Below are 115343 nucleotides of genomic sequence, written 5' to 3'. Positions count from 1 at the left end.
GAATCCTGGACGGGCGCCGGGCCACCACGCACTGGCAGTGGGCCGGCCTCTTCCGCGAGCTGCACCCGAAGGTTCTCCTGGAGCCGGACGTCCTGTTCGTGGACGAGGGGGACGTACTGACCGCGGCGGGCAGCGCCGCGGCCCTCGACCTCGGGCTGTACATCGTCCGGCGCGACCACGGCGCCGAGATCGCGAACGCCGTGTCCCGGCGGCTCCTCTTCGCCGCCCACCGCGACGGCGGGCAGCGGCAGTTCGTCGAACGCCCGGTGCCCGACGTCCCGGACGAGTCACTGGCGCCGCTGCTCGACTGGGCCGGGGAACGGATCGGCGAACCCCTGACGGTCACGGACCTCGCGACGCACGCGGCGGTCAGCCCGGCCACGCTGCACCGTCGTTTCCGCGCCCAGCTCGGTACGACCCCGCTGGCGTGGCTGACCGGCGAGCGGGTGGCGCTGGCCTGCCGGCTCATCGAACGCGGCGAGGAACGGCTCGACATCGTGGCGCGGCGCAGCGGCCTGGGCACCGCCGCCAACCTGCGGGCCCGGCTGCGCCGCGAGACGGGACTCAGCCCGACGGCCTATCGGCGGCGTTTCGGAGCCTCGGCCGGGGAAGCACCAGGAACATGAGATTCCTCGTACGCGACCGGCTCCTGGGCTTCGGTGACGACTACTGGATCGAGGACGAGCAGGGCCGCAAGGCCTTCCTCGTCGACGGCAAGGCGATGCGGCTGCGGGACACCTTCGAGCTGAAGGACCGGCAGGGGCGCGTGTTGATCGACATCCACAAGAAGATGCTCGCGCTGCGGGACACGATGGTCGTCGAGCGGGACGGCGAGCCGCTGGCGACCATCCGGCGCAAACGGCTGTCGCTGCTGCGCAACCACTATCGCGTCACGCTCGCGGACGGCACCGAGCTCGACGTCAGCGGCAAGATCCTGGACCGGGAGTTCGTCGTCGAGTACGACGGCGAACTGCTCGCCCTCATCTCGCGCCGCTGGCTGCGGGTGCGGGAGACGTACGGCGTCGAGGTCGTACGCGACGACGCGGATCCGGCGCTGCTGATCGCGGTGGCGGTGTGCGTGATCCACTTGGCGGAACGAGAATCCGACTCGGACTGACAGAGCGTTTTCCTCGCCCCCGCCGCCCCTACCCGTCCCGTCACTGTGTCCTCAAACGCCGGACGGGCTAAAAGATATCCGCCGGTCCGGCGACACCTCAGCCCGTCCGGCGTTTGAGGACAAAGGGGGCTAAGGGGCGCAGCCCCCATACGTGGACGGGAACGGGTAGGGGCGGCGGGGGCGAGAAAACCACGCCCACCTCACCGCCGCGGCGTCGCAACCCCCAGCAACCGATCCTTCAGCGCAGGGAACTGCTCCCGCGTCACACCCACCCGCGCGGGATCGAAGTCCACCACAAGAACCTCCTCCCCGGCCCCCGCCTCAGCGAGAACCTCCCCCCAGGGATCGACCACGATCGAGTGACCGGCTTGCGGAACCCCCGCATGCGCCCCGGCCGTTCCACAGGCAAGCACGTACGACTGGTCCTCGACAGCCCGCGCCTGCGCGAGCAGCGTCCAGTGCGAGCGCCGCCGCTCGGGCCACCCCGCGGAGACGACGAGCGTCTCGGCCCCGGCATCGACGAGCCCCCGGAAGAGCTCGGGGAAGCGGAGGTCGTAACAGGTGGCCAGCCCGACCGTGGTCTCGGGCAGCCGCACGGTGACCAGCTCGGAGCCGGCGCCCATCAGCACGGCCTCGCCCTTGTCGAAGCCGAAGCGGTGGATCTTGCGATAGGTGGCGACGAGGTCACCGGAGGGCGAGAAGACGAGCGAGGTGTTGTACAGACCCCCGCCTGCCTCTGCGCCGGCCCCTCCCTCACCCGCCACCCGTTCGGGAATCGACCCCGCGTGCAGCCACACGCCCGCGTCGCTCGCCGCCTTGGCCATCACTTCGTAAGTGGGCCCTTCGAGCGGCTCGGCCTCGGCGTCGAACGACTCGTAGGCGAAGGCTCCGGTCGTCCACAGTTCGGGCAGGATCACCAGGTCGGACCCGGTCTGTTGCCGTACGAGCGAGGCGACGCGCTGCCTGCGGGCGTCGACCGATTCGCCGTCGTCCACGGCGATCTGGAGGAGAGAGGCGCGCACACTACCACCGTCCTGGCATTCGAGCCTTTGATACAGGCCTACGATCGTCACACGAAAGCACTGCCGGGGTGCCTCACAGCAGCGTAACTTAGCGTCCCAAGACACCCGCTGCCTGTGCACTGCCCGCGCCCAACCGCCCGAGGGGTCCCGTTCCGTGAGTCTGCATCCCAGCCTTCAGTCCTACGCCGACGCCTGGACGCACTCCATCGACGCGATATCCGATCTGGTGTCGCCGCTGGTGGAGGGTGAATGGAATCGGCGGACTCCATGCCCGGGCTGGTCGGTGCGCGACATCGTCTCCCATGTGATCGGCCTCGACTGCGAGGCGCTGGGCGATCCCCGGCCGATCCACACGCTCCCCCGCGACCTGTACCACGTGACGAACGAGCACCAGCGGTACATGGAGATGCAGGTCGACGTCCGCCGTCACCACACCGCTCCGGAGATGACCTCCGAGCTGGAGTACACGATCATCCGCCGCAACCGTCAGCTGCGTAACGAGTCGCGCCGGCCCGACACGCTGGTGCGTGGCCCGCTCGGCACCGAGGTCACCCTCGAAGAGTCCATGCGCAACCGGGCGTTCGACCTCTGGGTGCACGAACAGGACCTGCGCACCACCCTCGGCCGGCCGGGCAACCTCGACTCCCCGGGCGCGTACATCGCCCGCGACGTACTGCTCAGCAGGCTCCCCAAGGTGGTCGCCAAGGACGCGGGCGCACCGGCGAACTCGGCGGTCGTCTTCGACGTCCACGGGCCCGTCGAGTTCCTGCGCACGGTCCGCGTCGACGCCGATGGCGTCGGTTCGATAGACGGCGCCCCCTCCCTCGGCCCGGCCGCCACCCTCGCCCTCGACTGGGAGACCTACTTCCGCCTGGCCTGCGGCCGGGTGACCCCGGAAGCGGTAGCGGACCGCCTGAAGACAGAGGGCGACCCGGACCTGACGGCAGCGATCCTCCACCACTTCACGGTCACGCCGTAGGTTCTGTTCTCCGGCCGCCTCAGCCCGCCCGCTGTCTTTCAGCCCGTCCGGCGTTTGAGGACACAGTGACGGGACGGGTAGGGGCGGCGGGGGCGAAAACCCCTGGCCCCCACCCCCACCCGGCTACGCCGGCACGTGCACCGTCTCCACCCGGCTCGCAACCAACCGCTCCCGCTCCCGCCGAACCGCAAGCCTCCGCAACCGCAGAATCTGACTCAGCCCGAGCGCCTGCAGCACGAACACCGCCGAGAAGGCAACGGTGTAACTCCCCCCGGTGGCATCCAGCAGCACCCCCACCGCGAACAACGTCGTCATGGACGCGACGAACCCACCCATGTTGGTGATGCCGGAGGCGGTCCCCTGCCGCTCGGGCGGATTCGCGGGCCGCGCGAAGTCGAACCCGATCATCGAAGCGGGCCCGCACGCACCGAGCACCACGCACAGCACGACCAGCAGCCACATCGGCGCGTGCTCGGCGGGATACGCGAGCGTGGCGGCCCACACGACCGCCGTCGACAGGACCGTGCCGAGCGCCAACGGCAGCCGCGCCCCATGGTGCCGGGCGACGATCTGCCCGTACACCAGGCCTATGAGCATGTTGGAGAGCACGACCAGGGTGAGGAGTTCGCCGGCTGTCGCCCGGGACAGGCCCTGGGCCTCGACGAGGAACGGCAGCCCCCACAGCAGCAGGAACACCATCGCCGGGAACTGGGTCGTGAAGTGCACCCACAGCCCGAGCCTGGTGCCGGGCTCCCGCCAGGACGCCGCGATCTGGCGGCGTACATAGGCGGCTCCCCGGTGCGGGAACGGCTCCGGTTCGTGCCCCTCGGGGTGGTCCTTCAGGAACGCCAGCATCAGGACGAGTACGACGACACCGGCGACCGAACTGCCCGCGAACGCGGCCGTCCAGCCGACCCCGTGCAGCAGCCGGGCCAGTACGAGCGTCGAGACGAGGTTGCCCGCCATGCCCACCAGGCCCGCGAGCTGCGCGACCATCGGCCCGCGCCGGGCCGGGAACCAGCGCGAGCCGAGCCGCAGCACGCTGATGAAGGTCATCGCGTCACCGCACCCGAGCAGCGCGCGCGAGGCCAGCGCCGTTCCGTACGTCGGCGAGAACGCGAAGCCCAGCTGTCCGATCGTGAACAGCACGACGCCGAAGGTCAGCACCTTCTTCGTGCCAAGCCGGTCGACCATCAGGCCGACGGGTATCTGCATGCCCGCGTAGACGAGGAGCTGCAGGATCGAGAAGGTCGAGAGCGCGGAGGCGTTGACGTGGAAGCGGTCGGCGGCGTCGAGGCCCGCCACCCCCAGCGACGTACGGAAGATGACCGCGACGAAGTAGACGGAGACGCCGACGGACCAGACCATGACGGCCCGGCGGCCCCCCGGCGGATCGCCGGGAAGCGTCAGCGAGGACGAGGAGGAGGACGCGGACGAGGAGGACGAGCTGCTCATCGGACGTCTCCCCGGGCGAGGTTGGAGAACCAGCTGACGTGGCGGTGGACCAGGTCGACCGCCGCCTCGGCGTCGCCGGAGCGCAGCGCGTCGAGGATCTCCTGGTGCTCGGTGAGCGTCTTGGTGATCCGGTCCGGGTGGGCGTGCATGACGGCGACGCCCATCCTCAGCTGCCGGTCGCGCAGTTGGTCGTAGAGGCGGGAGAGGATCTCGTTGCCCCCGCTGCGGACGATCTCGGCGTGGAAACAGCGGTCGGTGACGGCGGCTCCGGCCAGATCACCGGCGGCGGCCTGTTCCTGCTGCTCGGCGAGGAGTTCGGTGAGGCGCGCGATCAGCGCGGGCGAGGCCGGCACCGCCTTGCGGATCGCGTGCTCCTCGACGAGCTGCCGGGTCTCCACCACGTCCGCGATCTCCTGCGCGGAGACGGGCAGGACGAGGGCTCCCTTTTTCGGGTAGAGCCGGATCAGGCCCTCGACCTCCAGTTTGAGCAGCGCCTCGCGCACCGGTGTCCGCGAGACACCCACGGCGTCGGCCAGCTCGCCCTCGGTGAGCAGGGTCCCGCCCTCGTACCGGCGCTCCAGCACGGCCCGTTTGACGTGCGCGTATACGCGTTCGGCGGCGGGCGGCGGCTTGACGACGGGGGACGGGGCGGAAGGCATGCGCACAGCATAGATACAACACGTACGCATCGTCTCGGGTGGTCCAGGATATGGACGAGGTAAAAAAGGGGCACCCCGGTCCAGGAACTGCACATCCTTTTGTGCTACTCGTGTGTCTGAAGAGAAGGCGCCACTGCAAGTGGGCGCTCTCTTGGGGCATTTGACACCAGTTCGGTGTTTCCAACGTAATCGGGGTAATCGACTTGATAACTGCCATTAAGGGTATGCGCGTCCGCAGAGCCGCCGCGGTGGTCGTCACCACCGGAGCCGTGCTCGCGACCGGCGCCCTCGGCACGGCGCCCGCACAGGCCCTCACGAAGCCCACGATCGCCGCCAAGGGCGGCTTCGTGATGAACAACGGCACAGGTAAGTCGCTCTACACCAAGGCGGCGGACACCCGTCGCTCGACCGGGTCCACGACGAAGATCATGACCGCGAAGGTCGTGCTGTCCCAGTCGAACCTGAACCTGGACGCCAAGGTCACCATCCAGAAGGCGTACAGCGACTACATCGTCGCCAACACAGCCTCCTCGGCCCGCCTGATCGTCGGCGACAAGGTCACCGTCCGGCAGCTGCTGTACGGCCTGATGCTGCCGTCCGGTTGCGACGCCGCGTACGCCCTCGCCGACAAGTTCGGTTCGGGCTCGACGCGTGCCGCCCGAGTGAAGTCGTTCATCGGCAAGATGAACAAGCAGGCAAAGGATCTCGGCCTGACCAACACGAAGTTCGACTCGTTCGACGGCATCGGCAACGGCTCGAACTACTCGACGCCGCGTGACCTCACGAAAATCACCAGCAGCGCGCTGAAGAGTGCCAACTTCCGCGCGATCGTCAAGACGAAGAAGTACACGGCCAAGACCGTGACGAAGACCGGCAGCACCCGGACAATGGCTCCGTGGACCAACACCAACGGTCTGCTCAGCAGTTACTCCGGTTCGATCGGTGTGAAGACCGGTTCCGGCCCGGAGGCCAAGTACTGCCTGGTCTTCGCCGCGACCCGCAACGGCAAGACCGTCGTCGGTACGGTGCTGGCCTCGACGTCCATCACGGCCCGTGAGTCGGACGCGAAGAAGCTCATGAACTACGGCTTCGCCAGCTGAACAGCTAAAAAGATTGCGCCGTTCCCCGCGCCCCTTTCCAGGGGCGCGGGGAACGGCGCAGTCTTTTGCCTTCAGAGGCACGGTGAGCTGCGCGGCCTTTCGCTTTCAGGGGCGCGGGGAACTGCGCAGTCTTTTAGGGGCGCGGGGAACTGCGCGGCCGGCCCCCACCGGCCCGCACCCGACCCCCCAAGCCCGACCCCACCTACCCCCAAGTAATCAACCGCTTCGGCTGTTCAAGAACCGCAGCCACATCCGCAAGCACCTTGGAGCCCAGCTCCCCATCGACCAGCCGATGGTCGAAGGACAGCGCAAGGGTCGTGACCTGCCGAGCCTTGACCTTCCCCTTGTGCACCCACGGCTGCGGCTTGATGGAGCCCACGGCGAGAATCGCGGACTCACCCGGGTTCAGAATCGGCGTGCCCGTGTCGACCCCGAACACCCCGACGTTGGTGATCGTCACCGTCCCGCCCTGCATGGCCGCCGGCGAGGTACGCCCCTCACGAGCCGTCCCCACCAGCTCACCCAGCGCCTCGGCGAGCTGCGGCAGCGTCTTGGCGTGGGCGTCCTTGATGTTCGGGACGATCAGGCCACGAGGCGTGGCCGCCGCGATGCCCAAATTCACATAGTGCTTCCGCACGATCTCCTGGTTGGCCTCGTCCCATGACGCGTTGACGTCCGGATGGCGCTTGATGGCGACCAGCAGGGCCTTGGAGATCAGCAGCAGCGGGTTCACCCGCAGCCCCTGCATGTCCTTGTCCTGCTTGAGCTCCTCGATCAGCTTCATCGTGCGCGTCACATCGACCGTGACGAACTCGGTGACATGCGGCGCGGTGAACGCCGAGCCGACCATCGCCGCCGCGATCGCCTTGCGGACACCCTTGACCGGGACACGCGTCTCCCGCACACCGTCGTACGAGGCGGCCGGGGCCGCGATCGAAGCCGTGGCCGCGGCCTGGGCACTGACGGCAGCCGACGTCTCCGGGATCGCCGCGGTGACCGCGGGCTCCTCCTGGACGGGGGCCGGGGCCACCGCCGCGTGCACGTCCTCGCGGGTGATGATCCCGTCAGGACCGGAGGGCGTGACCGCCGCCAGATCGACGCCGAGATCCTTGGCCAGCTTGCGCACCGGAGGCTTGGCGAGCGGACGGGCCGCGGGGGCCGCGTGTCCGTTCAGCTCCTTCTGGACCGCCTCGGCCGCGGCGGTCGCTTCCGGCTGCTGGGCCGGCACACCTCTGCGGGGACGGCGCTTGGTGGAGGCCACCGAGACCCCGTACCCGACGAGAACCGGCTTGCGGCCTTCCGGCGCGGGCTCGGCCTCCGCGGAAGCCGCGGAAGCCGCGGAGGCGGCAGCACCCGTCGCAGCCGGAACCGTCTCCACCGAGGCCGTCTCCACCGAGGCAGCCGCGGCCGGAGCCGTCACAGCCGGGGCCGGAGCCTCGGCCGGGGCGGTCGGAACAGCCGAAGCCGCCGAAGCGGCCGAAGAGGTCGACGCGGTCCCGCCGGCCGAAGCCGCTCCGCCGCCCACCTCCACCGCGATGATCACCTGGCCGACGTCCACCGTCGTCCCCTCGGGGAAGCGCAGCTCGTGCACCACCCCGTCGTACGGGATCGGCAGCTCGACGGCGGCCTTGGCGGTCTCGACCTCGCAGACCACCTGCCCGTCGGTGACCGTGTCACCGGGCTGGACGTACCACTTGAGGATCTCCGCCTCGGTCAGGCCCTCGCCCACATCGGGCATCTTGAACTCGCGCAGCCCCGAGGCCGTTTCAGTCATCGTCGTCACGACCTTCTCCTCAGTACGCCAGCGAGCGGTCGACGGCGTCGAGCACCCGGTCCAGGCCCGGCAGATACTCGTCCTCCAGGCGGGCCGGCGGATACGGGGCGTGATAGCCGCCGACCCGCAGCACCGGTGCCTCCAGGTGGTAGAAGCTCCGCTCGGTGATCCGGGCCGCGATCTCCGCGCCCGTCCCGAGAAACACCGGCGCCTCGTGCACCACGACCAGGTGTCGGGTCTTCTCGACCGAGGCCTGGATCGCGTCGAAGTCGATCGGGGACATCGACCGCAGGTCCAGCACTTCGAGGGACTTGCCCTCCTCCTCGGCCGCCGCCGCGGCCTCCTGGCACACCTTCACCATCGGCCCGTACGCGGCCAGCGTCAGATCGGTGCCCTCGCGGACCACTCGCGCCTTGTGCAGCGGCCCGGGGATCGCCTCGCGGTTCACCTCGGACTTGTCCCAGTAGCGCCGCTTCGGCTCGAAGAAGATCACCGGGTCGTCGCTGTGGATGGCCTGCTGCATCATCCAGTAGGCGTCGCCCGCGTTCGAAGGGGAGACCACCTTCAGGCCCGCCACGTGCGCGAAGAGCGCCTCGGGGGACTCGGAGTGGTGCTCGACCGCGCCGATGCCGCCGCCGTAGGGAATGCGGATGACGACGGGGAGCTTGATCTTGCCGAGCGCCCGCGCGTGCATCTTCGCGAGCTGCGTGACGATCTGGTCGTACGCCGGGAAGACGAATCCGTCGAACTGGATCTCCACGACCGGGCGGTAGCCGCGCAGCGCGAGGCCGATCGCGGTGCCCACGATGCCCGACTCGGCGAGCGGGGTGTCGATGACCCGCTCCTCGCCGAAGTCCTTCTGCAGGCCGTCCGTCACCCGGAACACGCCGCCGAGCTTGCCGACGTCCTCGCCCATGATCAGGACCTTGGGGTCCGAGTCGAGGGCCGTGCGCAGCGATTCGTTGATCGCCTTGGCCAGCGCCATCTTTTCCGCTGTCATCGCTGACTTCCCTCCCCTTCATCGGCGAACGACGCCTGGTAGGCGGCGAACTGGGCCCGCTCCTCGTCGACGAGCGCGTGCCCGTCCGCGTACGCGTTCTCGAAGATGGCGAAGCGGTCCGGGTCCGGCATGGCGCGGACGACTTCGCGTACTCGTCTTCCCAACGCCTCGCTCTCGGCTTCGAGTTCCGCGAAGAATCCCTCGTCCGCGTGGTTTGAGGCCTCCAGGTACGCGCGCAGGCGCAGGATCGGGTCCTTCGCCTCCCAGGCCTCGCGCTCCTCGTCGGCCCGGTACTTGGTCGGGTCGTCGGAGGTGGTGTGGGCGCCCATGCGGTAGGTGTACGCCTCGACGAGGGTCGGCCCCTCGCCCTGGCGGGCCCGCTCAAGCGCCCACTTCGTGACGGCGAGGCAGGCGAGGACGTCGTTGCCGTCGACGCGGACGCCCGGGAAGCCGTACCCCTGCGCGCGCTGGTAGAGCGGGACGCGGGTCTGGCGCTCGGTGGGCTCGGAGATGGCCCACTGGTTGTTCTGGCAGAAGAACACGACGGGCGCGTTGTAGACCGCGGAGAAGGTGAACGATTCAGCGACGTCGCCCTGGCTGGAGGCGCCGTCTCCGAAGTACGCGATCACGGCCGAGTCGGCGCCGTCCTTGGCGATGCCCATGGCGTAGCCGGTGGCGTGCAGCGTCTGTGAGCCGATGACGATCGTGTACAGGTGGAAGTTGTTGCTGTTCGGGTCCCAGCCTCCGTTGTTCACGCCGCGGAACATGCCGAGCAGGTTGGCCGGGTCGACACCGCGGCACCAGGCGACGCCGTGCTCGCGGTAGGTCGGGAAGACGTAGTCGTCCTCGCGGGTGGCCCGCCCGGAGCCGATCTGGGCGGCCTCCTGGCCGAGCAGCGAGGCCCACAGGCCCAGCTCGCCCTGGCGCTGCAAAGAAGTGGCCTCGGCGTCAAACCGCCGGGTGAGCACCATGTCGCGGTACAGCCCGCGCAGCTCTTCGGGGGTGATGTCGGCTACGTACGCGTCATATTCGCCATTCTTGACGCGCTTCCCCTCGGGGGTCAGCAGCTGTACGAGGTCCGGCTGGGCGCCCGGCGGCTTCTTCGCAGCGGTGCGCTTGGTACCGGCGCTGCGTCGCGGCTTGCGCGCGGCAGTGCTCTCCACGGTCACGTGTGCTCCTCCGTCGGTCCGGCCCCCGGGGTTGCCGGGAACTGGGGTTCCCCCGGCTCGTCGAGAGCCGGGGGAGCGGCTCGCCTGGTCCTCGTACCCGTGCACGGGGTGGGTGCCCTCGGCCGGGAACAGGCGTGACAGGTGCCCCGGCGAGCGCCCTGCAACAAGCACGTTACCCAGTGCTTCACATTTCTGTGAAACCCCTCCTGACCTGCGTTTTTGCTTGGAGTTCCAAGTACTTTTCACTCGGACTTCCCACTACTTCGCACGGGTCGGGAACAGTCGCTGGTCACAGCACTGGTAACAGCCTGGCAGGGGGCCGGAACACCGGCACGTTATCCCGGTCACCCCGGGGACGGGAAGGGCTCGACTGGCGCAAGCGGAAAGATCGTGTGTGAGACTGACTCCGTGCGCGAAGAGGGAAAAATCACCGTTTTTCTTCTCGACGACCATGAAGTGGTCCGCCGGGGAGTTCATGAGCTGCTCTCGATGGAGGACGACATCGAGGTGGTCGGCGAGGCCGGTACGGCCGCCGACGCACTGGCGCGAATTCCGGCCACGCGCCCCGACGTCGCCGTCCTGGACGTGCGGCTGCCGGACGGCAGCGGAGTGGAGGTCTGCCGCGAGATCCGCTCCGAGGACGAGTCGATCAAGTGCCTGATGCTGACCTCGTACGCCGACGACGAGGCCCTCTTCGACGCGATCATGGCGGGCGCCTCGGGCTACGCGCTCAAGGCGATCCGCGGCGACGAACTGCTCTCGGCGATCCGTGACGTCGCGGCGGGCAAGTCGCTGCTCGACCCGGAGGCTACCGCCCGCGTCCTGGAGCGGCTGCGCGACGGAGGCAGCCCCAAGGGTGACGCCAGGCTCGCCAAACTCACCGACCAGGAGCGCAGGATCCTCGACCTGATCGGTGAGGGGCTCACCAACCGCGTGATCGGCGAGCGGCTGCATCTCGCCGAGAAGACCATCAAGAACTACGTCTCCAGCCTGCTGGCCAAACTCGGCATGGAGCGGCGCGCGCAGGCGGCCGCCTATGTGGCCCGGATGCAGGCGGGCCGGCAGCGGTGAACCGAGGCCCCGCACGGCGGAACGGGACCTACGGCCCGCGTGCGGGGGCCCGGCGCCCCTTCTCCCGGCGCTGTCGGATGCCGCAGATTGGGGGCATGCCGACCGACCAGCACATCGCCGCCGGCCTGCTCGGCCGCGTCGAGTACGGCCGGGTGGCGGCCAGCGTGCGCGCACTGCCCTTCCTGGCACCGGCCCGCCATGTCGTGGTGGGCGACCGCGTCCTGCTGAGGATGCACAGGGGCCACGGACACCACCGGGTGTGCGCGGGCAGTGTCGTCGCGTACGGCGCGGACAACCTGGGTTCCGCCCCCGCGGGCACGGAGCGGTGGTCCGTCCAGGTCGTCGGGTGGTGCGAGAGCACCGAGCCGACCGACGCCCAGCTCGAACGCTTCGGCCCCGGCCCGCTGCGCGTGGACGGCAGCCCTTTCGAGGCCGTCTACCTGGAGATCGCGCCCAGCATGGCCACCGTGCACTCCCTGGGCATCGCCATGGAGCACCCGAACGAGCACAATAAGTAATGAGCACGATACGGAGGGTCCCTCCGGTGCCCTAACATCTGGCGCGTGCCGCGCTCATCTGTTTTACCCGTTCCCTCCCCCGCACCCCCGCTGGGCGCCCTGCTGCGCCGGTACGCCGCCGGGGCACCGCTGACCTGCGAACCCGTCGCCCAGGGGCTGCTCAACCGCGGCTACCGGCTCGCCACCACCCGGGGCCGGTACTTCCTCAAGCACCACTTCGACCCCGAGACGGCCGACCCCGCGGCGATCGCCCGCCAGCACCGCGCGACCCGGCGGCTCGCCGACCTTGGCGTCCCGGTGGCCCCGCCGCTGACCGGGAAGGACGGCCGTACGGTCGCCGTGATCGGCGGCCACGCGTACGCGCTGCACCCCTGGATCGACGGAGGACACCGCGGCGGCGCCCAGCTCACTCCCGAGCAGTGCCGCCGCCTGGGCGCCCTCCTGGGGGTCGTCCACGCGTCCCTGGAGCAGGTGATGCCGCCGCGGGAGTCCGGGGAGCGGACCGAGAGCGCCGACCCCGTGGCCACCTTCGCGCTCATCGACGACCTGCTCGCCCGGGTACGCCGCCACCGCCCGGCCGACACCTTCGACGAACTGGCCCGACACCGTCTCCTGGAGCGGCGCACCCTCCTGGAACGGCACGCGGACCGGCTGCCCCCGAGGGGCGGCTCGGTGGGCTGGGTGCACGGGGACTTCCACCCCTTCAACGTGCTCTACAAAGGAAGTGCCCCCGCCGCGATCGTCGACTGGGACCGGCTCGGCGTCCAGCCGCGGGCCGAGGAGGCGGTGCGCGCCGCCGTGATCTTCTTCGTACGCCCCGCCGGCACGCTCGACCTGCCGAAGGTACGGGCCTACGCGCGCGCGTACCGCCGCTCCGCGCGGGCCACCCCGTCCGAACTCTCGGCCGCCGTGCACCGGGTGTGGTGGGAGCGCCTCAACGACTTCTGGATACTGCGCTGGCACTACGAACGCGGGGACACCCGGGCCGACCCGCAGTTCCCCGCGGCCTCCGCGCTGGCGGTGTGGTGGACCCGGGAGTACGACGCGGTGTGCGAGGCGTTCGTGGGGTGAGGCTCCGCAGGGCCTCGGACGAACGGCACGCGCGCGTGGAGCCCGTTCAACGGGCTCCACGCGCGCGTGGGCGATCGTGCAGGGGCGGCCGACGGATCAGTCCTCGGCGCCGGGCTCCCCGTTCGCGTTGCCACCGTCGGCCGCGGGTTCCGACGCGGTCGGCTCCTCCTCCGAAGGCGTCGGCTCCTCCTCCGTCTCCGTCGGAGTGGGCTCCTTGGTCGTGGGGTCGGCCGAGGGCTCGGACTCCGTGGGCGAGGGGGAGTAGGACGGCGACGGCTCGTACGACGGCGTGTAGTCCGAGTTGCCGCCCGTGCTCGTGTCCTCGTCCGTCTCCTCGTCCGTCGGCTCGTCCGACGTGTCCTCGCTCGGAGTGGTGTCCTTCTCGGTCTCCGAGGCGGTCGGCGTCGTCTTCGTGTCGCCCCCGCCACCACCGCCGCCACCGCCGTTGAGCGCCAGCGCCACTCCCGCCGCGATCGCTATCACCGCGAAGACGGCGAGGATCCACATCCTGCCGCGGCCACTGCCGTGGTTGCCGTGGCCCTCGAACCCGCCGTCGTCGCCGCCCCGGCCCGGAGGCAGGAGCGGTGACGGGATCTGGGCGGTGCCCGAGTCACCGGGGTGCGGCAGCCCGGCCGCGCCCGCGAGACCCAGCGCCGGCGTGCTCACGCCGTCGTGCGCGGTCACCGGGCCGGTGTTCCAGGTGCCGGTGTGGCCGCCCTGGTCGTACAGCATCTGCAGCCCGTACTGGACGAGGCCGCGCATCTCCTCGGCGGTCTGGAACCGGTCGTCCGGCTCCTTCGCGAGGGAACGCATGACCAGGCCGTCGAGCTCCGGCGGCGTCGCGTCCGAGACCTCGGACGGGGGCACCGGAATGTCCTGGACGTGCTGGTAGACCACCGACAGCGGGGTCTCACCGGTGAACGGGGGGCGCAGCGCGAGGAGTTCGTAGAGCAGACAGCCCGTCGCGTACAGGTCGCTGCGGTGGTCGACGGCCTTGCCGAGCGCCTGCTCCGGAGAGAGGTACTGGGGCGTACCCATGACCATGCCGGTCTGGGTCATCGTCGACTGGGCGCCGTGGAGGGCGCGCGCGATGCCGAAGTCCATCACCTTCACCGCACCGGTGTCGGTGATGATCACGTTCGCGGGCTTGATGTCCCGGTGGACGATGCCGTGCTGGTGCGAGTAGGCGAGCGCTTCGAGCACGCCGGAGACGATGATCAGCGCCTGCTCGGGCCCCGGGGCCTCGGCGTTGATCAGGAGGTCGCGGATCGTACGGCCCTCGACGAGCTCCATCACGATGTACGGGACGACCTGGTGGGGGAGGACGTCCTCGCCCGAGTCGTAAACCGCCACCACCGCATGGTGGTTGAGGCCGGCGACCGACTGGGCCTCGCGTGTGAAGCGGGCCTTCGAGGTCGGGTCCTCGGCCAGGTCGGAACGGAGCAGCTTGACCGCCACGGTCCGCCCCAGCCTGACGTCCTCGGCCGCGAACACCTCGGCCATACCACCCCGGCCGAGTCTGTGGGTCAGCCGATACCGGCCGTCCCCGACCAGTCCGCCGTTACCCCACAACTCCGGCGCATCTGACATACCGCCGCCAGTCGCCTCGGGGTCGGACGGGCCCTGAGCGCGCTGCTGCTGTGCCATCAGTCCTCGCCGTCGTTTCTGTCCGCACCGGTCGACGTAGTACGCGCGGTGGTTGTTACGGTCTCCGTCGGGCCACGCTACAGCCTCCACGCGAACCGCCGGTCCGTGATGGACCCGCTCGCGGAACCCGCGGCCGGTCCACGGGTGCACATTCTGTGCACCGGTCGTACAGCACCTGTAACGCTTCCGCGACGCTTCCTTCGCGTACGGTCACGGAACGGGCACTGAGCTTGACGTGTCAGTGCCCTCCGGCAGACTTGGCCGGAATAACACCAGAGATCACCGGCCGCGGGAGCCACATCAGTCAACTTTCGCCCGCGTGACGGCGCACTGCCGATGGGGGACGCAGAAAGATGAGCCAGGACGGGGCACACGGCCGGTACGTGGGGCGATCGGTCGCCGGCGGGCGCTACCAGCTGCGCGACCTGCTCGGCGAGGGCGGCATGGCGTCGGTGCATCTCGCCTACGACTCGGTGCTCGACCGGCAGGTCGCGATCAAGACGCTGCACACCGACCTCGGCCGTGAGCAGGCCTTCCGCGAGCGTTTCCGCCGCGAGGCCCAGTCGGTGGCCAAGCTCACGCACACGAACATCGTCTCGGTCTTCGACACCGGCGAGGACACACAGCTCGACGGCGACTCCGGTGCGCCGACCCCGTACATCGTCATGGAGTACGTGGAGGGCCGTCCGCTCGGCTCGGTTCTCGACCAGGACGTCGCCCAGTACGGCGCCATGCCCGTCGACAAGGCCCTGAAGATCACCGCGGACGTACTGGCCGCTCTGGAGATCAGCCACGAGATGGGGCTGGTCCACCGCGACATCAAGCCGGGCAACGTCATGATGACGAAGCGAGGCGTGGTCAAGGTCATGGACTTCGGCATCGCCCGCGCGATGCAGTCCGGTGTGACCTCGATGACCCAGACCGGCATGGTCGTCGGCACCCCGCAGTACCTCTCCCCCGAGCAGGCCCTCGGCCGCGGTGTCGACGCCCGCTCCGACCTGTACTCGGTCGGCATCATGCTCTTCCAACTGGTCACCGGGCGGCTGCCGTTCGAGGCGGACTCACCGCTGGCCATCGCGTACGCGCACGTCCAGGAGACGCCCGTCGCGGCCTCCTCGGTCAACCGCTCGCTGCCCCCGGCCGTGGACGCGCTGATCGCCCGCGCGCTGAAGAAGAACCCGAACGAGCGTTTCGTCAACGCGGAGTCGATGCGTGACGAGTGCCTGCGTGTGGCCCAGTCCGTCCAGGCCGTGCCCCCTAGCATCGTGCCGGGCGCGCAGACGTCCAGCGGAGCCGGTGTGAGCTCCGCGGTGTTCCCGCCGGTCGATCATGCGGCCCAGGCACCACAGGGCAACGTACAGACGCCGTACCAGCCCGGTCCCTACGGCCCGTCGACGCCCGTGCCGACCCCGGCGCCCAACCCCGCGCACGCCCCCGCTCCGTCGTACGGCTATCCGCAGCAGGGCGGCTACCCGACCCCGCACCACACCGCCGCGTACGCCCCGCAGCAGGGTCTGACGACCCCGCCGCCGTACACGATGTCCCCCCAGTCCGCGGGCGCCAACGGTGGTGGCCGCAAGAGCAACATGCCGGTGATCGTGGGCTCGATCGTCGTCGCGCTGCTCGCCGTCGGCGGGCTGATCGCCGCTCTGACGCTGGGTGGTGGCGACGACGACAAGAACAAGGCGGACGCCTCCGCCAGCGCCCGCGCCTCGGCTTCCGAGGAGGTGTCCGGACACAAGGGACCGGACACCACGAAGAAGATCGACACGACCGAGTGCACCGAGCCCGACGAGTCGTACAACGACGAGGACAAGATCAAGGTCCCGAACTTCAAGTTCAAGAACATCGAGTCCGTGAAGGCGTGCTTCCAAGCGGCGGGCTGGCAGTACGAGACCAAGCCGGTGGACGAGAACGCCTACGGCGAGGGCACGGTCATGACCCAGATCCCCGAGGCGGAGTCGGACGTCGACCCCGAGAGCATGCCCAAGATCCAGCTCTATGTGTCGACGGGCGACCCCGCCTGACCCACCGAGAAACACCCCGGGACGTCACGGGTCGTCATGGGACAGCATGAGACGTCATGACAGGGGCCCGGCATTTCTGCCGGGCCCTTTCTTCGGTTTCGCGGATACGGGTCTACAGGTACGGGCCTACAGGTACGGGCCGCCCGAACGGCCGCCCGCCCTCGGGTCCATCACCTCGTCCTCGCCGCCCGCGCCCGGCGGCAACGCCCGGCGCATCTGCTCCAACTGGGCCCTGGCCGCCATCTGCTGGGCGAACAGGGTGGTCTGGATCCCGTGGAAGAGACCCTCCAGCCAGCCGACCAACTGAGCCTGCGCGATCCGCAGTTCGGCGTCGGAAGGGATACCGTCGTCCGTGAACGGCAGGGAGAGCCGCTCCAACTCCTCGACGAGGTTGGGGGCGAGTCCGTCCTCCAGTTCCTTCACCGAGCTGGCGTGGATCTCCTTGAGCCGTACCCGGCTCGCCTCGTCCAAGGGTGCCGCACGCACCTCCTCCAGCAGCTGCTTGATCATGCTCCCGATGCGCATGACCTTGGCCGGCTGTTCCACCATCTCCGTCACCGGGATCTCTCGGGAGTCCTCGTCTCCACCGCCACCGAGAGCCATCCCGTCCTGTCCTACGACCAGGATCTGGGGGTTCTCCGGCGACCTCTCGTTCCTCGGCATCTCCATGCCGCCATTCTCTCGCACTCACACACGTCACCAGCGTGGTGCCCCCTCCAGAGCGTGATCCACCCTGTACGAACGGGCGCCCCGCGTCAGGCGGACGGTGCCGACGGGGGCGGCGGCTCCGTGGCAGCCGCCTCCGCGAGCCGCAGCAGCCGGGCCTCGCAGTGGTCCAGCCAGCGGATCTCGGCCTCCGCGCGGAAGATCAGATGCTCCAGGACGAAGAGCCGGGCCACCTCGTCGCGGTGGGCGGGCGCCTCCGCGAGCGCCCGGGCCCTGAGCCGCGTGTACGTGTGCATGGTCTCCGAGAGATACCGCCGCTGCGCCTCGACGATCGCCCGGACGTCGGCCCCCGGCGCCCCGACCGCCATGGCCAGCTTGATCGCCAGTTCGTCGCGCGGCAGGTTCGAACGCTCCACGGGCCGGATGAACCAGGACCGCAGCTCGGCCCGCCCGGTGTCCGTCAGCGCGTACAGCACGTGTCCCGCCTCGTCCGCGCCCTGCTGTACGACCAGGCCGTCCCGTTCCAGCCGGGCGAGGGTCGTGTAGACCTGGCCGATGTTCAGCGGCCAGGTCGAGCCGGTGCGCGCCTCGAACTCGGTGCGCAGCCGCGATCCGTACCGGGGACCGCGCTCCAGAAGCGCCAGCAGGCCATGACGTATCGACATACCCGACTTGTACCCCGTCCACCTGTGCACGCCACGGCTGTCACTGAACGTGACAGGGCGCGGAGGGATCAGGCACGGAGTGACAAGACGGGAGTGATACGGCACGGAGTGACAAGGCGGCCGGGCTTCCGGATGCCGGTACGGACCCGCCGTGTGAGGCTGAAGCCGCTGATCTTGGATCCTCCGTATCGGGAGGGGGTCACCGACGTGACTCCATGGCTTCGCACCCTTCGCGTGACCGGCCTGCTGCTGCCTCTGCTGGCGGGCCCCGCGTTCACGCCGTACGCCGCCGCGTACGAGCCGGTCCCCGCCGAGTCACGGGCCGGCAGCCGCGCGGGAGAGGGCCGCGAGCGCCCGGGCCGGGAGACGCCCCCGACGGACGAGGCCGACCCGTCGGCTCACCCGGACGGCGCAGAGAGCCCGGAGGGCAACGAGAACCAGGCCCGGGAGGCCTCCTCCGCGCCCCCGGAACCGCCGGCCCGCCCCGTCGACGCGCAGGAGGCGGCCGACCGCCCGGTGCGCGCCTCGGAACCCGTCCTCCAGGTACTCCCCCTGGGCACCGGCCTGGTCCTGATCGGCCTGGGCCTGGGCCTGGCGTTCCTGGCCCTACGAGCCCGCCGGGGCCAAGGCTTCTAGAGCCTGTCTGGCAACTGCGCGACCAGCCCCCGCCGGGCCGCGCCCGCCATCCGATTCCGGCCAGCCCTACTCCAGCGTGAGCAGCACCTTCCCGATGTGGCTGCTCTCCTCCAGCACCCGATGCGCCGCCGCGGCCTCACGCATGGGCAGCTCCCGGTCGACGATCGGCCGCACATGCCCGCCCGCGATCAACGGCCACACATGCTCCCGCACGGCCGCCACGATCGCCGCCTTCTCCCCGGCCGGCCGAGCCCGCAACGACGTCGCGGTGACAGCGCCGCGCTTGCCCAGCAGCGCCCCGATGTTCAGCTCCCCCTTCGCCCCGCCCTGCATCCCGATGATCGCGAGACGCCCGTTGGCGGCGAGAGCGGTGACATTGCGGTCGAGATACTTCGCCCCCATGTTGTCGAGAACGACGTCGGCGCCCGCCCCGTCCGTGGCCGCCTTGATCTCCTCGACGAAGTCCTGCTCGCGGTAGTTGACGAGCACGTCCGCGCCCAGCTCGGCGCAGAAGTCCAGCTTCGCCTTGCTGCCGGCGGTGACGGCGACCTTCGCGCCGACGGCCTTGGCCAGCTGGATCGCCATCGTGCCGATACCGCTCGATCCGCCGTGCACCAGCAGCGTCTCGCCCGGGCGCAGGTGGGAGATCATGAAGACGTTGGACCAGACCGTGCAGGACACCTCGGGCAGCGCGGCCGCCTTGTCGAGGTCGACGCCCTCGGGCACGGGCAGCAGCTGACCGGCCGGGACGACCACCTTCTCGGCGTACCCGCCGCCCGAGAGCAGCGCGCACACCTCGTCTCCGACGTTCCACCCCGAGGTACCGGGTCCGAGCGCGGCCACCCGTCCGGAACATTCGAGCCCCGGGTACGGGGACGCGCCGGGCGGCGGGTCGTAGAAGCCCTGCCGCTGCAGCAGATCGGCGCGGTTCACCGCGCTCGCCACCACCTCGACCAGCACTTCGCCCTCGCCGGGCACCGGGTCCGGGACCTCGTCCCACACCAGCGCCTCGGGCCCACCAGGTTCAGGAATCGTGATCGCTCGCATGCGGCCGAGGCTACTCCCGACAGCCCGTCACGTGGGGATTCCGCCCGCCACGTGGGGTTCAGTCCTGCCGCAGCGGGTTCATGTCCGGTGCGATCTGACTGTGCCGGCTGACCCGCACGATGGTGATCAGACGGTCCGTCAACTGCAGCTTCCCGATGGCCGGGTCGTCGTAGCCGAGCACCCGATGGCCTCGTACGACGCTCACCACCAGGTCCTCGATCTCGCGGACCCCCTTGCCGACCTCGGCCTTTATGACGGGGCGCTCGGTCATATCGAGTCCGCTGCCCTGCTGGATGAGGTCCTCCATGACCATGCCCGCGCTGGGGCTGAGCACGGAGAGCCCGAGAAGGCGGCCGGCGGCGCTCGCACTGGTGATGACGGCGTCGGCGCCGGACTGCTTCAGCAGGGGCGCGTTCTCCTCCTCACGTACGGCGGCCACAATCTTCGCCTTGCGGTTGAGCTGCCGGGCCGTCAGCGTGACGAGCACGGCGGTGTCGTCGCGCTGCGTCGCGATGATGATCTGCCGGGCCCGCTGCACCTCGGCACGGAGCAGTACGTCACTGCGCGTGGCGTCGCCGACCACCCCCGCGTATCCGTCCGCCGTCGCCGCCTCGATCACCTTGGAGCTGGGGTCGACGACCACGACCTGCTCCTTCTTCAGCCCCGTCGCGCACACGGTCTGGATCGCCGAGCGGCCCTTCGTGCCGAACCCGATGACAACGGTGTGCTCCCTCAAAGTGGTCCTCCAGCGGTTCAGTCGCCACTCCTCCCGAGTCCGTTCGGTGAGAACTTCGAGAGTGGTGCCGACCAGGATGATCAGAAAGAGCACGCGCAGCGGCGTGATCAGGAAGATGTTGGTGAGGCGGGCGCCGTCGCTGACCGGGGTGATGTCGCCGTACCCGGTGGTGGAGAGCGTGACGGTCGCGTAGTAGAAGGCATCGAGCAGGTCGACCGACTTATCGGAGTTGTCGGTGTAGCCGTCCCGGTCGAAGTAGACGATGAAAGCCGTGCCGACCAGCACCAGCAGCGCCATGAGGACGCGTCTGGTGACCTGGAACAGGGGGCGTTCCACCCGTTGGCGGGGCAGCTCCACCCGATGGGTGACCAGGCGTTCGCCCGCCTGGCGCGCGATCGCGTCGTGGCCCGGAAGTTTCACGTGAAACACACCTCGATCCCAGCCATGGCCCAGGGCAGGTCGAGGATCTCAAGTTCCTGACCCGGCCGTGCGCCGCCCGGCGGCACGACCGCGAGCGCGTCGGCCACGGCGATACCCCGCAGCATGGCCGGCCCGTTGTAGTGCAGCGGCACGGCCCGGTCCCCGCGCAGAACGACAGGAATCAACCGGGTGTCGTACGGGTGACCGTGCACGCCGTCCTGAAGGGGCAGCGTGTACGACTCCGGGGCCGCGCGTCCCGCGAGGGTGCGCAGCAATGGCTCGGCGAGCGTGAGGAGACCGGAGACAGCGGCGAGCGGATTGCCCGGCAACCCGACGAGGTGCTGGTTCTCCTTGAGGCGCGCCAGCAGCATCGGGTGGCCGGGGCGCACCTCGACGCCGTCCACCAGGAGTTCGGCGCCGAGGCGGCGCAGGATCGGGTGGACGTGGTCCACGGGGCCGGCGGCGGTGCCCCCGGTCGTGACGATCAGGTCGGCGTCGGAGCTCTTGAGGGCCTTGCGCAGGGCTTCGGCGTCGTCGCCGAGCCTGCGCACCGCGACGACCTCCGCGCCGAGCGCGCGCAGCCAGGGCGGCAGCATCGGACCGAGCGCGTCCCGGATCAGCCCGTCGTGGGGCAGGCCCTCGGTGAGCAACTCGTCGCCGAGGACCAGGACTTCCGCACGGGGGCGGGGGAGGGCGACGACGGTGTCGTACCCGGCTGCGGCGGCGAGTCCGAGAACCGCCGGGGTGACCAGCGTGCCGGGCGGCAGCAGGGGGTCGCCGGAGCGGCACTCCTGGCCGCGAGGCCGGATGTCCTGCCCGTGCAGGACATCCCGTGTCGCGTACAGCCGCTCCTTCTCGTCGGTGCGGCCGTGCTCACTGCGGATCACGGCGGAGGCGTCCTGCGGGATCCGTGCGCCGGTGGCGATCCGGACCGCCTCGCCGTCGGTGAGCCGCTGCGGCTCGTTCCGACCCGCGAGCACTCCCTCGGCCCGCACGTCCCACGGGCCGGGACCGGCGACCGCCCAGCCGTCCATCGCGGACGTGTCGAAGGACGGGAGGTCCGAGAGCGCGGCGAGCGGGGCGGCGAGGACGAGGCCCAGCGCGGCGTCCAGCGTGACGGAGACGGAGGTGTCGGGGCGGCGGGGGGCCCGCCCGGCGATGGCGCGGGCCCGCTGCCAGGGCGTGGCGGTGTGGTGCTCGGTGTGGTGCTCGGCGGTGTCCTTCCGGCTCCCGGCTCCCGGGGCCGGGGAGGGCACCGGGCGGGAGGCTCCGGTGGACCCGGAGTCGTCGTGCACCGGGGCACCGCCTTCCTTGACACTGCCTTCCTTGACCAGGGCCAGGGCCTCCTCGACGCCGAAGTCGACCTCCTCGTACTGCCCGGAGGCGGTCATCCGGCGTCCGGAGCGGCGGACCCGGCCTCCGCCGCCCAGCGCAGCGCCAGGGCCGCGGCCTTGCGGGCGGCCTCCGCGACCGCTTCGGGGCCTCCCTCGGCCCGGCCCGCCGCGTACCCGACGAGGAACGTCGTCAGCGGCGCCGCCGGACGGGCCACACCGTGGGCGGCGTCGCGGGCGAGATCGAGCAGGACGTCGGTGTCGACGTCCAGGTCGATGCCCAGTTCGTCCTTGACTGCGGTGATCCATTCATCCAACACGTGCCCATGCTCCCTGATACGTGCCCGGGCGGCGGCGATGTCGTCCCAGGTGTCGCAGTCGAAGGACGCGACGGGGTCGGTGATACGGGTCAGTTCGAGCGCGCCGGTGAGCCGCCGCAGCGGCAGACCGGCCAGTTCGCCGTGCTCGGCGCACAGAGCCGCCAGCTCGCGTCGCAGCGCCGAGCGGCGGTACGCGGCCACGAGAGGCTGGTCGCGGCCGCCGGGGTCGGTGAGCAACACGCCCTCGGCGCCGCTCTCGTGAAGGGCGGTCAGCAGCCTTCGTACCGTCTCCCGGTCCAGGAACGGCAGATCGGCGGAGAGCACGACGACGTACTCGGCGGTGGTGTGCCGCAGGCCGGCGTCCAGCGCGGCGAGCGGGCCCCCGCCGGGAGGGTCCTCTCGCGCCCACTCCACGGGGCGCGCGGTGGGCCGGGGCTCCGCGACGACCACGGTGACGGCCGCGCCGGAGCAGGCGGCGAGGACCCGGTCGAGCAGGGCGCGACCGCCCACGCGAACGCCCGGTTTGTCCGCGCCGCCGAGACGGCGGGCGGCGCCCCCGGCGAGTACGACGGCGTCATGGCCGTCCGTACCGGGTGCTCCGGAGGAACCGAACGCGTCGGAGGAACCGGGTGCGCTGGGTGGCTCGAACGCGGTCACCCCACGAGTATGGGCGCCCGATGGATCATTTCCACCCCCGCGCACAGCATGTGGACGGGGGTGGCGACGGACGGCCACGGGCTCTACGGGGCCGAGGGGGTCACAAGGTCCGCAGCAGCACCGCCGGTTCTTCCACGCAGTCCGCCACATACCGCAGGAAACCGCCCGCCGTTCCGCCGTCGCACACCCGGTGGTCGAAGGTGAGCGAGAGCTGTACGACCTGCCGCACCGCCAGTTCGCCCTCGTGCACCCAGGGCTTGGGGACGATCCGGCCGACGCCAAGCATGGCCGCCTCGGGGTGGTTGATGATCGGGGTCGAGCCGTCCACGCCGAACACCCCGTAGTTGTTCAGCGTGAAGGTCCCGCCGGTGAGGTCCGCCGGGGTGAGCGTCCCGGTCCTGGCCGCCTCGGTGAGCCGGGCGAACTCCGTGCTCAGCGACTCCGCGTCCCTGGTGTGCGCCCCCTTCACCACCGGCACGACGAGTCCGCGCTCGGTCTGTGCGGCGAATCCGAGGTGCACCTCGTCGAGCCGTACGACCTCGCGGGCCTCCATGTCGACCGTCGAGTTGAGCTCGGGGAACCGGGCCAGCGCGGCGGTGCAGATACGGGCGAGGAGCGCGAGGAGGGAGACCTTCGGGCCTCCGGCCCCGTTCATCGCCGCGCGCGCGTGCATCAGTTCCGTCGCGTCGGCGTCCACCCAGCAGGTCGCGTCGGGGATCTCGCGCCGGCTCCGCGAGAGCTTGTCGGCGACGGCACCGCGGATGCCCTTGAGGGGGACGCGGGTGCCCGGGCGGGGACCGGCGGTACCGGACGCGCGCGCGGTGGCCGGCACGGGTGCCGCCGCCGGGCTCTGCTCCGGCCGCGCGACGGCCGGGGCGGACGCACCGGTCCGCACGGCGTGCTCCACGTCCGCACGCGTGATCAGGCCGTCGGGTCCCGAACCGGCCAGCGCCCGCAGATCGAGCCCGTTCTCCCGAGCCAGCCGCCGCACGAGCGGGGAGATGACCGGCACGGGGCCGTCGGCCCGGCGCCCGGCATCGACACTCCCGCCCGCCGTCGCGGGCGCAGGCGCGACGGCGCGGGCCGCGCCGGAGGACGGGCCCGGCGCCCGGTGGCCCGGCCTCCCACCGGGCGCGGCCGGCCGTACCCTGCGGCGCCGCGCCGGAGGCGCCTGCGTGCCGTAGCCCACGAGCACGTTCCCGGAGCCCTCGTCCTCGCCTCCGGCCGCCCGTGCGCCGGCGGCCGGGGCGTCGAGGGCGGACGGCCCGAGGCCCGCCGCGTCGAAGTCCGGTGTGCCAGGAGCCGGCGCTCCCACCGCGACCGTCAGCAGCGGGGAGCCCACGGGCAGTTCGGTGCCCTCCTCGCCGTAGCGGGCCGTGACCACGCCGCCGTACGGGCAGGGGACCTCGACCATCGCCTTGGCCGTCTCGACCTCCACGACGGGCTGGTCGACGGCGACGACATCGCCGACCTGGACGAGCCAGCGGACGATCTCGGCCTCGGTGAGCCCCTCACCGAGGTCGGGCAGCTTGAACTCCAAGACCTGGGCCATCAGCTCTGTGCCTCCCACTGCAGCCGGGCCACCGCGTCCAGGATCCGGTCGACGCCGGGCAGATGGTGCCGCTCCAGCATCGGCGGCGGATACGGGATGTCGAACCCGGCCACGCGCAGCACCGGCGCCTCCAGGTGGTGGAAGCACCGCTCGGTGACCCGCGCGGCGATCTCCCCGCCGGGCCCGCCGTAGCCGCCCGACTCGTGCACCACGACGGCCCGGCCGGTGCGGCGCACGGACGCGGCGACCGTCTCGTCGTCGAAGGGCACCAGGGAGCGGAGGTCGACGACCTCCAGGTCCCAGCCCTCGGCCCGCGCCGCGTCCGCGGCCTCCAGGCAGACGGGCACCGACGGCCCGTACGTGATGAGCGTGGCGCTGCGGCCCGGCCGGCGGACCACCGCGCGGCCGATCGGTTCCACCGACTGCGGCTCGTCGGGGTTCCAGGAGTCCTTCGACCAGTACAGCCGCTTGGGCTCCAGGAAGACGACCGGGTCGTCGGAGGCGATTGCCTCACGCAGCAGCCCGTACGCGTCGGCGACCGTCGCGGGTGTCACCACATGCAGCCCCGGAGTGGCCATGTAGTACGCCTCGGAGGAGTCGCTGTGGTGCTCCACCCCGCCGATGCCGCCGCCGTAGGGCACGCGCACGGTCAGGGGCAGCGGCATCGCCCCGCGCGTGCGGTTGCGCATCTTCGCCACGTGCGAGATCAACTGCTCGAAGGCCGGGTACGCGAAGGCGTCGAACTGCATCTCCACGACCGGCCTGAGCCCGTACATGGCCATGCCGACCGCCGTGCCGAGGATGCCCGCCTCGGCCAGCGGTGTGTCCGTGACCCGGTCCTCGCCGAACTCCTTCGCGAGGCCGTCGGTGACACGGAAGACACCGCCGAGGGTGCCGACGTCCTCACCCATCACATGGACGGTGGGGTCGTCGGTCATGGCGTCGCGCAGGGCCCGTCCGAGGGCCTGCGCCATGGTGGCCGGCTTCACCGCGACGGTGGTCATCGCGTGTTTCCTTCCGGCCCGTGCGAGTGCGCGTCCGCGTCCTCGTCCTCGTGGTGGCGCGCCTCGGCGTCCAGCTCGGCGCGCAGCTGCGCCTCCTGCTCCAGGAGATGCGTGGTGGGCCGGGCGTAGACGTGCGCGAACAGGTCCATGGGGTCCAGGACCGGGTCCTGGTTCATGCGCTCGCGCAGGTCCGCGGCCATCGTCTCGGCGTCCTCGCGCACGGCGCGCACACCGTCCTCGTCGAGCAGTCCGCGCTCGGTGAGCTCGTGCTCCATGAGGGCGATCGGGTCATGGGCCCGCCAGGCCTCGACCTCCGTGTCCTCGCGGTAGCGCTTGTCGTCGTCCGCGTTGGTGTGCGCCTCCATGCGGTATGTCACCGCCTCCACGAGCGTCGGGCCGAGACCCGCGCGCGCGTGGGCGATCGCCTCGCCGAGGACCTCGTGCACGGCGGCGGCGTCGTTCCCGTCGACCAGCCGGCCCGGCATTCCGTACCCGACGGCCTTGTGGGCCAGTGAGGGGGCGGCGGTCTGCTTGGCAAGCGGGACGGAGATGGCGAAGCCGTTGTTCTGGACCAGGAAGACCACCGGGGCCTGCCAGACGGCCGCGAAGTTCAGCGCCTCGTGGAAGTCGCCCTCGCTGGTGCCGCCGTCGCCGACCAGCGCGAGCGCGACCACGTCGTCACCCTTGAGGCGGGCTGCGTGCGCGAGGCCCACCGCGTGCGGGAGCTGGGTCGCCAGGGGCGTGCACAGCGGGGCGATGCGGTGCTCGTGCGGGTCGTAGCCGGTGTGCCGGTCGCCGCGCAGGAGCGTCAGCGCCTGGACGGGGTCGAGGCCCCTGGCGACCGCCGCGAGGGTGTCCCGGTAGCTCGGGAAGAGCCAGTCGCGCTCTTCGAGGACGAGAGCGGCGGCGACCTCGCAGGCCTCCTGGCCGGTGGAGGAGGGGTAGACCGCGAGACGGCCCTGCTTGGTGAGGGCGGTGGCCTGCGCGTTGTACCGACGGCCCCGTACCAGCTCCGCGTACAGCCGGCGCAGCAGATCCGGGTCGACCCGATCGGCCGCCCGGGTGCCGAGGACGCGATGGGGCAGCGCGTCGGGCAGCAGCGGCGCGGGGTCGGTTCGTGGCTGCCAGGCGGGCGGGGGCGTCGGCCGGTACGCGCCTCGCTGCTCCATGACCGTCATGTCGGCACCTCCTCGTGGGAGTCGCTTCGAGAGGCCCGCCGAGAGTGACGCGCCTCACCTACCGATTGTTCGGTCGTCGGCACATTTTGGCTACAGGCACCGTCAGGCTGTGGACAAACGGTTCTGCACAGCCTGAGATGGACGCAGTACGTCCATGGTAGGGAGGCGGGGGGACATGGCACCTGAACAAATGGCCGAGGGTCCGGACCCCGGGTCGACCCTGCCGCCGCCGCGTCCGCTCGACTCCATCGACCAGGACATTCTCCAGATGCTCCAGGCGGACGGCCGCGCCTCGATACGGTCGGTCGCCGAGCGGGTCCATGTGTCGCGCGCCAACGCCTACGCACGGATCAACCGCCTCGTCGAGGACGGCGTGATCCGCGGCTTCGGTGCCCGTGTCGATCACGAGCGCGCGGGCCACGGCACCTCGGCCTACATCACGCTGAAGATCGTGCAGAACACCTGGCGCACGGTGCGTGAGCAGCTCAGGAGGCTTCCCGGGGCGTCCCACATCGCGCTGGTGGGCGGCGACTTCGACGTCCTGCTGCTGGTGCACACGCCGGACAACAGGGCCCTGCGCGAACTGGTCCTCACCCGGCTCCAGGCCATCCCCGAGGTGCTCAGCACCCGGACACTGCTGGTGTTCGAGGAGGAGGACCTGGAACCGCAGGGGTGAGCGGGGAATCCGGGGGGGGGCGAGTGCGGGTGAGCAGAGGGCGCGCCGTTCGGTCGGCGCGCCCCGTGCGGCCCGGCTCAGCCTGCTCGTCCGGGACCTCAGCCCGGCTGTCCGGGCCCTCAGCCCGCTCGTCCGGGGCCTCGGTCCGCTTGTCTGAGTCCCCCGAACACCATCATCACCACCGCGTCGGCGACCTCGCGCTCGCCCATGCCCCGCCCGTCCGGGCGGTACCACTCGACTATCGAGTTGATCATCCCGAAGACCAGCCGGGTCGCGAGCCGGACCTCCAGGTCGGCGCGTACGTCCCCGTCGGCCGCCGCCGCCTTCAGGAGCGCGGCCACCTCGTGGTCGAAGTCCCGGCGCCGTTCCAGGGCCCACCGCTCGGTGTCGGTGTTGCCGCGCACGCGCAGCAGCAGCGTCACGTACGGCAGTTCGGCGGTGAGGACCTCGACCATGCGCCGGACGACGTACTTCAGGCGCTCCAAGGCGCGCCCCTCGCGCGCGTGCTCCTCGTCGAGGATCCCGAAGAGGCCGTCGAGCGCGCGGCTGACGGCCCGGCGCAGCAGCTCCTCCTTGCCCGTGACGTGGTGGTAGATCGACGACTTGGAGATGCCGGCCGCCTTGGAGAGGTGCTCCATGGAGGTGCCGTCGTAGCCGCGCTCGTTGAAGACCCGCACGGCCACGGAGAGCAGCGTCTCCGGCGTGTACGTGTCGCGCTTGGCGGTGGTCATGGGGTGCCCTCCCGCTTTTCCGAGGCGTACGCGTGGCGGTAGAGCGCGAGGGACGGCGCGTAACGTCCCGACGGATCGCGCATGTGCAGGTCGTCCAGGACGTCGTAGGCCCAGCTCCGGCCGAGCCTGCGGCTCCACTCGAAGGGACCGAGCGGGTAGCTGACGCCCTGGCGCATCGCCGTGTCGATGTCCTCCTCGGTGGCGACTCCCTTGGCAACGGCGTCGTGCGCGAGGTCGACGATGCGGGCCACCGTACGGGCGACGATCAGGCCGGGCACGTCCCCGATGACGCTGACGTCCTTGCCCAGCGCCTGGAAGAGCCCGGTGGCCTCGGCGAGGGTCTGCGTCTGGGTGTCCTGCGAGTGGGAGACGGCGATCCGGGTCGCCCTGCGGTAGTCCAGCGCCAGGTCGAAGTAGACGACGTCACGGAACTCGACGGCGGTCTGGCCGTCCGCGAGGGCCAGCTGGCCGCCGCTCGGCAGGACCAGGCGCGTGCCGTGGTCCTCCTCGTCCTCGCGGACCTGGATGCCCGCCTCGCGGATCAGCGCGAGCAGTTCGGAGGCGGGGCCCAGGTCGCCCTCGGCGACGACGTAGGCGGGCGGCTGGACCTTCTCCGCGGTGTGCGGCTCGGGCCGCTCGCCCTCGTCCCCGTAGTCGTACCAGCCGTGCCCCGTCTTGCGGCCGTGGCGGCCCGACTCGACGAGCCGCCGCTGGGCCAGCGAGGGGGTGAAGCGCACGTCCTGGAAGAAGGCCTCCCACACGGAGCGCGTGACGGACTCGTTGACGTCCTGGCCGATGAGGTCGGTCAGTTCGAAGGCTCCCATTCGGAAGCCGCCCGACTCGCGCAGGACCGCGTCGATCGTCGCGGGGTCGGCGGCCTGGGCCTCGTAGACCGCGAAGGCCTCGGCGTAAAAGGGCCGCGCGATGCGGTTGACGATGAAACCAGGGGTGTCGGCGCAGGCGACCGGGGTCTTCCCCCAGGCGCGGGCCAGCTCGTACGCGCGCGTGGCCGACGTGACGTCGGTCGCGAACCCGGAGACGACCTCCACCAGGGGCAGCAGCGGCGCGGGGTTGAAGAAGTGCAGCCCGACGAATCGGCCGGGGTTGCGCAGGGCGCCGCCGATCGCGGTCACCGACAGGGAGGAGGTGTTGGTGGCGAGCAGGCAGTCGTCCGGGACGATCTCCTCCAGCTCGCGCAACAGCTGCTGTTTGACGTCCAGTCGCTCCAGGACGGCTTCGAGGACGAGGCCCGAGTCGGCGAGTTCGGCGAGGCTCTCGGCAGGGCGCAGCCGGGCACGTGCGGCGTCACGCTCGGCGCCGGTCAGCCGGTCCTTCTCGACGAGCCGGTCGAGCCGGGCGCCGATCTCTTCGGCCGCCGCCCGGGCACGGCCGGGCGCGGTGTCGTACAGCCGCACGGGGTGGCCCGCGACGAGTGCGACCTGGGCGATGCCCTGGCCCATGGTGCCGGTGCCGACGACGGCCACGGGGCCGGCGAGGTCGAGTGCTGTCATGCTCGCGATCCTCCCGCACGGGGTTTTCCACAGGTTCAGCGGACCCCCTTGTCCCGACCGATCGTTCGGTTACTCTAGCTCTGTCCGGCTGTTTCTGCCCAGGTCATGAGCTGGACTGCCAGGTCCTGAGCTCGACGAAGAGTTCACGAAACGAGGAGATGGTTCCGCATGGCCGCCGCACTGACCGCGCACGAGCTCATCGCCAAGCACCGGCCGACCCTCGACCAGGCGCTGGAAGCGATGCGCACGCGCGCGTACTGGTCGCCGCACCCCGAACACCCCAAGGCGTACGGGGAGAACGGCAGCCTGGGGATGGCCGAGGGCAAGGCCGCCTTCGACGCCCTGCTGGGCGGCCGGCTCGACCTGGACCAGCCCGGCACCGACGACTGGGTGGGCGGCGAGGTCTCGCCGTACGGCATCGAACTGGGCGTCACGTATCCGCACGCGGACGTCGACACGCTGCTGCCCGCCATGCGGGTCGGACAGCGCGCGTGGCGCGACGCGGGCGCGGAGACACGCGCGGTGGTGTGTCTGGAGATCCTCAAGCGGATCAGCGACCGCACGCACGAGTTCGCGCTCGCGGTCATGCACACCAGCGGCCAGGCCTTCATGATGGCGTTCCAGGCCGGCGGCCCGCACGCCCAGGACCGCGGCATGGAGGCGGTGGCGTACGCGTACGTGGAGCAGGTCCGCACCCCCGAGACGGCACAGTGGACGAAGCCCCAGGGCAAGCGCGACCCGCTCGCACTGACCAAGCAGTTCACGCCGGTGCCGCGCGGGGTCGCGCTGCTGATCGGCTGCAACACCTTCCCCACGTGGAACGGCTATCCGGGCCTGTTCGCCTCCCTGGCCACGGGCAACGCGGTGCTGGTGAAGCCCCACCCGCGCGCGGTGCTGCCGTTGGCGCTCACCGTCCAGGTGGCCCGCGAGGTGCTCGCCGAGGCGGGCTTCGATCCGAACCTGGTGGCGCTGGCCGCCGAGCGGCCCGGCGAGGGCATCGCCAAGACCCTGGCCACCCGCCCCGAGATCCGGATCATCGACTACACCGGCTCGACGGCGTTCGGCGACTGGCTGGAGACCAACGCCCGCCAGGCGCAGGTCTACACGGAGAAGGCCGGCGTCAACACGGTGATCGTGGAGTCGACCGACGACTACAAGGGAATGCTGTCGAACCTCGCCTTCTCCCTGTCCCTCTACAGCGGCCAGATGTGCACGACCCCGCAGAACTTCCTCGTCTCCCGCGCCGGCATCCGTACGGAGGAGGGCCCCAAGTCGTACGACGAGGTGGTCGCCGACCTCGCGAGGGCCGTCGACGGGCTCCTCGGGGACGACACCCGGGCGAACGCGCTGCTGGGCGCGATCGTGAACCCCGACGTGAAGGCCCGCGTCGAGGCCTCGGCCGGACTCGGCGAAGTCGCCCTCGCCTCACGGGAGATCGCGCACCCGGAGTTCCCCGACGCGGTGGTCCGCACGCCGGTGATCGTGAAGCTCGACGGCGGCAAGCCGGACGACCAGGCCGCCTACATGAGCGAGTGCTTCGGCCCGGTCTCGTTCGCCGTCGCGGTCGACTCGGCGGCCGAGGCGGTGGAACTGCTGCGCCGCACCGTCCGTGAGAAGGGCGCGATGACCGTCGGCGCGTACACGACCTCGGAGGAGGTCGAGGAGGCCGTCCGGGAGGCGTGCCTGGACGAGGCGGCCCAACTCTCCCTGAACCTCACCGGCGGGGTGTACGTCAACCAGACGGCCGCCTTCTCCGACTTCCACGGCTCGGGCGGCAACCCGGCGGCCAACTCCGCCCTGTGCGACGGAGCGTTCGTGGCCAACCGCTTCCGAGTGGTGGAAATCCGCAGCGACACCCACACCAAGGCGTAGCCCCCGCGGGGGGCGGCCCTTCAAGGGGCGCGAGGAACTGCGCGACCAGCCACGACGGACCCGCAGTCGGCCACGTGCCTACGACGCACTCCAGTGGAACAACGCCATGGCCACACTGGTGGCGAGGTTGTAACTGGACACCTGCGCCCGCATCGGCAGGGACACCAACTGATCCGTGCGGGCCCGCAGATCCCTGGACAACCCACTCCGCTCGGAACCGAAAGCGAGAACCGCGTCGTCGGGAAGCTTCAGCGCCCGAATATCCGCACCCTCCGGATCAAGGGCGAACACCGGCCCGAAGGGCAACTCGTCCACGGCCAGCCGCTCGACGGCCGTGGCGAAGTGCAGCCCCGCCCCGCCCCGCACAACCGTGGGATGCCACGGATCGAGCGTGCCGGTGGTGACGACCCCGGTCGCGCCGAATCCGGCCGCGAGCCGGATCACCGCCCCGGCGTTCCCGAGATTGCGCGGCTGGTCGAGAACGACCACGGGCGCGGTACGGGGCGTGCGGGCCAGCGCCCGCAGGTTGGCTTCACGTGAGGGCCGTACCGCCAGGGCGGCCACCCCGGTGGGATGCGCACGCGGGACGAGCGTCCGGTACGCGGCCTCCGGGACCTCCACCAGGAGGACGTCCAGCGTCTCCCGTACGTCCGGGGCCAGCTCGTCCGCGAGGGCGAGCGCGGCCGTCCGGTCGGTGGTGACGGCCGCCGGGACCTCCGCGCCGAAGCGCAGCGCGTGCTTGAGGGCGTGGAAGCCGTCGAGCAGCACGGCGGTGTCGGCGAGCCGGTGCCAGACGCTCAGAGGCTCGCGGTCGCGGGTGTCCGTCATGCCGTGAAGCCTACGTGCGGGTGATCGGCCGCTTCCGGGGGACGCGGGGCCCCCTCACCCGGCTCGTCGCCCGACTGCGCACCGGAGTCCTTGCGCGGCCCCGGGAGCGCCCGCCCGAGGCGCCCGAACCGGGAGAGCCCGGAGAGCCCGGAGAGCAGCCACTCACGCGCGCGGGTGGCCCGGCCGCCGAGGCGGCGCAGGAAGGACGTCGGCAGGAAGACCGCGTCAGCGGCGATCATCGCGAGGGAGAAGAACGGCAGACCCAGCGCCACGGCGATCACGGCGTGCTCGGTCATCATGGCCGCCAGCAGGACGTTCTTGACCCGCCGGTTGAACAACGTGAAGGGGAAGGCCACCTGCGCGACCACCGTCCCGTACGTCACCAGCATCACCATGGTGCCGCTCGCGGACAGGAGGTCGGACAGGGCGGGCCAGGGGGAGAAGTAGTCCAGGTGCAGCGGGTAGTACACGGCCGTGCCGTCCTGCCAGCGCGAGCCCTGGATCTTGTACCAGCCGGCGGTCGCGTAGATCAGACACGCCTCGGCCATGATCACGAAGAGGGCCGCGTTGTGGACGAGGTTGGCGACGACGTCGAGGAAGACCCGCGGCTGGTCGCTCCGCGCGGCGTACCGGCCGGCCAGCCACCACAGGGCCTGGAGCGCCCACAGCCCCCAATAGATCGTCCGCCAGCCGCCCAGCACTCCGCCGTCGATCTTCCCCGCGAGCGTGACGGCCGCCAGAGCGAGGCCGAGCACGGCCCACAGGGCGATACCGACCCGGTCCGGCCACCCGCCACTCCGGTCCGGCTGCGGCTGCGGCTGCGGCTGCGGCTGCGGCTTCCCTTCACGCCTTTCCTGCTCTACCTGCTCTGCACGCCCTGCATGCTCTTCACGCGCGCGTGCCGCCGCTCGGCGCTCGCGCCGCGCGTCCAGCGACCACACCTGGCCGCAGCGGGTGAACACCAGATAGATCGCCATCAGGTGGATGACGTTGTCGCCGCCGTCCCCCATGAAGATGCTGCGGTTCTGGAGGGAGAGCACCCCGAACAGGAAGAGCACGGACATCGTGCGAGTGCGCCAGCCGAGCACGAACAGGGCCGCGGAGAGTACGGCAAACCCGAAGACGATCTCGAACCAGACCTGGCTGTCGGCCCACATCAGGGCGGTGAAGGCGTGGTTGCTCGCGATGAGCTGCTGGGCCAGGTCCCAGCTCCAGGGCCCGTCGGGCCCGTACATCTCCTGGCGGTGCGGGAACTCCCGCACCAGGAAGAGCAGCCAGGTCCCGGCGAAACCTATGCGGATCACCGCGGTCTGGTACGGCCCCAGAGCCTGCCCGGTGAGGCGCGAGATGACGTACCCCAGCCTCCGGTCGAGCCGGTGCCCACGGTCGAAACGGCTGATCCGCCCGGCCAGCCGCTCACGACCGGCACTGCGCGCCGGCTGAGGCTCCGGGGCACTCACCGGGGTGCCGGCCCGATCGCTCACGGGGGTGTCGCCGTCGTCGCTCGGCGGGGTGTTTTCCTGGTCGCTCACCGGGGTGCTCTCGTGGTTGCTCATCGGGCGCTCGCCGCCGTTTCCGCGGAGTCCGCGGACTCCGCGGAAACGGCGGGCCGGGTCCCGGCCGCCCGGTCGGTGTCCGACACCGGCCACCAGGGCAGCTGACGCAGGACGGGCTTGTCGGACACCTGCTCCTGGCTCCACTCCGGCGGCGGCACATTGGTCGTACGGGAACGAACCTGGACCTGCCGGACGACGGCGCCCCGGCCGCCCGCCCCCTCGCGGTCGAGGCGCAGAACCGCGATGCGGCGCAGATAGCGTTCAGAGAGGTCACCGCGCAGACCGTTCGGGCGGTTCGAGTTGTCGTGCGTGGCCGCGAAGAAGTCCCAGGCCCGGCGCAGTTCGTTCTGCTGGGTGTGGCTGGGCAGCAGATTGCCGTCGATGACCCGGCCGTCCAGCGCGGAGAGGTCGTACCAGCGGGTCGTCCTGATGGCGCCGTCCACGTCCTTCACCTCGGCCCGGACCTGGACCGCGATGTTCTGCTGCAGCGGGTTGGGCGCGAAGAGCTTCCAGTTCTGTTCGAACTCCGGGTAGATCCACTCGTCGATCGCCTGCCCGTGCTGCTTGGTGACCGTGTTCGACGGCGCGACATGCAGGAAGACCATGCCGAGGTGCACACAGGCGACCACCGCGACGAGCGCGAACGCGAGGGCCGCGGAGATCTGGAAGGGGAGGGAGAGCGCGGCGATGCCCTCAGGAGGAGGACCGGCGGGAGGAGGACCGGCGGGCAGACCGGCAGGAGGACCGGCGGAGGGCGGTGCGACGGGGGGAGGCGAGCTGGCGGGGAGCGGGCCTGTGGCGGGAACGGGGGCGGCCGGGGAAGCCTCCGAGGGCTCGCCCGCGACGGGACGGGCGTTCATGCCCTCGTCGTACGCATCCATTGCGCCCCGTTTCCCCATGTCTGCCCGATTGTCGCCGCCCGTCCCGCGACGGCGACGGCCGCACCGGAACGGTACTCAGCCCCACCCGCCCGGCACAGCCCAGGGGGCACAGCGGAGCGGTGGACACCTTACGGCCCGCCCTTCCCCCGAAGGGACGACACCGAACGATCGGTCGGCCGGTCGGCCAGTCAGTCGGGTGGGAGGGCGGTCAGCCGGGCGGGGCGGCAATTCCGTACGCCCCCTTCGTACGCGAGCGACGACGGCCGGCCCGCCCGCCCGCCCGCCCGAGAACGTCCAGGCCCGTCCGGGCCTATCCGAACCTGTCCGGACCGCCCCCGTTCCCTTCTTGTAGAACCTGTTCTATCTTGACGCTCCGCCAAACCGACCGGGAGGACGGGACCGTGGACTTCACCTTCACCGAGGAACAGCAGGCGGCCGTGGAGGCGGCGAAGGCGGTCTTCGCGGGGGTGGCGCCGGACGGCGTACCGAGTCCCGCGCTCACCGCGGGCGCCGTCGCGGACGACTTCGACCGTGCGCTGTGGGCCCGGCTCGCCGACGCGGACCTGCTGAGCCTGCTGCTCGACGCGCGCCACGGCGGCGCCGGTCTGGACGCCGTCGCCCTGTGCCTGGTGCTGCGGGAGTCGGCGAAGGTACTCGCCAGGGTTCCGCTGCTGGAGAGCACGGCTGCCGCCGTGGCCGTACAGACCTACGGCGGCGAGGAGTTGAAGGCCGACCTGCTCGTACGGGCCGGCCGGGGCGAGCTGGTGCTGACGGTCGCCGCGAACGGACGTACCGGACACGACGGCGCCGAACTCGCCGTGACCGCACGGCAGGAGGACGACACGTGGGTGCTGGACGGGCTGCAGACGGCCGTGCCCTGGGCACAGAACGCCGACTTCGTCCTCGTACCCGCGCTGAGCACCGGCACGGGCCGGTCCGTGCTCGCTCTCGTGCCCCGCAGCCACCAGGGCACGACGCTCGCCGAGCAGATCTCGACGACGGGCGAGCTGCTCGGCGAACTCCGCCTGGATTCCGTACGGATCCCCGCCCGTGACGTCATCGACGCCGACGGTGCGTGGGAGGGGCTGCGGAACCTGCTCGCCACCGGAACGTGCGCGCTGGCCCTCGGGCTGGGCGAGCGGGTCCTCGGTATGACGAGCGAATACACCGGCAAGCGGGAGCAGTTCGGTTTCCCGGTCGCCACGTTCCAGGCCGTGGCCGTGCAGGCCGCCGACCGCTACATCGATCTGCGCGCGATGGAGGCGACCCTCTGGCAGGCCGCGTGGCGGATCAGCACGGGAGCGGGCGGGGCGCTGCCCGCGTCCGGTGACGTGGCCGTCGCCAAGGTCTGGGCCTCCGAGGGCGTACGCCGGGTCGTGCAGACCGCGCAGCATCTGCACGGGGGCTTCGGCGCGGACACCGACTACTCGCTGCACCGGTACCACGCCTGGGCCAAGCACCTGGAGCTGTCCCTCGGCCCGGCGGCGGCACACGAGGAGGCGCTGGGCGACCTGCTGGCGACCCACCCCCTGGGCTGAGCGGCGGCCGAGCGGCGGCTGAGCGGCTGAGCCCTGGCCCAAGGTCCGAAGCCGGAGGCCCGAGACTGCCGAGGCCCCGGGACTGCCGAGGTCCCGGGACTACCGGGGGCCTGGGACTACCGGGGGCCCGCTACAGCACGAACCCCGGCTGCCCCTCCGTGTTCACCACGGGGCGGCCCTTGGCCGCCCAGACCTGCATGCCGCCGGCGACGTTCACCGCGTCGACGCCCTGCTGGTTCAGATACATGGCGACCTGCGCCGACCGGCCGCCGGAGCGGCAGATCACGTTGACCCTGCCGTCCTGCGGGGCCGCCTCGGTCAACTCGCCGTAGCGGGCCACGAATTCACTGATGGGGATGTGCAGGGCCCCTTCGGCGTGACCCGCCTGCCACTCGTCGTCCTCCCGGACGTCCAGCAGGAAGTCTTTGTCCGCGAGATCTCCGACCTCGACCGTGGGCACACCAGCTCCGAAACTCATGGCCCCGACGCTACCCGAACGCCACCAGGCGATCAGCAACAGCAAGCAGCAAGCAGCAATCAGGGAAGGGGCGCGGCCCCTTCCTTCAGGGGCGCGGGGAACTGCGCGATCAGGCACCGCTGCCGAGCAGACCCGCCAGCTCCGCTTCCCGCTCGCTCACCTGCGTGAGCAACTGCTCGGCGATCTCCTCCAGCAGCCGGTCGGGGTCGTCCGGTGCGATCTTGAGCATGCCGCCGATCGCGCTCTCCTCCAGGTCGCGGGCCACGAGCGCGAGCAGCTCCTTGCGCTGGGCGAGCCATTCGAGACGGGCGTACAGCTCCTCGCTACGGCTCGGCCGCCACTCCTCCGAAACCGGTCCCGCGGCCCACTCCTCGGACAGCTCCCGGAGCAGGACCTCGTCCCCACGGCCGTAGGCGGCGTTGACACGGGAGATGAACTCGTCGCGCCGCGCGCGCTCCGTGTCGTCCTGCGCCAGGTCGGGGTGTGCCTTGCGGACGAGTTCCCGGTAGAGCTTGCGGGCCTCGTCGCTCGGCCGCACCCGCTGCGGCGGACGCACCGGCTGCTCGGTCAGCATGGCCGAGGCCTCCGGGGACAGTCCGTCCGAATCGAGCCAGTCGTGGAACAGCTCCTCTATGCCCGGCATCGGCATGACCCTGGCCCGGGCCTCCTTCGCCTTGCGCACATCCTCCGGGTCACCGGTGCTCGCCGCCCGCGCCTCGGCGATCTGCGCCTCCAGCTCGTCGAGCCGCGAGTACATCGGGCCGAGCCGCTGGTGGTGCAGCCGGGAGAAGTTCTCCACCTCGACCCGGAACGTCTCCACCGCGATCTCGAACTCGATCAACGCCTGCTCGGCCGCGCGCACGGCCCGCTCAAGCCGCTCCTCGGGCCGCTCGCCCCCGTCACTCACGGCCCCATCCACGCGCTCATCCACGGGCTCGTCGCCCCCGACGGCACCCGCCGACGCACCGGCACCCGAGTCCGCGCCCGAGGCGGCACCGGCCTCATCAACCGACTCGGCACGGACCTCATCGACCGACTCTGCACGGACCTCGGCGTCTGCCTCGGTACCGGCATCCGCAGATGACTCGCCGACCGCCGCGACAGACGGCTCGGCGCCCGCATCGGCGCCTGCATCGGCGCCCCCGACGGCGGGCGACTCGGCACCTGTTCCGGCGTGGGCCTCCTCGGCACCGGCCTCATCGGCACGCGATGCACCGGCACGCGCTTCACCGGCGACCGGCTCCGCGGAGGGCTCGGACGGCGGCTCGGACGGGGACTGCTCAGCTTCCGGGGTCGTCACCCGCCCAGCCTAGGCCACAGCTCCACCGGCCACCCTGGCCCCGCCCCGGGCGGGGCCAGGACAACCCGCGACCCTCGTCTACCCAGGGTCGCTGCCCGGCCAAGGACGGCCCGCCACCCGCGCGTGCCCGGGGCCGCCTGTCCGGGTCGCCTGTCCGGGTCGCCCGCCCGCGCAAGAGCGGCTGGCGGCCCCTCGGACCCCACGCCCCCACACCCGCACGCCCGCACGCCCGCACGCTCTCAGGCGGCCCTCAGACCCCCAACTCCCCCGCGATCCGCCCCGAGCGCACGGCCTTCACCAGCTCCGCGTGGTCGGCCTCGGTCCGGTCCGCGTACGCCACCGAGAAGGCGGCCACCGCCTCGTCCAGCTCCTCGTTCTTGCCGCAGTAGCCCGAGACCAGTCGCGGATCGGCGCTGTGCGCGTGGGCCCGCGCCAGCAGCGCCCCCGTCATCCGGGCGTAGTCGTCTATCTGGTCCGCGGCCAGCGCCGCGGGGTCCACGCTGCCCTTGCGGTTGCGGAACTGCCGTACCTGGAAGGGGCGTCCGTCGACCGTGGTCCAGCCAAGGAGGTTGTCGCTGACGACCTGCATGCGCTTCTGGCCGAGGACGACCCTGCGGCCCTCGTGCTCGGCCTCCGGCAGCGGAAGGCCCGCGGTCTTCAGATGCGGTACCAGAACGGACGCGCGGGCCTCCTTCACCTGAAGGACGAGCGGCTCGTCACGGTGGTCCAGCAGAAGCACCACGTACGAACGGGTGCCCACGCTGCCGGTGCCGACCACACGGAAGGCGACATCGTGCACCGCGTACTGGGCGAGGAGCGGGAGCCGGTCGGGGGAGAGCGTGCCCAGGTACTCCTCCAGCGCCAGCGCCACCGCGGTGGCCTCGCCGTCCGGGACGCGGCGCAGCACCGGCGGGGAGTCGACGAAGTGGCGCCCTCCGCCCTCGACGGCCTCCGTCGACTTCGCCGCGAACCGTCCGCTGGTGTTGGACCGCGCCTTCTCCGAGACCCGCTCCAGGGTGCCGAGCAGGTCGTGCGCGTCGGCGTGGGAGACCAGCTCCTCGTCCGCAATGGCGTTCCACGCGTCCAGGGCCGGGAGCTTGGCGAGCAGCCGCATCGTGCGCCGGTAGGAACCGGCCGTGAAGTGCGCGGCCTTGCGGCAGGTGTCCTCGTCCGCCCCGGCCTCACGGGCGGCGAGCACCAGCGAGGTCGCCAGTCGCTTGAGGTCCCACTCCCACGGTCCCCGCACCGTTTCGTCGAAGTCGTTCAGGTCGATGACGAGGCCGCCGCGCGCGTCCCCGTACAGGCCGAAGTTGCCCGCGTGCGCGTCGCCGCAGATCTGGGCGCCGATGCCCGTCACGGGCGTACGCGCCAGGTCGTACGCCATGAGGCCGGCCGAACCGCGGAGGAAGGCGAACGGCGTGGCCGCCATCCTGCCCACCCGTATCGGTGTGAGTTCGGGTATCCGGCCCCGGCCGGACTCCTCGACGGCCGTCACCGCGTCCGGGCGGTCGCCGTTCGTGTCGAGCGACGCGTGCGCGCCGCGCGGGACGCGTGCCCTGAGGGCCTTGCCCTCCTTCTTGGCCGAGTCCTCCGCCGGCCACGGCGCGAACCCGCGCACCGCCGGAATCCTGGCGGTCCCGCCCACTCCGGCCGCTCCGCCCACTCCGCCCGTGCCGGCCGTGCCGGCCGTGCCGGTCACCGTTCCACCGGTCTCACTCACTCGAACCGCCTCCCCCGCGCACGAACATCAACTCGTGACGACCGTACCGCCGGGCGCCGATTCGCGTGAGCCCCTGTGGACAACTCCGCGGCTGTGGAAAACACCCCAGCTCAGCGGGGAGGACGAGACCCGGACCGGTCCGCTACTTGCGGAACTGCTCCGCGCATCGGCCGTCCTCCAGCAGGTACTTCTCCGCCCACATGCCCAGTTCCCTGAGCGCGGGCTCCAGCGCGGAGCCGGCCTCCGTCAGCCGGTAGGAGACGCGCAGCGGCGGCCCCTCGTCGACCTCGCGCACCACGACTCCGACACCCGCCAGTTCGGTGAGCCGGTCGGAGAGCATCCGCTCGCTGATGCCGGGGATGGCCCGGCGCAGGTCCGCGAAGTGCACGGGGGCAGGCATGAGGACGGCCACGATCGGGCCCGTCCAGCGCTTTCCGATCACCTGGAAGACACGGGTGATGCCGTCGTCGACCCGCCTGCACGACGCAGCGTCGTGGTTTTCCTGGACCGCCATGACTTCAGGGTACTTGCCGTCCCGTACGGGGATGAAAAAAAGTAAGCTCCTGTGTTATTCATAGTTACGAACAAAAAAGCAAGACCGTGAGCGGGCGCTGTTCCGGCCCACCCGCGACCCGACCCTTCGAACACCGCAAATGGAGAACCCATGGCCACCCTGCTGCACGTGGACTCGTCCGTCCTTCCCGGTTCCGCCTCGGCGTCCCGCTCCGTCACGGACGCCTTCCGCAAGGCCTGGGAGGAGCAGCACCCGGAGGGCACCGTGATCTACCGCGACCTCTCCGCGCACCCGGTCCCGCACATCACCGCCGACGCCCACAGCGCCGTATTCGCCGACCCGTCGGAACACACCCCGGAGCAGGCCGCGGCCTTCGCCGCGCGCCTGGAGTTCATCGAGGAACTGGAGCAGGCGGACGCCGTCCTGATCGGCGCGCCCATGTACAACTTCTCGATCCCGTCGACCCTGAAGGCGTGGGTGGACAACGTGGTCGTCGTCGGCCGCACCGCGGGCGACACCCAGTCCGCCAAGGGCACCCCGGTCACCGTCGTGGCCAGCCGCGGCGGCGCCTACGGGCCGGGCACGCCCCGCGAGGGCTACGAGTACGTACAGAACTACCTGGGGGCCGTCCTCAAGGACATGCTCGGCCTGGACGTCGAATTCATCGTCCCGGAGCTCACGATGGCCCCGCACATGCCGGCGCTGGCCGACCTGGTCCCGCTCTTCGAGGCGTCCCGCGACAAGGCCCTTGAGGACGCGGCCGCCAAGGGACGGACCCTCGCCGAGCAACTCGCCCCGAAGGCCGCCTGACGCCCCGGCCTCCACGCCCCACCGCACAGCGCCGCACGGACACGCGCCTCGCCTCGCCCCGCCGCCGCGGGCGGGGCGCGCGTCACGCGCCCGCGAGCCTGTTGATCTCCTCGGTCTCCAGCACCCGGACCCCGGACTCGCCGCGAGCCACGGCGACCATCGCCAGACCGACCTGCTCCGTAGTGGTGATCCAGCGGGGCGCCAGCTTCCGCAGGAGGGGCAGCAGACGCCCGGTCGCCGCGTAGACCACCCGGTAGACCCGCGTCTTGGACGTGATCCCGTGCAGCGGCTGGATGAGCCCGGGCCGGAACATGTACGCGTCCACACCGTCCAGCGCGAGCAACGCGTTCTCCGTCTCCCCCTTGACCCGCGCCCACATGACCCGCCCGCGCGCGGAACTGTCGGTCCCCTGCCCCGACACGTAACAGAAGGCCAGCCCCGGACTCGACGCGGCCACCGCGCGCGCCACGGAGAGCGTGAGGTCGTACGTGACCTTGCGGTACGCGGCCTCCTTCATGCCCGCCGACGAGACGCCGAGGCAGAAGAAGCAGGCGTCGTACCCGGAGAGTTCGCCCTGCGGCCCGTCGAGGTCGGCGAGGTCGGTGAGATCGGCCCGGACGACCTCGCGCAGCTTCGGATGCGTGACCCCCACCGCCGTACGGCCGATCACGAGCACGCTCTCGACCGCCGCGTCCCGTAGGCACTCCCGCAGAACCCCGCGCCCGACCATCCCGGTCGCCCCGAAGAGGATCACCTTCACAGAGCCCCACTCCCACCACGTAGTCCGGACAGGCACCCTAGGCCCTCCGGACCGTGAGATACGTCACCGTCGAACCTCCGCACACGGACCGCTCATTGGCCGGGGCACCCGCCGCCTGTACGACGACTGCGAGTCCGCTGTAGCCGATCGCGCCGCCCGCCCGCTCCCCGCGCCCCCAAGGACGCGGAGACCCACCACGCAACGGAAACTCCCGGAACTCAAGTGTCCCCTCGACGCCCCCTACCGCCCCTTCCCATCCAGCCCCGACAGACCCACCGGGCGAGCGCTCCCACAAGGACTGAGACGAAGATCGCTCCCCAGTCGATGACATGCGGAAGCCCGGGAAAGAAAGCGAAGAACGCGAACGCCACCGCAAAGCCCGCCACGAACGCGACGACCCCGGCCGAGCGCCGTCGCGACTTCTCCTGCTGCTCCCGCTCTTGCTGCTGACCGATCATGAACAGCTCACTTCGTAATGTGATGGCACTGACTCACTCGCCGCACCCCTGTCACGTAGAGGTGCGCACACGCCTTTCCATAACGAGGCAGCGTGCGAGGAGAGTTGTTCCGCATCGGATCGATCTTGCACTCGGGGTGCGTCCGCCCGCGGGACGTCCGGTAGGTCTTGTTGCTGGTGTTGCCATACGTGAAGTCGATCCGCCAGTTGCAGAAACCGCTGCCGAGCGCGGCGACGAAAGCACAGTCCACACCGGCGTTCTGGTAGGTGATCCTCTTCCCGCCACCACGGATGATGTGTGTGAACAAGCAGCCGGTCGGGACCTTCATGGTCATGCCACCGACGCTGTACTCGAAGGTTCGGACCGGGGTCGACCCGACGGCGCCGGCCTGCGCCACCGAGGGACTCGTCAGCACGAGAGCGCAGGCGGCAGTGGCGGCAATGACGAGCCTGGATCGAAAAAGCGCGGCCATGAACAATTCCTTCCGGCGGAGAATCTCTTCCGACCGGAATGAACTCCGTCACGTCGATCATGTTCCTGGATGATGGGATGGTTCACCGACTTGAGTGATCACGTGGTATCCCGCTGACAAGCTGAGTCGTTTCTCCGACCACCAGCCCATCGAACTGCCCTCCGGCCACCCCTGACGGACCTCCGACCGTCGTCCAACGCGCCCGCATCGACCGCCCCACAAACACACGACGGCCCCAGCCGTGAGATACCTCACCGCCAGGGCCGTGCCGCGTCGTCGGTCGGTCGGAGGGTGGCGCCGATGATGTGGCGGGGGAACGAGAAACGGGCCCCCGTCAGAACTTTCGTTCTGACGGAGACCCGTCTCCACTGGTGCGCGAGGGGGGAGTTGAACCCCCACGCCCTTTCGGGCACTGGAACCTGAATCCAGCGCGTCTGCCTATTCCGCCACCCGCGCATTGGGTGTGTCATCCGTCTCTCACCAGGTGGGTGAGCGCCTTCCGACATCGAGAAGATTAGCACGCTGGAGGGGGTGGATTCACATCCGTTTCCAGGGGCGGCAAGGGGCCGGCGGGAGGTCCGCGACGCGGTGACCGGCCTCCGCGTCATCCCGTCGTCACCAGCACGACACCAGCACGGCCGACTCCCGTGGCGCCCCGGATCCCACCGGCCCCGGCTGCCACGTACCAAGCGGAACCGGTTCACGTATCAACCTCGTACCGGTCCCGGCCATCTCCCCGTCAGGGGGCCGGGGTCCGCTGCCGCGTGCGGGACACTGTGGTGGGGCCGCCTCTACGATCCTTCCCATACGGAGTGCCTCGGGGGAGTTCGAAGAGGGACTTCGGCGGGAACAGCGGGAGGGGACTTCAGTGGGCGTCGACATCTGTCGACCGGGCCGACAGGGGGAACCAGCCGATTTCCCGGCGCGTGGATACGATCAGTAAGCAGTACCAGGGCGACGACACAGGAGGAGGTGCCCCATGGGAGTCCTGAAGAAGTTCGAGCAACGCCTCGAAGGTCTGGTCAACGGCACCTTCGCCAAGGTGTTCAAGTCCGAGGTCCAGCCGGTGGAGATCGCGGGAGCGCTCCAGCGCGAGTGCGACAACAACGCCACCATCTGGAACCGGGACCGCACCGTGGTCCCCAACGACTTCATCGTGGAGCTGAGCACGCCCGACTTCGAGCGTCTCAGCCCCTACTCGGGCCAGCTCGGCGACGAGCTGGCCGGCATGGTGCGCGACTACGCCAAGCAGCAGCGTTACACGTTCATGGGCACCATCAAGGTCCACCTGGAGAAGGCGGACGACCTCGACACGGGCCTGTACCGGGTCCGCAGTCGTACGCTCGCCTCCTCCGCCAACCAGCAGGGCGCTCCCGAGCGCGCCCCCGCGGGCCCGCCCCCGGCGGCCGCCCGCGGCCAGGCAGGCGGTCAGCCGGGTGGTCAGGGCGGTGGCTACGGCTATCCGCCCGCGGCCGCTCCGCCCATGCCCGCCGCACCGCCGCCCGGACGTCCGGGCGGCTCCCCCGCGGGCCAGCGGCCCGCCGCGGCCCCGCAGCCTGGTGGACGTACGCGGCACTGGATCGAGGTCAACGGCACCCGCCATCAGATCTCGCGCCCGACGCTCGTGCTGGGCCGCAGCACCGAAGCCGACGTGCGGATCGACGACCCCGGCGTCTCGCGCCGGCACTGTGAGATCCGGACCGGAACGCCCTCGACCGTCCAGGATCTTGGGTCCACCAACGGCATCGTGGTGGACGGGCAGCACACCACCCGCGCTACGCTCCGCGACGGCTCGCGGATCGTCGTGGGCAGCACCACCATCATTTACCGGCAAGCCGAAGGGTGAAGCGGGGGCAATGTCAGAGCTGACCCTCACGGTCATGCGGCTGGGTTTCCTGGCCGTACTGTGGCTGTTCGTGATCGTGGCCGTGCAGGTCATCCGCAGCGACCTGTTCGGAACGCGTGTCACACAGCGCGGGTCGCGACGGGAAGCCCAGAGGCCGCAACAGGCCGCTGCGCGCCAGAGCGCACCGCCACCGCAGCGACAGCAGGCGGCGCCCAGCGCCGGCGGCCGTCAGCGCCGCGGCGCTCCCACCAAACTCGTCGTCTCGGAGGGCATCCTCACGGGCACGACCGTTGCCCTTCAGGGACAGACCATCACGCTGGGCCGCGCACACGACAGCACCATCGTGCTGGACGACGACTACGCATCCAGCAGGCATGCCAGGATCTACCCGGACCGTGACGGCCAGTGGATCGTCGAGGATCTCGGGTCCACCAACGGCACGTATCTCGACCGGACCCGATTGACGACCCCCACGCCGGTTCCGCTGGGCGCGCCGATCCGCATCGGCAAGACCGTCATCGAGCTGCGGAAGTAGTACGACAATGAGCGAGCGGAGCGAGCGAGCAGCGGCGGTCCCCACGACGGACCCCGGCGCGCTCCCGACCGGAGGGTGGGCACCGTGCGGATGTACCCGGAGCCGACGGGCGAGGTGCGCATGAGTCTGTCACTGCGCTTCGCCGCCGGATCGCACAAAGGCATGATCCGAGAGGGCAACGAGGACTCCGGTTACGCCGGCCCGCGGCTGCTCGCGATCGCGGACGGGATGGGCGGCCAGGCCGCCGGGGAGGTCGCCTCGTCCGAGGTGATCTCCACGATCGTCGCGCTCGACGACGACGTGCCCGGCTCCGACATCCTCACCTCGCTCGGCACGGCCGTGCAGCGCGCCAACGACCAGCTCAGGATGATGGTCGAGGAGGACCCCCAGCTCGAAGGCATGGGGACGACCCTCACCGCCCTCCTGTGGACCGGTCAGCGGCTCGGCCTCGTGCACGTCGGCGACTCGCGCGCCTATCTGCTGCGGGACGGCGTGCTGACGCAGATCACGCAGGACCACACGTGGGTGCAGCGCCTCGTCGACGAGGGACGGATCACGGAGGAAGAGGCGACCACCCACCCGCAGAGGTCCCTCCTCATGCGCGCGCTGGGCAGCGGCGACCACGTCGAGCCCGATCTCTCCATCCGTGAGGTCCGCGCCGGCGACCGGTACCTGATCTGCTCCGACGGGCTCTCGGGCGTCGTCTCCCGTCAGACGATGGAGGACACCCTCGCCAGCTACCAGGGCCCCCAGGAGACCGTTCAGCAGCTGATCGAGCTCGCGCTGCGCGGCGGCGGCCCCGACAACATCACCGTCATCGTGGCCGACGTCCTCGACATCGACGGCGGGGACACCCTCGCCGGGCAGCTCTCCGACACCCCGGTCGTCGTGGGCGCGGTCGCCGAGAACCAGAACCAGCTGCACGACAACGGCGCCATGCAGACGCCCGCCGGCCGCGCCTCCGGCCTCGGCCGTCAGGTGCCCGGACAGGGCGGCGGCGAGTTCGGCCCGCCCGGCAGCGGCGACGCCACCGGTTACGTACCCACCGGAGGGTTCGGCGACTACTCCGACGAGGACTTCGTCAAGCCGCGCTCCGGCCGGAAGTGGCTGAAGAGATCCTTCTACATCGTGCTCGCGCTCGGCGTCATCGGCGGCGGACTGTACGGCGGCTACCGCTGGACACAGACGCAGTACTACGTGGGCGCCAACGACGAGCACGTCGCGCTGTACCGCGGCATCAGCCAGGACCTCGCCTGGGTCTCGCTCTCGAAGGTGGAGAAGGACCACCCGGAGATCGAACTCAAGTACCTGCCGCCGTACCAGCAGAAGCAGGTCAAGGCGACGATCACCGAGGGCGGTCTGAACGACGCCCGGTCGAAGATCGACGAGCTGCAGACGCAGGCGTCCGCGTGCAAGAAGGACGCCGACCGCCGCAAGGCCGATAGCGAGCAGAACGCGAAGACCGGTGAGGGCGAGGCCGGCGGGGTCACGGGAACCACTCGGACCTCCGCCGCGTCCAAGGCCACACCGACGCCGACGGCGACCCAGTCGGGTCCGTCGTCCGACCCGTCCAAGTCCACGACCGCACCCACTCCGACACCCGGCCCCAGCCTCTCCGACGAAGAGCAGAAGCTGGTCTCGCTGTGCGGTAAGCAGTAAGCAGCCGTGAGGGGCCCTGTCACACGATGAGCAGTACTTCCAACACGTCGACGCACCACACGTCCACGATCGGCTCGATCGGCACACCGAGCCGGCGCAACACCGAGCTCGCGCTACTGGTGTTCGCCGTGCTCATCTCGGTGTTCGCCTACGCCAACGTCGGTCTGGCCATGAACGGTTCGGTGCCGCCCGGCCTGCTGAGCTACGGCCTCGGTCTCGGCCTGCTCGCGGGCGTCGGCCACCTCGTCGTACGGAAATTCGCACCGTACGCCGACCCGCTGATGCTGCCGCTGGCCACGCTGCTCAACGGCATCGGCCTGGCGGTCGTGTGGCGCCTGGACCAGTCACAACGACTGCAGGCCAAGGACACCTTCTTCGAGGCCGCTCCCCGCCAGCTGCTGAACTCCGCGCTGGGTGTCGCCCTGTTCGTGGTCGTACTGGTCTTCCTCAAGGATCACCGCGTCCTGCAGCGCTACACCTACATCTCCATGGTCGCCGCGGTGATCCTGCTGCTCCTCCCGCTGGTCCCGGGCCTCGGCGTGAACGTCTTCGGCGCACGGATCTGGATCAAGATCCCCGGCCTCGGCACCATCCAGCCCGGTGAGTTCGCGAAAATCGCCCTGGCGGTGTTCTTCGCGGGCTATCTCATGGTGAAACGCGACGCCCTGGCCCTGGCCAGCCGCCGCTTCATGGGGCTCTACCTGCCGCGCGGACGTGACCTCGGCCCGATCGTCGTCATCTGGGCCCTCTCCATCCTGATCCTGGTCTTCGAGACCGACCTCGGCACCTCGCTGCTCTTCTTCGGCATGTTCGTGATCATGCTGTACGTCGCCACCGAGCGGACCAGCTGGATCGTGTTCGGCATGCTGATGTCCGCGGCCGGCGCCGTCGGCGTGGCCTCCTTCGAGTCGCACGTCCAGCAGCGCGTCCAGGCCTGGCTCGACCCGATGCGCGAGTACGAGCTCAGCCAGCAGGGCGTCATCGGCCACACCGAGCAGTCCATGCAGGCCCTGTGGGCCTTCGGGTCCGGCGGCACCCTCGGCACCGGTCTCGGCCAGGGCAACTCCGACCTCATCGGCTTCGCCGCCAACTCCGACTTCATCCTCGCCACCTTCGGCGAGGAGCTGGGCCTGGCCGGCGTGATGGCGATCCTGCTGATGTACGGCCTGATCGTGGAACGCGGCGTACGCACCGCCCTCGCCGCCCGCGACCCCTTCGGCAAGCTGCTCGCCATCGGGCTGTCGGGCGCCTTCGCCCTCCAGGTCTTCGTGGTCGCCGGCGGCGTCATGGGCCTGATCCCGCTGACCGGTATGACGATGCCGTTCCTGGCGTACGGAGGTTCGTCCGTCATCGCCAACTGGGCACTCATCGGCATCCTGATCCGCATCAGCGACACCGCCCGCCGGCCCGCGCCGGCCCCCGCACCCAACCCCGACGCCGAGATGACCCAGGTGGTCCGACCGTGAACAAGCCCCTGCGCCGGATCGCGATCTTCTGCGGGCTCCTCGTCCTCGCCCTGCTCATCCGCGACAACTGGATCCAGTACGTCCAGGCGGACTCGCTGAAGGACGACACGAAGAACCGCCGCGTCGCCATCGCGCGCTACGCCACACCGCGCGGCGACATCATCGTCGACGGCAACCCGATCACCGGGTCCACCAAGACGAACGGCGACGATTTCAACGACTTCGAGTACAAGCGCACCTACAAGGACGGCGCGATGTGGGCCCCCGTCACGGGCTACGCCTCGCAGGCCTTCGGTGCCACGCAGCTGGAGAGCATCGAGGACGGCATCCTCACCGGCAACGACGACCGGCTCTTCTTCCGCCGCACGCTCGACATGATCACCGGCGAGAAGCAGGAGGGCGGCAATGTCGTCACCACGCTCAACGCCGCCGCGCAGAAGGCCGCGTACAAGGGGCTGCTGAAGCAGGGCAAGGGCGCCGTCGCCGCGATCGACCCGGAGACCGGCGCGATCCTGGCGCTGGCCTCCACTCCCTCGTACGACCCCTCGACCTTCGCCGGGAACTCCACCAAGGTCGACGGCAGCGCCTGGACCAAGCTGCAGAAGAAGAACAACAAGGACGACCCGATGCAGAACCGGGCGCTGCGCGAGATCTACCCGCCCGGATCTACCTTCAAGGTGGTCACGGCCGCGGCGGCGCTGGAGCACGGCATCGTCGACAGCGCCGATGAGAAGACGGACTCGCCGCTGCCGTACACCCTGCCGGACACCACCACCGAGCTGAAGAACGAGGGGAACATCCCCTGCAAGAACGCGACGCTGCGCGAGGCGCTGCGCGTGTCCTGCAACACCGTCTTCGGCAAGCTGGGCGTCGACGTCGGCAAGGAGGACATGCTGGAGACGGCGAAGAAGTTCGGCTTCAACGAGGAGCAGTTCGTGCCGATCCGCTCCAGCGCCTCCAACTTCCCCGAGAAGATGGACAAGCCGCAGACCGCGCTCAGCTCGATCGGTCAGTTCGAGACCGCCACGACTCCGCTGCAGATGGCGATGGTCGCCTCGGCCGTCGCCAACGACGGCACGCTCATGAAGCCCTACATGGTCGACAAGCTCCAGGCGCCGAGCCTCGACGTCATCGAGCAGACCGACCCCGAGAAGATGAGCGAGCCGCTGTCCGAGAAGAACGCCCAGATCCTTCAGTCGATGATGGAGACGGTCGTCAAGGAGGGCACCGGCACCAAGGGCCAGATCAACGAGAGCGGCGTCACCGTCGGCGGCAAGACCGGTACCGCCCAGCGCGGTGTCGACAACAGCGAGAACCCGTACGCCTGGTTCATCTCGTACGCGAAGCTCGACGACGGCAGCTCCCCGGTCGCCGTCGCCGTGGTGGTCGAGGACGAGAGTGCCAACCGTGACGACATCTCCGGCGGTGGTCTCGCCGCTCCGATCGCGAGGGACGTGATGAAGGCAGTCATCGACAGCAAGAAGTGACCCCGCTCACGTCCCCATCACATCGGTGCACGGTGCGATACCGGTCCTGTATCGGGTGACGGTTGTGGCCAGGTCAGTCAAGGCGGTCCGGGTACGGTATGCCCGGACAGCACACCGCCGGACCACACGTGGTGTGGTCGGGACCGTCGGAAAAGGCTGGTAGGTAGCTATGGAAGAGCCGCGTCGCCTCGGCGGCCGGTACGAGCTGGGCCACGTGCTCGGCCGTGGTGGCATGGCGGAGGTACACCTCGCCCATGACACCCGGCTCGGCCGCACGGTAGCGGTGAAGACGCTGCGAGCGGACCTCGCGCGCGACCCGTCGTTCCAGGCCCGCTTCCGCCGGGAGGCCCAGTCGGCCGCCTCGCTCAACCATCCCGCGATCGTCGCCGTGTACGACACGGGTGAGGACTACATCGAGGGCATCTCCATCCCGTACATCGTGATGGAGTACGTCGACGGGTCCACGCTGCGCGAGCTGCTGCACTCCGGGCGCAAGCTGCTGCCCGAGCGCACCCTGGAGATGACCATCGGCATCCTCCAGGCCCTTGAGTACTCGCACCGCGCCGGCATCGTCCACCGCGACATCAAGCCCGCGAACGTCATGCTGACGCGCAACGGCCAGGTCAAGGTCATGGACTTCGGCATCGCCCGTGCGATGGGCGACTCCGGTATGACGATGACGCAGACCTCGGCCGTCATAGGGACGGCGCAGTACCTCTCGCCGGAGCAGGCCAAGGGCGAGCCGGTCGACGCCCGCTCCGACCTGTACTCGGCGGGCTGTCTGCTGTACGAGCTCCTGACGGTGCGCCCGCCGTTCATCGGGGACTCCCCGGTGGCGGTCGCCTACCAGCACGTGCGCGAGGAGCCGCAGCCGCCGAGCGTCTTCGACCCCGAGATCACGCCCGAGATGGACGCCATCGTCCTGAAGGCGCTGACCAAGGACCCGGACTACCGCTACCAGTCCGCCGACGAGATGCGCATCGACATCGAGGCCTGCCTCGACGGCCAGCCGGTCGCGGCCACCGCGGCCATGGGCTCGGTCGGCTACGGCGGCTACCCGGACGACCAGCCGACCACCGCCCTGCGCTCCTCCGACGGCCAGCACACCACGATGCTGCCTCCGCAGAACCCGGACGACGGCGCCTTCGGCTACGACGACCGGGCCGGCCGGCGCCGCCAGCAGAAGAAGAACAACACCTCGACGATCCTGCTGGTCGTCGCCGGTGTGCTCGTGCTGATCGGCGCGATCCTCATCGGCAAGTGGGCGTTCAGCGGCGACGGGGGCGGCGGGGACAACACGTTCGACGCGCCCAACTTCGTGAACCGGACCCTGACCGACGCCAAACAGATGGCGTCCAACCGCGAGCTCGAACTCACGATCAACAAGAAGCCGTGCGAGAACACGCCCAAGGACAGCGTCTGCGACCAGACCCCGGCCGCGAAGACAGAGGTCAAGAAGGGCGACACGATCACGCTGACCGTGTCGACGGGGGCGCCGAAGGTGGCGGTTCCCAACGTCATCGACGACCCGGTGGACACGGCGACCAAGAAGCTTGAGGGCGAGAAGTACGAGTTCGAGGTCAAGACGGAGAGCAAGGAGTCCAGCGAGGACCCGGGCACCGTCCTCGACCAGGACCCGTCCTCGGGCGAAGAGGTGGAGAAGGGCTCCACGATCACTCTCACCGTCGCCAAGAAGAAGGAACAGTCCACCGTTCCCGACGTCGGCGGTCAGAGCTGTGACCAGGCCAAGGCCCAGATGGATCAGAACGATCTGACGGGTACCTGCACCGAGGTGGAGACCGACGACGACAACCTGGTCGGCAAGGTCGTCTCGACCTCGCCGCAGGCGGGCTCGCCGGCCGACCCGGGGTCCACGGTCACCATCCAGATCGGCAAGGCGAAGCCGGAGGAAGAAGAGCCGCAGAAGTTCGCCATGCCGAAGGTGACCCAGATGACCCTCGCGCAGGCCAAGCAGGTCCTCTCGCAGAGCCAGCTCCAGGTCGGCAACATCCAGGGCTCGCAGGACGACAACGCCATCGTCCTCGCCAGCGACCCGGGGCAGGGCAACGAGGTGAAGGCCGGCGACAAGGTCAACCTCGTCACGGTCGACGCCGGCGGGAACAACGGCGGCAACGGCGGCGGCTTCCTCGGAGGCGGCTCGGGCTGACGCCCCCTCCGTCCCACCGGATGACGACGAGGCCCCGGCCCCCATCTCAGGGGGCCGGGGCCTCGTCGTCGTACGGGGTGGGCGCGGGACCCGTCAGCGCAGCTCCGCCGGGGGCGTCCGTTTGTCGTCCACCTTCTCCACGCGGTCCAGCTCGCCCCAGACCACGTACCGGTAGCGGGACGTGTAGACCGGCGTGCAGGTCGTCAGCGTGATGTACCGGCCCGCCTTCGCCCTGCCCGACTCCTTGGGAACGGGCCCCAGGACGTTGACGTTGTACTTCGACGTCTCCGGGAGCGTCGCGTAGACCTTGTAGACGTACCAGTCGTCCTTGGTCTCGAAGACGATCGCGTCGCCCTTCTTGAGCTTGTCGATGTTGTGGAACTTCGCGCCGTGGCCGTCGCGGTGGGCGGCCAGCGAGAAGTTGCCCTTCTTGTCCTGCGGGAGCGCGGACTTGACGGGGTTCGTGTAGTAGCCGGCGATGCCGTTGTTGAGCAGTTTCGTGGAGGTGCCCTTCTTGACCAGCACCTCGCCGTTCTTCATCGCCGGGACGTGCAGGAAGCCGATGCCGTCCTTGGTGTCCAGGCCGACCGGGCCGCGGTCCTGGGCCCAGTGGTCGCGCACCTTGTCGCCCTGCTTGTCGGCCTCGCGGTCCGCGATCACGTTCGTCCACCACAGCGAGTAGGCGACGAACAGGCCGAGGACCAGGCCTGCCGTGATCAGGAGTTCGCCCAGGACGCTGACGGCCGTCGCGATCGGGCCGCCGCCACGCCGCCGCGGCGCGGGCGGGGACGCCGGCGCGTCCGTGTGCTCTTCGTGGTCGGTCGTCGCTGCCACTGCGTTTTCCCCGTCTGGTGTCTCAGAAAGCTGTTCAGAAAGGCGTTCAGGAGGTGCTCAGGAAGGTGTTCAGGAACGTGTTCAGGAAGCTGTGCGAAAAGTGTTCAGGAAGCTGTGCGGGGTCCTGCCCGCGCGGTCAGCCGACGAGTTCGTCCGGTTTGCCCTTGTCGCGCGAGCGTTCCTCGACCATCGTGCCCCAGACGATCATCCGGTACTTACTGGTGAATTCCGGCGTGCAGGTGGTGAGAGTGATGTAGCGGCCCGCCGACTTGAAGGTCGACCCCTTGGGAACCGCGTCCAGGACGGACGTGTTGCTCGGCGACGTCGCCGGCAGGATCGAGGCCATCTTGTAGACGAAGTACTTGTCCTGCGTCTCGACGACGATCGGGTCACCCGGCTTGAGACGGTTGATGTAGCGGAACGGTTCGCCGTGGGTGTTCCGGTGACCCGCGAGGCCGAAGTTGCCCTTCTTGGCGTCCGGCATCGCGGTCTTCAGGCCTTCCTCGGCGTAGTGGCCCACCATGCCCCGGTCCAGGACCCGCTTCTTGTCGATGCCCTCGGCGATCGGTACGACGACGTCGAGCTTCGGGATGTGCAGAAGAGCGAAGCCCTGCCCCGGCTCGAACGTGCCCGGAGCGCCCTTGCCGCTCGCCCAGTCGTCCTGGAGGCTGCTCGCCTCACTGTCGGCCTGCGCGTGGGCCCGTATGTTCGTCCAGTACAGCTGGTAGGTCACGAACAGCAGCATCAGTACACCGGTGGTGATGAACACCTCGCCGATCGCGCGGCTCGCCATCACGGCCGCCCCGGGCTTGCGCGCCTTCGCCGCTCGCCTGGCCGCCGCGCGCGAGACGGGCGCGTCGGTCCCGTCGGTCCCCGACTGCTCCTCGTGCACCCCGCCGGTGTCGGTACCGCCGTGCCGTCCATGGCGTCTGGAGGCCTTGCGCCGGGCCGCACGGCCTCCCGGGGCACCCGAGGGCCCGGGAGCCGTCACGGGGCCCGCAGAGGGCGTTGCGGACGTCTGACGCCCCGCTGCGGACTCGATGTCGGCGACACGCAACGCGACCGTCTCGTCGGCGGCCGGAGAAGCCTCGTACGACGGTGCGTACGCCTCGCTGTACGGCGGACGCACCTCTTGATACCCGGGGTACGCCGTCTGCGCCTGCCCGTACGACTGCGGGGGCCCGGTGTACGCCGACTGCGGGCCCGCCTGGACGGGCCCCGCCTGGGCGTAGGGCTGCTGGGGTTGCTGGGGTTGCTGGGACTGCGGACGCTGCGAATGCTGGGGTTGCGGCTGCGGTTGCGCGTATGGCTGCTGCGTATGGGCCTGGGGTGCGGCGTACGGCTGTTGCGACGCTGCCGGTGCGGTCGGTGCCGAGTAGCCGTGCGCGGGCTCCGCCTGCCCACGGCCCGCCGCCTCCGCGTACGCCGAGGCGTTCTGGTTGTTCTGGACGTTGCTCTGGGCGTTCTGCCCGACGCTCCAGTCAGGTGCGTACGTCTGCGGGTCGTACCACCCCTGCTCCGACGCCGCCGGCTGCCGTCGGCCCGGCAGGGGATCACTGAGCGGGTCCGCCAGCCCGTCCACGGCGGCCCGCATCGCGCCGCCTGCGCCCGGCGCCTCGAACGCCGCAGCGCCCCCGTACCCGGCGTCCTCGCCGTACGGGGCTGCACTGTCGCGCTCGGGGCGCAGCGCGGTCACGCCGAGACCCTGCCCACCACCGGGGCGAGCCCCACCGACCTGGCCACGGCTCCCTGGTCGCCGCACTCGGCCAGCCAGTTGGCCAGCATGCGGTGACCGTGTTCGGTCAGCACGGACTCGGGGTGGAACTGCACTCCCTCGACCGGGAGTTCGCGATGTCTGAGACCCATGATGATCCCGTCGTGGGTACGGGCCGTGACCTCAAGGTCGGCCGGCACGGTCCCGGGCTCGGCGGCCAGCGAGTGGTAGCGCGTGGCGGTGAAGGGCGACGGCAGTCCGGCGAACACACCCCGGCCCGCGTGCTCCACGAGCGAGGTCTTGCCGTGCAGCAGCTCGGGCGCGCGGTCCACCACCCCGCCGTACGCCACCTGCATCGACTGCATCCCGAGGCAGACCCCGAAGACGGGGACCCCGGTCGCGGCGCAGTGCCGCACCATGTCGACGCAGACCCCCGCCTCCTCGGGTGTGCCCGGTCCGGGCGACAGCAGCACGCCGTCGAACCCGTCCTGCGCGTGTGCCATCGCCACCTCGTCGTTGCGCAGCACCTCGCACTCGGCGCCGAGCTGGTAGAGGTACTGGACCAGGTTGTAGACGAAGCTGTCGTAGTTGTCGACGACGAGGATCCGCGCGGTCACTGGTTGTCCACCGTCACATCGTTGAAGGGGAGCAGCGGTTCGGCCCACGGGAAGACGTACTGGAAGAGCACGTAGACCACCGCGAGGGCCAGCACGATCGAGAGCAGTGCCTTGATCCACGTGTTCCCCGGCAGAAGCCGCCAGATAAAGCCGTACATGCCGTCCCTTCCGTCGCACCACGGCACCAGACTCACGCCGTACCCACCCAGACTAACGGCGTAGAGCCTCCGGTTTCCCAGCCTCCACGGGCTGGGTTTCGTCAAGGTGTGCCCAGACGATCAACCGGTGACTGTGGCCCCATTCGGGGTCGCACGTGGTCAGCGTCAGATAACGGCCCTCTCGCGTGTACCCGGACTTCTTCGGGACGGGGTCGATGACTGCTGTGTCACTCGGCAGCGTCCGGTAGGGCTTGGTGTCGACGCGGTACGTGAACCAGGACGTGCCGTCGGTCAGCACCACCGGGTCCCCCGGGCGCAGCCGGGGGAAGTCCTTGAACGGGTCCCCGTACGTCCGGCGATGGCCGGCGACGGCGAAGTTGCCCCGCTGACCGAGCTGCGCGGTGCTCGCGTAGTGGCCCAGACCCTTCTTGAGGGTCTTCGTCCTCGTGCCTTCGAGCACGGGCTTGTTCCACGTGAAACCAAGCCTCGGGATGTACATGACGGCGAAGGGCCTGCCGTCCTTGTACGCGGCGGGCTTCGCCGGAGCCGTACCCGGGCTCTCCGTGGTGGACGCTTTTCCGGGCTCGGCCGTCGCGGAGTTCCTGGCCCACTGTTCCTGCAGCTGCTCGATCTGGTCGTCCATCGCGGTGTCGGCCTTCACGCCCGTCCAGAACAACACGTAGACCACGAAGAGCACGATCACGGTGCCGACCGTGATGCACAGCTCGCTGAACGTCCTGACGACCGCTCGCACCGACACAAGGTCCCCCAGTGGCAGCTGTTCCCGTACTCCACAGCCTTCTACCCCGACGGCCCTCGCCGCACAGGCTCTTGGGAACTCTTGGGAATCGGGTCCGCCGCCCCGGCGCCCCGCTGCCCCGCTACTCCACCGGCTTCGCGTAGTGGAGATCCACCGTGCCCGAGTAGCCGGGCATGGTGCGCGTCCCGTCCTCCTCGACCTTCCAGCCGAGCCCGTAGACGTTGACGTACACCATGTAGTTCTGGATCGCCGGGGACGCCGAGAGGGCTTCCTGGAGCTTCTCCGGGTCTCCGACCGCCTGGATCTTGTACGGGGGCGAGTAGACGCGGCCCTGGAGGATCAGGGTGTTGCCGACGCAGCGGACGGCGCTGGTGGAGATCAGACGCTGGTCCATGACCTTGATGCCCTCGGCTCCGCCCTGCCACAGCGCGTTGACCACGGCCTGCAGGTCCTGCTGGTGGATGACCAGGTAGTCGGGCTGCGGCTCGGGGTAGCCGGGGAGTTTGGCCGTCGCGTTCGGGGGCGCGTCGTTGAGAGTGACGGTGAGGGCCTTGCCCTTGAGTTTCTGGGTGCCCGCGTGCTTCTCCAGGGCGGCGAGCTTGGCCGCCTCCGCCGCGGTACTGCCGTTGTCCCGCTCGGCGAGGGTCTCGACGTCGTCGCGCAGCGAACCGTTGCTCTCGTCGAGCTGCCCGTTCTTGTGGCTGCGCTCCTGGATGAGATCGGAGAGCTTCAGCAGCGAGGCGTCCGTACGGATGTTGGTGCCGTTGGCCGTGTCGAAGCTGGTGAAGAAGATCAGCCCGGCCAGCGCGAAGACGGCCATGGTCAGCAACCGAACCGGCCGAAATCGCCGGATACGGCCAGGGCTGGAACCCGACTGGGGAGAGTCGGCGGAATTGCTCAACGTACCCTTATCTCCTTCGGCGCCGCGGAAGCACTACGCTAACGGACGCCCGGGGGAGCACTAAGAGTCCCCTTGTACGCTGCCCCGGCAGCCCACGTTCCCTGCGCGGTCACGCAGCGCATCGACAGGAGAGACCCTCGTGCCGAAGTCACGTATCCGCAAGAAGGCCGACTACACGCCGCCCCCGGCGAAGCAGACGACCAACATCAAGCTGAACAGCCGTGCCTGGGTCGCCCCGGTCATGCTGGCCATGTTCCTCATCGGACTGGCCTGGATCGTCGTGTTCTACGTGACGGACGGCTCGCTGCCGATCGACTCCCTGGGCAACTGGAACATCGTGGTCGGCTTCGGCTTCATCGCGGCGGGATTCGGCGTCTCCACGCAGTGGAAGTAGCTCCCGCCCGGCGTGCCGAGGGCTTGTACGGATTCCGTACGAGCCCCCGTCCGCAAGCCCTGGCCCAAGGTGTCCGCTGAGTTATCCACAGCGATTTCCACAGTGGGGAAAAGGTCAGAAGATCTGTGGATAACCCGCTCGGGACTGCCGTCATGTTGACGCCGGTGTGACTGACCTACTGGGATCCGGAAGCATGTTCGCCCCCTGTCCTGCCTGGGGAAACCCAGGTCAGCGACAGGGGGCACACTTGTTCCCCAACAGCATGCACAAGATCCGCCACGGTCTGTGGACAACGTGGACGCTCAGGTGAGCTGACCGGTCCTGATGAGTGTCATGACCACAACCGCGAGCAGCACCAGCGCGCACGCGCCGTACTGGATCAGCGCACGTCGCTCCCGGGGCGCGTGCACCATCGCGTAGCCGATGAGGACACCGCCGACGAGGCCGCCGATGTGGGCTTCCCAGGCGATGTTGCTCCACCCGAAGGTGAAGATCAGGTTGATCACCAGCAGGGCGATGACCGGGCGCATGTCGTAGTTGAGCCGGCGCATCAGGATGGCGGTCGCACCGAAGAGACCGAAGATCGCTCCGGAGGCACCGAGCGAGGGCTGATTCGGCTCGGCGATCAGATACGTGAGCGCGCTGCCCGCGAGGCCGGACACCCCGTACAGGGCGAGATAGCGGACGCGGCCGAGTGCCGCCTCCAGGGGGCCGCCGATCCACCACAGGCTGAGCATGTTGAAGGCGATGTGGATATAGCTCCCGTGCAGGAACATCGCCGTGACCATCCGGTACCACTGGCCCTCGGCGACACCCTCGACATCTCCGAGGACCGGCACGAACGCCCGGCCGATCAGGTCGAAGCTGTCGGTGAAGCGGTCGCCCACGGAGAGCTGGACCAGGTAGACGGCGAGATTGAGCCCGACGAGGATCTTGGTGACGAGCCGGGGGTCCGAGGCGACCGTGCCGCCCGCGAGGGTGCGCGGCTGGGAAGCACTGGCCGGGTGCCCGGTGCCGGAACCCTCCCGTACGCACTCGGGGCACTGGAAGCCGACCGAAGCGCTGATCATGCACTCGGGACAGATCGGGCGCTCGCACCGGGTGCAGCGGATGCCGGTCTCCCGGTCCGGATGCCGGTAGCAGGTAGGCAGACTCGGGGCTCCTTGCGGTCCCTGCGGGCTGCCTGGCGCCTGATCCATCGGGTTCCCCTCATCCTTCTGTACGCGCTGGGTACGCAACGCACCGCCCCGCTCATCCTTACGGACGAGCGGGGCGTTTGGTTCCCTGCGGAAGCCCCTCCGGCACCGGGCCGGAGGGGGCTCACCGGCAGGGGAGTCCGCGGTGTCGGGTCAGCGGGTCTCGACGACGACCGACTCGATGACGACGTCCTTGACCGGGCGGTCGGTGCGCGGGTTGGTCGGCAGCGAGACGATGGCGTCCACGATCTTCTGGCTGGCTCCCTCGGTGACCTCACCGAAGATGGTGTGCTTGCGGGTCAGCCACGCCGTCGGGGAGACGGTGATGAAGAACTGCGAGCCGTTGGTGCCCGGGCCGGCGTTCGCCATGGCCAGCAGGTACGGCTTGTCGAAGGCGAGGTCCGGGTGGAACTCGTCCTCGAACTCGTAGCCGGGGCCGCCGGTGCCGTTGCCCAGCGGGTCGCCGCCCTGGATCATGAAGCCGCTGATCACGCGGTGGAAGACCGTGCCGTCGTAGAGCTTGTCCGTCGTCTTCGCACCCGTGGCCGGGTTGGTCCACTCACGCTCGCCCTTGGCGAGCTCCACGAAGTTCCGGACCGTCTTGGGCGCGTGGTTCGGCAGGAGCCGCACTTCGATGTCGCCGTGATTGGTCTTCAGGGTGGCGTAAAGCTGCTCGGCCACGATCTGCCTTCCGTTGTCCTTTGTGACTCTCCGATCCTCGCACGGACCGCGCCGCCAGTCCTCCGTCACCGCCGTACACACCGGTTCAGCCGCTTCGCACCAAACAGGCGCGCGGACCGGGGATCCATGGCATTGTCGTCGCAGACTCCTGTTGCACCGTATTGATCGGTTATTGCACCAAGTACACCCGGAGTCACCATTCATGACCCGGATGCCTGTCCTCACATGCCCCGAAGCGCTCCGGCAGGCATGATCCGGATAAGGGTGGAAAGGCGAACTGTGACTTTCCGGGGGACGGCCCCCGAGCCCCCATGTACGCCACCGAGGAGGAGGATCCCGTGACCCGCAAGGACAGCGTGCGCGCGGCAGCCGAGTCGGCGAAGGACAGCGTGCGGCACGCCGCGGAAGTGGTGGCGCCCTACGCCGACACGACAAAGGACCGAGCCACCCACTACGCGCATGAAGCCCGTGTGAAGCTCGCACCCAAGGTGTCGTCCACCGCCGTCACAGCCGCCGAACAGGCACGCACTCAGTACGCCGCCCATCTCGCCCCACGTATCGAGCAGGCGCGCACCCACGTGCCGCCGAAGGTCGACCACGCCGCGCACGAGGCCGCCGTTCGTACACGCAAGGCCGCTCAGCAGGCGGCGGACTACTCCCGCCCACGGATCGAGCAGGCCAGGGCCGCGGCAGGGCCCGTCCGCGAAGAGGCGGCGTCCCGGAGCGCGGCGGCGCTGGCAGCTCTGCGCGGCCAGGTCTCGGCCAAGGAGATCGAGAAGCTGGTCCGCAAGCACGAGCGGCGGGCCAGGAACGGCCGTCTCGCCAAGAAGCTGGCCGTTCTGGGCCTCCTGGCCGGTGGCGCCTTCGCCGCCTGGAAGTGGTGGGACAAGCAGGCCAACCCGGACTGGCTGGTCGAGCCGCCCGCCGCCACCGAGGTCCCGGAGACCGGGCGACTGACCTCGGTCGACGGCAGCGGCCAGGAAGACCTCGACCCCGAGGTCCAGGCCAAGCAGGCCGAATCGGAGGCAGCGGACCGCACCGAGCGCGGCTGACGCGTCGGGCACGCCTGCCGTGCGCGACGCCGATACCGGGCATGTCGATACCGGGCATGCCGCGATCGGGCATGTCGATACCGGGCATGTCGAGATCGGGCATGGTGAAGAGCTGTAGGGCAGCAGGCTTCAAGTCTGCTGCCCTACAGCCATGTTTCACGTGAAACAGGCACCGTCCCGCGAGGTGCGCTACGCCCGTCTGACGCGTCGGCAGCCCCCGGCAGTCTCGCGGTGTCGTTGTTTACGTCCGGGAGCCGCGATGACGTTTGCAACCGACCGACTGTGCAACATTCGCGCCAATCCGACTAACGGAGCGCAGCGTTCTGGTTACGCACTTTCGTTCACACCAGCTCACGCATGCCTTCACGACTCCTGCATGCCACCCCCACGTCACCCGAACCCCCGCAACGGCGGCCACGCACCCCTCCCCCTGGGCACTTCTTTGCGCAAACAATTGCAAAGATCGCAACGAAAATCCTGTGACGCACATCACCGCACATGACCCAATGGAGTCTCAGCGCCCCAGGAAAGGTGCATCTTGAAGATTGATCAGGCCACGTCATGTCACGACGGTCGGTCAATTCCTTCCCGCCCCGGGCCCGTTGAGAAGGCCGACGCGGAGCGGGATCAGCGCGAAACCGCGTGAGATCAACATTCTTCACCGGCGAGACGCCCAGCAGCACAGGCAGCAGCACGGACGGAGGAACGGCCGGTTCCCCACGGGCCCCGGAAGGGCCGGCACCTCACCGGTCCCCCGCCTCGCCGCATGAGAAAACCCCCTCCGACCTGCGTAAAGCCGGTCGAAGGGGGTTCTTCTTGTGGAGCCTAGGGGAGTCGAACCCCTGACATCTGCCATGCAAAGACAGCGCTCTACCAACTGAGCTAAGGCCCCGAAAGGGAGGCAGGCACCGGAAAGATCTCCCTCCGGACCACCACCGCAGACCAGAGTACCGGGTCACCCCGGGTATCCCGCAAAAAGATTGGGGGTCCCCGTGCACGACCACTCTCCGTAAGATGCTCGACGTGGTTCGCTACAGCGAACCACGGTACTTGGGGAAGCGATGGGGAGACGCGCATGGACGCCGCACAGCAGGAAGCAACCGCGAGAGCCCGGGAGCTGCAGCGGAACTGGTACGGGGAGCCGCTGGGGGCGCTCTTCCGTAGGCTCATAGATGACCTGGGCCTCAATCAGGCCCGTCTGGCGGGGGTGCTCGGTCTGTCCGCGCCCATGCTGTCTCAGTTGATGAGCGGCCAGCGCGCCAAGATCGGCAATCCCGCGGTGGTCCAGCGCGTACAGCTGCTGCAGGATCTCGCAGGTCAGGTGGCGGACGGCAGTGTCAGCGCCGCCGAAGCCACCGAACGGATGGATGAGATCAAGAAGTCCCAGGGGGGCTCGGTGCTCAGCAACACCACGCAGTCGACGGCCACTTCGGGCGGTGCGCCCACGGTGAAGCGCGTGGTGCGCGAGATCCAGTCACTGCTCCGCTCGGTGTCCGCGGCCGGGGACATCATCGACGCGGCGGACACCCTCGCCCCGACCCACCCGGAACTGGCAGAGTTCCTCCGGGTGTACGGAGCCGGCCGCACTTCCGACGCGGTCGCCCACTACCAGTCCCACCAGAACTGAGTACACCGCCCGGCAGCCGAACACCCCGCCACCGGAGCCCCGTCAGGGCTTCCGGCAGCCGGAAGCCAGGCAGCCGGGCACCTCGGAAGAGGCCACCGCGGTACCGACCGCCGAAGGGGGAGCGACGCACGACCATGGGTGAGGTCTTCGCCGGCCGGTACGAACTGGTCGACCCGATCGGACGCGGGGGAGTCGGTGCCGTCTGGCGCGCCTGGGACCACCGGCGGCGCCGGTACGTGGCCGCCAAGGTGCTCCAGCAGAGCGACGCCCACTCGCTGCTGCGGTTCGTGCGCGAGCAGGCGGTGCGGATCGATCACCCCCATGTGCTCGCTCCCGCCAGCTGGGCGGCCGACGACGACAAGGTCCTGTTCACCATGGATCTCGTCGGCGGGGGTTCGCTGGTCCACCTGATCGGGGACTACGGCCCGCTGCCACCGCCCTTCGTCTGCACCCTGCTCGACCAGTTGCTGGCGGGGCTCGCCGCGGTGCACGCGGAGGGGATCGTGCACCGTGACATCAAACCCGCCAACATCCTGCTGGAGTCGACCGGAACGGGCCGTCCGCGGCTGCGGCTGTCCGACTTCGGCATCTCGATGCGTCTCGGTGAGCCGCGGCTCACCGAGACGAACTACGTGGTGGGAACGCCCGGTTACTTCGCGCCCGAGCAGTTGCTCGGCGCCGACCCGGACTTCCCCGCCGACCTCTTCGCCGTGGGCCTGGTGGCTCTCTTCCTCCTGGAGGGGGCCAAACCCGATGCCAAGGCGCTGGTCGAGCACTTCGAGGCCCATGGCACGCCAGGCGCCCCGAAGGGGATTCCCGAGCCGCTGTGGCAGGTCGTGGCGTCTCTGCTCGAACCGGACCCGCACGCCAGGTTCCGCACGGCCAACGGAGCGCGCAAGGCGCTCGTCTCGGCCAGGGAACTCCTCCCGGATCCCGGCCCCGACGACGAGCTGATCGAGATATTCGACCAACTCGGCCCGCTGCCGACGGGCTTCGGCCCCGAAGGCCCCTTCTCGAACTCGGCTACCACGGCTGGCACGTCGCCCCGGGCGACCGCCTCCGAACAGACACAGGGGCCAGGACCGTGGCCGGAACAAGGTCAGGACCAGCGGACGGGCACGACGTGGGGTGCGGGGTCGGGCGCAGCGTCAAGTGCGGCGTCGGGCGCGGCCTCTCCGGAGGCCGATACGGGAGCCGCTTCCCCGGCGGACGGTCCCCCGGCGGCTGTTCCCTCCCCGGCCTCTTCCGCATCCGGGCGGTGGACCGGTGGCATACCGCCCCAGCCGACCATCGATCCCGTCCCTCCGCAGCCCTCCACCCCGTCGGACACCGGCAGCTTCCACCTGCCGCCCCCGCTGCGAGAAAAGCCGTCCCTCGCTCCCCCCGCCCCCCACGGACTCCCGGATTCCGCCTACTCCCCGTCGCAGTCGTACGAACCCACACACGTGCCCTCCCCCCAGGCCCCGTACCCAACGGCCCCCGCCCCCGCGCCCGCGCCACAACCGCTGCCGCAAGCGCCACCACCGGCACTCCCTCCGCCCCAGTCCATACCCCTGCCCTTGCCGCTGCCGCTGCCGCTGCCGCAGTCACAGCCGCGTGAGACAGCCTCCACTGCTTCGTACACCGCTCAGGGCGTACGGGTTCCGCCTCAGCCGCAGCCGGTCGCGCGGCACCGCGCCAGACGGTCACGGCGGAGGCCCGGACCGCCCATGGCGGTGACGGTTCCGGTGCTCCTGCTCGCGCTGATCTGCTTCGCGGTCGGATTCTGGGCACTGGCGCGGCTCTGAACCGGGCCCGGTCCCCCCGGCCCACCGGCCGGCAGAACTGTCGAGCTACCGGACCCGGGACCGGCCGTACGTCCGTGAAGCTCCGCCGCCGGGACCGGGCAGGGCGCCATCGGGCGCGTCCGCTCCCGCCCGCCGCCGGGCGACCACCGCCCACATCGCGAGCCCCAGCACCAGGACGCAGCCCATACCGATGCCGCCCACGGCCACCGCCTTCATCGCGGCGTTCTCGCTCGAAGACCCACCGTCACCGCCGTCTCCACCGGTCGCCGCGCTGCCGCTCGCCGCGGCGTCCTTGTCCTTCGCGGTGACCTCGAAGACGTCGCGCGGCACGGCGGCACCGCTGTAGGCCGGTGCCTCCCCGGCCGTGCCCCCCACCCGCACGCGCAGCGTCAGCTCGAACGGTCCGTCGCCGAACTTGTCCGACATCTCCGCCGAGAGATGCACGACGAGGTAGTACCAGCCGGCGAACCGCATACCGCCGACCTGGTCGTCGGCGGCGAACCGGTTCTCGTACGCGACCGGAGGCAGCGGTTCCAGCGCGGTCTGCTTCCGCGAGCCGTCGTATCCGGTGTCCGCGTCGTCCACCAGGGCGCGTACGGGGTTGTGGAGCGACATGACGAGCACGTTTCCCAGATACCCGTCGCCGCTCGCCGGGCCCAGTTCGGCGGTGGCGTCCATCTGCTGTCCCCAGTCGACGGGAACGCGGTAGAAGAGCGTCTGCCCGGCCTGGATCCCGTCCTTCCAGACGCCCTGCTCCAGCGAGCGCGCCCCACTGAAGCCCGTACCGCCCTCACGGGCCAGGGCGGGACCTTCGAGAGCCTGGGGGGAGGCGGAGTCCCACACCTGCGGGGCGGCCGTCGAAGCGGCTTTCTCCAGCGCGGGCTCCGAGACGTACTGGAGTTCCAGCTCCCAGTCGTCCAACGAGGAACCGGGCCCGCTCGTACGCTCGACGAGCACCGAGTACGTACCGGCTCCCTTGCAGGTGTACGCGCCGGGGCCGGCCCTTCGCGACGCCCAGGCGGTGAGCGGGCGCGGGCTCTCGGTGGGTCCGAAACGCGCGATGCCGGCGTCTCCGGAGAAGCAGCTGTGGCCGTCGGGGTCCTGGAGGGACACCTTGATGCCGTCCGAGTACACGACCTTCGTGCCCGGCTTGGGCACGGCGGTGGCCGACACGTACGCGCTGGACGCGCTGGACGCACTGGACGCGCTGGAGACCTCGTCGAGCCGCAGCGCGTAGTACTGCTTTCCGTTGTCGCGGATGGTGCTCCGGTAGTGCGTGCCGGGTGTCAGAGGCTCGGCGTCGACGGTCTTCGTCGCGCCCTCGATCCGCTCGGCGTCGACGGCGAAGCGGTACGGAGGGGGAGCGTCGGCCGCGGTCGCCGTCGTCACGTGGCCCACCGGTGCCGCGACCGAGAACAGCGCCGCCGCCCCTGCCAGGACCGTACGGCCGCGCCACCATCCCGTGCGCCGCCCCATGACGCCGCCCCCTCGCCGTAATCCGGACCTCGCTCCACGGGCTCCCGCGGGGCGGCGCCGTCGCTTTTCCGGCCCTGTCCCGAACGCCCGCGAAGCCTCGACCATCCTGCCCCTCGGACCGCCGCGCCGCGCCCTCTTAGGTGACACAAGCGCATCCTGTGACGTTCGGCCCTCTGATCCTGCTGCCGACCGGGCGGGCCCTGCCGGCTCGCCTACCGGGACCTGGGTGCCCGGACAACACAGAACCCCGGCCGCAGCAAGGCGGCCGGGGTTTGTACTGAGACTGTCGTCGACACTCACGAACCCGTGGGCACGGAGTCGGTCGCCTCCGTCCACAGGTCCTGCTCGGCGCGATCCGCCTGGATCTGGCGGTACACGAGGAGCCCGCCGATGGCGGCCAGTGTGACCAGGAGAAGCTTCTTCACCGCGAGACCTCGTCTTTCTTAGGCGTTGGGGACTTCTGGCGCCCGACTATACACACCGGCCGATACCGATCGGTGACCTGCGTCGGGGCCTCAACTACCCGTGGGGGCAGCGCAGTAGACCGGGCCGGTCCGCTCCGATCTGAGGGTGATCACATCCTCACCGAGGGTGATTTCGCCCCGCTTTCCTCATGCTTCCGCTCATTTAATGAGCATTGCGGCCATCCGAGTGGTGTTCATCAGAAGATCGCCGCGCCACGGGCGTCGGTCCGTCACTTCGCAACCGACATACACATCATGAGGAAAGTATGCAAATCCACCCACCCGAAAGACCCACCCGAAAGAGAGGGACCATGACTCGCAACCCGGTCATGAACCTGTGGACGGCGGTCGTCACCGCCTTCCTCGCGCTGTGCACGTCACTCGGACTGATCACGACGACCGCCGTCGCCGCCGTACCCGCGGCGGAGGCCGCGCGCAACCCCTACGCCCCGCAGAACGCGACGGCGCAGGAGGAGCCCATCCGGACCCGCCCAGGGGCGAGTTCCCTGCCACCCACGATGAAACAGCGCATCCACGCGGAGGCGCACGGTTCCTCACCGTCGTGCCGGCACCGCCCGCCGACGGACACGATGCACACGACGGACGTGACGGACGCGACGGACACGGACGCCGCCGTCACACGGGACAGGGACGAGGCACCGGCGGTAGTCGCCGCCCGGAGCGCCGCAGTACCTACTGCCGTCGATACGACGGACTTCGGCGCGAGGGAATCTGTTACGAGGGATGCCGTCGCTGCGCCGGCCCATCCCTGCGGCACCACTCACATGACGACCGGCGGCGTCGACGTACCCGCGGTACAGGCCGTACGGGCAGCGGCACCGGAAGTAATGGAAGCACCGGCGGCACCGGCAAGTCAGACGGGCCCGGCAGACACGGCGGGACCCGCCATGGATGCCGCCCCCATCAGTGCCGTCATGTTCCCCTCGCAGTCCTCGGCACCGGTCCAGCTTCCGGCGCCGGCTCACGCTCCTGTCCTGGCGGCCGTCGGCTCGGCACCTCGGGTATGACCTCGCGCTTTCAACATCGCCACAGGCATATGCCATCGATGTCGGCCGACCGCTCCACCGGCCGAGTCGCAGACACCCTGCGACGGCTCCAGGAGGCTTGGACGAACTCCGGTCAGACCGGCTCGCAGGACGAGTCGACGGCGACCAGGGCCGCCAGTTCATCCGGCAGCTCCAGCAGGGCGCCGCAGAAGCAGACGAAACGATCGTCCACTGAGGCCGGCGCACCGAGGTCGATCGTCAGGATCGCCGCGACCTCGCGCATTAATTCGCCGGTAGGCGTACCGCGCGCGACCAGGATGCTTACTTCGTCAGGGTCCCAGACGGCGATCTTCGGCAGGTCGTCCGCCACAGAAATCACGATGCACACAGGAATCTCCCCAGGGATGCATGAGGGCATGCAGAAATCCCGCTCCGGGAGGCCAGCGGCCTACCGATCGTACCCGCACGTGTTCTCTGAGTGAGAGCGGTTGGGATATCCCATGGAGAGTTGCCAGTCCGAGAACGCCACTGCGCCGCCCCGCCGGAAGGACATGCGCTCCGACAGGAGGACCCGCCGACGTACGGGCAGTCAGATCACGCGACTGAGCTGGAGCATCGCTTCGGCGTTCTTGACCAGCGCACGCTGTCTCGATTCGGGCAACTGCCGGTACAGCTTGAGCAGTTGCGCTTCTCGTTCGTCCCCGTTGGGTCCCGGCACCGGCCGGCCGACGGAGGCGAAGAACTCCCGCGGAGTGGTTCTCACACCCCAGCGACGGAACACCTCGACCATCGCGCGCAACCGCTCCGGATCGATACGGGACGTCCCACGCGTCCGGTTCATCCAGGCGTTGAGCGTCGGATAGGAGATACCGGCCTCCGCGGCCAGGTCCTTCTGTGTCCTGCCCTGCGACTCTCCGAGAAGACGCTCCAGCAGCGCGGGCAAGTCCTCACCCTCGACGACGAAGCCCTGGTCATGCTCCAGGTCCGGCTCGTCCACGTCGGACGCCCCATTCGGCTGAAAGTTCCTGGTCACAAGCTCAAGCATCGACCATTAGCATCTACAAGTGCAAGTAGATCGCAGATCGATCGGTTGAGTTTCCGTTAACAGAAAGCATCGTGTCGTACCCAACTGCTACGACACGCCCACATCTCTGCACCTTCACACCTTCAGTGGCGTGGATACCGCCGTCCGCCAGCATCTGCCGGGTGCCACCGGCAGCCATCACGCTTGACGTATCTACATCTACATGCATAGTGTAGATCACATCGATCAAGCGATCTCCGGGCAGCCCAGCCCGCATCGTCGGCACGGCGGAACATCCGCGCACGACACAGGCGGATCGAGCGCCAGTGGATCGAGCACAGTACGCCCGCCCCCTGGCCCCCCAATACCCCGCGGCCATCGCTGACCACCGTCAGCCCGCCTCGCCACCCCCACGCCCCTAACCCCCGGCACTCCGCCGCCCCCAACGAATCTACATCTACATGGATATCGAGTATCGCATCCGGAAGGGCGCTCCGGCCCCCGGCAGAGCCCTCGTTCCTGGGCACATCCCAGGACCCGCCAAAATCCCCGCCCAAACCCCGGACGAACCCCACAAGCACTTACGCAGAAGGAGCACCCAGCCCGTGTCCGCACAGATCAGACGAGAGACCAGCCCGTACCGGCAGACGGCCTTGACGACCGGCGGGAACGACGGGGTCGCCAAGGCTGACGTGGCCGAGAGGGTCGCCGAGGTCGACGGGGCCGGAGCCGGAGCCGGAGCCGACATCGTCGACCGGGCCCGGGCCGGCGACCGCGAGGCGTTCGCGGCTCTCTACGTCGATCATCAGCGCTTCGTGTACCGGTACCTCCTCTTCCGCACCCGGAACCGGCACCTGGCCGAGGACCTCACGCAGGAGGTCTTCATCAAGGCACTGCGCCACATCGAGAGCTTCACCTGGCAGGGCACGGCCTTCACGGCGTGGCTGCTCACCATCGCCAGAAACCTGCACCTGGACGAGGTGCGGACGAAGCGCTCCCGGCTGGAAACCCTGGTCTCCGAATTAGGGGACAGCGACGCGCACGACCGCAGCGCCCAGTCCGGCGCGCTGCTCACGCTGGAGACGATCGAGACCCACGAGGCCGTGTGGAACGCCCTGCACACGCTGAACAGCCATCAGCGACAGTGCATGGAACTGCGGTTCATCGGCGAGATGTCGCCCGAGGAGACCGCCTGCGCCATGGGACGTACCGTCGGCGCGGTCAAGGCACTCACCTTCCGGGCCAGGCAGAAACTGCGTGCGGCGTCGGAGAGGGAGGCCGCGGCATGAACAGGAACCTGCCCCACGCCGAACGCGTGATCCGTACGGCGCTCTCCGTGAGCACCTCGAACCAGGCCAGGGCCGTCGCCCACGCCCTCGACGTGGCCCGCCTGCTGGTGGACCCGGAGCGGACGTTCGGACTCGTCCTGCACCGCACGCCGAGCGGCGCCTGGGCCCGGGTACCCGGGCAGCTGACGGAACTGGAGCAGCAGGCTTTCGCCTGGGACCACTCGTGCGAGCGGGCCAGGCTGGTCGCGGCCACCATCGAGCAGCACATCGGGGGGCACCCGGATGTCCACGGCATCCGGGCCGATGGGGACTGCGTACGCGTCGAACTCCGCGTTCCCGACCAGGAGCAGTGGCGGCGGTGGCGCGCGCACTTCGGCATCAGGCGCGACGCGGAGGCGCCCCTGGGGCACGCGGTCGTCGGCGAGAGCCGTCAGGCCGGCGTCCGCGTGTCGGTGCTCGCGCACAAACCGCGGCAGACGCCTTGGCCCCGGCCCGCCGTCGCCGCTCCCGCGAGCACTGGTCCTGCCCCTGCCCTTGGCCCTGGTCCTGCCCCTGGTCACGGACACGGACACGCCCCGCAGATCGAACCCGCCCCACGGACGTCCGAGTACGAGTATGAGTACGAGGGGATCGTCTACAACCTGGCGTTGCCGCAGCGGGACGTACACGGGGACGTCTGGTACTTCCACGGCGGACGGACGCCGGGCGGCATGCCTCTGCTGTCACTGGACGGCCGTTCCGAGCGGTGCACGCTCGCCAATGTGACGTCCCTGATGGGGCCCTTGGTGGCACTGGAGCCGGCAACTCCCTCCGCAGCGCCCGACAAGGCCGTGACAGCCCGGCCGGACGCCTCACCAAGCACTCCGTCCCCGCCCGAGGCGCGCCGGTCCCGGACCGTCCCGCTCACCAAAACCCGGCTCACGGTCGTTCGGACACCGACACCGACACCGACACCGACACCGGCCGCGCCCTCCGTCCCGGCATCGGCACCGGCACCGGCACCGGCACCGGCACCAACGCCAATGCCGACTCCGTCGAGGCCGAGGCCCGCCCCCGCGCTGGCGTCCGTGCCCACCCTCCCGTCCTCTGCGGTCCTGTCGTACGCGGCGAGCGAACCACCCGTACCGAAGACCCGGCGCGTTGGACTCGTACGCACAGGACCGGTCACCTGGGGGGCCGCGGACCGGGCTGCGGACCGGGTCACGGCCCAGACCACCGACCGGGCTGCGGCACAGGACAAGAAGTGATCAAGTGAGAGCGCCGATCGCCGAAGGCACCGCCCCCGCCCAGGACCAGGACCTGGACCATGACCGGAGCCATGACCGGAGCCATGACCGGAACCAGAACGGGCGCAACAGCCGCAGCAGGGCGTGGGAGCTGAACGCCCTGTGCCGGAACGAGGACCCCGAGCTGTGGTTCTCCGGCAGAACCCGTGCGATAGCAAGAGCCCTGTGTCATTCCTGCGAGGTACTTGAGGAGTGCCGGGCGGCCGTCATGCGACGCGAGGACGGTCTGCCGAAGTGTGATCGAGGGGGAATCGTCGCGGGCCTGACCGGCCCTCAGCGCCACGCGCTGGAGAAGCGGCTCAAGCGGGGCCCCGTACTCCCGCCCGAGCCGGCGTCCCCGCCCGGGCCGCCCCCGCTCCGCAGCGAACCGGCGCCCTGCGGCACGCGCTCGGCGTACCAGCGGCACGTACGCCGGGGCGAGCCCGTGGACGAGGCCTGCCGGGCCGCCAACGCCCAGGGCGCCAGCCAGTACCGGCGAACGGGCACCACCCGCCTTCGCCCGACCGGATAAGCCCCGCACCAGCTTTCCCAGTGCCCGCATTTTCCCGGTGCCCGCACGAATCCCTACGGGCCACCTCAAGCCCCTTCCGCAGCCCCCTCAGCCCGCCAGCGCCCTAGCCCCCGGAGCACCCGTGTCCCTTCCCTCACCCTCGCCCCCACCGTTCCCGCCCTTCCCGCCCTTCCCGCCGTCCCCTCCACTGCCACCCGTCCCGGCCGGGCGCGAGGCCCGCCCGAAGCGGTTCGGCCGACGCGGGTCCCACGCTTCCGCAGGCCGGTTACGTCGCCCACGCAGCCCGCGCAGTCCACGCAGGTTCTTCGGCATCCTCCGGCGGACTCCCGCCGCGACCCCCGACGCGGCGGACCGGTCGGCCGACCGCCTCCAGCGCCTCGGGAACGACCTGAGCACGTCCAGGGCCCAGACGGCCCGCTGGAAGCGGCACGCCGACGCGTACGCGCGCGAGCGCGACGTCCTGGCGCGCGAGCGGGCGTATCTCCTGTCCTGGCTTGCCGCACTGCACCCGTCGTCCGCCGTCGTGTCGCAGGCACCGACACCCGACGGCACGGCAGACGGCCGGCACGTCCTGAGCCTCGTCGCCGGTGGCCGGCCGCTCTCCTGGACCGTGGCACCCCGGGAGGTCCCGCTCTTCCAGCACGTGCCCCGGGCCGCCGGGGACACCGATACGCGCGCGTGGAGGGACGCCCAGGAGGTCGAGGCGCAGTACGCCCATATCCACCGTCACACACGCATGCTGGCGCTGGAGGACGACCTGACCCGGGTCGTCGAGGAACTCCGCGGCAGCGACTGACCTGGATCAGGCCTCTCGCTCCTGCCCCCACGCCCGCCCCTACCCCCCGGACTCCGGCCGACAAGCTCGGGAGGCACGTCGACCGGACTGTGAGCGCCCCCCTGCACACCACAGCAGGGGGGCGCTGCGCGTTCCCTGACGGCCGGTCAGCGGGAATCGCACGCTCTACGGGATCTCACGGTTGCCGTTGCCCGAGGACACAGAACTCATTTCCCTCGGGGTCCGCCATGACAACCCACGACTGCTCACCCTGGCCGATGTCGACGCGCTTCGCGCCGTGCGCCTCAAGGCGGGCCACCTCGGCGGCCTGGTCGTCGGGCCGGAAGTCGAGATGCAGTCGGCTCTTGACCTTCTTGCTCTCGTCGATCCGGACGAAGTCCATCCCCGGCAGGCGATCCGGGGTCCGGCGGATCTCGAACTCCTCGTCGGAGGAGTGGACGACAACCCAGCCAAGAGCCTCGGCCCACCACTGCCCCAGGGCCGCCGGATCTTCTGAGTGAACAAGTACCTGTTCCCATTCCAAGGTCATCCGCCGAGCCTAGGCCCACCGCCGCTTCAGGAACAGGCGCTCGATACGAGTCACAAATGCCAAAAACCCCCAGGCGTGATGGCCTGGGGGTTTTGAACTGGTGGGGCTAACAGGATTTGAACCTGTGGCCTCATCCTTATCAGGGATGCGCTCTAACCAACTGAGCTATAGCCCCGCCGCGCTCTGCGGTGTATGTCCCGCGCGCTGACCTCTGAAGATTAGCGCACGACGGGGCCAGTCCCAAAATCGGTATCCGGGGCCCGCCCCGGCCTGCCCGGACAGCCCGAAAACGCACCCCCCAACAGCCTGAAGACGCACCCTCCAGCAGCCCGGGAACGCTGCTCCCAACAGCGCGAGAGCGCACCCCGGACCGGGGTGCGCTCTCGCGGTGAAACCGTGGTGACAACGTTTACTCGTCCTCCGCGAGCGTGAGCTCGACACCGCCGACGAAGCCCGCGGAGAGGTTGTAGATGAACGCGCCGAGGGTGGCGAGCGCGGTGGCGAGGACGACGTCGATGACGGCGATGATCGACGTGAAGATCAGGACCCGCGGCAGCGACAGGAACGACTGCAGGTCGAAGCCGTTCGACTCGTTCGAGCCGGTGGCCTCGGAGATCGTGCCGCCCACGGTGGAGAAGACGCCCATGGCGTCCATGACCATCCACAGCACCGCGGCCGCGACGATCGTGCAGATCCCGAGCGCGATGGAGAGCAGGAAGCTGACCTTCATCACCGACCAGGGGTCTGCCTTGGCCACCCGCAGCCGGGCCTTGCGCGTACGGGGCGTGGTGCGCGCCCCGGTGCGCGGCCGGCGTACGGCGCCCGCGGCGGGCGCCGTGTGCGCCGCGTACGCCTGCGGCGGGTGGTACGGCTGGGCGGCCTGCTGCGGCTGCCGCTCGCCCGGGAGGGGCGAGCCCGGCGCCGGCGGCACCGCCGTGCCAGAAGGTGTCGCCGGGCCCGGAGGCACCGGCGATCCTGGGGCCGCACCGGCCGCGTACTGCGGCGTCTGTGGGCCTCGGGTGTCCGTCACAGTTCCCCCCTGGGATCCATGAGAGTCATGGGAGTCAGTCGCCTCCGTGGCGGAGCCACGGCCGCCGTCCTTTTCCGTATCGGTCGAACCGGCGCCCGCGGCTCCGCTCACGATGACTCACTCCTCGCGCTACTCGTCCGAGGACTGCTCGCCCTCGTCCGTGCCGGCGACCGTCTCGACCTCGTCCGAGTCGTCGACCACCCCGTCGACTTCCTCGGCCTCGCGACCGGCCTCGGCGTTACGTGCGATACCGACGACGGCATCGCGCTTGCCCAGGTTGATCAGTTGAACGCCCATGGTGTCACGGCCCGTCTCCCTGACCTCGTTGACTCGCGTGCGAATCACACCGCCGGACAGTGTGATGGCGAGGATCTCGTCCGTCTCCTCGACCACCAGCGCGCCGACGAGCGAGCCGCGGTCCTCGACGATCTTGGCGGCCTTGATACCCAGGCCACCGCGACCCTGGACGCGGTACTCGTCGACAGCGGTCCGCTTCGCGTACCCACCGTCTGTGGCAGTGAACACGAACGTACCGGGTCGAACAACATTCATCGAGAGCAGCTGGTCGCCCTCGCGGAAGCTCATTCCCTTGACGCCCGAGGTGGCACGGCCCATGGGGCGCAGTGCGTCGTCCGTCGCGGTGAACCTGATCGACTGGGCCTTCTTGCTGATCAGAAGCAGATCGTCCTCTGCCGAAACCAGCTCGGCTCCGATCAGTTCGTCGTCGGAACCGTCCTCCGTCTCACGGAGATTGATCGCGATGACGCCGCCGGAACGCGGTGAATCGTAATCCTTCAGGGATGTCTTCTTCACGAGCCCGCCCTTGGTGGCGAGGACCAGATAAGGCACCGCTTCGTAGTCGCGGATCGCGAGGATCTCGGCGATCGCCTCGTCCGGCTGGAAGGCCAGCAGGTTCGCGACGTGCTGGCCGCGCGCCTCACGCCCGGCGTCGGGAAGCTCGTACGCCTTCGCTCGGTAGACCCGTCCCTTGTTGGTGAAGAACAGCAGCCAGTGGTGCGTCGTCGACACGAAGAAGTGGTCGACGATGTCGTCTTCCTTGAGCTTCGTCCCGCGTACGCCCTTGCCGCCGCGCTTCTGCGAGCGGTAGTCCTCGGCCTTGGTGCGCTTGATGTAGCCACCACGCGTGATGGTGACGACGATGTCCTCCTCGGCGATCAGGTCCTCCATGGACATGTCGCCGTCGAAGGGCACCAGCTTGGAGCGGCGGTCGTCACCGAACTTGTCGACGATCGCGGTGAGTTCCTCGCTGATGATGGCGCGCTGCCGCTCGGGCGAGGCGAGGATCGCGTTGTACTGGCGGATCTTCGCCTGCAGCTCGTCGTGCTCGGCGACGATCTTCTGGCGCTCCAGGGCGGCCAGCCGGCGCAGCTGCATCTCAAGGATGGCGTTGGCCTGGATCTCGTCGATCTCCAGGAGGCCCATCAGGCCCTCGCGCGCGATCTCGACGGTGTCGCTGCGCCGGATCAGCGCGATGACCTCGTCGATGGCGTCCAGGGCCTTCAGGAGGCCGCGCAGGATGTGCGCGCGCTCCTCGGCCTTGCGCAGCCGGAACCGCGTACGCCGGACGATGACCTCGATCTGGTGCGTCACCCAGTGCCGGATGAACGCGTCGAGCGACAGGGTGCGCGGCACGCCGTCCACCAGCGCCAGCATGTTGGCGCCGAAGTTCGTCTGCAGGTCGGTGTGCTTGTACAGGTTGTTCAGGACGACCTTGGCGACCGCGTCCCGCTTCAGGACGATGACCAGGCGCTGGCCCGTACGCGACGAGGTCTCGTCCCGGACGTCCGCGATGCCGCCGACCTTGCCGTCCTTCACCAGGTCGGCGATCTTCTGGGCCAGGTTGTCGGGGTTCACCTGGTAGGGGAGCTCGGTGACCACCAGGCACTGGCGGTTCTGGATCTCCTCGACCTCGATGACCGCGCGCATCGTGATGGAGCCACGGCCCGTGCGGTACGCCTCCTCGATGCCCTTGCGGCCCACCACCAGGGCGCCGCTCGGGAAGTCGGGGCCCTTGATGCGCTCGATCAGCGCGTCCAGCAGCTCCTCGTGGGAGGCCTCGGAGTTCTCCAGGTACCACTGGGCACCGGACGCGACCTCGCGCAGGTTGTGCGGCGGGATGTTGGTGGCCATGCCGACCGCGATGCCCGCCGAGCCGTTGATCAGCAGGTTCGGGAAGCGGGCGGGGAGGACGGTCGGCTCCTGGGAGCGGCCGTCGTAGTTGTCCGTGAAGTCGACGGTGTCCTCGTCGATGTCGCGGACCATCTCCATGGACTGCGGCATCATCTTGCACTCGGTGTACCGCATGGCGGCGGCCGGGTCGTTGCCCGGGGAACCGAAGTTGCCGTTCGAGTCCACCAGCGGCATCCGCATCGACCACGGCTGCGCGAGACGGACCAGCGCGTCGTAGATCGAGGAGTCGCCGTGCGGGTGGTAGTTGCCCATGACGTCGCCGACGACGCGGGCGCACTTGTAGAAGCCCTTCTCGGGCCGGTAGCCGCCGTCGTACATGGCGTACAGGACGCGGCGGTGGACGGGCTTGAGACCGTCCCGTACGTCGGGCAGCGCGCGCGACACGATGACGGACATCGCGTAGTCCAGGTACGAGCGCTGCATCTCGGTTTCGAGCCCGACGGGCTCGACACGCAGGGTGGGCGCGCCCTCTTCCACGGGAATGCCCACGGGCATGCCCGCGGGGATGCCCGGGCCGGAGGGGGAAATGGGTGTCTCGTCGGTCATTGCTGGTGAAGATCCTTTCTGACGCGGTCAGCTGAGACCGACTCAGATGTCGAGGAAGCGGACGTCCTTGGCGTTGCGCTGGATGAACGCGCGGCGAGCTTCGACGTCCTCGCCCATCAGGACCGAGAAGAGGTCGTCGGCCTGGGCGGCGTCGTCGAGGGTGACCTGACCGAGGACGCGGTGCTCCTGGTCCATGGTCGTGATGCGCAGCTCCTCGGCGTTCATCTCACCGAGACCCTTGAAGCGCTGGATCGAGTCCTCCCTGACGCGCTTGCCGGCCTGCCGGCCGAGCTCGATCAGGGCGTCGCGCTCGCGGTCCGAGTACGCGTACTCGAAGTCGTCGCGACCCCACTTGATCTTGTACAGCGGCGGACGGGACAGGAAGACGTGCCCGGCCTCGACCAGTGGCCGCATGAAGCGGAACAGGAAGGTCAGCAGCAGGGTGTTGATGTGCTGGCCGTCGACGTCGGCGTCCGCCATCAGGATGATCTTGTGATAGCGGAGCTTGGCGATGTCGAAGTCCTCGTGGACCCCGGTGCCGAAGGCCGAGATCAGCGCCTGGATCTCCTGGTTCTGCAGGATCTTGTCGATCCGGGACTTCTCGACGTTGAGGATCTTGCCTCGGATCGGGAGGATCGCCTGGTACTGGGGGTTGCGGCCGGACTTGGCCGAACCGCCGGCGGAGTCACCCTCGACGATGAAGATCTCGCACTTGGTGGGGTCGTTCGACTGGCAGTCGCTCAGCTTGCCCGGCAGCGACGCCGTCTCCAGGAGCCCCTTGCGGCGGGTGAGGTCGCGGGCCTTGCGGGCCGCCACGCGCGCGGTGGCCGCCTGGATGGACTTGCGGATGATGTCCGCGGCCTCGTTCGGGTTGCGGTCCAGCCAGTCGCTGATGTGCTCGTGCACGACCTTCTGTACGAAGGTCTTCGCCTCGGTGTTGCCCAACTTGGTCTTGGTCTGGCCCTCGAACTGCGGCTCGCCCAGCTTGATCGAGATGATCGCCGTCAGACCCTCGCGGATGTCGTCGCCCGTGAGGTTGTCGTCCTTCTCGCGCAGCAGCTTCTTGTCGCGCGCGTACCGGTTGATGAGACCGGTGAGCGCCGCACGGAAGCCCTCCTCGTGCGTACCGCCCTCGTGGGTGTGGATGGTGTTGGCGAAGGAGTAGACGCCCTCGCTGTAGCCGCCGTTCCACTGCATCGCGACTTCGAGGGAGAGCATGCGCTCCTTGTCCTCGGCCTCGATGTCGATCACCGTGGGGTGGACGACCTCGCCCTTGCGGGAGTTGAGGTACGTCACGAAGTCGACGATGCCGCCTTCGTAGTGGTACGTGACGGTCTTGACCTCTTCGACGTCGTCCGCACCGGCCTCGTCGGCACCCGCGGTGGCCTTCGCCGAGTCGCGCTCATCAGTGAGTTTGATGGTCAAACCCTTGTTGAGGAACGCCATCTCCTGGAAGCGCCGCGAGAGCGTCTCGAAGGAGTAGTCCGTGGTCTCGAAGATGTCGCCGTCGGCCCAGAAGGTGACCGAGGTGCCGGTCTCGTCCGTGGCCTCGTGCTCGGCCAGCGGGGCCGTCGGGACGCCCAGCTTGTAGTCCTGCGTCCAGCGGCGTCCTTCGGTCCTGATCTCGACGGCCACCTTGGTGGACAGCGCGTTCACGACGGAGACGCCCACGCCGTGCAGACCACCGGAGACCGCGTAACCGCCGCCGCCGAACTTGCCGCCCGCGTGTAGCACGGTCAGTACGACCTCGACGGCGGGCTTGCCCTCGGAGGGGACGATGCCCACCGGGATGCCACGGCCGTTGTCGACGACGCGGACACCGCCGTCGGGAAGGATCGTGACGTCGATCGTGTCCGCGTGGCCGGCCAGCGCCTCGTCGACGGAGTTGTCGACCACCTCGTACACGAGGTGGTGCAGTCCACGCTCGCCGGTCGAGCCGATGTACATACCGGGTCGCTTGCGGACCGCGTCCAGACCTTCGAGGACGGTGATGGCGCTGGCATCGTACGAGGCCGTGACCTCGCCGTTCGAGGAGTGAGACCCGCTTTTCGCGGCCGCGTCGGTGGACGGGATGTTCTCGTTGGGGTTGCCGGAATCGGCCACGAAGCGCCCTTTCTGGCACAGCACAAGCCAAGCTCCGGGTCCCCTCGGGGGAGGGTGTCCGGAGCGGCTGCGGCGTGTTACGTCGGTAAGCCTTTGTCAGCGTTGCTCGGTGTGTCCCACAAGTGGGGCGGGATTAGCTTCCAGTCTACCGGTAGCGCCGACAGTGATGGGGGTTTGCCGGTACCTGAGTCCGCATGTGCCGCCCTGAACCGGTCTCCACCGACTCCCCATATGTGGACCCGGGCTCAAAGAGGCGCAGAGCGGCACTCAGCGCTTCCGGGTGTCAACCCCGCGCTACGGACGGCATACCGTCCGGTCTGGCTCACCCGTAGGTGTCACCGGGACCCGTGCTGCCGGGGGCGCGCAAGGGGCCGTAGCGGTGGGCGGGACCCCCGGGGCCCAGCACCTTGATCAGCCTCACCGTGCCGTGCCCGAGGTCCTCGTTCAGGCGGGCGACCAGCTGCGGAGCGAGCAGCCGCAGGTTGGTGGCCCAGGCCGTCGAGTCGCACCGCACGACCAGTACCCGCTCGTCCTCGTCGTACTTCTCCGGTACGCAGTGGTTGGCCAGGTCGTCCCCGACGATCTGCGGCCAGCGGCCCATGACCCCGCCGACGGCGGCCGGGGTCTCCCAGCCGCGCTCGGTGATGAGCCGGTTGATGGCCGAGCCGAGTGCCATGGGATCGCGCCCGTCGGCGTGCGCGCCGGAGCGCAGACCGCCACGACGCGCCTGCTTCTTGTCCCGCGCCGCGTTCCCACGCGCGCGCGCCTGCTCCTTCGCCGCGCGCAGAGCCACGCGCGCGAGATCGACCCCGGAGGGCTCGGGAGCGTTTTCCGGGGTCTTCTTCGGCATCTTCCTCGGGTCAGGTGTGTTCTCGCTCATACGCGCTCCACCACGCCCTCGGACACGGCGTACCGCGTCCCCGTCAGCACGCCCGGCACGTCGTCGTCGACCGCGGCCGTCACCAGTACCTGCTCGCCGGGGGCGACCAGTTCGGCGAGGCGTTCGCGGCGACGGGTGTCCAGCTCGGCGAACACGTCGTCGAGGACCAGCACCGGCTCGTTGCCCTCGGCCCGCAGCAGGTCGTACGAGGCGAGGCGCAGCGACAGCGCGTACGACCAGGACTCGCCGTGTGACGCGTATCCCTTCGCGGGCAACTGGCCGAGTTTGAGCAGTAGTTCGTCCCTGTGCGGGCCCACGAGGGTGACCCCCCGTTCGATCTCCTGCTTGCGGCTCTCCACCAGGGCCGCCGTCAACTGTTCGTACAGCTCCTCGCGCGCGTGCCCGGTGATCCCGGGTGAGGAGGGCTTGTACTCCAGGGCCACCGGCCCACCGCCGGGCGCGAGCTGCTCGTACGCCTTGTCGGTGAGCGGCTGGAGCGTGGCGATCAGATCGAGCCGCTGGGCGAGCAGCTCGGCGCCCACGCGCGCGAGGTGCTCGTCCCACACGTCGAGTGTGGAGAGGTCCATCGTGCGGCCGCCGTGGCGGCGGGCCAGCGCGGCCGACTTCAGGAGGGTGTTGCGCTGCTTCAGGACCCGGTCGTAGTCCGAGCGCACGCCCGCCATCCGCGGGGAGCGCGCGGTGATCAGCTCGTCGAGGAACCGACGGCGCTCGCCGGGGTCGCCCTTGACCAGTGCCAGGTCCTCGGGCGCGAACAGCACGGTCCGTACGATGCCGAGCACGTCACGGGGTCTGACCTGCGAGGACCTGTTGATGCGGGCGCGGTTCGCCTTGCCGGGGTTCAGCTCCAGTTCCACGAGCTGCTGGCGGTCGCCCTGGCGGATGTTGGCCCGGATGATCGCCCGTTCGGCGCCCATCCGCACGAGGGGCGCGTCGGACGAGACCCGGTGGCTGCCGAGGGTGGCGAGATAGCCGACCGCCTCGACGAGGTTGGTCTTGCCCTGTCCGTTGGGCCCCACGAACGCGGTGACGCCCGGGTCGAGCGGAACCTCGACCCGGGCGTACGAGCGGAAGTCGGCCAGCGACAGATGCGTGACGTGCATGGTCGTTCGCCGACCTCCCCCGGAGTTGTGGATCCGCGGAGCGGACCTGTGGACTGCTTCTTCTCCCGAACCGCCGCCGGAATCCTCCGGACCGCCTCCGGGCTACTTCTTCTCGACGGCGTGGCCGCCGAACTGGTTGCGCAGTGCCGCGATCATCTTCATCTGCGGCGAATCGTCCTGCCGGGACGCGAACCGGGCGAACAGCGACGCGGTGATCGCGGGCAGCGGTACCGCGTTGTCGATGGCCGCCTCGACGGTCCAGCGGCCCTCTCCGGAGTCCTGCGCGAAGCCGCGCAGCTGCTCCAGGTGTTCGTCCTCGTCCAGCGCGTTGACGGCCAGGTCGAGCAGCCAGGAACGGATCACCGTGCCCTCCTGCCAGGAACGGAAGACCTCGCGCACATCGGTGACCGAGTCGACGGCCTGGAGGAGCTCCCAGCCCTCGGCGTAGGCCTGCATCATGGCGTACTCGATGCCGTTGTGGACCATCTTGGAGAAGTGCCCGGCGCCGACCTTGCCCGCGTGCACGAACCCTGCGTCACCCTCGGGCTTGAGGGCGTCGAAGACCGGCTGGACCTTGGCGATGTGCTCGGCGTCGCCGCCGACCATCAGCGCGTAGCCGTTCTGCAGGCCCCACACGCCCCCTGAGACGCCGGCGTCGACGAAGCCGATGCCCTTGGCCGCCAGCTCCTCGGAGTGCTTCTCGTCGTCCGTCCAGCGCGAGTTGCCGCCGTCCACGACCACGTCACCGGGCTCAAGGAGAGCGGCGAGCTCATCGACGGTGGACTGCGTCGCGGCACCGGCGGGAACCATCACCCACACCACCCGCGGACCCTTGAGCTTGCCCACAAGCTCCTCAAGGCTGTGGACATCGGCGAGATCCGCGTTGCGGTCGTATCCGATGACGGTGTGGCCTGCGCGGCGAATGCGCTCGCGCATGTTGCCGCCCATCTTGCCGAGGCCGACGAGACCGAGCTCCATCAGGTTGTTCCTTCACTAGCGAGGTGGCAGGAGGGCACTTTCGTACCTGCGCCCGAGCCTAAACCCGGACTCTCCTGCACACCTGTGGGCATAGCCGCTCAGACGTATGCCCTCACCTGCGGTTCTTCGTCAGCCGCTGAGCCGCACCGGCATGATCAGGTACTTGTAGGCCTCGTCCGCCTCGGCGTCCAGCGCGGGCCTGCCGCTGAGGAGCGCCGGCTTGGTGGACGTCGTGAAGGAGAGCTGCGCGACCGGGGAGTCGATGGCGCTCAGCCCGTCGAGCAGGAACGTCGGGTTGAAGGCGATCGAGACGTCGTCGCCCTCCAGCTGGGCGTCGACCCTCTCCACAGCCTGTGCGTCGTCGCTGGAGCCGGCCTCCAGGATCAGCACGCCCTGCTCGAAGCTCAGCCGCACCGGGGTGTTGCGCTCGGCGACCAGGGCCACACGCTTGACGGCCTCCACGAAGGGTGCGGTCTCGATGACGGCGATCGAGTTGAACTCCGTCGGGAACAGCGAGCGGTACTTCGGGAGGTCGCCCTCCAGCAGGCGCGTGGTCGTACGCCGGCCCGCCCCTTCGAAGCCGATCAGGCCCTCACCGGCTCCGGAGCCGGACAGCGCCAGGATCACGCTGTCGCCGCTCGTGAGCGCCTTGGCGGTGTCCAGGAGCGTCTTGGCGGGCACCAGGGCGACCGCGGACGCCTCCGGGTCCTCCGGCTTCCACAGGAACTCACGGACCGCGAAGCGGTAACGGTCGGTGGACGCCAGGGTGACCGTGTCGCCCTCGATCTCGATGCGCACACCGGTGAGCACGGGCAGCGTGTCGTCGCGGCCCGCCGCGATCGCCACCTGGGCGGCGGCCGAGGCGAAGACCTCACCGGGGACGGTGCCGGTCGCGGACGGCATCTGCGGCAGCGCCGGGTACTCCTCCACAGGCAGTGTGTGGAGGGTGAAGCGGGAGGAGCCGCAGACCACGGTCGCCCGTACACCGTCTGTGGAAATCTCCACCGGCCGGTTGGGGAGGGCACGGCAGATGTCGGCGAGCAGGCGGCCGGAGACGAGCACCGTGCCTTCCTCGTCGATCTCCGCGTCCACCGAGACGCGTGCCGAGACCTCGTAGTCGAAGCTGGAGAGGCTCAGCGCGCCCTCCTCGGCCTTGAGAAGGAGGCCGGCCAGCACAGGCGCCGGTGGACGGGCCGGGAGGCTGCGTGCCGCCCAGGCCACTGCCTCCGCGAGTACGTCGCGTTCCACCCGGATCTTCACCGTTGCCGCCTCCGTCTGTTGCCGGCGCTCTCGCCCTGCTCGGTCTTCGTCGTCTGACTCGGCGTCGCTGAGCCCACCGATGGGCCGGACGCCGGGGACCAGTCTGACGCACCGCACTGACAGTCGGTGCCTCTCGGGGTCAAGTCGTTCCGAGCGGCAGTCGAGGCTCCGAGCGAGAGTTGTGCACAGCCCAGACTTCGAAACGGTTCTCAGGCTCTCTCTAGTTGTCAGTAGTAGTAGGGGCTGTGGATACCGTGGATAACCCCGTTTTTGCAGGTCAGGGCCGCTTTTTTGTCCACCGACCCTGTGGGTGGAGGCGGTGGATAACACGCCTCTTCTGTGGACGGCGAAAAGTTCTGCACACTCCGTGCACAGGAAGGGGGTAGTTGTCCCCAGCGCCGTCCCCAGCTTTACCCACGTTCCCCACAGCCCAACCCGGCACCTTCGTGTGACGCCTTTCACTCGACCCGGTGAGAACGCGCGTCGTGTTGCCGAACAGTGGACAGCGATGTGGAGAAGCTGACGATCACTGGGGACAACTGCCCCTAGCCTGTGGGTCGCCGGTGGACAACTTCCCGCGCAGCCTGTGGATCATTTCTTTGTCCACAGGCTGTGGACATCTTTTGTCCACGGATCCACAGGGCACTGAGCTGGGCTGATTCTCTTTCAGCAGCTGTCCCTGTGGACACGATCTGGACAACTTCGCAGTCCCCAGGGTGTGGACACAAGAAAGTCCCCGAATCTGTGGAGGGCGCCCGTAACCAGGCGCGTAATCGAACAGCTGATGGCTGTCGGGTAACGGCGGAACGGCTCCTGGCGGGGGTCCGGAGGGTCCCGGACGCGGTTCGGGAGGGGTTCGGGAGGGGTTCGGGAGGGGTGCGGGAGGGGTGCGGGAGGGGTGCGGGGGTGGTTCCGGGGGCCTGAAGAGGGTGAAAAGGGTGTCGGAGCCTCTGCTGCCGGAACGGCGAAGGCGCCCTCGGGAACGAGTCCCGAGGGCGCCTTCGCCGACGTATCGCGCTGAGTGTCAGCCGTTCTTGATGCGGTTCGTGAGTTCGGTGACCTGGTTGTAGATCGACCGGCGCTCCGCCATCAGGGCACGGATCTTGCGGTCGGCGTGCATGACGGTCGTGTGGTCACGGCCGCCGAACTGCGCGCCGATCTTCGGCAGGGAGAGGTCCGTGAGCTCGCGGCAGAGGTACATGGCGATCTGGCGGGCCGTCACCAGGACCCGGCTGCGCGAGGAGCCGCACAGGTCGTCCACGGTGAGGCCGAAGTAGTCGGCGGTGGCCGCCATGATCGCCGGGGCGGTGATCTCCGGGGACGAGTCCTCACCGCCGGGAATCAGGTCCTTGAGGACGATCTCCGTCAGACCGAGGTCGACCGGCTGCCGGTTGAGCGACGCGAACGCCGTCACCCGGATCAGCGCGCCCTCCAGCTCGCGGATGTTGCGCGAGATGCGGGACGCGATGAACTCCAGCACCTCCGGGGGGGCGTTGAGCTGCTCCTGCACCGCCTTCTTACGAAGGATGGCGATACGGGTCTCCAGCTCGGGCGGCTGGACATCGGTGATCAGACCCCACTCGAAGCGGTTCCGCAGCCGGTCCTCCAGCGTCACCAGCTGCTTGGGCGGCCGGTCGCTGGAGAGGACGATCTGCTTGTTCGCGTTGTGGAGCGTGTTGAAGGTGTGGAAGAACTCCTCCTGCGTCGACTCCTTGTCCGCCAGGAACTGGATGTCGTCGACGAGCAGGATGTCCATCTCGCGGTACCGCTTGCGGAAGCTGTCGCCCTTGCCGTCGCGGATGGAGTTGATGAACTCGTTGGTGAACTCCTCGGAGCTCACGTACCGCACCCGCGTGCCCGGGTAGAGGCTGCGCGCGTAATGCCCGATCGCGTGCAGCAGGTGCGTCTTGCCGAGGCCGGACTCCCCGTAGATGAACAGAGGGTTGTAGGCCTTGGCCGGCGCCTCGGCGACGGCGACCGCGGCCGCGTGCGCGAAACGGTTCGAGGCGCCGATGACGAAGGTGTCGAAGAGGTACTTCGGATTGAGTCGCGCGGTGGGCTCACCGGGCCCCGTCGCGGGCGCCGGCTGCGCGGCCAGCGGGCCCGGGGCGCCGCTGGAGGCGGGCAGTGACGAGCCGACGGGGCCGCCGCGGTGGACATGGCCCATGCCGGACGGGGACGGCGGCTCGGACCGGTCACGGCGGCCCGGACGCTGGTCGTAGTCGGAGCGGGGCTGGTCGTAGTCGGGCCGCTGCTGCTCGTAGTCGGACCGCTGGTCGTACGGCGAGCGGCCCGGCTGCTGCCGGTAGTCCCGCGGAGGGGACGCGTAGGGGTCGCGGTCGGGGAAGCCGAGCCGCTGCTGCTGCCAGCCGTAGTCGTCCTGCGAGGGCCGCGGCCAGGCACCCGGATCGGGGCGCTGGTAGTCGGGGTACGCGGGGCGGGCCGTCGGGAGCTGGTCCTCGTGGGAGGGCGGCTGCTGGTCGGGGCGGCCCTGCGGATGGTCGTCCATGCGGTCGTCCATGCGGTCGTCCGCGCGATGGCGGCCGTACCCGCGGTAGCCGTCGCGGCCCTGCGAGGGCGGGCGCTCGGGCTCCTCGTAACGCTGCGACTGCTGGACGGGCGGCGACGACGGTGCCGGGGATTCCCCCATGGAGTCGTCGACCGTGATCGCGATACGGATCGGCCGGCCGCACTCGCGGCTCAGCGTTTCGCTGACGACCGGCGCGAGGCGCCCTTCGAGGACGCCCTTCGCGAACTCGTTCGGGACGGCGAGCAGTGCGGTGTCCGCCACCAGCGCCAGCGGCTGACAGCGCTTGATCCAGTGCTCGTCCTTCGTCTCGACACCCTGCCCGCGGCCCTCCCCGAGAAGTTGCTCCAATACTCGTGGCCACACTGCGGCAAGATCGGCAGGTACGTCAGCCACAGGGCACGCTCTCTCACGGGTCCCACGAACGTGTGATTCCTGGGACGGGTCGGGTTGGAACTCGGTGAACGGGGTGGACGAAGCCGCTGGAGCGGCCGGAACGAATGAGATGGAGCGGAGAGAAGGAAACGAACCGGAGTCCGGCCACGGTAGTCAGGGCGACCCATGCGGTTCAAGTTGTTGTCCCCAGCCTGTGGACAGTGTCTCCCGGGCGGCGCCGGTTTGACCGGATGGCGTAGCCGCGCGTACCGTGACCAGGTCGAGTTGTCGATGGCTGCTGCCGCCTGCCTCCGATGGGCACAGATCGCGAAGAGTGATCGGGAAGCGGTGCACTCGGGCGTAATGCGAGCTACTCGTTGGCGCACGGTGACAGCCAGGACGGCACTCCGCCGCCACCGATTCTTTCTGGAGCCCCCGAGTGAGCAAGCGCACCTTCCAGCCGAACAACCGCCGTCGCGCCAAGACCCACGGCTTCCGCCTGCGGATGCGTACCCGTGCCGGACGCGCGATTCTCGCGAACCGCCGTGGCAAGGGTCGCAGCAGCCTGTCCGCCTGATTACCTAAACAGGTCATGACGTGCTGCCTACCGAGCATCGGCTGAGGCGGCGCGAGGACTTCGCGACCGCGGTACGCCGAGGACGCCGGGCTGGACGCCCGCTCCTCGTCGTCCACCTTCGTAGCGGTGCAACAGACCCGCACGTGCCTGGGGAGAGCACTCCCCCGACGCGTGCGGGTTTCGTTGTCAGCAAAGCCGTGGGCGGAGCCGTCGTACGCAACAAGGTGAAGCGTCGGCTTCGCCATCTGATGCGTACGCGAGTGGCTCGGCTGACCCCCGGTAGCCTGGTAGTCGTACGAGCGCTGCCCGGTGCGGGCGACGCCGACCATGCACAGCTGGCCCGAGACCTGGACGCCGCCCTGGAGCGGCTGCTGGGAGGGGGCGCGCGATGAAGTACCCGCTGCTGGCTCTCATCAAGATGTACCAGTGGACCATCAGCCCGTTGCTCGGGCCGGTGTGCAAGTACTACCCGTCGTGTTCCCACTACGGGTACCAAGCCATCGACCGGCACGGTGCGATCAAGGGAACGGCACTCACCGCCTGGCGCATCCTGCGGTGCAATCCGTGGTCGCTGGGCGGTGTGGACCATGTCCCGCCGCGCAAGCGTCCGCGGTGGCACGAGATGCCGCGCAACGCCTGGCGTGCACGCAAGGGCGGGAACTCCGCCGCCGAACCGGCCACCGAGGGGCACGGTATGTCCAACCATCCCTCAAGCCCGGCCGCCGAGACCCCGTCCCATGCTCAAGGAGCCTGATTAGTGGACACGATTGCCAGTATTTTCAGCTTCATCACGACACCCGTTTCCTGGGTCATCGTCCAGTTCCACTCGGTGTACGGCGCCATCTTCGGCCCCGACACGGGCTGGGCCTGGGGCTTGTCCATCGTGTCCCTGGTGATCCTGATCCGTATCTGCCTGATCCCGCTCTTCGTGAAGCAGATCAAGGCCACCCGGGCGATGCAGACGCTGCAGCCCGAGATGAAGAAGATCCAGGAGCGCTACAAGAACGACAAGCAGCGCCAGTCCGAAGAGATGATGAAGCTGTACAAGGAGACGGGCACCAACCCGCTCTCCTCGTGCCTTCCCATCCTGGCGCAGTCGCCGTTCTTCTTCGCCCTGTACCACGTGCTCAACGGCATCGCGTCGAACGACACCATCGGCGTGATCAACGACCGGCTGCTGGAGAGCGCGCAGAAGGCGCACATCTTCGGCGCCCCGCTGGCCGCGAAGTTCACGGACGGCAGTGCCAAGGTCGAAGCACTGGGCTCCTCGATCACCGACGTGCGCGTCGTCACGGCGATCATGATCGTCCTGATGTCGTTCTCGCAGTTCTACACGCAGCGTCAGCTGATGACGAAGAACGTCGACACCACGGTCAAGACGCCGTTCATGCAGCAGCAGAAGATGCTGATGTACGTCTTCCCGGTCATGTTCGCCGTCTTCGGCATCAACTTCCCCGTCGGTGTCCTCGTCTACTGGCTGACCACCAACGTGTGGACCATGGGCCAGCAGATGTACGTCATCCGCAACAACCCGACGCCGGGTTCCAAGGCCCAGGCCTCCTACCTGGAGCGCCTGCACAAGCACGTCACGCAGCACGGCAAGACCCGTGGACGCGGACAGAAGGCCATCGTCAAGGCCATCGTCGCCAAGGGCCGGGACCGCAACGAGTTCGAGCGCAAGTTCATCAACGGTCTGACCAAGGCGGGCCTGGCGGCCCAGGCCGACGGCAATGTGGTGAAGAGCGAGGCCTCGACCCTGGTCGAGACCGAGGACGGCACCCCGGCGGCGGGCGCGGCTCCCAAGCGCCAGCAGCCCAAGCGGCAGAGCAAGTCCCAGCGGCAGTCGGGCACGGTCCAGGGCGGTGCCAAGGCCGCGGGCGAGTCCGAGCCGAAGACCTCCCTCAGCAAGTCCGACGAACCGCAGGACGCCAAGCCCGGCCCCAAGCCGGCGGGTGGTGAGCCCGCGTCCGGCGGCACCCGCAGCAAGGCCCAGTCCGGACAGCGCAAGGGTCCGCAGCGGCCCAAGTCCCCGTCCAAGAAGTAAGCAAGAAGGAGTCCATCCCGTGACGGAAGGCACCACCGCCGCTGCCCCTGAGGGTGGCGACACCCTGACCCGCCTGGAGCAGGAGGGCGAGATCGCGGCCGACTACCTTGAGGGTCTGCTGGACATCGCCGACCTCGACGGCGACATCGACATGGATGTCGAGGCCGATCGTGCGGCTGTCTCGATCATCAGTGATTCCAACGGCCGCGACCTGCAGAAGCTGGTCGGCCGTGACGGCGAGGTGCTGGAGGCACTCCAGGAGCTCACACGCCTGGCCGTGCACCGGGAGACCGGAGACCGCAGCCGGTTGATGCTGGACATCGCGGGCTATCGCGCCAAGAAGCGTGAGGAGCTCTCCGAGCTTGGCGCGAAGACCGCGGCCGAGGTCAGGAGCTCCGGAGAGCCGGTCAAGATGGACCCGATGACGCCCTTCGAGCGCAAGGTGGTGCACGACGCCGTCAAGGCTGCCGGCCTGCGCAGCGAGTCCGAGGGCGAGGAGCCGCAGCGCTTCGTTGTCGTGCTCCCTGCCTGATCAAGCACGTCGTACTCCCGGCCCCGTCTGTGTTCGCAGGCGGGGCCGAATTTTGTCAGCCCGGTGTGTGTCGATAGTTCCTGATAGTCCTTGTAGTCAGCGCGTCGTGCGCTCAAGCGGTACGGAAGGACGGTTCCCCGTGACGGAGGCAGCGGAGCTCCCCCCTGCGCCCGAGCAGGCTCGGGCGGTATTCGGTGATCGCTTCGCGGACGCGGTTCGGTTCGCGGAGTTGCTGGCCGACGTGGGAGTTCAGCGCGGTCTGATCGGTCCTCGTGAGGTACCTCGTCTGTGGGAACGGCATCTGTTGAACTGTGCCGTGCTCTCGGAAGTGGTTCCGGAGGGCGTGACCGTGTGCGACGTCGGGTCCGGGGCCGGTCTTCCCGGCATCCCCTTGGCCCTTGTCCGCACGGACCTCAAGATCACACTGCTTGAGCCGCTGCTGCGGCGCACGAACTTTCTCAACGAGGTCGTCGAGCTGCTGGGGCTCGACCATGTCACCGTCGTCCGTGGGCGCGCCGAGGAGGTCCTCGGCAAGCTGCCTCCGGTCCACGTGGTGACGGCCCGGGCGGTGGCTCCTCTGGACCGCCTCGCGGCCTGGGGAGTCCCGCTCCTGCGTCCGTACGGAGAGATGCTCCTCCTCAAGGGCGATACCGCGGAGGAAGAGGTCAAGAGCGCCGGCGCCGCCCTGAGCAAGCTCGGAGCCGTCGACACTTCGGTGCTGCACGTCGGCGAGGGCGTGGTGGAACCCCTGGCCACGGTGGTGCGTGTGGAGGTCGGGGAGAGCCCAGGGGGTGTGCGGTTCGCGGCCAAACGGGCGAAGGCAGCGCGGACGGGAAGGACCCGAAGGCGTCGCTGACGGCGGTCCGGCAGGGACGTCGGACGGTGGGTGTACGTCGTCGGGGCGGAGACATGGTGACTGATCCGTCCTGACGACGAGACGTACTCCACACAAGCTGCCAAAGCTGTGCATGCCGGAGTGTCGCGCGATGGCGGCCCCGCGTGCTGTGCATCGTGTTTCACGTGAAACGTCGCTCATTGCTGCACGGCATCATCGGTCGCGGCCGCGCTGCGGCCGAACCCCGCGACCGTAACCCGCTGGGATCCTTGGGATCCTCCGGGAAAAGAACCTCTCCTGACCGAAGCGCGCCCCCCGAAGAGGGCATGGAGTTGTCCACAGAGGTGGATTTCTCCACAGAAGCACGGGCCTCGCTGGTTCACGACCCCGATGGCATGGGAGGCTCTGTTCATTGCGAGCCTGAAGTCGAGGAGAGTGAATCCTTGCGGTCCGACGCCAACATCGCGGGACCGATGACCGATCCGGTCCCCGGTCCCCGAACCGAGTCGATCGGGGACGATGTTTCACGTGAAACACCGCCCCCGATGGACGACACTCCCATCGGTCGTGCTGCCCAACTTGCTGTGGAGGCTCTAGGCCGAGCCGGCGAGGGCCTGCCACGGCCTGAGCAGACCCGCGTCATGGTGGTCGCCAACCAGAAGGGCGGGGTCGGAAAGACCACGACCACGGTCAACCTTGCTGCCTCTCTCGCGCTGCACGGCGGCCGGGTCCTGGTGATCGACCTGGATCCCCAGGGCAATGCGTCCACCGCGCTGGGGATCGACCATCACGCCGAAGTTCCGTCCATCTACGACGTGCTGATCGACAGCAGGCCACTCTCCGAGGTTGTTCAGCCGGTCCCAGACGTCGAAGGCCTCTTCTGCGCTCCTGCCACGATCGATCTCGCCGGTGCGGAGATCGAGCTGGTGTCCCTGGTGGCACGTGAGAGTCGACTGGAACGGGCGATCCTGGCGTACGAGCAGCCGCTGGACTACATCCTCATCGACTGCCCACCCTCCCTGGGACTGCTGACGGTCAACGCGCTCGTCGCGGGCGCGGAGGTCCTCATCCCGATCCAGTGCGAGTACTACGCACTGGAGGGCCTGGGCCAGCTGCTGCGCAACGTCGACCTGGTGCGGGGACACCTCAACCCCAACCTGCACGTGTCGACGATCCTGCTCACCATGTACGACGGCAGGACGCGTCTCGCATCCCAGGTCGCCGACGAGGTGCGCAGCCACTTCGGCGAAGAGGTACTGCGAACGAGCATTCCGCGCTCGGTCCGTATCTCCGAAGCCCCCAGCTATGGGCAGACGGTGCTGACCTACGACCCGGGATCGAGCGGCGCCCTCTCCTATCTTGAGGCGGCGCGCGAGATCGCATTGCGCGGGGCCGGTGTGGCCTACGACGCGCAACATGCCCACATGGGCGCACACAATGAACAGAGCATGGTGGAGGGGATCCAGTGAGCGAGCGACGGAGGGGGTTGGGCCGTGGTCTCGGCGCACTGATCCCTGCTGCCCCGACAGGGGAGAAGGCGGTACCACCGGCGATGGGCGGAGCTTCCACATCGCCGGGAGCCGTACCGGTGCTCACCGCCGAGCGTGGGGTGGCGGCGGCCAAGGTTGCCTCGCTTCCGCCGGCCCAGGTCTCGCATGAGCCGGAAGAGCCGTCGGTGAGTGTGTTCGGGGAGGCTCCGGCGGCACCTGTGGGTGCGTACTTCGCTGAGTTGCCCCTCGACTTCATCACGCCGAACCCGCGGCAGCCCCGAGAGGTGTTCGACGACGACGCTCTCGCCGAACTCGTCACCTCCATCAAGGAGGTCGGGCTTCTTCAGCCGGTTGTCGTACGGCAGGCGGGGCCGACGCGCTATGAGCTCATCATGGGCGAGCGGCGCTGGAGGGCCTGCCGTGAGGCAGGGCTTGAGGCCATCCCGGCGATCGTGCGAGCCACGGACGACGAGAAGCTCCTCCTGGACGCTCTTCTGGAGAACCTGCACCGGGCTCAGCTGAACCCGTTGGAAGAGGCTGCCGCCTACGACCAACTGCTCCAGGACTTCAACTGCACGCACGATCAACTGGCCGACCGCATCGGGCGGTCACGCCCTCAGGTCTCCAACACCCTGCGTCTGCTGAAGCTCTCGCCGTCGGTCCAGCGCCGTGTGGCCGCCGGAGTCCTCTCCGCCGGACACGCCCGGGCGCTGCTCTCTGTCGCGGACTCGGAGGAACAGGACCGTCTGGCTCATCGGATCGTGGCCGAGGGACTCTCGGTGCGGGCCGTCGAGGAGATCGTCACCCTCATGGGTTCGCGGCCGCAGTCGGCTCCGCGCTCCAAGGGACCGAGGGCCGGTTCTCTGCTCTCTCCGGCGCTCAACGATCTCGCGGGTCGTCTCTCGGATCGTTTCGAGACCCGGGTGAAGGTCGACCTCGGTCAGAAGAAGGGCAAGATCACCGTCGAGTTCGCCTCGGTCGAGGACTTGGAGCGCATCCTCGGCTCGCTCGCTCCGGGTGAGGGACCGGTTCTGCAGAAGAGTCTCGTGGACGACGACTCCGAGGACACGGAGTCCTGAGTCTCGATGGCCGGTCGGTTGCGACTGGCCCGGCGGTGGAGCGGGCTGTGTCCGGTGTGTACCGGAACACGGCCCGTTCTTTGCTTTCTGTCGGTATCGATGGAATCGCATCGTGGATACGATGCGTTCGGGTATGGCGCACCACCTGGCAGTACCTTCTGTGGGGAGGCGGAGGCCATGCGAACGGTGAGCCGCACAGGACTGGTGAGCGCGGGTCTGGGGATAGGCGCAGTCGGAGGGTTCGTCGGCAGCCTGCTCCGGGAACGGAGTGCTCTGACAGCCGCCCGCGATGCCGCGGGCGAGGGAAGCGAGGAACTGCCTTCATGGGGCGCCGGCTCGTACCGCTCACGCTGGACAACCTTCAGGACCTTCCCAAGCGCTGTCGCGCGTGTGTCTTCTGGGAGTTGGACCCAGTCAGCGGCCAGGCCGCGGTAAAGGAAGGCACTCCCGACCTGGAAAAGGAGGCGTGGATCTCCGCCGTCCTGCTGGAATGGGGATCCTGCGGCCGGGTCGTCTATGTGGACGACGCACCGGTGGGCTTTGTGATGTACGCACCGCCCGCCTACGTGCCGCGCTCAACGGCATTTCCGACGAGTCCGGTCTCGCCCGACGCTATCCAGTTGATGACGGCCTTCATCCTGCCGGAGTTCCAGGGACAGGGGCTCGGGCGGGTGATGGTCCAGACGGTTGCCAAGGATCTACTGCGGCGAGGCTTCAAAGCCATCGAGGCCTTCGGGGACGCCCGGTGGAAAGAGCCCGCCTGTGTCCTTCCCGCTGACCATCTACTGGCCGTGGGCTTCAAGACCGTCCGGCCGCACCCGACGTATCCGCGTCTGCGTCTGGAGCTACGGACGACGCTCTCCTGGAAGGAAGACGTGGAGTTGGCGCTCGACCGGTTGCTGGGGGCCGTACAGAAGGAACCAGCTCTGCGCCCGTTGTAGAGCGCGCCGTGCTGAACATACGAATGGGCCGACCCGTCGGGGTCGGCCCATTCGTGTTTCACGTGAAACATCGTCGCTCGCGAGCGACGGCTTGCTGAATCAGTCGGCGATGAAGTCCTCAAGGTCCCGCACGATCGCGGCCTTCGGCTTCGCGCCCACGATGGTCTTGGCGACCTCGCCACCCTGGTAGACGTTCAGGGTCGGGATGGACATGACGCCGTACTTGGCGGCCGTGCCCGGGTTCTCGTCGATGTTGAGCTTGACGATTTCGATCTTGTCGCCGTACTCGGCGGCGATCGCCTCAAGGGACGGCGCGATCTGGCGGCACGGACCACACCAAGCAGCCCAGAAGTCCACCAGTACGGGCTTCTCGCTCTTCAGTACGTCCTGCTCGAAAGAGTCGTCTGTCACGTGCTTCAGGGTGCCGGCCACGGCGGGCTCCTTAACTGGTTGGTGCGGTGGGGCGGATCGGGGGGTCAGACAGTGGTCTTCTCGGGCTCCGCAGGCTCGCCGTCCGCGAGGGCGGCGAGGAATCGCTCGGCGTCGAGAGCTGCGGAGCAGCCGGTGCCGGCCGCGGTGATCGCCTGGCGGTAGGTGTGGTCGACGACGTCGCCGGCGCCGAAGACACCCGTCAGGTTCGTGCGGGTCGAGGGCGCCTCGACCTCCAGGTAGCCCTCCTCGTCCAGGTTGAGCTGACCCTTGAAGAGCTCCGTGCGCGGGTCATGGCCGATCGCGATGAACAGGCCGGTGACAGGCAGCTCGGACGTCTCGCCGGTCTTCAGGTTGCGCAGCTTCAGGCCGGCGAGCTTCTGGTCGCCCTGGATCTCGGCCACCTCGCTGTCCCAGACGAACTTGATCTTCGGGTCGGCGAAGGCGCGCTCCTGCATCGCCTTGGAAGCGCGCAGCGTCTCGCGCCGGTGGACGATGGTCACGGACTTGGCGAACCGGGAGAGGAAGGTGGCCTCCTCCATGGCGGTGTCGCCGCCGCCGATCACGGCGATGTCCTGGTCCTTGAAGAAGAAGCCGTCACAGGTCGCGCACCAGGAGACGCCACGTCCGGAGAGGGCGTCCTCCTTCGGCAGACCCAGCTTGCGGTGCTGCGAGCCGGTGGTGACGATGACGGCCCTTGCCCGGTGGACAGTACCCGCGGTGTCCGTGACGGTCTTGATCTCACCGCTGAGGTCGACCGAGACGATGTCGTCCGGAATCAGCTCGGCACCGAAGCGCTCGGCCTGTGCCCGCATGTTGTCCATGAGCTCGGGGCCCATGATTCCGTCCTGGAAGCCGGGGAAGTTCTCCACCTCGGTCGTGTTCATGAGGGCACCACCCGCGGTGACGGCGCCCTCGAAGACCAGCGGCTTCAGCGACGCGCGCGCGGTATAGAGCGCCGCCGTGTAGCCGGCGGGGCCGGAGCCGATGATGATCACGTTACGGACGTCGGTCACGGCTTGATTCCTCGTCTCTGGGGACTGCTACGTACGACCGGGGGAGCTTCTCTCGGAACTCTCACCCCACCCAACGGATCCTAAGGGGCGCGCATTCCCACTGTGTCCGGGCACACGAAGACGAGTCACCGCGAGGGGAGGTCGGGACCGGGACGAAGCGTGCCGAGGGCGGTCCGTGACGGAGCCGAGCAGACTCAGCTGCGCGGGTAGGTGTGCTCCAGCAGAACCTTGCCACCGGAGACCGACGGCTTGTCCACACAGGCGGAGTCGACGACGTAAGCCGTGACCTGTGTCAGGTCGGTGGCGGCGGGCAGCACCACGAGGTATGCGTCCGTGCCCTCGTAGGAGCCTTCCTTGGAGGCGATCGGGATCGCATCGCGGCCGATCCCCTGCATGACGCAGCCGGGCACCGAGGGTGTGTTGAAGACCTTCGGCCCGTCGGTGGACGCGGTGCCCTGGGGGCGGGAGCTGCGAGGACCGCCGTCCTTCTCCTTCTCCGCCTTGGCCAGGAGATCCGCGACCTGACCCTCCAGCTCCTCCCCGGCGAAGGTGTCCGCGGAGTCGCTCCGCTGCGGAGATACCGACGGCGGGTCGTTGCCCGTACCGTCGCCCCCCATCGTCTGGATCAGCAGGCCTCCGAGGCCCAGCGCGGCCGCCGTGAACATGGCGCCCAGGACGACGGTGCTGCGGCGACTGCGACGGGGGCGGTTCGTGCGACCCGGCCCGGTCGCGGCACGAGGACGTCCTGCGGGGCGGTCCGTCACGGTCGATGTTTCACGTGAAACATGCCCGCTGCCGCTGCCGCCGCAACTCACTTCCTCGCGCTCGTCGTCGGCCGACGGACGGGACTCACTCACGGACGAGAGGTCGCCCGCACCAGAGGTGCCAGGCACTGTGGCGTTCAACAGGGCTTCGGCGGCGAGGGCGGCGTCGATGCGTCCGGCGACGTCGTCGGGCATCCGCAGTGGGCCCGGCAGCGTGCCGAGCAGGCCGCGGATCTCTTCCAGCGAGTCGTACATGTCGGTGCAGAGGGTGCAGTCGTCCAGATGGCGTCGTACATCCGCCGACCGGGACGGAGGGAGCAGACCTTCGGTGAGGTCGGAGATCTCCGTGACGTCCGGGTGCCCGGCCGTGTCGGTCGTGGATGTCACGCTCGCCCACCTCCGCCCTTCACAGCCGCTGAATCGCTTGGTCCGTCATGTGGTCCCGCTGCGGGTGGGACGGATGTCCCCTGCGTACGGTTCCTTCCCTCGCTCGACTTCTTGCTCGGTCTGTCGCTCGCACTGTCCGTGCGCAGGTGTTTGAGCAGGGGGAGAAGCCTGGCTCTGCCACGAGCACAGCGGCTCTTGACCGTGCCGATCGGCACGTCGAGCAGACTGGCGGCCTCCGCCACGGGGTAGCCCTGCATGTCCACCAGGACGAGAGCGGCCCGCTGATCGGCGGGCAGGGTACGCAGGGCCGCCAGCAGCTCACGGTGCAGATCATTGCGCTCGGCCGGCGCGGAGGCCGACTCATGCGGTTCCAGGAGCTGCTCCAGGCGTTCCGTGTCGTCCACGGGTGAGGTCTTCCTGGAGGCCGTCTTGCGGGCCCGGTCCAGGCAGGCGTTCACCGTGATCCGGTGCAGCCAGGTGGTGACGGCAGACTGGCCGCGGAAGGTGTGGGCGGCCCGGTAGGCGGAGACGAGAGCGTCCTGGACGGCGTCTGCGGCTTCCTCTCGGTCGCCCAGCGTCCGCAGGGCCACGGCCCAGAGCCGGTCGCGGTGACGCCGTACGAGCTCGCCGAAAGCATCGGGATCACCCTCGACATGACGGGCGAGGAGGTCCTGATCGCTTACTTCGCTGTAGGCGCCGTCCGCCATCGAACCTCCTCCCCCTCGGTTGCTCCTCAGCCGGTGAACTTCACATCGGTGATCGCCTGCTTGTAACCGGCGCCACTGAACTGGTCGCCGGCCGCGTTCGGCACCGCGGTGATCCAGACCAGAACGTACCGGGTCTTCACAGCCTTCTTGGCCGAGATCTTCAAGTCCGTCGTACTGGTCGTGCCGGCAGCGATCTTCGTCATCGAACCCAGACTCTGCGAGGACGACAACGAGTTGGCCGCGTACAGGGTGGCCGTCGTGTGGTCGCCCGCGTAGTACAGCCCTATCGAGGCCGCCGATACTTCCTTCTCGGATCCGAGGTCGTAGACGATCCCGACACCCTGCTTGAAGGGGGCCAGCTTGGGACCGCCCCGGTAGGAGTACGTCCTCCAGTAGGTGGAGCTGTCCTTGTCGTACGTCAGGCCCACGTCGTTCGCGTGCTGGGGCTTGCCGTCCGGGTAGTACTCCGCAGCGCTCTGGATGGTCAGCGGTTTGGCCGGCTTCGTCTCCTCGCCGCTCTTGTCGTTGTCGTCCGTGATCTGGGTGTCGCCCGTCTCGTCGGACTTCCCGTGATCCATGAGCGCGTCGGCGAGCTGCCAGCTGCCGAGTCCCAGCGCGGCGATCAGAAGCGCGGACACAGCCCACTTGAGGGCTTTGCCCGTGCGGGTCTGCAGCGGGGGAAGCGGCGCCGGCATCGCCTGGGTGGATCCCGGGTGAGGCGCGGGGCGGCCGTAGTTGCCCTGCTGGTACGTCGTCCGCTGATACTCGGGCGGCGCGGTGAACGCCGGCTCGGGCGGACGGATGCGGGGCATCTCGCCGATCGCCTTCACCAGTTCCTCCGGCGTGGTGCACGGGGGTTCCTGGCGGGACGCGGTGGCGCCGTCGTTGGCGAGCGCGCGCATCGCGAGCTCCGACATACCGCGGTGCACGCCTGCGCGTACCTGGTCGGGTGCGATGAGGCCGACGCCCTTGGGCAGTCCGGAGAGTCCGTACGCGTCGTCCTCGTAGGGCCAGCGCTGGGTGAGCGTGGCGTACAGGAGAGCGCCGATCGCCTCCGTGTCCGTGCGCTGCGGGGTGTCGGAAGTGATGCCGCGCAGCGCGGCGTTCACGGCGAGGCCCCGGATGCGCCACTGGCCGGACGAGGTGCGCAGCACGGCGCCAGGGGTCAGCTTCAGATGCGCCAGCCCCTCGCGGTGCGCGGCGGCCATCGCCTGGGAGACCTGACTGACCATCTGGTACGCCTCGTGCACCTCCAGCGTTCCGGCGGCCAGGAGCGTCGTCAGCTCCGTGGCGTCGGGCAGCCATTCGTGCACGACATAGACGAGGTCGTTCTCCTCGACCGCGTCCAGGACCTGGACGAACCGGGGGTCGCCCAGCAGGGCGGACGAACGGGCCGCCGCGAGGACGGACCGCGCCCGTGGATGGTCTGCGGGCAGCAGGTGCACACCGACGGCGCGGCGGAGTTTCTCGTCCACCGCACGCCAACTGCTGAAACCGTCCACACGGGTGACGCACTCCTCCAGGCGGTAACGTCTGGCGAGTTTGTGACCACTGTGCAACTCGGGCGGTGAAGTCCTGCCGGGGCTCTCGTTCCCCCCGCTCCCCTGTGCCTCTGTGCTCTCCGAGCTGTCCGTGTCCCGCTCCCGGTTCTGGGCCACCCCGTCGGCCGTGGACTGGTCCGCCTTCGCGGTCAGCGGCTCATCGCCGCTGTTGTCCGCCACGTCGACGGCAGCCGTGCTCCGTTCCGCCACCGTCGCTCCTGCCTCCCCATTCGTTGCGCGCTGTCCGACGCCAAAGCCAATTGTGCCCACAGTCCGTCCCTCTGCACGACACGCGGTCGCGGACGATGGTTGTGCGCCTACCCCGCTCTCAGCGCCCAAGGCGCCCGCGGACCATGCCCACCATTCCGTTCAGTTCCTCGATACGCATCCGTCGCGCCGCGACGAAGAAGACACCGAGCAGTACGACACCACCGCCGAGCAGGGCGACGAACGAGCCGCCGACGCCCTGTCCCAGCGACTTGCTGATCCCGTAGCAGGCCGCGCCGCTGAGCAGCGCGGCCGGTACCGCGGCGATCGCGAGCCGCGCGTAGGTACGCAGGACGCGGCCGCCGTCCAGGTCGCCGCCCAGCCGCTTGCTCAGCCGCCGCCACGCGACCCCGACACCGATGGCATAGGCGAGACCGTACGACGCGGCCATGCCCGCGACCGCCCAGCGCGAGGGAAGCAGGAGGAAACAGAGCGCGGAGGCACTGGCGTTGACGACGGCTACGATGACCGTGTTGTAGAAGGGGGTGCGGGTGTCCTCGTACGCGTAGAAGGCACGCAGCACCACGTACTGCACGGAGTAGGGGATCAGGCCGATGCCGAAGGCCATCAGCATGAAGCCCATGTTCGTCGCCTCGCTGGTACCGGAGGCGCCGAACATCAGCGTGCACATAGGGATGCCCAGTGCGACGAAGCCGAAGGAGATCGGCACGATCGCCACGGCCGTCGTACGCAGCCCCTGGGAGATGTCGTCGCGCACGGCGCCGGTGTCGCCCTCGTGGGCCGAGCGCGCGAGCCGTGGCAACAGGGCAGCCATCAGGGAGACCGTGATGATGGCCTGCGGAAGGCCCCAGATGAGTTGAGCGTTGGCATAGGCGGCGAAGCCGGTGCCCTTGCTCCCGGAGCCGTTGCCCGCCGCCGCGGTGGACAGCTGGGTCACGACGATCGCGCCGGCCTGGTTGGCGAGGACGAAGAGCACGGTCCACTTGGCGAGCATCGCCGCCTTGCCGAGTCCGTGGCCCTTCCAGTCGAAGCGCAGGCGCAGTCGGAAGCCGGTCTCGCGCAGGTACGGGATCATCGCGAGGGCCTGGACGACGAGGCCGAGCAGGACGCCGAGGCCGAGCAACCGCTCGCCCTCCGGCGGGATGGTCGCGGCCTCCATGTGAGAGCTGCCGGAGGTGCCGTACACCCAGATGAACAGTCCGAGCGTCACGATGATGACGACGTTGTTGAGGACCGGGGTCCACATCATCGCGCCGAACTTCCCGCGCGCGTTGAGGATCTGACCCATCACCACGTGGACGCCCATGAAGAAGATCGTGGGCAGGAAGTAGCGGGCGAACGTGACGGCGACGTCGTTGGCCGCAGGATCGCCCGCGACCCGCGTCGACAGCGCGCGTACCAGAAGGGGTGCGGCGAGCACCGCCAGTGCGGTGAGCAGGCCGAGAACGACGATGACGAGGGTCAGCAGACGGTTGGCGTACGCCTCCCCACCGTCCTCGTCGTCCTTCATGGCCCGCACCAGCTGCGGTACGAAGACGGAGTTGAGGCCGCCGCCGACGGTCAGGATGTAGATCATCGTGGGCAGCTGGTAGGCGACCTGGAAGGTGTCGCCGAGGAGGCCGACGCCCAGCGCCGCGACGATCAGCGCGGAGCGGATGAAGCCGGTGAGCCGGGACACCATGGTCCCGGCGGCCATCACGGCGCTCGACTTCAGCAGCCCCGAGGCACGGCCCCCGGACTTCTTGGCGGGGGCGGCCGCGGGCACGGGAGGCGTCGCGGCGGCCGGAGCCTGTTCCCCCGCCGGCGGGGGAACGCTGGGCGGCCCCGCCGGGGGCTGGGCGCCGCCCTGCTGTTGGTCACGGAAGAGATGAGCGAACGCGTCCGGCTCGTGGCGCTCCTCGCCGGCCTGGGTCACCAGGTCGTCCACGCCCACGAACTGCGTCGTACGGGGATCGTCCCCGTACGGCAGGTACTGGGTGGGGCCCTCCGGCTCGGGCGCAGGCGTCTGCGCCCACACCCGGGGGTCGGGGGCGTACGCGGACTGGGGCGGCTGGGCGTAGAGCGGGGGCTGCGGCTGGTACGTGCCGGGCGGCGGCGGAGGATGCGCGGCGCGGTCGTAGAGGGCCTCGGTGACAGGATCCTGGGCGGACAGGTCCTGCGCCTGGTAGGGGTCCTGGGCGTAGGCGTCCTGGAAGTACACCTCGGCCGCGGGCTGCGGAGGCACCTCGCCTGGATCCGGCGGGCCCTGCGGCGGGCCGTCGGGGTGGCCGGAGCCTCCCGCGCCCTGACCGCGGTCACCGTCGTACGGCGCGTTCATGGTTACCCCACCTCATCGTCCCCGGGCCCACCGGCCACGACATCGCTCAACGGTCCACTCTCTCACCCGCGCCGGACGGGTCAGTGATTTCCGGTGCGGTGTCCGGTGAAGGGTCACTCGGGTGCTCCGGGTCGGGCGGACTCGACTCGGTCGTGGACGCCCGGTCGTGGACGCCCTTTGCCTCGTCGGTGCTCTCCGCGTCCGTGGCGGGGGCCTGCTCCGCCGAGTCGTCCGTGGGGACGGCGTCCGCTTCCAGCGCGGCCTGGCGGGCCGCCTCCCGCTTGCGCTGCGTGTACATCCGGAATCCGGCGAGCACGAGCAGGAGGACACCGCCGGCGATGACCAGCATCACCGTGGCCGTGATCTCGGTGACCTTCACGTCGAAGGCGACCGGGGGCCCGTACGCCTGGCCGTCCTCGGTGTACAGCTGGGCGATCACCCCGGCCCGGCCGTTCGCATGGGCGTTGGTGGTGAACTTCACCGACTGGCTGTGCCCGCCCGCGACCGCCACCGGCTGCTCATGGAAGGCACCGTCGCCGATGCTGAGGCGGCTCGGCTGCGTGGAGGTGAGACGCAGCACCAGGTGGTCGACGCCCTGGACGAGGTTGTTCTGCACGGTGACCGGGATCGTGGCGCTGCGGCCCGAGAGCTTGGCCTCGGACTTGTCGATCAGCCCGACGCCCTCGGTGAGGCTTCTGAGGTAGTTCAGCACGCCGTCGCGGTACGTCGTCGCCTCGTCCGCACGGCCGCGCCAGGAGGCCGACATCGACCGGTCCATCGCCCGCCCGAAGGGGGTGACCACCCGGGACTTGTCGGAGAGGATCACCTGGAAGCTGTTGAGCTTCTTCTGTGTCTCCTCGATCTGCGCGAAGGCCTCCTGCGAGAGCTCCTGCTTGGCCAGCGAGCGGGGGTACGCGGACGCCGACGGCACTCGGGTGGTGGCGCCCGCGTCCGGCTTGGCCTTGGTGGCCGCGGCCAGCTCGGCCGACTCCGACCAGTTCCCGTCCTGGAGCGCTGTCAGTGCCTGCGCCATCGTCTGGGCCTGGCTGGCGGTCGGCATGCGCTGCGGGGTGACCACGACGCTGCGCTGCTTGTCCGGGGCCTGGCGGGTGAGCATCAGGCTCTGGGCGAGGAAGCGCTGCACGGCGAGGGTGGAGTTGTCGGCCACCGTCATGTCGCCCTGGAAAGCCGTCGACAGACGGGCGTCCGCGACGACCGCCGTGGTGCCGCCGCCGATCGGCCGGGCCGCCGAGGGCGTGTACGGGAGGGCGCCGGTCTCCTGGAGGCTGTCGCTGCGGGAGAGCACCGTGTCCGCGCCGGCCGAGGTCGCCACCTTGACGATCGACGGGTCGATCGCTCCGCTCACCGGCCAGGCGTACTCCGTGCTGGGGGTCACATGGAGGACCGATTCCACGGTGATCGCGGCCGCGGTGGTCGCGTCCTTGAGATGGCTCAGGGAGCCGGTCACCTTCGTGCCGTGGTGAGCCAGGGACGCCAGGTCCGGGTCGGCGAAGGGGAGAGCGACGACCTCCTCGCCCTCGACCGCCTTCTCCAGCGTGCCGAGCCACTGCTTGGCCACCGCCTGGTGCGTGCCGGCCGTGGTCGTCCTGCTGGAGCCGTTCACCTGGACGCGGTAGCTGCGGGTCATGGCATCGACAGAGGCGAGCAGGTCCGGGTCGATGACCCAGGTGATGTCCAGGTCCTTGCCGAGGCTGAGGAGCTGTTCCAGACGGCCACCGGGGGAGAGCTCGGCGGCCAGGGCGTCGTCGTCCGCGAAGACGGGCGTCTGCTGCTCGTTCGAACCCGTCTCGGCCGTCATGTGGGAGGTCGAGATCAGTGGCCAGAGGTAGGTGGTTCTCGTCTTCGCGTCGGCGGCTTCCGGCTGCCACGGGAGGAAGGTCCGCTCGATTCCGAGAATCTGGTCGTACGCCGCGGCGGTGGTCCGGCCGGTGAGCGTGACACCGAGCTGGTAGACGCCGTCGGAGCCGAGGTCCAGCTTGTCGACGGGGACGGAGATGCTGAACGTCTGCGGGACGCCCGGGGCCAGCCTCGCGAACTCGGCCACGTACTTGCCGCCGACCTCCGAGCCCGCGTAGGGGTTGCTCTTCGCGGCGTCGTCGATGGCCGAGCGGCCGTTCAGCGTCGGGCCCACCCGCAGTCCGACGTGCGCGGCGGTGACCGCCTGCTTGCCCTTGTTGACGACCCTGCCGGAGACGGTGAGCGTGTCACCGTCGGAGGGGACGCTGGGGCTGAGCGAGTCCAGCGAGACGTCGACCGTACGGGAGCCGGTGGCCTCGGCCGCGGCGCTGGGTTCAGCGGCATACGACGACGAGGAATTGGGCAGCTGTAGGACGCCGGCCAGCAGAGGCGCCCCGGCGAGCAGTGCTCCCGTGCGCCGAAGCCACCGGCGGGCAGGTGAGGGACTGGTCCCCTGGAAGTCTGCCGCCTCGGCCACGCGCTCGCCCGTCCCTCGTCGTCGTCAGTGGTCGTCGGAATGTGCGTCCACGCATGGTAACGATGCTCGCCGAGGGTAAGTGCCGCGGTCCGCTCCACAAGATCGGAAGAAGAGACCCGGCTGTCCCTCTATGTGGCCGTATCTAGGGCAGTGTCCCCACCGTGGACAAGGGGAGGGACCTGTGCACTTTTAATGAAGGCGCCCTCGGGCATCGGGGCCACGTAACCTTTTCTGTTGTGTCGAACGCCAACGAAGACAGTCCCAGTGCACTGAGTCAGGTGCAGAACCGCGCGGTGAGCGAGCTGCTGCGGGTGTCCCCCGTCGCCGATGAGCTGGCCCGCCGTTTTCAGGAGGCCGGGTTCTCGCTCGCCCTCGTCGGCGGCTCGGTCCGGGACGCCCTGCTCGGCAGGCTCGGCAACGACCTGGACTTCACGACCGATGCCCGCCCCGAGGACGTACTGAAGATCATGCGGCCCTGGGCCGACTCCCTGTGGGACGTCGGCATCGCCTTCGGCACGGTGGGAGCGCAGAAGGACGCGCGCGTCGGTGATGTCGTACAGAGCTTCGAGATCGAGGTGACGACCTACCGCTCCGAGGCGTACGACCGGTCTTCGCGCAAGCCCGAGGTGTCCTACGGGGACTCCATCGAGGAAGACCTGGTCCGCCGTGACTTCACGGTGAACGCGATGGCGGTGGCGCTTCCCGAGAAGAAGTTCATCGATCCGCACGGCGGTCTCGGCGATCTCGCCGCCCGTGTCCTGCGGACTCCGGGGACCCCCGAGTCGTCCTTCTCCGACGACCCGCTGCGGATGATGCGGGCGGCGCGCTTCGGGGCGCAGCTCGACTTCGAGGTGGCGCCGGAGGTTGTCGCGGCGATGAAGGCCATGGCCGACCGCATCGAGATCGTCTCGGCCGAGCGTGTGCGTGAGGAACTGAACAAGCTGATCCTCTCCGCGCACCCGCGCAAGGGGCTGTCGCTGCTCGTCGACACAGGGCTCGCCGACCGCGTGCTGCCCGAGCTGCCCGCGTTGCGTCTGGAGCGGGACGAGCACCACCGGCACAAGGACGTCTACGACCATTCGCTGATCGTCCTGGAACAGGCGATGGCGCTGGAGGAGAACGGCCCGGACCTCACCCTGCGCCTGGCTGCCCTGCTGCACGACATCGGTAAGCCGCGGACGCGTCGCTTCGAGGAGGACGGGCGGGTCTCCTTCCACCACCACGAGGTGGTGGGGGCCAAGATGACCAAGAAGCGGATGACCGAGCTCAAGTACTCCAACGAGCTGGTGAAGGACGTCTCGCGTCTGGTCGAGCTGCACCTGCGCTTCCACGGTTATGGCACCGGGGAGTGGACCGACTCGGCCGTCCGCCGTTATGTCCGTGACGCGGGACCACTCCTCAGCCGGCTCCACAAGCTGACCCGCTCCGACTGCACGACACGGAACAAGCGCAAGGCCACCGCCCTCTCCCGCGCCTACGACGGTCTGGAGGAGCGCGTCGCCCAGCTCCAGGAGCAGGAGGAGCTGGACGCGATCCGTCCCGACCTCGACGGCAACCAGATCATGAAGGTCCTGGACATCGGGCCGGGCCCGGCCATCGGTCAGGCCTACAAGTTCCTGATGGAACTGCGTCTGGAGAACGGGCCGATGGAGTACGACGCCGCGGTGTCGGCTCTCAAGGAGTGGTGGGCGGAGCAGAGCTGAGAACGCGCGGGCGCGTCCGGCCGGGGTCATGTTTCACGTGAAACATGACCCCGGCTGTCAGACGCCGGATACGCCGAGGGCCGTTGTTTCACGTGAAACAACGGCCCTCGGCGTATCAGCGGGCTCTTACTTCTTCGCGGAGTACTCCGACAGGCAGAGGGTGAAGTCACTGCTGCCGCCGGTCTCGGTGTACTCGGCGTACTTGGTGCGGTCGCAGCCCGAGTCGTCACTCTTCTTCTGCTCGACCTTGTACGCGGCCTTGGAATTGCCGCAGTCCACGACCTCAAGCTCCGGGTCGGTGGTGCTGTTCGGGTTGCCGATGCTCATGCAGTCGCCGACCTTGGCGCTCGATGCATCGTCACGGCTCGCCAGCCAGCCGCCGACCGCGACTATGAGGACGACGACGGGGATGGCGAAGCGCAGGTACTTCTTGAGGTTGCGCTTCGGCGGCTCCGGCGCGACCGGGGGGTAGGGGGCGTTCGGCTGCTGCGGGTAGCCCTGCGGGGGCTGCTGCCCGTAGGGGTTGCCCTGGGGCGGCTGCTGCCCGTAGGGATTTCCCTCGGCCGGCTGGCCCTGAGCGAACGGATTCTGGCCCTGCGGCGGCGGCGTGGTCACTTGGGGGTCCCCCTCGAACGTGGAGCGCGTGGCGCGAAATAAGACGCACGTAAGCTACCGGGCCCCACTGACAACTCCGTAGCCCGGAGTGTCTCTGTTTCCTTGATGTGACACTTACTGGCGCTCAAAGCGGGTCATAGCTGCAGCAACTGCCCCGTAGATAACGGCCACCGTGACCACAAGCGCCACGGATCGGCCGTCAGGGGGCAGCATCAGGGCGGCCACTCCCGCGGCGCCGACGAAGGCGACGTTGAACAGGACGTCGTAGACGGCGAAGATCCGGCCACGGAAGCCGTCCTCGACGGACGACTGGACGACGGTGTCCGTGGCGATCTTCGCGCCCTGGGTGGTCAGACCGAGTACGAAGGCGGCGATCAGGACGGGGACCTCGGCGAACGACAGGCCAAGGGCCGGCTCCAGGACAGCGGCGGAAGCCGCGCAGGCGATGATCCAGCCGCCGGGGCCGAGCCGGCTCGCGCCCGCCGGAGTCAGCACGGCCGCGGCGAAGAAGCCCGCTCCGGAGATTCCCACCGCCAGGCCGAGCAGAGCGAGCCCGTCGTCGTCCGGGCCGGACGACCAGGCGTACCGGCAGAGCATCAGCACCATGACCGTCAGCGCGCCGTAGCAGAACCGCATCAGGGTCATCGCGGCCAGGGCCCAGGCGGCCTCGCGGCGCGCGGGCTCGGCCAGGTGACGTACGCCCGCCGCCAGACCGCGCGCCGTGCCGAGCACGGCCGTCCTCAGCCGTGGGCGCACCGACCGCCGTTCGGGTCCCAGCAGATCCGGGGCCAGTCGCAGCGAGGCGAGCGCGGAGCACACGTACAGGGCCGCTCCCACGAGGACGACCGCCGCATCGGAATCGGAGCCGACGAGGCGTACGACGAAGGCGAGGCCGCCGCCGAGGGTCGCGGCGAGTGTTCCGGCCGTCGGCGACAGGGAGTTGGCCATCACCAGGCGCTCGGAGTCGACCACGCGGGGCAGGGCGGCGGACAGACCCGCGAGCACGAACCGGTTCACGGCGGTCACGCACAGCGCGGAGGCGTAGAAGAGCCAGTCCGGTACACCGCTGAGCATCAGAACGGCCGTCAGGGACGCCAGAAGCGCCCGCAGCAGGTTTCCGTACAGAAAGACCTGGCGGCGTCTCCAGCGGTCCAGGAGGACGCCTGCGAAGGGGCCGACGAGGGAGTACGGGAGGAGCAGGACCGCCATCGCGGAGGCGATCGCGGCGGCGGAGGTCTGCTTCTCCGGTGAGAAGACGACGTATGTGGCGAGCGCGACCTGGTAGACCCCGTCGGCGCCCTGTGACAGCAGCCGGACGGCGAGCAGACGCCGGAAGTTCCTGAAGCGCAGGAGTACGCGCAGGTCACTCACGACAGCCATGGGTTACAGCCTCGCACAGGCAGGAGGGTCCCCGGAGCGATGCCCCGGGGACCCTCAACAGCCGTGCGCGGGACGGGCCTTTAGCGCTCGACCTCGCCCTTGATGAACTTCTCGACGTTGGCGTAGGCCTCGTCGTCGAAGTACTGGACCGGCGGGGACTTCATGAAGTAGCTCGACGCGGAGAGGATCGGGCCGCCGATGCCGCGGTCCTTGGCGATCTTCGCGGCGCGCAGGGCGTCGATGATGACACCCGCGGAGTTCGGGGAGTCCCAGACCTCCAGCTTGTACTCCAGGTTCAGCGGGACGTCACCGAAGGCGCGGCCCTCAAGGCGGACGTACGCCCACTTGCGGTCGTCGAGCCAGGCCACGTAGTCCGAGGGACCGATGTGGACGTTCTTCGCGCCCATGTCACGGTCGGGGATCTGCGAGGTGACGGCCTGCGTCTTCGAGATCTTCTTGGACTCCAGGCGGTCGCGCTCCAGCATGTTCTTGAAGTCCATGTTGCCGCCGACGTTGAGCTGCATGGTGCGCTCAAGACGGACACCGCGGTCCTCGAACAGCTTCGCCATCACGCGGTGCGTGATGGTGGCGCCGACCTGCGACTTGATGTCGTCGCCGACGATCGGGACGCCCGCCTCGGTGAACTTGTCCGCCCACTCCTTGGTGCCGGCGATGAAGACCGGCAGAGCGTTGACGAACGCGACCTTGGCGTCGATGGCGCACTGGGCGTAGAACTTCGCCGCGTCCTCGGAACCGACGGGCAGGTAGCAGATGAGGACGTCCACCTGCTTGTCCTTGAGGACCTTGACGATGTCGACCGGGGCCTCGGTCGACTCCTCGATGGTCTCGCGGTAGTACTTGCCGAGCCCGTCATGGGTGTGGCCGCGCTGGACCGTGATGCCCTTGTTCGGGACGTCACAGATCTTGATGGTGTTGTTCTCGCTGGCGCCGATGGCGTCCGAGAGGTCGAGGCCGACCTTCTTCGCGTCGACGTCGAAGGCGGCGACGAACTCGACGTCACCCACGTGGTATTCGCCGAACTGGACGTGCATCAGGCCCGGCACCTTGGACGCCGGGTCGGCGTCCTTGTAGTACTCGACGCCCTGAACCAGCGAGGCGGCGCAGTTGCCCACGCCGACGATGGCTACGCGAACCGAACCCATTCCGGTTGCTCCCTGTGTGTACTCGGTGAAGTCCTGAGCGGACTTCACGTGGCAGTGTCATCGGACGGATCCGGCCCGGGGGTGACCCCGGGCCGGGGCAGGCCGCCCGACTCCCCAGATGTGTTGTCCTGCTGAGCGGAGCCGTCGGGTCCGGGACGCCGATGGTCCCGTCCCGCCCGCTCGCTCTCGATGAGCTCGTTCAGCCAGCGCACTTCGCGCTCCACGGACTCCATTCCGTGGCGCTGGAGCTCAAGCGTGTAGTCGTCGAGTCGCTCCCGGGTGCGCGCCAGCGAGGCGCGCATCTTCTCCAGGCGCTCTTCGAGACGGCTGCGGCGGCCTTCGAGGACCCGCATCCGTACATCCCGTGACGTCTGGCCGAAGAAGGCGAAACGAGCGGCGAAATGTTCGTCCTCGTACGCGTCGGGACCTGTCTGCGACAGGAGGTCCTCGAAGTGTTCCTTACCTTCCGCCGTCAATCGGTAGACGATCTTGGCTCGACGTCCTGCGAGCGGCGCCGCGAGGGCGTCCTCGGAGGTGTTCCCCGGCTCCTCGATCAACCAGCCGTTGGTGACCAGCGTCTTGAGGCAGGGGTAGAGCGTCCCGTAGCTGAACGCACGGAACACACCCAGTGACGTATTGAGACGTTTGCGCAGCTCATAGCCGTGCATCGGGGACTCGCGGAGAAGGCCGAGGACAGCGAACTCAAGGATTCCGGAACGCCGGCTCATCGTCGCCTCCTCTCTGCCGCGGTCCTGCCGTGACGGTCTTTATGCCGAGCTGATGTATCGACTCGATACATCGACACGATAGATCGGTCCTCCCCCTGCGACAAGAGGGGGCACGGTGAACGGCGTCACATCATCGATTCGTAGGGAGCAAGTTGCCTGGTTTGGGGTGAACTTCGGTGCTAGGCAGGTTTTGACGGTGCGTAGTCTGTCCGCCATGCAAACCACCGGGAACCGAGTGACGCCTGAGGACGTCCTTGTCCTCGGTGCGGTACGGATGAATGTAAAAACGACCGCATCCGTACTTCGGGGGGACCGGAAACCAGCCGCCGTTTCCAGGTGCGCTCAGGTGCGCCTGCCCGAGGAGTAATCGTTCGATGAGCGAGCACCGTCGCAAATCGCCGCAGCAGCAGGGTGGCGGACGTGCCGCGGCCCGACGCGGCCAGACCGGCTCGTCCTCCGGCCGCCGTGCGGCACCGCGAGGCGCAACCGAGTCTCCTTCCGATTCATACGACTCGGGGGGTGAAGAACGCCCGTTCGGCAGTCGCGCCGAGGCCCGGCGGGCGTCACAGAGAAACAGCAGCGGCGCCGGTCGACGCAGAGCCGACGACGGCGCGGGGCAGGGAGGCCAGGGGGGTGGCGGCCGACGAGGCGGCCCCGGCGGGCCCACAGGTCCCGGCCGGGGGCGCGGACGTGGGTCCGTACCGCCGAAGAAGCGGATCATCGACTACCCGCGCGCGGGCAGGTACGGGGCGGCACGTTGGATGCCGTCCTGGAAGCTTGTGACGGGACTGGTCATCGGCTTCTTCGGCAGCATGATGGCGGTCGCGGGAGTCGCGTACGCGCTGGTGGGCCTGCCGGACGTCGCCAAGACGGCGGAGGCGCAGAACAACGTCTACTACTGGGCCGACGGCACGCAGATGGTCGCCACCGGTGGTGAGACGAACCGGCAGATCATCGACTACTCCCGGATTCCCAAGGAGATGCGCTACGCCGTCATCTCGGCCGAGAACAAGACGTTCGAGAACGACCGGGGCGTCGACCCCATGGGTATCGGCCGGGCCCTGTTCAACATGGCCAGGGGTGGTCAGACCCAGGGCGGCTCCACGATCACCCAGCAGTACGTGAAGAACGCCATGCTGGAGGACCAGTCGCAGACGATCTCCCGGAAGTTCAAGGAGCTCTTCGTCTCCATCAAGGTCGGCGCCAATGTCGAAAAAGAAGACATCATGGCCGGCTACCTGAACTCGGCCTACTACGGCCGCGGCGCCTACGGAATCCAGGCCGCCGCGCGTACGTACTTCGACAAGGACGCCGAGGACCTCAACCCGAGCCAGTGCGCCTTCCTGGCGGCGGTGCTCAAGGGCGCCACGTACTACGACCCGGCGGGCGCGGAGTCGATCGACCCGTCCGCCACGCCCGCGGCCAACCGCGAGCGCGCGGAGATCCGCTGGCGCTGGATCCTCGGCGAGATGGTCAAGGACGGGCACCTGGAGGAGTCGGTACGCGCCAAGTACCGCGACTTCCCGAAGCTGCAGAGTCCCCGGTCGAACGCCCAGCTGGGCGGTCAGGTCGGTTATCTGGTCGACCTCGCCAAGGCGTACATCGTCAACAACAGCGAGAAGACCGGGATCACCGAGAAGCAGCTTCGTGACGGCGGCTACGAGATCCACACGACCTTCGACAAGAAGAAGGTCGGCCAGCTCGAATCCGCGGTGAAGAAGGTCATCAAGGAGAACATCAAGGAGAAGGAACGGCCGAAGACGGACAAGCACGTCCAGTTCGGCGGGGCTTCCGTGGACCCGGAGACCGGCGCGATCAAGGCCATCTACGGCGGTGTGGACGCGACCAAGCACTTCACCAACAACGCCGACCAGACGGGCGCCCAGGTCGGTTCGACCTTCAAGCCGTTCGTTCTCGCGGCGGCCATGAAGTGGGGTGTCCGCGATCCCGACCTGGAGCCGACGCAGGCCCAGGACGAGCGCATCCAGGTCTCCCCGAAGAGTCTCTACAGCGGCAAGAACAAGCTGAAGATCGAGGACTACGACGGGACGGTCTGGAAGGACAAGGACGAGAAGGAATGGCTGCAGCGGAACGACGGCGACGAGTCGTACAACCCGCCCACCTTCCAGATCGACCTGCGTGAGGCGATGAGGGTCTCTTCCAACTCCGCCTACGTCCAACTGGGCATGAACGTCGGACTGGACAAGGTGCGGGAGTCCGCGGTGGACGCCGGCATCAAGGACGACAGCCTGGCCAGCGCCAACTTCCCGTCCTTCTCCATCGGCACCTCCGACCCGAGCGCGATCCGGATGGCCGGCGCGTACGCCACCTTCGCGGCGAGCGGCAAGCAGAGCGAGCCGTACTCGGTGGACGAGATCACCGACAAGGACGGAACGGTCTTCACGCACGAGAACGCGGCCAAGACGAAGCAGGCCTTCACGAAGCAGGTCGCCGACAACGTCACCGATGTCCTCAAGACCGTCGTCGACAAGGGCACCGGTACCGCGGCGAAGCTGAGCAACCGGCCGGTGGCGGGCAAGACCGGTACGACCGACGGCAACAAGTCCGCCTGGTTCGTCGGCTACACCCCGCAGCTCTCGACCGCGATCTCCATGTACCGCCTGGACGACGACGAGTCCAACAAGAAGCGCGAGTTCCTGGAGATGTACGGAACGGGTGGCCAGGACAAGATCCACGGCGCCTCGTTCCCGGCCGAGATCTGGCACGACTACATGGAGCAGGCGCTCAAGGGCACCAAGGTCGAGCAGTTCCCGACGCCCGAACCCATCGGCACGGTCGTCAACGACGTCGTGGTCCCGACCCCGACACCCACGCCCACCGAGACGGAGGAAGAGGAGGAGAGCGAGTCGCCGACTCCCACTCCGTCGGAGACCGAGACGTCTCCCAGCCCCACCACGAGTGAGTCCTGTGGCGCCTTCGGCTTCGGGTGCGAGGACGACGGTGGAGCCAGCACCGGCGAGACCGACACCGGCGGTACGGACGGCGGCGCGAGTCCCTCGACCTCGGAATCCGAGGAGGAGGACGGCGGGAACAGCAGAGGCAACGGCAACGGTGGCCTGTTCCAGGGGTCCTCGGGCTAGCCGGTAGAAGTTCCATCGACGCGACGTGGTCGCCGGCCCCGGTCGGCGGCCACTCGCGTTTGGGGAGGTCAGGCGCCCCGGCGAGCACGTGCCGGGCCCGAACCCGGCCGCCCTCGGCGTATTCCCGGACACGTACGGCAGGATGTGCGGCATGCCCAGTGCAGAAACGACGCGCGCGAGCGTGCACGAGCCCGATCTGGTGCCGCCGACCAAGGAGGACCCGGTCGCGGCGACCGGCAGTGAACTGTTCGGCGGTCCCCTCGGGCGGCGCGCGCTGACGGGAACGTCCTGGTGGACTCCCGTACGGGTCGTCGCACTCGTCGCGATCGGCATGTTCGCCCTCGGCATGGTGCAGAAACTGCCCTGCTACGACGGTGCCTGGTTCTTCGGGGCCAGCTCCCAGTACACGCACGCCTGCTATTCGGACATTCCGCACCTCTACCAGGGGCGTGGCTTCGCCGACGGGCTCGTGCCGTACTTCGACAAGCTCGAAGGCGACATGGAGTACCTCGAATACCCGGTCCTCACCGGCGTGTTCATGGAGGTCGCCTCCTGGCTCACGCCGGGCAGCGGCAGCATCCAGGACCAGGAGCAGGTCTACTGGATGGTCAACGCCGGGATGCTGATGGCCTGCACGGCCGTCATCGCGGTCTGCGTGACCCGCACCCACCGGCGGCGGCCCTGGGACGGCCTGCTGGTCGCTCTGGCGCCCGCCTTCGCGCTGACCGCCACCATCAACTGGGACCTCCTGGCGGTCGCTCTGACGGCCGCGGCGATGCTGATGTGGTCCCGGAGCCGCCCGCTCGCCTTCGGGGTCCTCCTGGGGCTCGCCACGGCCGCCAAGCTCTATCCCGTGCTGCTGCTGGGGCCACTGCTCGTGCTGTGCTGGCGGGCGGGCAGATGGCGTGCGTTCGGCACCGCCCTGCTCGGCGCCGCGGGCGCCTGGCTGGTCGTGAACCTTCCGGTCATGCTCCTGGCGCCCGAGGGCTGGTCGAAGTTCTACACGTTCAGCCAGGAACGTGGAGTCGACTTCGGCTCCTTCTGGCTGATCCTCTCCCAGCGCGGTGACACGTCGCTCGACACCGACACTGTCAACACGTGGGCTTCGGTACTGATGCTGCTGTCCTGCGCGGGCGTCGCGGCGCTCACGCTGGCCGCTCCGCGCCGGCCCCGCTTCGCCCAGCTGGCGTTCCTGATCGTCGCGGCCTTCATCCTCACCAACAAGGTCTATTCGCCGCAGTACGTACTGTGGCTGATTCCCCTCGCGGTGCTGGCCCGCCCCAAGTGGCGGGACTTCCTGGTCTGGCAGGCGTGCGAGGTCGCGTACTTCCTCGGGATCTGGATGTACCTCGCCTACACGACGAGCGGTGACGCCCACAAGGGACTGCCCCAGGAGGGCTACCAGCTGGCCATCGCCGTCCACCTCCTGGGCACGCTGTACCTGTGCGCCGTGATCGTGCGCGACATCCTCATGCCCGAGCGGGACGTGGTGCGCCGCTCCGGAGACGACGATCCGTCGGGCGGTGTGCTGGACGGCGCCCAGGACGTCTTCGTTCTGGGCCCCGCGGCCCACCCTCCCCGGCACGCGGCGCACTTCGACGGCCCGTACGTGGAGTGGGGCGGCGGCAAGGACAAGGACGGCAAGGATCCAAGTTCGCTCTGAGCGAACAGGAGCGGGGGCAGGCACACGAAAGGCCGTACACGGAGTGCGTGTACGGCCTTTCGCCTGTGTGCGGGCCCGGGCCCGGGCGCGGGACGCCGCGCGGTCAGCGCTCGACGACGCGGTCGAACTGCGTGGTGGTGTGCCGCAGATGGGCCACCAGTTCCTCGCCGACCTTCGGCTCGGGAGCGTCCGAGGGCACGAAGAGGATCGAGACCTGCATGTGCGGGGGCTCCGCGAACCAGCGCTGCTTGCCGCCCCAGACGAACGGCGAGAGGTTCCGGTTGACCGTGGCGAGGCCGGCCCGGGCGACGCCCTTGGCGCGCGGCATGACGCCGTGCAGGGCCTTGGGGGCCTCCAGGCCCACCCCGTGCGACGTACCGCCCGCCACGACGACCAGCCAGCCGTCCGAGGCGACCTTCTGCTGCCGGTAACCGAATCGGTCGCCCTTGGCGACGGGAGAGACGTCCAGGACCGCTCCGCGGTACTCGGTCGCGTCGTGGTCCCCCAGCCACAGCCGCGTGCCGATACGGGCCCGGAAGCGGGTCTGCGGGAACTGCTGCTGCAGCCGGGCGAGTTCGTCGGCCTTGAGATGGCTGACGAACATCGTGTGCAGCGGCAGTCGTGCCGCGCGCAGCCGGTCCATCCAGCCGATGACCTCCTCGACGGCGTCCGAGCCGTCGGTACGGTCCAGGGGCAGGTGGATGGCGAAGCCCTCCAGCCGCACGTTCTCTATGGCGGCGTGCAACTGGGGCAGATCCCGCTCGCTCACCCCGTGCCGCTTCATCGAGGACATGACCTCGATGACGACGCGGGCGCCCACGAGGCCGTAGACCCCGTCGACCGACGAGACGGACCGGATGACACGGTCGGGCAGCGGCACGGGCTCCTCGCCCCGCCTGAACGGCGTCAGCACCAGAAGGTCGCCGCCGAACCAGTCCTTGATCCGCGCCGCCTCGTAGGTCGTGCCGACGGCCAGGACGTCCGAGCCCAGGCGGGTGGCCTCGTCGGCGAGCCGCTCGTGGCCGAAGCCGTAGCCGTTGCCCTTGCAGACGGGGACGAGTCCCGGGAACTGCTCGGACACGTGCTTGTGGTGCGCCCGCCAGCGTGCGGTGTCGACGTAGAGCGTGAGCGCCATGGCCGGACCTGGAACCTTTCTCGTGGCAGCGGTGTAGCAGCGTATGCAGGAGGTACGAAGACCGATTCTGGTGCGTCAGCGGCGCGACATGTAGATGTCGAGCGCCTTGTGGAGCAGTTTGTTGAGCGGGAAGTCCCACTCCCCGAGGTATTCGGCGGCCTGCCCGCCGGTACCCACTTTGAACTGGATGAGACCGAAAAGGTGATCGGTCTCGTCCAGCGAGTCGGAGATGCCACGCAGGTCGTAGACGGTGGCGCCGAGCGCGTAGGCGTCACGCAGCATCCGCCACTGCATCGCGTTCGAGGGCCGGACCTCCCGGCCGATGTTGTCGGAGGCACCGTAGGAGTACCAGACGTGCCCACCGACGACCAGCATCGTCGCGGCGGAGAGGTTCACACCCTCGTGCCGGGCGAAGTACAGCCGCATGCGGTTGGGGTCCTCGGTGTTGAGAGCCGTCCACATGCGCTGGAAGTACGAGAGCGGCCGGGGCCGGAAGTGATCGCGCAGAGCCGTGATCTCGTAGAGGCGCTGCCACTCCTCCAGATCCTGGTAACCGCCCTGGACGACCTCGACGCCGGCCTTCTCGGCCTTCTTGATGTTGCGTCGCCAGAGCTGGTTGAAGCCCTTGTGGACGTCCTCCAGGGACCGGTTGGCCAGCGGCACCTGGTAGACGTAGCGGGGCTGTACGTCGCCGAAGCCCGCCCCGCCGTCCTCGCCCTGCTGCCAGCCCATGCGCCGGAGTTTGTCGGCGACCTCGAAGGCGCGCGGTTCGATGAAGTCGGCCTCGATGTCGCGCAGGCGCTTCACGTCCGGGTCCTGGATGCCCCTCTTGATCGAAGTGGCCTCCCAGCGCCGGATGATCACCGGCGGGCCCATCTTCACGGAGAAGGCGCCCTGCTGCTTGAGGTGCGCGAGCATCGGATCCAGCCACTCGGTCAGATTCGGCGCGAACCAGTTGATGACCGGGCCCTCGGGCAGATAGGCGAGATAGCGCTTGATCTTGGGCAGTTGGCGGTACAGCACCAGGCCCGCACCGACGATCTCGCCGGACCTGTCGTCGAACCATCCGAGGCTCTCGGAGCGCCACTCCGCCTTGACATCTGCCCAGGCGGGGACCTGCATGTGGCTGGCCGCGGGCAGGCTCTGGAGGTACGCCAGATGCTGCTCGCGGCTGATGGTCCTCAGGGTCAGGCTCATTCGGGGCGCTCCTCGGCTGGTGTGTCCCCATGGGTACAGGGGCTCCGGCTCTCGCGCCGAAGCCTACTGCGCCCTGCGAGCGCCTCGTCTGGCCGT

General features: G+C 69.3%; 100 protein-coding genes, 3 tRNA genes and 1 pseudogene (1 of these 104 only partly in view). 40 read left to right on the top strand and 64 right to left on the bottom strand.

Annotated features, from left to right (window positions below; all coding sequences use genetic code 11):
• Both ACH4DZ_RS14265 and ACH4DZ_RS14260 read left to right on the top strand, forming a co-directional pair.
• Positions 1-626: the 3' portion of a GlxA family transcriptional regulator gene (locus ACH4DZ_RS14265; RefSeq protein WP_398287352.1), read on the top strand. The gene continues 364 nt to the left of window position 1, outside the view; the window shows 626 of its 990 coding nt (coding positions 365-990); the start codon falls outside the window, past its left edge; it ends in the stop codon at positions 624-626.
• The gene (locus ACH4DZ_RS14260; RefSeq protein WP_398287350.1) at positions 623-1117 is read left to right on the top strand and encodes an LURP-one-related/scramblase family protein; all 495 of its coding nucleotides are present in this window, start codon (positions 623-625) and stop codon (positions 1115-1117) included. Before ACH4DZ_RS14265 ends, ACH4DZ_RS14260 begins: the two co-directional genes overlap by 4 nt.
• 200 nt (positions 1118-1317) lie before the next feature.
• On the opposite strand, the gene ACH4DZ_RS14255 is transcribed toward ACH4DZ_RS14260, so the two are convergent.
• Positions 1318-2139: a carbon-nitrogen family hydrolase gene (locus ACH4DZ_RS14255; protein ID WP_398287349.1), complete on the bottom strand. Its 822-nt coding sequence runs from the start codon at positions 2137-2139 to the stop codon at positions 1318-1320.
• 154 nt (positions 2140-2293) lie between these two features.
• Here ACH4DZ_RS14255 and ACH4DZ_RS14250 point away from each other — a divergent pair, with 154 nt between their 5' ends.
• Positions 2294-3118 carry a maleylpyruvate isomerase family mycothiol-dependent enzyme gene (locus tag ACH4DZ_RS14250; protein WP_398287348.1) on the top strand — a complete coding sequence of 275 codons (825 nt, stop codon included), beginning with the start codon at positions 2294-2296 and terminating at the stop codon, positions 3116-3118.
• 123 nt (positions 3119-3241) lie between these two features.
• On the opposite strand, the gene ACH4DZ_RS14245 is transcribed toward ACH4DZ_RS14250, so the two are convergent.
• The gene (locus ACH4DZ_RS14245) at positions 3242-4573 is read right to left on the bottom strand and encodes a nitrate/nitrite transporter (protein WP_398287347.1); all 1332 of its coding nucleotides are present in this window, start codon (positions 4571-4573) and stop codon (positions 3242-3244) included.
• The gene (locus ACH4DZ_RS14240; protein ID WP_398287346.1) at positions 4570-5232 is read right to left on the bottom strand and encodes a GntR family transcriptional regulator; all 663 of its coding nucleotides are present in this window, start codon (positions 5230-5232) and stop codon (positions 4570-4572) included. Before ACH4DZ_RS14240 ends, ACH4DZ_RS14245 begins: the two co-directional genes overlap by 4 nt.
• A gap of 224 nt (positions 5233-5456) precedes the next feature.
• Between ACH4DZ_RS14240 and ACH4DZ_RS14235 the strand changes: the two genes are divergently transcribed.
• Positions 5457-6332 carry a D-alanyl-D-alanine carboxypeptidase family protein gene (locus tag ACH4DZ_RS14235; protein WP_398287345.1) on the top strand — a complete coding sequence of 292 codons (876 nt, stop codon included), beginning with the start codon at positions 5457-5459 and terminating at the stop codon, positions 6330-6332.
• 202 nt (positions 6333-6534) lie between these two features.
• Here ACH4DZ_RS14235 and ACH4DZ_RS14230 read toward each other — a convergent pair whose 3' ends face one another.
• Genes ACH4DZ_RS14230 through pdhA (ACH4DZ_RS14220) form a run of 3 tightly spaced genes read right to left on the bottom strand, consistent with a single transcriptional unit; the run spans position 6535 to position 10275 of the window.
• Positions 6535-8115 (bottom strand): dihydrolipoamide acetyltransferase family protein, encoded by a 1581-nt coding sequence (locus ACH4DZ_RS14230; protein ID WP_398287344.1) that lies wholly within the window; start codon positions 8113-8115, stop codon positions 6535-6537.
• 10 nt (positions 8116-8125) lie between these two features.
• Entirely contained in the window at positions 8126-9106 is a 981-nt protein-coding gene (locus ACH4DZ_RS14225) for an alpha-ketoacid dehydrogenase subunit beta (protein WP_398287343.1), read from the bottom strand.
• A complete protein-coding gene (gene pdhA / locus ACH4DZ_RS14220) occupies positions 9103-10275 on the bottom strand; it encodes a pyruvate dehydrogenase (acetyl-transferring) E1 component subunit alpha (protein WP_398287342.1) in 1173 nt (390 codons plus the stop codon). The genes ACH4DZ_RS14225 and pdhA (ACH4DZ_RS14220) overlap by 4 nt, the downstream gene beginning before the upstream one ends.
• A 408-nt stretch (positions 10276-10683) precedes the next feature.
• Here pdhA (ACH4DZ_RS14220) and ACH4DZ_RS14215 point away from each other — a divergent pair, with 408 nt between their 5' ends.
• The 3 genes from ACH4DZ_RS14215 to ACH4DZ_RS14205 all read left to right on the top strand — a co-directional run bounded on the left by ACH4DZ_RS14215 (position 10684) and on the right by ACH4DZ_RS14205 (position 12935).
• On the top strand, positions 10684-11346 hold the full coding sequence (locus ACH4DZ_RS14215) for a response regulator (protein WP_398287341.1): 663 nt from the start codon (positions 10684-10686) through the stop codon (positions 11344-11346).
• Between the two features lie 95 nt (positions 11347-11441).
• On the top strand, positions 11442-11864 hold the full coding sequence (locus ACH4DZ_RS14210) for a pyridoxamine 5'-phosphate oxidase family protein (RefSeq protein WP_398287340.1): 423 nt from the start codon (positions 11442-11444) through the stop codon (positions 11862-11864).
• Positions 11865-11909: 45 nt separating this feature from the next.
• Positions 11910-12935 carry a phosphotransferase gene (locus ACH4DZ_RS14205; RefSeq protein ID WP_398287339.1) on the top strand — a complete coding sequence of 342 codons (1026 nt, stop codon included), beginning with the start codon at positions 11910-11912 and terminating at the stop codon, positions 12933-12935.
• A 96-nt stretch (positions 12936-13031) separates the two neighbouring features.
• Here the strand turns inward: ACH4DZ_RS14205 and ACH4DZ_RS14200 are convergent, their stop codons facing one another.
• Positions 13032-14582, bottom strand: a complete 1551-nt coding sequence (locus ACH4DZ_RS14200) for a protein kinase (protein ID WP_398287338.1) — start codon at positions 14580-14582, stop codon at positions 13032-13034.
• Between the two features lie 353 nt (positions 14583-14935).
• On the opposite strand from ACH4DZ_RS14200, the gene ACH4DZ_RS14195 reads away from it, so the two are divergent.
• The gene (locus ACH4DZ_RS14195) at positions 14936-16609 is read left to right on the top strand and encodes a protein kinase (RefSeq protein WP_398287337.1); all 1674 of its coding nucleotides are present in this window, start codon (positions 14936-14938) and stop codon (positions 16607-16609) included.
• Between the two features lie 126 nt (positions 16610-16735).
• Here the strand turns inward: ACH4DZ_RS14195 and ACH4DZ_RS14190 are convergent, their stop codons facing one another.
• A complete protein-coding gene (locus ACH4DZ_RS14190) occupies positions 16736-17278 on the bottom strand; it encodes a bacterial proteasome activator family protein (RefSeq protein WP_398287336.1) in 543 nt (180 codons plus the stop codon).
• An 86-nt stretch (positions 17279-17364) separates the two neighbouring features.
• Positions 17365-17940, bottom strand: a complete 576-nt coding sequence (locus tag ACH4DZ_RS14185; RefSeq protein ID WP_398287335.1) for a PadR family transcriptional regulator — start codon at positions 17938-17940, stop codon at positions 17365-17367.
• Positions 17941-18147: 207 nt separating this feature from the next.
• Between ACH4DZ_RS14185 and ACH4DZ_RS14180 the strand changes: the two genes are divergently transcribed.
• The gene (locus tag ACH4DZ_RS14180) at positions 18148-18576 is read left to right on the top strand and encodes a hypothetical protein (RefSeq protein WP_398287334.1); all 429 of its coding nucleotides are present in this window, start codon (positions 18148-18150) and stop codon (positions 18574-18576) included.
• Positions 18577-18642: 66 nt separating this feature from the next.
• Here ACH4DZ_RS14180 and ACH4DZ_RS14175 read toward each other — a convergent pair whose 3' ends face one another.
• From ACH4DZ_RS14175 to pdhA (ACH4DZ_RS14145), 7 genes are all read right to left on the bottom strand, one after another.
• Positions 18643-19623 (bottom strand): NAD(P)H-quinone oxidoreductase, encoded by a 981-nt coding sequence (locus ACH4DZ_RS14175; RefSeq protein WP_398287333.1) that lies wholly within the window; start codon positions 19621-19623, stop codon positions 18643-18645.
• A 58-nt stretch (positions 19624-19681) separates the two neighbouring features.
• Positions 19682-20788, bottom strand: a complete 1107-nt coding sequence (locus tag ACH4DZ_RS14170; RefSeq protein ID WP_398287332.1) for a potassium channel family protein — start codon at positions 20786-20788, stop codon at positions 19682-19684.
• Complete coding sequence (locus ACH4DZ_RS14165) at positions 20776-22170, bottom strand: molybdopterin molybdotransferase MoeA (RefSeq protein ID WP_398287331.1); 1395 nt, start codon at positions 22168-22170, stop codon at positions 20776-20778. Before ACH4DZ_RS14165 ends, ACH4DZ_RS14170 begins: the two co-directional genes overlap by 13 nt.
• On the bottom strand, positions 22167-23087 hold the full coding sequence (locus ACH4DZ_RS14160) for an NTP transferase domain-containing protein (protein WP_398287330.1): 921 nt from the start codon (positions 23085-23087) through the stop codon (positions 22167-22169). The genes ACH4DZ_RS14165 and ACH4DZ_RS14160 overlap by 4 nt, the downstream gene beginning before the upstream one ends.
• A gap of 100 nt (positions 23088-23187) precedes the next feature.
• Positions 23188-24639 carry a dihydrolipoamide acetyltransferase family protein gene (locus ACH4DZ_RS14155; protein ID WP_398287329.1) on the bottom strand — a complete coding sequence of 484 codons (1452 nt, stop codon included), beginning with the start codon at positions 24637-24639 and terminating at the stop codon, positions 23188-23190.
• Positions 24639-25643 (bottom strand): alpha-ketoacid dehydrogenase subunit beta, encoded by a 1005-nt coding sequence (locus ACH4DZ_RS14150; RefSeq protein ID WP_398287328.1) that lies wholly within the window; start codon positions 25641-25643, stop codon positions 24639-24641. The genes ACH4DZ_RS14155 and ACH4DZ_RS14150 overlap by 1 nt, the downstream gene beginning before the upstream one ends.
• On the bottom strand, positions 25640-26821 hold the full coding sequence (gene pdhA / locus ACH4DZ_RS14145) for a pyruvate dehydrogenase (acetyl-transferring) E1 component subunit alpha (RefSeq protein WP_398287327.1): 1182 nt from the start codon (positions 26819-26821) through the stop codon (positions 25640-25642). The genes ACH4DZ_RS14150 and pdhA (ACH4DZ_RS14145) overlap by 4 nt, the downstream gene beginning before the upstream one ends.
• A gap of 190 nt (positions 26822-27011) precedes the next feature.
• Here pdhA (ACH4DZ_RS14145) and ACH4DZ_RS14140 point away from each other — a divergent pair, with 190 nt between their 5' ends.
• A complete protein-coding gene (locus ACH4DZ_RS14140; protein WP_398287746.1) occupies positions 27012-27497 on the top strand; it encodes an Lrp/AsnC family transcriptional regulator in 486 nt (161 codons plus the stop codon).
• A gap of 119 nt (positions 27498-27616) precedes the next feature.
• Here ACH4DZ_RS14140 and ACH4DZ_RS14135 read toward each other — a convergent pair whose 3' ends face one another.
• A complete protein-coding gene (locus tag ACH4DZ_RS14135; RefSeq protein WP_398287326.1) occupies positions 27617-28228 on the bottom strand; it encodes a TetR/AcrR family transcriptional regulator in 612 nt (203 codons plus the stop codon).
• Entirely contained in the window at positions 28225-29739 is a 1515-nt protein-coding gene (locus tag ACH4DZ_RS14130) for a 3-hydroxyacyl-CoA dehydrogenase (protein ID WP_398287325.1), read from the bottom strand. Before ACH4DZ_RS14130 ends, ACH4DZ_RS14135 begins: the two co-directional genes overlap by 4 nt.
• 168 nt (positions 29740-29907) lie before the next feature.
• On the opposite strand from ACH4DZ_RS14130, the gene paaN reads away from it, so the two are divergent.
• Positions 29908-31611 (top strand): phenylacetic acid degradation protein PaaN, encoded by a 1704-nt coding sequence (gene paaN, locus ACH4DZ_RS14125; RefSeq protein WP_398287324.1) that lies wholly within the window; start codon positions 29908-29910, stop codon positions 31609-31611.
• 78 nt (positions 31612-31689) lie between these two features.
• Here the strand turns inward: paaN and ACH4DZ_RS14120 are convergent, their stop codons facing one another.
• Genes ACH4DZ_RS14120 through ACH4DZ_RS14110 form a run of 3 tightly spaced genes read right to left on the bottom strand, consistent with a single transcriptional unit; the run spans position 31690 to position 34876 of the window.
• Positions 31690-32439, bottom strand: a complete 750-nt coding sequence (locus ACH4DZ_RS14120) for a TrmH family RNA methyltransferase (RefSeq protein ID WP_398287323.1) — start codon at positions 32437-32439, stop codon at positions 31690-31692.
• Positions 32436-33995, bottom strand: a complete 1560-nt coding sequence (locus ACH4DZ_RS14115; protein WP_398287322.1) for an HTTM domain-containing protein — start codon at positions 33993-33995, stop codon at positions 32436-32438. The genes ACH4DZ_RS14120 and ACH4DZ_RS14115 overlap by 4 nt, the downstream gene beginning before the upstream one ends.
• On the bottom strand, positions 33992-34876 hold the full coding sequence (locus ACH4DZ_RS14110) for a DUF5819 family protein (RefSeq protein WP_398287321.1): 885 nt from the start codon (positions 34874-34876) through the stop codon (positions 33992-33994). The genes ACH4DZ_RS14115 and ACH4DZ_RS14110 overlap by 4 nt, the downstream gene beginning before the upstream one ends.
• A 401-nt stretch (positions 34877-35277) precedes the next feature.
• On the opposite strand from ACH4DZ_RS14110, the gene ACH4DZ_RS14105 reads away from it, so the two are divergent.
• Positions 35278-36414, top strand: coding sequence for an acyl-CoA dehydrogenase family protein (locus ACH4DZ_RS14105; RefSeq protein ID WP_398287745.1), 1137 nt, complete (start codon positions 35278-35280; stop codon positions 36412-36414).
• A gap of 130 nt (positions 36415-36544) precedes the next feature.
• Here ACH4DZ_RS14105 and ACH4DZ_RS14100 read toward each other — a convergent pair whose 3' ends face one another.
• From ACH4DZ_RS14100 to ACH4DZ_RS14085, 4 genes are all read right to left on the bottom strand, one after another.
• Positions 36545-36874 (bottom strand): rhodanese-like domain-containing protein, encoded by a 330-nt coding sequence (locus tag ACH4DZ_RS14100; protein WP_398287744.1) that lies wholly within the window; start codon positions 36872-36874, stop codon positions 36545-36547.
• 127 nt (positions 36875-37001) lie between these two features.
• Positions 37002-37823 carry a J domain-containing protein gene (locus ACH4DZ_RS14095; protein ID WP_398287743.1) on the bottom strand — a complete coding sequence of 274 codons (822 nt, stop codon included), beginning with the start codon at positions 37821-37823 and terminating at the stop codon, positions 37002-37004.
• A 619-nt stretch (positions 37824-38442) separates the two neighbouring features.
• Complete coding sequence (locus tag ACH4DZ_RS14090; protein ID WP_398287742.1) at positions 38443-39855, bottom strand: DUF2252 domain-containing protein; 1413 nt, start codon at positions 39853-39855, stop codon at positions 38443-38445.
• 199 nt (positions 39856-40054) lie between these two features.
• Positions 40055-40426 (bottom strand): helix-turn-helix domain-containing protein, encoded by a 372-nt coding sequence (locus tag ACH4DZ_RS14085; protein WP_189771308.1) that lies wholly within the window; start codon positions 40424-40426, stop codon positions 40055-40057.
• A 150-nt stretch (positions 40427-40576) separates the two neighbouring features.
• Between ACH4DZ_RS14085 and ACH4DZ_RS14080 the strand changes: the two genes are divergently transcribed.
• Positions 40577-41236, top strand: coding sequence for an FMN-dependent NADH-azoreductase (locus ACH4DZ_RS14080; protein WP_398287320.1), 660 nt, complete (start codon positions 40577-40579; stop codon positions 41234-41236).
• Positions 41237-41318: 82 nt separating this feature from the next.
• Here the strand turns inward: ACH4DZ_RS14080 and ACH4DZ_RS14075 are convergent, their stop codons facing one another.
• The 3 genes from ACH4DZ_RS14075 to ACH4DZ_RS14065 all read right to left on the bottom strand — a co-directional run bounded on the left by ACH4DZ_RS14075 (position 41319) and on the right by ACH4DZ_RS14065 (position 43382).
• Positions 41319-41996 (bottom strand): NAD-dependent epimerase/dehydratase family protein, encoded by a 678-nt coding sequence (locus tag ACH4DZ_RS14075; RefSeq protein ID WP_398287319.1) that lies wholly within the window; start codon positions 41994-41996, stop codon positions 41319-41321.
• 465 nt (positions 41997-42461) lie between these two features.
• The gene (locus ACH4DZ_RS14070) at positions 42462-42926 is read right to left on the bottom strand and encodes a hypothetical protein (protein WP_398287318.1); all 465 of its coding nucleotides are present in this window, start codon (positions 42924-42926) and stop codon (positions 42462-42464) included.
• Between the two features lie 369 nt (positions 42927-43295).
• Positions 43296-43382, bottom strand: a tRNA-Leu gene (locus ACH4DZ_RS14065).
• Positions 43383-43905: 523 nt separating this feature from the next.
• Here ACH4DZ_RS14065 and ACH4DZ_RS14060 point away from each other — a divergent pair.
• The 6 genes from ACH4DZ_RS14060 to pknB all read left to right on the top strand — a co-directional run bounded on the left by ACH4DZ_RS14060 (position 43906) and on the right by pknB (position 52086).
• Positions 43906-44772: an FhaA domain-containing protein gene (locus ACH4DZ_RS14060; RefSeq protein WP_398287317.1), complete on the top strand. Its 867-nt coding sequence runs from the start codon at positions 43906-43908 to the stop codon at positions 44770-44772.
• A 10-nt stretch (positions 44773-44782) separates the two neighbouring features.
• Positions 44783-45307 carry an FHA domain-containing protein gene (locus tag ACH4DZ_RS14055; protein ID WP_398287316.1) on the top strand — a complete coding sequence of 175 codons (525 nt, stop codon included), beginning with the start codon at positions 44783-44785 and terminating at the stop codon, positions 45305-45307.
• Between the two features lie 90 nt (positions 45308-45397).
• Positions 45398-46966 carry a Stp1/IreP family PP2C-type Ser/Thr phosphatase gene (locus ACH4DZ_RS14050; protein ID WP_398287741.1) on the top strand — a complete coding sequence of 523 codons (1569 nt, stop codon included), beginning with the start codon at positions 45398-45400 and terminating at the stop codon, positions 46964-46966.
• A 26-nt stretch (positions 46967-46992) separates the two neighbouring features.
• Entirely contained in the window at positions 46993-48432 is a 1440-nt protein-coding gene (locus tag ACH4DZ_RS14045) for an FtsW/RodA/SpoVE family cell cycle protein (protein ID WP_398287315.1), read from the top strand.
• The gene (locus tag ACH4DZ_RS14040) at positions 48429-49919 is read left to right on the top strand and encodes a peptidoglycan D,D-transpeptidase FtsI family protein (RefSeq protein WP_398287314.1); all 1491 of its coding nucleotides are present in this window, start codon (positions 48429-48431) and stop codon (positions 49917-49919) included. Before ACH4DZ_RS14045 ends, ACH4DZ_RS14040 begins: the two co-directional genes overlap by 4 nt.
• 169 nt (positions 49920-50088) lie before the next feature.
• Positions 50089-52086 carry a Stk1 family PASTA domain-containing Ser/Thr kinase gene (gene pknB, locus ACH4DZ_RS14035; RefSeq protein WP_398287312.1) on the top strand — a complete coding sequence of 666 codons (1998 nt, stop codon included), beginning with the start codon at positions 50089-50091 and terminating at the stop codon, positions 52084-52086.
• A 93-nt stretch (positions 52087-52179) separates the two neighbouring features.
• Here pknB and ACH4DZ_RS14030 read toward each other — a convergent pair whose 3' ends face one another.
• The 6 genes from ACH4DZ_RS14030 to ACH4DZ_RS14005 form a co-directional block, all read right to left on the bottom strand.
• Complete coding sequence (locus ACH4DZ_RS14030; protein ID WP_398287311.1) at positions 52180-52920, bottom strand: class E sortase; 741 nt, start codon at positions 52918-52920, stop codon at positions 52180-52182.
• Positions 52921-53056: 136 nt separating this feature from the next.
• Positions 53057-54616 carry a class E sortase gene (locus tag ACH4DZ_RS14025; protein WP_398287310.1) on the bottom strand — a complete coding sequence of 520 codons (1560 nt, stop codon included), beginning with the start codon at positions 54614-54616 and terminating at the stop codon, positions 53057-53059.
• Positions 54613-55251 (bottom strand): aminodeoxychorismate/anthranilate synthase component II, encoded by a 639-nt coding sequence (locus ACH4DZ_RS14020; protein ID WP_398287309.1) that lies wholly within the window; start codon positions 55249-55251, stop codon positions 54613-54615. The genes ACH4DZ_RS14025 and ACH4DZ_RS14020 overlap by 4 nt, the downstream gene beginning before the upstream one ends.
• Positions 55248-55409, bottom strand: a complete 162-nt coding sequence (locus ACH4DZ_RS14015) for a hypothetical protein (protein ID WP_107017874.1) — start codon at positions 55407-55409, stop codon at positions 55248-55250. The genes ACH4DZ_RS14020 and ACH4DZ_RS14015 overlap by 4 nt, the downstream gene beginning before the upstream one ends.
• Before the next feature lie 52 nt (positions 55410-55461).
• On the bottom strand, positions 55462-56163 hold the full coding sequence (locus ACH4DZ_RS14010; RefSeq protein WP_398287308.1) for a class E sortase: 702 nt from the start codon (positions 56161-56163) through the stop codon (positions 55462-55464).
• Positions 56164-56290: 127 nt separating this feature from the next.
• Positions 56291-57070: a DUF881 domain-containing protein gene (locus ACH4DZ_RS14005; protein ID WP_398287307.1), complete on the bottom strand. Its 780-nt coding sequence runs from the start codon at positions 57068-57070 to the stop codon at positions 56291-56293.
• Between the two features lie 139 nt (positions 57071-57209).
• Here ACH4DZ_RS14005 and crgA point away from each other — a divergent pair, with 139 nt between their 5' ends.
• Complete coding sequence (gene crgA, locus ACH4DZ_RS14000; RefSeq protein ID WP_398287306.1) at positions 57210-57464, top strand: cell division protein CrgA; 255 nt, start codon at positions 57210-57212, stop codon at positions 57462-57464.
• Positions 57465-57766: 302 nt separating this feature from the next.
• Here the strand turns inward: crgA and ACH4DZ_RS13995 are convergent, their stop codons facing one another.
• Together ACH4DZ_RS13995 and ACH4DZ_RS13990 are read right to left on the bottom strand one after the other, a co-directional pair.
• On the bottom strand, positions 57767-58663 hold the full coding sequence (locus ACH4DZ_RS13995; protein ID WP_398287305.1) for a rhomboid family intramembrane serine protease: 897 nt from the start codon (positions 58661-58663) through the stop codon (positions 57767-57769).
• 150 nt (positions 58664-58813) lie between these two features.
• On the bottom strand, positions 58814-59341 hold the full coding sequence (locus ACH4DZ_RS13990; protein ID WP_398287304.1) for a peptidylprolyl isomerase: 528 nt from the start codon (positions 59339-59341) through the stop codon (positions 58814-58816).
• A gap of 338 nt (positions 59342-59679) precedes the next feature.
• On the opposite strand from ACH4DZ_RS13990, the gene ACH4DZ_RS13985 reads away from it, so the two are divergent.
• Positions 59680-60393 (top strand): DUF5324 family protein, encoded by a 714-nt coding sequence (locus tag ACH4DZ_RS13985; RefSeq protein ID WP_398287303.1) that lies wholly within the window; start codon positions 59680-59682, stop codon positions 60391-60393.
• An 819-nt stretch (positions 60394-61212) separates the two neighbouring features.
• Here the strand turns inward: ACH4DZ_RS13985 and ACH4DZ_RS13980 are convergent.
• Positions 61213-61285: transfer RNA gene (locus tag ACH4DZ_RS13980), tRNA-Ala, on the bottom strand.
• Between the two features lie 183 nt (positions 61286-61468).
• On the opposite strand from ACH4DZ_RS13980, the gene ACH4DZ_RS13975 reads away from it, so the two are divergent.
• Both ACH4DZ_RS13975 and ACH4DZ_RS13970 read left to right on the top strand, forming a co-directional pair.
• Positions 61469-62020, top strand: a complete 552-nt coding sequence (locus ACH4DZ_RS13975; RefSeq protein ID WP_398287302.1) for a helix-turn-helix domain-containing protein — start codon at positions 61469-61471, stop codon at positions 62018-62020.
• A 134-nt stretch (positions 62021-62154) separates the two neighbouring features.
• On the top strand, positions 62155-63807 hold the full coding sequence (locus ACH4DZ_RS13970; protein ID WP_398287301.1) for a serine/threonine-protein kinase: 1653 nt from the start codon (positions 62155-62157) through the stop codon (positions 63805-63807).
• Positions 63808-63852: 45 nt separating this feature from the next.
• Here ACH4DZ_RS13970 and ACH4DZ_RS13965 read toward each other — a convergent pair whose 3' ends face one another.
• Both ACH4DZ_RS13965 and ACH4DZ_RS13960 read right to left on the bottom strand, forming a co-directional pair.
• Positions 63853-65283 (bottom strand): hypothetical protein, encoded by a 1431-nt coding sequence (locus ACH4DZ_RS13965; protein WP_398287300.1) that lies wholly within the window; start codon positions 65281-65283, stop codon positions 63853-63855.
• A 296-nt stretch (positions 65284-65579) separates the two neighbouring features.
• Positions 65580-65708 (bottom strand): DLW-39 family protein, encoded by a 129-nt coding sequence (locus ACH4DZ_RS13960; protein ID WP_351638128.1) that lies wholly within the window; start codon positions 65706-65708, stop codon positions 65580-65582.
• A 350-nt stretch (positions 65709-66058) separates the two neighbouring features.
• Between ACH4DZ_RS13960 and ACH4DZ_RS13955 the strand changes: the two are divergent.
• Positions 66059-66338, top strand: a pseudogene (locus ACH4DZ_RS13955) (DUF6344 domain-containing protein); the annotation flags it as partial.
• Positions 66339-66887: 549 nt separating this feature from the next.
• Here the strand turns inward: ACH4DZ_RS13955 and ACH4DZ_RS13950 are convergent.
• Together ACH4DZ_RS13950 and ACH4DZ_RS13945 are read right to left on the bottom strand one after the other, a co-directional pair.
• Positions 66888-67124 carry a hypothetical protein gene (locus ACH4DZ_RS13950; protein WP_398287299.1) on the bottom strand — a complete coding sequence of 79 codons (237 nt, stop codon included), beginning with the start codon at positions 67122-67124 and terminating at the stop codon, positions 66888-66890.
• Positions 67125-67343: 219 nt separating this feature from the next.
• Positions 67344-67751, bottom strand: a complete 408-nt coding sequence (locus ACH4DZ_RS13945) for a helix-turn-helix domain-containing protein (protein WP_398287298.1) — start codon at positions 67749-67751, stop codon at positions 67344-67346.
• 632 nt (positions 67752-68383) lie between these two features.
• On the opposite strand from ACH4DZ_RS13945, the gene ACH4DZ_RS13940 reads away from it, so the two are divergent.
• From ACH4DZ_RS13940 to ACH4DZ_RS13925, 4 genes are all read left to right on the top strand, one after another.
• The gene (locus ACH4DZ_RS13940) at positions 68384-69067 is read left to right on the top strand and encodes an RNA polymerase sigma factor (protein ID WP_398287297.1); all 684 of its coding nucleotides are present in this window, start codon (positions 68384-68386) and stop codon (positions 69065-69067) included.
• On the top strand, positions 69064-70314 hold the full coding sequence (locus ACH4DZ_RS13935; RefSeq protein ID WP_398287296.1) for a BN159_2729 family protein: 1251 nt from the start codon (positions 69064-69066) through the stop codon (positions 70312-70314). Before ACH4DZ_RS13940 ends, ACH4DZ_RS13935 begins: the two co-directional genes overlap by 4 nt.
• 4 nt (positions 70315-70318) lie before the next feature.
• Positions 70319-70864, top strand: coding sequence for a WhiB family transcriptional regulator (locus tag ACH4DZ_RS13930; RefSeq protein ID WP_398287295.1), 546 nt, complete (start codon positions 70319-70321; stop codon positions 70862-70864).
• Positions 70865-70985: 121 nt separating this feature from the next.
• The gene (locus tag ACH4DZ_RS13925; RefSeq protein WP_398287294.1) at positions 70986-71660 is read left to right on the top strand and encodes a hypothetical protein; all 675 of its coding nucleotides are present in this window, start codon (positions 70986-70988) and stop codon (positions 71658-71660) included.
• 175 nt (positions 71661-71835) lie between these two features.
• Here the strand turns inward: ACH4DZ_RS13925 and ACH4DZ_RS13920 are convergent, their stop codons facing one another.
• The 10 genes from ACH4DZ_RS13920 to dnaA form a co-directional block, all read right to left on the bottom strand.
• Complete coding sequence (locus ACH4DZ_RS13920; RefSeq protein ID WP_398287293.1) at positions 71836-72189, bottom strand: VOC family protein; 354 nt, start codon at positions 72187-72189, stop codon at positions 71836-71838.
• A gap of 98 nt (positions 72190-72287) precedes the next feature.
• Positions 72288-72364, bottom strand: a tRNA-Ile gene (locus tag ACH4DZ_RS13915).
• A 234-nt stretch (positions 72365-72598) separates the two neighbouring features.
• On the bottom strand, positions 72599-73330 hold the full coding sequence (locus ACH4DZ_RS13910) for a DUF3566 domain-containing protein (RefSeq protein WP_398287292.1): 732 nt from the start codon (positions 73328-73330) through the stop codon (positions 72599-72601).
• A gap of 18 nt (positions 73331-73348) precedes the next feature.
• Positions 73349-75976, bottom strand: a complete 2628-nt coding sequence (gene gyrA, locus ACH4DZ_RS13905) for a DNA gyrase subunit A (protein WP_398287291.1) — start codon at positions 75974-75976, stop codon at positions 73349-73351.
• 42 nt (positions 75977-76018) lie between these two features.
• The gene (gene gyrB / locus ACH4DZ_RS13900; protein WP_398287290.1) at positions 76019-78079 is read right to left on the bottom strand and encodes a DNA topoisomerase (ATP-hydrolyzing) subunit B; all 2061 of its coding nucleotides are present in this window, start codon (positions 78077-78079) and stop codon (positions 76019-76021) included.
• 322 nt (positions 78080-78401) lie between these two features.
• Positions 78402-78959: a DUF721 domain-containing protein gene (locus ACH4DZ_RS13895; protein ID WP_398287289.1), complete on the bottom strand. Its 558-nt coding sequence runs from the start codon at positions 78957-78959 to the stop codon at positions 78402-78404.
• Positions 78956-80080, bottom strand: coding sequence for a DNA replication/repair protein RecF (gene recF / locus ACH4DZ_RS13890; RefSeq protein ID WP_398287288.1), 1125 nt, complete (start codon positions 80078-80080; stop codon positions 78956-78958). The genes ACH4DZ_RS13895 and recF overlap by 4 nt, the downstream gene beginning before the upstream one ends.
• 102 nt (positions 80081-80182) lie before the next feature.
• Entirely contained in the window at positions 80183-81058 is an 876-nt protein-coding gene (gene gnd / locus ACH4DZ_RS13885) for a phosphogluconate dehydrogenase (NAD(+)-dependent, decarboxylating) (protein WP_398287287.1), read from the bottom strand.
• Between the two features lie 129 nt (positions 81059-81187).
• A complete protein-coding gene (gene dnaN, locus ACH4DZ_RS13880) occupies positions 81188-82318 on the bottom strand; it encodes a DNA polymerase III subunit beta (protein ID WP_307538664.1) in 1131 nt (376 codons plus the stop codon).
• A gap of 1024 nt (positions 82319-83342) precedes the next feature.
• Complete coding sequence (gene dnaA / locus ACH4DZ_RS13875; protein WP_398287286.1) at positions 83343-85241, bottom strand: chromosomal replication initiator protein DnaA; 1899 nt, start codon at positions 85239-85241, stop codon at positions 83343-83345.
• A gap of 418 nt (positions 85242-85659) precedes the next feature.
• On the opposite strand from dnaA, the gene rpmH reads away from it, so the two are divergent.
• The 9 genes from rpmH (at position 85660) to ACH4DZ_RS13830 (ending at position 92718) form a co-directional block, all read left to right on the top strand.
• Positions 85660-85797: a 50S ribosomal protein L34 gene (gene rpmH, locus ACH4DZ_RS13870; RefSeq protein ID WP_003967884.1), complete on the top strand. Its 138-nt coding sequence runs from the start codon at positions 85660-85662 to the stop codon at positions 85795-85797.
• Between the two features lie 20 nt (positions 85798-85817).
• Entirely contained in the window at positions 85818-86189 is a 372-nt protein-coding gene (gene rnpA / locus ACH4DZ_RS13865) for a ribonuclease P protein component (RefSeq protein ID WP_210881459.1), read from the top strand.
• Positions 86186-86551 carry a membrane protein insertion efficiency factor YidD gene (gene yidD, locus ACH4DZ_RS13860; protein ID WP_107020403.1) on the top strand — a complete coding sequence of 122 codons (366 nt, stop codon included), beginning with the start codon at positions 86186-86188 and terminating at the stop codon, positions 86549-86551. The genes rnpA and yidD overlap by 4 nt, the downstream gene beginning before the upstream one ends.
• Before the next feature lie 3 nt (positions 86552-86554).
• Positions 86555-87841 (top strand): membrane protein insertase YidC, encoded by a 1287-nt coding sequence (gene yidC, locus ACH4DZ_RS13855; RefSeq protein ID WP_398287285.1) that lies wholly within the window; start codon positions 86555-86557, stop codon positions 87839-87841.
• 19 nt (positions 87842-87860) lie between these two features.
• Positions 87861-88373, top strand: coding sequence for a protein jag (locus ACH4DZ_RS13850; RefSeq protein ID WP_398287284.1), 513 nt, complete (start codon positions 87861-87863; stop codon positions 88371-88373).
• Between the two features lie 139 nt (positions 88374-88512).
• Entirely contained in the window at positions 88513-89229 is a 717-nt protein-coding gene (gene rsmG / locus ACH4DZ_RS13845; protein ID WP_398287283.1) for a 16S rRNA (guanine(527)-N(7))-methyltransferase RsmG, read from the top strand.
• A gap of 374 nt (positions 89230-89603) precedes the next feature.
• On the top strand, positions 89604-90677 hold the full coding sequence (locus ACH4DZ_RS13840) for an AAA family ATPase (protein WP_107020407.1): 1074 nt from the start codon (positions 89604-89606) through the stop codon (positions 90675-90677).
• Positions 90674-91777 (top strand): ParB/RepB/Spo0J family partition protein, encoded by a 1104-nt coding sequence (locus ACH4DZ_RS13835; protein ID WP_398287282.1) that lies wholly within the window; start codon positions 90674-90676, stop codon positions 91775-91777. Before ACH4DZ_RS13840 ends, ACH4DZ_RS13835 begins: the two co-directional genes overlap by 4 nt.
• 323 nt (positions 91778-92100) lie before the next feature.
• Positions 92101-92718 (top strand): GNAT family N-acetyltransferase, encoded by a 618-nt coding sequence (locus ACH4DZ_RS13830; RefSeq protein WP_398287281.1) that lies wholly within the window; start codon positions 92101-92103, stop codon positions 92716-92718.
• A 99-nt stretch (positions 92719-92817) separates the two neighbouring features.
• Here ACH4DZ_RS13830 and trxA read toward each other — a convergent pair whose 3' ends face one another.
• The 7 genes from trxA to ACH4DZ_RS13795 form a co-directional block, all read right to left on the bottom strand.
• Positions 92818-93150, bottom strand: coding sequence for a thioredoxin (trxA, locus tag ACH4DZ_RS13825; RefSeq protein WP_398287280.1), 333 nt, complete (start codon positions 93148-93150; stop codon positions 92818-92820).
• Positions 93151-93194: 44 nt separating this feature from the next.
• Positions 93195-94163 (bottom strand): thioredoxin-disulfide reductase, encoded by a 969-nt coding sequence (gene trxB / locus ACH4DZ_RS13820; protein WP_398287279.1) that lies wholly within the window; start codon positions 94161-94163, stop codon positions 93195-93197.
• 194 nt (positions 94164-94357) lie between these two features.
• Entirely contained in the window at positions 94358-95314 is a 957-nt protein-coding gene (locus tag ACH4DZ_RS13815) for an anti-sigma factor family protein (RefSeq protein WP_398287278.1), read from the bottom strand.
• Positions 95311-96021 (bottom strand): RNA polymerase sigma factor SigM, encoded by a 711-nt coding sequence (gene sigM, locus ACH4DZ_RS13810; RefSeq protein WP_398287277.1) that lies wholly within the window; start codon positions 96019-96021, stop codon positions 95311-95313. Before sigM ends, ACH4DZ_RS13815 begins: the two co-directional genes overlap by 4 nt.
• 26 nt (positions 96022-96047) lie before the next feature.
• Positions 96048-97772 carry a protein kinase family protein gene (locus ACH4DZ_RS13805; RefSeq protein WP_398287276.1) on the bottom strand — a complete coding sequence of 575 codons (1725 nt, stop codon included), beginning with the start codon at positions 97770-97772 and terminating at the stop codon, positions 96048-96050.
• A 118-nt stretch (positions 97773-97890) separates the two neighbouring features.
• Positions 97891-100107: a murein biosynthesis integral membrane protein MurJ gene (murJ, locus tag ACH4DZ_RS13800; protein ID WP_398287275.1), complete on the bottom strand. Its 2217-nt coding sequence runs from the start codon at positions 100105-100107 to the stop codon at positions 97891-97893.
• Positions 100108-100153: 46 nt separating this feature from the next.
• Entirely contained in the window at positions 100154-102562 is a 2409-nt protein-coding gene (locus ACH4DZ_RS13795) for a DUF6049 family protein (RefSeq protein ID WP_398287274.1), read from the bottom strand.
• Positions 102563-102798: 236 nt separating this feature from the next.
• Between ACH4DZ_RS13795 and ACH4DZ_RS13790 the strand changes: the two genes are divergently transcribed.
• Positions 102799-104265, top strand: coding sequence for a CCA tRNA nucleotidyltransferase (locus tag ACH4DZ_RS13790; protein WP_398287273.1), 1467 nt, complete (start codon positions 102799-102801; stop codon positions 104263-104265).
• A 126-nt stretch (positions 104266-104391) separates the two neighbouring features.
• Here ACH4DZ_RS13790 and ACH4DZ_RS13785 read toward each other — a convergent pair whose 3' ends face one another.
• From ACH4DZ_RS13785 to ACH4DZ_RS13770, 4 genes are all read right to left on the bottom strand, one after another.
• Positions 104392-104880: a hypothetical protein gene (locus ACH4DZ_RS13785; RefSeq protein ID WP_398287272.1), complete on the bottom strand. Its 489-nt coding sequence runs from the start codon at positions 104878-104880 to the stop codon at positions 104392-104394.
• Positions 104881-104994: 114 nt separating this feature from the next.
• Complete coding sequence (locus tag ACH4DZ_RS13780; RefSeq protein ID WP_398287271.1) at positions 104995-106260, bottom strand: MFS transporter; 1266 nt, start codon at positions 106258-106260, stop codon at positions 104995-104997.
• An 80-nt stretch (positions 106261-106340) separates the two neighbouring features.
• Positions 106341-107423 (bottom strand): inositol-3-phosphate synthase, encoded by a 1083-nt coding sequence (locus ACH4DZ_RS13775; RefSeq protein WP_398287270.1) that lies wholly within the window; start codon positions 107421-107423, stop codon positions 106341-106343.
• A 44-nt stretch (positions 107424-107467) separates the two neighbouring features.
• Entirely contained in the window at positions 107468-108151 is a 684-nt protein-coding gene (locus tag ACH4DZ_RS13770) for a helix-turn-helix transcriptional regulator (protein ID WP_398287269.1), read from the bottom strand.
• 374 nt (positions 108152-108525) lie between these two features.
• Between ACH4DZ_RS13770 and ACH4DZ_RS13765 the strand changes: the two genes are divergently transcribed.
• Positions 108526-111252 carry a transglycosylase domain-containing protein gene (locus ACH4DZ_RS13765; protein ID WP_398287268.1) on the top strand — a complete coding sequence of 909 codons (2727 nt, stop codon included), beginning with the start codon at positions 108526-108528 and terminating at the stop codon, positions 111250-111252.
• A gap of 142 nt (positions 111253-111394) precedes the next feature.
• Entirely contained in the window at positions 111395-112915 is a 1521-nt protein-coding gene (locus ACH4DZ_RS13760) for a glycosyltransferase family 87 protein (protein ID WP_398287740.1), read from the top strand.
• Between the two features lie 103 nt (positions 112916-113018).
• Here ACH4DZ_RS13760 and ACH4DZ_RS13755 read toward each other — a convergent pair whose 3' ends face one another.
• Entirely contained in the window at positions 113019-114050 is a 1032-nt protein-coding gene (locus ACH4DZ_RS13755; protein WP_189771406.1) for an alanine racemase, read from the bottom strand.
• Positions 114051-114125: 75 nt separating this feature from the next.
• Positions 114126-115247 carry a peptidoglycan bridge formation glycyltransferase FemX gene (gene femX / locus ACH4DZ_RS13750; protein ID WP_398287267.1) on the bottom strand — a complete coding sequence of 374 codons (1122 nt, stop codon included), beginning with the start codon at positions 115245-115247 and terminating at the stop codon, positions 114126-114128.
• Positions 115248-115343 lie beyond the last annotated feature (96 nt).

This window comes from Streptomyces sp. NPDC017991 (assembly GCF_044328075.1).
Taxonomy (GTDB): Bacteria; Actinomycetota; Actinomycetes; order Streptomycetales; family Streptomycetaceae; genus Streptomyces.
This window is presented reverse-complemented; position numbering and strand designations above follow the sequence as displayed.

What these genes read in the sequence shown, in the direction of transcription:
- gyrA (WP_398287291.1), bottom strand. Translation starts at nt 75,976, where the DNA reads ATGACCGACGAGACACCCATTTCCCCCTCCGGCCCGGGCATCCCCGCG.
- yidD (WP_107020403.1), top strand. Translation starts at nt 86,186, where the DNA reads ATGAAGTACCCGCTGCTGGCTCTCATCAAGATGTACCAGTGGACCATC.
- ACH4DZ_RS14150 (WP_398287328.1), bottom strand. Translation starts at nt 25,643, where the DNA reads ATGACCACCGTCGCGGTGAAGCCGGCCACCATGGCGCAGGCCCTCGGA.
- ACH4DZ_RS14070 (WP_398287318.1), bottom strand. Translation starts at nt 42,926, where the DNA reads ATGGCCGCGCTTTTTCGATCCAGGCTCGTCATTGCCGCCACTGCCGCC.
- ACH4DZ_RS14245 (WP_398287347.1), bottom strand. Translation starts at nt 4,573, where the DNA reads ATGAGCAGCTCGTCCTCCTCGTCCGCGTCCTCCTCCTCGTCCTCGCTG.
- paaN (WP_398287324.1), top strand. Translation starts at nt 29,908, where the DNA reads ATGGCCGCCGCACTGACCGCGCACGAGCTCATCGCCAAGCACCGGCCG.
- ACH4DZ_RS13830 (WP_398287281.1), top strand. Translation starts at nt 92,101, where the DNA reads ATGGGGCGCCGGCTCGTACCGCTCACGCTGGACAACCTTCAGGACCTT.
- ACH4DZ_RS14235 (WP_398287345.1), top strand. Translation starts at nt 5,457, where the DNA reads ATGCGCGTCCGCAGAGCCGCCGCGGTGGTCGTCACCACCGGAGCCGTG.
- ACH4DZ_RS13840 (WP_107020407.1), top strand. Translation starts at nt 89,604, where the DNA reads ATGGGAGGCTCTGTTCATTGCGAGCCTGAAGTCGAGGAGAGTGAATCC.
- ACH4DZ_RS14050 (WP_398287741.1), top strand. Translation starts at nt 45,398, where the DNA reads ATGTACCCGGAGCCGACGGGCGAGGTGCGCATGAGTCTGTCACTGCGC.
- ACH4DZ_RS13965 (WP_398287300.1), bottom strand. Translation starts at nt 65,283, where the DNA reads ATGGGGCGGCGCACGGGATGGTGGCGCGGCCGTACGGTCCTGGCAGGG.
- ACH4DZ_RS14080 (WP_398287320.1), top strand. Translation starts at nt 40,577, where the DNA reads ATGGCCACCCTGCTGCACGTGGACTCGTCCGTCCTTCCCGGTTCCGCC.
- murJ (WP_398287275.1), bottom strand. Translation starts at nt 100,107, where the DNA reads ATGAACGCGCCGTACGACGGTGACCGCGGTCAGGGCGCGGGAGGCTCC.
- ACH4DZ_RS13755 (WP_189771406.1), bottom strand. Translation starts at nt 114,050, where the DNA reads ATGGCGCTCACGCTCTACGTCGACACCGCACGCTGGCGGGCGCACCAC.
- ACH4DZ_RS13920 (WP_398287293.1), bottom strand. Translation starts at nt 72,189, where the DNA reads ATGACCTTGGAATGGGAACAGGTACTTGTTCACTCAGAAGATCCGGCG.
- ACH4DZ_RS13895 (WP_398287289.1), bottom strand. Translation starts at nt 78,959, where the DNA reads ATGAGCGAGAACACACCTGACCCGAGGAAGATGCCGAAGAAGACCCCG.
- ACH4DZ_RS14130 (WP_398287325.1), bottom strand. Translation starts at nt 29,739, where the DNA reads ATGACAGCACTCGACCTCGCCGGCCCCGTGGCCGTCGTCGGCACCGGC.
- ACH4DZ_RS14085 (WP_189771308.1), bottom strand. Translation starts at nt 40,426, where the DNA reads ATGGCGGTCCAGGAAAACCACGACGCTGCGTCGTGCAGGCGGGTCGAC.
- ACH4DZ_RS14015 (WP_107017874.1), bottom strand. Translation starts at nt 55,409, where the DNA reads ATGTACGGCTTTATCTGGCGGCTTCTGCCGGGGAACACGTGGATCAAG.
- ACH4DZ_RS14155 (WP_398287329.1), bottom strand. Translation starts at nt 24,639, where the DNA reads ATGGCCCAGGTCTTGGAGTTCAAGCTGCCCGACCTCGGTGAGGGGCTC.
- gnd (WP_398287287.1), bottom strand. Translation starts at nt 81,058, where the DNA reads ATGGAGCTCGGTCTCGTCGGCCTCGGCAAGATGGGCGGCAACATGCGC.
- ACH4DZ_RS14120 (WP_398287323.1), bottom strand. Translation starts at nt 32,439, where the DNA reads ATGACGGACACCCGCGACCGCGAGCCTCTGAGCGTCTGGCACCGGCTC.
- ACH4DZ_RS14110 (WP_398287321.1), bottom strand. Translation starts at nt 34,876, where the DNA reads ATGGATGCGTACGACGAGGGCATGAACGCCCGTCCCGTCGCGGGCGAG.
- ACH4DZ_RS13970 (WP_398287301.1), top strand. Translation starts at nt 62,155, where the DNA reads ATGGGTGAGGTCTTCGCCGGCCGGTACGAACTGGTCGACCCGATCGGA.
- pdhA (WP_398287327.1), bottom strand. Translation starts at nt 26,821, where the DNA reads ATGACGGTCATGGAGCAGCGAGGCGCGTACCGGCCGACGCCCCCGCCC.
- ACH4DZ_RS14140 (WP_398287746.1), top strand. Translation starts at nt 27,012, where the DNA reads ATGGCCGAGGGTCCGGACCCCGGGTCGACCCTGCCGCCGCCGCGTCCG.
- ACH4DZ_RS14210 (WP_398287340.1), top strand. Translation starts at nt 11,442, where the DNA reads ATGCCGACCGACCAGCACATCGCCGCCGGCCTGCTCGGCCGCGTCGAG.
- ACH4DZ_RS14200 (WP_398287338.1), bottom strand. Translation starts at nt 14,582, where the DNA reads ATGGCACAGCAGCAGCGCGCTCAGGGCCCGTCCGACCCCGAGGCGACT.
- ACH4DZ_RS14240 (WP_398287346.1), bottom strand. Translation starts at nt 5,232, where the DNA reads ATGCCTTCCGCCCCGTCCCCCGTCGTCAAGCCGCCGCCCGCCGCCGAA.
- ACH4DZ_RS14055 (WP_398287316.1), top strand. Translation starts at nt 44,783, where the DNA reads ATGTCAGAGCTGACCCTCACGGTCATGCGGCTGGGTTTCCTGGCCGTA.
- ACH4DZ_RS14045 (WP_398287315.1), top strand. Translation starts at nt 46,993, where the DNA reads ATGAGCAGTACTTCCAACACGTCGACGCACCACACGTCCACGATCGGC.
- ACH4DZ_RS14060 (WP_398287317.1), top strand. Translation starts at nt 43,906, where the DNA reads ATGGGAGTCCTGAAGAAGTTCGAGCAACGCCTCGAAGGTCTGGTCAAC.
- ACH4DZ_RS13775 (WP_398287270.1), bottom strand. Translation starts at nt 107,423, where the DNA reads ATGGGTTCGGTTCGCGTAGCCATCGTCGGCGTGGGCAACTGCGCCGCC.
- ACH4DZ_RS14260 (WP_398287350.1), top strand. Translation starts at nt 623, where the DNA reads ATGAGATTCCTCGTACGCGACCGGCTCCTGGGCTTCGGTGACGACTAC.
- ACH4DZ_RS13780 (WP_398287271.1), bottom strand. Translation starts at nt 106,260, where the DNA reads ATGGCTGTCGTGAGTGACCTGCGCGTACTCCTGCGCTTCAGGAACTTC.
- ACH4DZ_RS14135 (WP_398287326.1), bottom strand. Translation starts at nt 28,228, where the DNA reads ATGACCACCGCCAAGCGCGACACGTACACGCCGGAGACGCTGCTCTCC.
- ACH4DZ_RS14185 (WP_398287335.1), bottom strand. Translation starts at nt 17,940, where the DNA reads ATGTCGATACGTCATGGCCTGCTGGCGCTTCTGGAGCGCGGTCCCCGG.
- recF (WP_398287288.1), bottom strand. Translation starts at nt 80,080, where the DNA reads ATGCACGTCACGCATCTGTCGCTGGCCGACTTCCGCTCGTACGCCCGG.
- ACH4DZ_RS14115 (WP_398287322.1), bottom strand. Translation starts at nt 33,995, where the DNA reads ATGAGCAACCACGAGAGCACCCCGGTGAGCGACCAGGAAAACACCCCG.
- ACH4DZ_RS13760 (WP_398287740.1), top strand. Translation starts at nt 111,395, where the DNA reads ATGTGCGGCATGCCCAGTGCAGAAACGACGCGCGCGAGCGTGCACGAG.
- ACH4DZ_RS13765 (WP_398287268.1), top strand. Translation starts at nt 108,526, where the DNA reads ATGAGCGAGCACCGTCGCAAATCGCCGCAGCAGCAGGGTGGCGGACGT.
- ACH4DZ_RS13975 (WP_398287302.1), top strand. Translation starts at nt 61,469, where the DNA reads ATGGACGCCGCACAGCAGGAAGCAACCGCGAGAGCCCGGGAGCTGCAG.
- sigM (WP_398287277.1), bottom strand. Translation starts at nt 96,021, where the DNA reads ATGGCGGACGGCGCCTACAGCGAAGTAAGCGATCAGGACCTCCTCGCC.
- ACH4DZ_RS14190 (WP_398287336.1), bottom strand. Translation starts at nt 17,278, where the DNA reads ATGGAGATGCCGAGGAACGAGAGGTCGCCGGAGAACCCCCAGATCCTG.
- ACH4DZ_RS14165 (WP_398287331.1), bottom strand. Translation starts at nt 22,170, where the DNA reads ATGACCGCCTCCGGGCAGTACGAGGAGGTCGACTTCGGCGTCGAGGAG.
- ACH4DZ_RS13935 (WP_398287296.1), top strand. Translation starts at nt 69,064, where the DNA reads ATGAACAGGAACCTGCCCCACGCCGAACGCGTGATCCGTACGGCGCTC.
- ACH4DZ_RS14225 (WP_398287343.1), bottom strand. Translation starts at nt 9,106, where the DNA reads ATGACAGCGGAAAAGATGGCGCTGGCCAAGGCGATCAACGAATCGCTG.
- ACH4DZ_RS14175 (WP_398287333.1), bottom strand. Translation starts at nt 19,623, where the DNA reads ATGCGAGCGATCACGATTCCTGAACCTGGTGGGCCCGAGGCGCTGGTG.
- femX (WP_398287267.1), bottom strand. Translation starts at nt 115,247, where the DNA reads ATGAGCCTGACCCTGAGGACCATCAGCCGCGAGCAGCATCTGGCGTAC.
- ACH4DZ_RS14195 (WP_398287337.1), top strand. Translation starts at nt 14,936, where the DNA reads ATGAGCCAGGACGGGGCACACGGCCGGTACGTGGGGCGATCGGTCGCC.
- ACH4DZ_RS13770 (WP_398287269.1), bottom strand. Translation starts at nt 108,151, where the DNA reads ATGAGCCGGCGTTCCGGAATCCTTGAGTTCGCTGTCCTCGGCCTTCTC.
- ACH4DZ_RS13995 (WP_398287305.1), bottom strand. Translation starts at nt 58,663, where the DNA reads ATGGATCAGGCGCCAGGCAGCCCGCAGGGACCGCAAGGAGCCCCGAGT.
- pknB (WP_398287312.1), top strand. Translation starts at nt 50,089, where the DNA reads ATGGAAGAGCCGCGTCGCCTCGGCGGCCGGTACGAGCTGGGCCACGTG.